Below are 115,343 nucleotides of genomic sequence, written 5' to 3'. Positions count from 1 at the left end.
CAAACAGGTTTTGAAAAAAGGATCGAAATCTTTGAAATCCAAAAGTAGCAAGCACGATCAAGACAGAAAAAAGCAGTTTGCCCAAAGGGTGTGACACAAACATTGCAAATGGTGTAAAGAGCAAGAGAACAATGCTCGATCCAATCAGAGCTCCTAACATATATCGCCGTTTTTTTACTTGTCGTTTGAGAATAAATGCAGTGAGTAAGAGAAGCAATAGATCAAAACAAAAGTTTAACAGCCAAATCACATCTAAATAAATGACCACCTTCTGCTCCTTTCATCTGAAACAAAGAATCAAAAGCAGTACTTGCACTTGTTTGTACCAGTATAAAACAGCCAAGAGATGGAAGTCTGTCAATTCTTGTTGGGGATGATAGAGAACTTTTGGTGGATTGTTATTGTTTTTGTCGAGGAATGAGAGCACAAAGCAAGAGAGTGTGCTTCCGGACAAGCTTTCAAACAATTATTCGAAACGAAAAAGACACGCTCCAAGGAGTCGTGCCTTTTTTTAAGGATTATTTTTCATTGATATTTAATGTGCCTGAAGCCTTTTGTCGAGTAACATTTCCATAATCATCCCGCACAATCACTTCAATGACTGCACCTTTTGCTTTGGCGGTAGAAGTAGCTGTCCAGTAGCCTTCATATGTTCCGCCGGCTACCTCGCGAAGCGGCAGTTCTGTTGTATTTTGCAGCTTTGATCTCGCGTTTGTCAGCGGCATATGAATGACAAACGTTGCGTCTAGCTTTTCTCTGCTGTTAAATGAAATTTTAACAGACTCACCTGATGATAGATTGACATTCTCTGCTGGGGTCAGCTTAGAAATCTCAGGCGCTTCGTATTGAACATCGATATCGACTTTTTTAGTCGTTTTGTTTCCTGCTGCATCTTTTGCTGTTACTTTGATCGTATTTTTCCCGTTCTCAAGCAAGATTCTTGCAGAATATTTCCCATCTTTTATTGCTGCCTTTTTTCCATTCACAGTGACTTGATCAAGATGATCATCGGTTACCTTTCCTTCTACAGTGAGTGATTCTTTGTTAGATTTTTCCCCTTTTTTCGGTGTATCTATCGTTACCACTGGGGCTGTTTGATCAATAATCACCTTGACTGATTTGGATTTTTTCGTTGCGCCTTTATCCGTAACAGTGGCAGCCGTAAATACATGCTCTCCGCTTGACACTGTGACCTTCTCTTTGAAAACACCCGATTGATCTGCTTTCACTTTGGCAATCTCTTCATCGTTTTGATAGATCGCTACATCAAGTCCTGGAGAGGCTTTGCCTTCAATCTCCAATTCATCTTTGTTCGTGATCGTTCCAGCCTTTGGAGATGTTATTTCTGGCACATCTGCTTCATATTGGACAAGCGCACGAATCATATAATTTCCCTCTTCTTTTGGAGAAGGAGAAAAGGCACCGCTTGTCAGCTGCCAGCTTCTTTCAGCATTTGGTCCATCTTCATCTGTTGCAAGGCCTGGAGATTCCGTATTCTTTTTCGTTTGAATATAGACAAGATAGAAATCTCCATCCACCGTAATGGCTTGATCTTCTAAATCTACTTTTGTCCATTCACCATTACGCAGCGCATTCGCTTTGAAAGGTCCCGCGATTTTCTTACCTGGAGCACCGTCCTTTCCGGAAGCATCATACACTTCAACCGCAAATTCATTCCCGCCAGGGGCTGGCCACTCTGTTGTCCAGAAACGGAAAAGTCCCCCTGTGACCTGCGCTTGTTTCTTCCCTTTTTCTAATGAAAATTTCACCGCCCAGCCATTACCAGGATCATAGAACGCCCGCGCATTTTCAGCTGTTCCGTCATCGTAGCCAATTTCGCCAGCAAAACCGATGAAAGGTTCCAGCTTGATTGATTTTTCAAGCGGCTTTTCTGTCACATCGGCTGTAAACGAATATCCTTTAAACCCTTTCGCAAATACTTTGACTGTATACACACCGCTCAATGCCTCTAGAGAAAACTCACCAGATTCATCAGTTTTCACCGGCTCAACTTTCGCATCCTCTACAAGATAAACCGTAGCATCCTTTACTTTTTCACCCGTTGTTTCATTGACAATTGTGCCAGATATCGTTCGTTTTTCTAGTGGCTGCAGGGAGAAATTTGCCTCTGCTTGATCATTTGCAGGAATATTGACTTTTTGTGTGCGTGATTCAAAGCCATATGCTTCAGCTTTCACTGTAAATTCCCCTGCACCATGAGAAAGCTGATATCTCCCTGTCGCTTCATCTGTGTACGTGGACTTGCCGCTTTCAAGAACACTGATTTCTGCCTTCATCGGAAGAGCTTTGATAGATGGGGCATCTAAGCTTTTTTCCTTTTTCATCTGGACATGCTTTTCTTTTATTTTAGCAGGCTTTGCACTTTTCGGATCGACGGGTTTCTTCTGCTCCTGTGCTGGCTTTTCTTTTTTGATGACGCCAAGTTGTTTCTTTGCCTTTTGAGGTAAGGCTTGATCTGTTATTTTCACATCATCTAAATAAAAACCGTCTTTTGTCACACTGCCATCCGTTCTTAGCTGAAAAATAACTCTCACGTTCTGACCTTTGTAGGCAGATAAATCAACTTCTCCTTTTGTCCATCCACTTGTTTTGCCTGTGTAGGCTGCCACTTGGACAGCATCTTCCCCCTCAGGCTGCACATGAATATGCACATAGTCATAATTTGCTTCAAGGTCATGCCAGTATTGAAATTGTAAAAAGGAGGAGCCTGACTCAGGTACAGCAATCATCGGCATAGATAAATGAGCATCTGTTTGATTTTCATAAGGACTGTCTAGGTTTGTAGCGTAGACATGATCTCCAGTAAAGGCTTGTTTCGGGCCTGTGGTCGGCTTCCCCCACTGCCAAGGATCTTTTGTTCCACCACTGAACCATCCACTTGGCCAAGCTTCAAAATCTTGCGAGTAGCCAGTCGTGATGGATGTTTTAATCGGAAGCGTATACGGTTCTGATGCGGCTTCATTTTCTCCAAAATCTTTCACAATCCATCGGTACGTGACGTTTTCTCCCTCAAGTTCTGGGAGCTGGACAACATATGTCCCTTTTAAATGATTTCCATCCGTTCGTTTTGCTTGCAGCGTCTCCCTTTTCCCTTGATCCACTTGATAGCTCAAGGAGACATTTGTCACAGCTACTTCATCTTCTGCTGTAATACTAAGAGGTGTTGGCGTAGAGGCAAAAATTTCATTCGGTCCTTTATGAGAAAAAACAGGTGGTTCTGTATCTTCTCCTTCTGTTGTTACCTGCCCTTCAATCTTGCCAATTCCATCTGTTAATGCTGTAATGGCTTCTTTTGCATCAACTAATCCTGCCCCATAGCCATTGTTAGGGGATTCCGGGAATTGTTGATCTGTCAGTGGTTTTGCAGTATCAATGAGAATTTCTTCAATCTCTTCAACAGACAGATCTGACTGTACTTGGCGCAGAAGAGCCACAACAGCTGAAACATGCGGACCTGCCATCGAGGTTCCATTCCAGCCATCCTCATACCCTTTCCCTGGAATAGAAGAACGAATGTTTACCCCTGGGGCCGCAATATCTGGTTTCATGACCCCATATGGAGAGGGACCTTGCAAAGAGAAAGAACCCAGTTTGTTGTTTTGATCTGTTGCACCCGTCGCAAAGGCTTCGGGATAGTTCGCAGGATTTGCAATAGATCCCTCACCGCCAGGGTTAAATAAATCCGTATTACCAGCTGAAAATTCTGGGAAGATGTCCGCAGCTCTCCAAGCATTGACCACATCTTTATACCAATCATCAAGACCAGGCCCACCGCCCCAAGAATTATTGACCACATCTGGCGCCTTTTCTGGATGAGGGGTTCCGTTTTTATCTTTTGGAGCTAAAATCCATTCACCTGCGTCAAGCAGATCAGCATCTGATCCACCATCTTCTGAGAAAGCTTTCACCGCGATCCATTTTGCACCTGGTGCGACTCCAATTTGATTCTCTCCATTTGGCTCAGAGCCAACCATCGTTCCCGTTACATGTGTACCATGCTCTAAATCATCGTATGGCGCTTCAGAACCTGTCGTTGCATCGTACCAATTGAATTCATGAGAAGGTTCATTCGGACGTGCAGGATCAAATCCACGGTATTTTTCTTTTAATGCAGGATGATCCCATTCCACACCTGTATCAATACTTGCCACAACGGTACCAGTTCCGTCATAGCCTAAAGCCCACGCTTCTGGGGCATGAACTTGAGAAATGTTCCACTCGATTCCATCTGCTGCTTTGATTTGTTTGTTTTTCTTTGAAGTTTTCAAATCAACAGGACGATGGATTTGACGGATTTCATTTGGCAGCACTTGATCTACTTCTGGGAAGGAAGCCACCTTTTCCATGACTTCTTTCGTTCCCGTCACAGCGAGACCATTTACAATATAGTACGAATGAATATCCTTCACTTGCTTTTTCTTTTGTGCCTTTTGTAAATAAGCAAGCAGCGCTTCCTGAGTCTCTTCAGACGTCGCTCTTAGTTCTGATACGACAGCTGATCTTTTTGTGTACTGCGTTTTAGCTGCTGTTAACTTCTGTTTTTTGGCCTTTGACACAGCATCCTTCGCCACTTTTTTGACATTGGTTTGTTCCTTCATTTTGACTAAAAAGGTCACCTTGTCTTCTTGTTGAAACTGTTTCATTAATCTAGATGAGATCTTTGCTTTTGTTTTCTTGGAGGAAACAGCTTCCTCTTGATATGAGGTAGAAGTCGATTTTGCTTGAACCATCCCAAAGCTTGTCATCGTTAAAGTACCAATCACCAAAAGACTCATCAAACGATAGCCGGCGGTCTTGCGAAACTTCACTTTCAATCAAATCCCTCCTCCTCAAATGGTCAAACAGTGTATGGGTTTAACTCCTCCCTTTCCTTTGTTCATGACAAGATTCATGGTGTTCTATTTAATGTAGTCAAATAAAGTTCATCATTTTGTCGCTTTTTGTAATAGGATTTAAAAATGATTCTTTTTACTTAATCACTCTAAGTCGAAATACATATGTTGAATAAAGTAGCCCAGACAGATTTAAGACTTTTTGATTAGGAGTGATACAGGTTTCTTTATATATTGGGCATGAAAAAATCCCCTTCCGGTGGAAGGGGATGAGTGATACTCGATTAGCGTTTATTACGATTGCGCAAGAACGTTGGGATATCCAGCGTATCATCGCTTGATTGTGTATTTTGTCTCGGCTGAGATGATGACTGCTGATGTTCCTCACGCTTGACTTCACGTTTTTGAGGAATGGATTGATTTTGCTTTAATCCTTGCCCTAATGGATTTCTTTGTGGTTTTGACACCTCTGGCTCTTGCTCAATAAATCCCGTTGCGATCACGGTTACCACAATTTCATCCTTCAAGTTATCATTAATGACAGAACCGAAAATCATGTTTACATCTTCATCAGATGCAGAAGCCACAATGTCCGCTGCTTCTTGTACCTCATAAAGACTTAGGTTCGTACCACCAGTAATATTCATGATGACACCTTGTGCACCGTCGATTGCCGTTTCCAGAAGTGGTGAAGAAATAGCTTTCTTCGCAGCTTCAGCGGCACGATTTTCACCAGTCGCAACACCGATACCCATAAGAGCAGAACCTTTATTGGACATGATCGTTTTCACGTCAGCAAAGTCAAGGTTGATTAAACCTGGTGTAGCAATAAGATCTGAGATCCCTTGAACACCTTGTCGTAGCACGTTATCTGCTGCACGGAATGCTTCAAGCATTGGCGTGTTTTTATCAACAATTTCAAGCAAGCGATCATTTGGAATCACAATTAATGTGTCAACTGCTTCCTTCATAGAAGCAATTCCTTCTACTGCTTGAAGCTGACGCTTTCTTCCTTCAAATGTGAAAGGACGAGTCACGACTCCAACTGTCAATGCACCAGAATCTTTTGCGATTTTTGCAATGACAGGTGCAGCACCCGTACCAGTTCCACCGCCCATACCAGCAGTAACAAAGACCATGTCTGCGCCTTTTAATACTTCTTCAATCTGTTCTTTGCTTTCCTCAGCAGCTTTTTTACCGACTTCAGGATTCGCACCTGCTCCAAGCCCTCTTGTCAGCTTAGCACCGATTTGCATTTTCGTTTCTGCTTTTGATAGATTTAACGCCTGTGCATCTGTGTTGACTGCAATGAAATCGACACCTTGTACGTCATTTTCGATCATTCGGTTGACAGCGTTATTTCCGCCTCCACCTACTCCGATTACTTTAATTGATGCTAGGCCGTCTATATTTGTTTCAAACTCCAACATGCTGAATCCTCCTAATCCGTCGAAAATCTAATTCTATTCCCAGAACATATTAAATAGTTTTTTCATTTTGCCCGGTTTTTTATTTGTCTCTTCTTGTGCTTTTTGTTTTACTTTCGGTCTTGGCTGCGCTTCTTTTACTTGTGGTGCAGAAGAAACCGGCTCCATGGACGCGCCTACTTCATGAAACGCCTCATCCGGCATTTGGAATCCAACCTGTCTGCCCTGAATCTTTGCATTGCGATAAGCAAAGTGGATCAGACCCACTCCTGTCATATACTGAGGTTCTCTCACCCCAATATAATTCGGACTTGCAATTCTAACATTGTTTTGCAAGACCGTTTGTGCAAGAGAAAGGATACCTGGTATAGCTGCCTGTCCACCTGTTAAAACGAATCCTCCAGGCAAATCATGGACACCCATATTTCTTAATTCCTCTGCCACAAAGAGCAAGATTTCTTCCAGCCGCGCCTCGATGATATTAGCCGCTTCAAGCTGTGTATACGTCTGTTTCTGATCGGTACCGATGACAGAAACTTCAAATGTTTCCTCAGACGATGCCTCATCATAAAACGCATGTCCAAATTGTTTTTTGATTCGTTCAGCTTCTTCAGTAGAAGTTCTAAGTCCTATAGACAAATCTTTTGTAATGTTCTCTCCGCCCAAAGGGATACTGTGAGTAGAATAGAGATGCCCGTTTTCAAATACGGAAATCGTTGTAGATCCGCCGCCAATATCGACGAGAGCTACCCCTAGATTTTTTTCATCTTTCGATAATGCTGCTGAGCCCGATGCGAGCGGCTGCAAGCAAATATCCATAATTTCAATTCCAGCTCTTTCTACACATCGGAGCCAGTTATGTAGAATCGTCTTAGAACCTGTAATTAACGTTCCATCCACCTCTAGCCGAACACCAAGCATTTTTTTCGGATCAGTGATCTCATCTCTTCCGTCGACGATAAATTGTCTCGGGATGACGTCTACGACGAGATGTTCTTGAGGAATAGATACTACCTGTGCAGCATCTAAGACACGTCTCACATCTTCAGCATGTATTTCTTTGTTTTCACTAGATACTGCGACCACGCCGCTCGTGTTCTGAATATGAATGTGGTTTCCGTTAATTCCGACAATCGCCTTTTGTAAAGGAAAACCTACCATTCTTTCAGCCTGTTCAAATGCTTGTCTAATAGAATGAACTGTCTCATCTATATCAACAATCGATCCTTTTTTTAACCCTTCTGAAGGGACATTTCCAACACCTATAATGTTAAGCGAATCATCCGCCATTTCTCCGACGATGACTTTTATATTGGATGTACCGATGTCAAGGCTGACGTAAATTTCATTGTTGTTCATTCTATGGCACCTCCTCACATATCAATACTTTCTATTCTATTATTTGCTGAACAACAATACAATGAATGTGTTTTTACAAGTGTGTAACAAAACTTAAAAAATCAACATTTTTTATTAGGATTACTGAAAATATTCGTTACATCATATGTATATCCTTTTTTATGACTCACTTTTTTTCTTTTTTTCTCTAGAAATTGTCCATTTTGTTAGTAGAATTCTTCGAATAACTGCTATATTTTGAAACAATCTAACGCCGAAAGCAAACATTCCGACTAAATACAAGTCTACACCAAGATGGACGCCCAGAAAAGCTAAACTTATTGCAAGTATAATATTAAAGAAAAAGCCTGATACAAACACTAGTTCATCGTATGCCCCTTGCAGATGTGCCCTGATTCCACCAATCAATGTATCAAGCGCAGCAAGTACAGCGAGGGAAAGATAATTAGAATACTCATTCGGTATCGTAAAATTTGTTAAGAAACCGATCGCAACTCCTATGATTAAGCCAAGTACAGGAAGCCACATTAAGATTTTCCCTCCTTTACATCGTCAAGAGGCTTCAACTCGTTTAACTGAATCGCACCGTCATATGCTTTTAATTGAATTTGCTGCTTCGGCTGGCTAATACTTAAGCCGAAATTTTCCTGAGCAAACAAATCACCAATATCTGATACATTTAAACGGCTGTATAATTTGTCGGCCTGGTCGCTGATCATCTTGATGGTCACTTCATCACCATCTAAGCTGTAGCCATCCATTTTCGTCGTGCCATTAATATCTCGAATCACACTTGTATTAATCACACGGTGGTCATTAATGGAAATATGTTTTGCCCCATACATATTGGCTTCGTTGATTAACTTTTTCAGAAGATCAGGCGGGATATTTTTCACTTCTTCCCCGGTCAGTTCCTTGGAGAAAAGCTGAGAGATGTCAACTTCAATTCCTTCCCCTGTCACTTCTGTAAAACCAGCCTTTTCTTTTAAATCTTTTAATGTTTTTGTCAGTTGAGCTTCTTTTGATTGATCTCCTTGATGACCATACTTTTTCAGCATTTCATCGTATTTATCAATTTCTTTCAGTAAATCCAATTCTTTACTTTTAGATGCAGATAAATCCTCTCTTAGCTCCCACACATCGCGAGTATCACGAACTTTGGGCTTTTGCAATGAATTAAATTGGATGGAGACCATGATGCCGAATATCACCATTAAGGCTGTCAAACTAAGTAAAGGCTTCTTTTTCCTCAACACCACTCACCTTTTCACTTTTAATCTTTGTGTTTTAAAAGAGGATTCATACGAATATCCTTTTTTTCAATCGTCATCGAAATGTGATCACTTGTCAGCTGATCGACTACTCCTCCTGCAATATTTAATGCAGGTATTAACACAGCCGGATCACCAATAGCAGAAATAACAAATGGCGCTGGATGCTGAACCCCGTCAACTGTGACAACTGGGCCGTTACAATGTATGTACGATTGGTGTGTAATTCTCTGTCCATTAATAGATACAGCAGAGGCCCCTGATATAAACAGTTCGTTTATCACATGAAAAATGTGGCTCTCATGAACAATGTAATTATTGACATTTTGTCCACTCGGGATATAAGATGCATCTTCAAGGGATACTTTTACCCCTTTTCCTTTTACACCGATCTCTCCTGTAAACATCCTGTATTTCTCAACATCTTCCAATACATTAAAATACTGCTCTTTTTCATTTTTCAAATTGGCCTCAGTGGCTTGAACCTGTGATTGTAGGCTATATAATTCTTTTTCAAGTTTCTGATTCGCCTTTTCTTGCTTTGTCAGCTGACTTTTCAAGGAATATTCTTTTTTCCATTGCTCTGTTCGGATGACATCTGCCTGATGCTGCTTTGTATATTGGTATGAAAAAGAAATCAGAAAACCAAGAACAAGCATTACAATTGAGAATATAACTGTTTTGCCTCTCAACGTTCATCTTCCTTTTTCTTAGATTTAAACGCTTCAAAATACGTCGCGACTTCCATATGGATTGTGCCTTTTTCAGATGGCGAAAGTTCTTTTACAATGGCAGGATAGGTTTTCATTTTATCAGCGAATGTTTTAATTGATGCAATCACGGTGTTCCCGTCATTCATATAAAATTTAACGAGCCACTGGTTTGAGCTTGTCGGCACATAATATATTTCTGAGATGAGTTCCTGAATAGAGGCTGGCAGCTGATTTAAAGTTCTAACCGTTTGCTTCAGCTTCTCTTTATTGTCCCAATCAACAAAAATAGGTCCTGCATGACTTGGTGTGACTTCTTCTGGCAATACTGTCCCATTTTCAAGAAGCTCATAGTATAGATTTCCCTTTTGAAGATAAGCAATATTGGCATATTCTTTGACAGCAATACTAACCTTATTTGGAAAATGTTTTTTGATACTGACACTTTTAATCAGTTTGTTTTGTTTAATATGATCTGCTGTTAAATCTTTATTTAAATTCCAAAACTCTGTTTCGCCTTCTTTAATCTGGGAAAGTTTCACAAGCTGTTTTGTAGGGACATGCTCGTTACCCGTAATAGTTAAAGAAGAAATTTTACTGATTGGTGTCTGCAAATAAATAATGATTAAAACCATGATAAAAAATAGTAGAATAAAAGAGATTAGTCTCCGATTCGCTTTCTGCTTCCTTTGTTCTTTAATTTTAGGAATCCGTTCTTCTATATTGACGATCTTTTCATTTTCATGATCAGGCCGCATATATATTCTTCACCCCATTCAAAGCTGCTTGTCCACACCTTTGGGTCATCATTTTGATGAGAAAACAAACGGCATTCTTCATGCCGTTTGTTTTCCTGTGATGCCATCATTCATAAATCTTGCTTTTAATTTGCTTCACCGATAATTTCTACTTCTGTATGCATATCTACATTGTAGTCATCTTTAATTTTCTTTTGGATGTACTGAATTAAGTCCAGCACGTCTTGAGCAGTAGCCCCGCCAGCGTTCACAATAAAGTTTCCATGCATGTCAGAGATTCTTGCTCCGCCAATTTGGTACCCTTTTAAATTCGCTTCTTCTACAAGCTGTCCTGCATATTCAGGCAGCGGATTTCGAAAAATACTTCCCGCACATGGTCGATTATAAGGCTGTGTTTCCTTGCGATAGTCTTTATTTTGCTGCATTTTCTTTGTGATTTTCTCGCGATCATCCTGTTTTAACTTAAACACGGCCTCGAGAACAATGCCTGGTCGTTCCTTTTGAAGGACAGACGTTCTGTAGCTAAAGTTCATCTGCTCATTTGTTAGCCACTCGATGCTTCCATCTTCAAATAAGATTCTCGCTTTCACAAGAATTTTACTGATATCAGATCCGTGCGCACCTGCGTTCATATAAACAGCGCCGCCAATAGACCCTGGAATACCAGCTGCAAATTCCAGCCCTGAAAGACCCTGCTTACTAAGAGACGTTGCAAGCCTTACAACAGAATAGCCGCCGCCAACTGTAATTTCTTCACCATTTACAGTTAAGTGATCAAGTCCAGCGCCTAACTTCAGGACGACACCGCGTATTCCTTTATCAAGTACGAGTAAATTTGATCCTCTTCCAATAACCGTCCAGTCCGCGTGGTGTTTTTTTATCTGATCCATGATCGTTTTAACTGCATCAATATCTTTAGGAACGATCAATAGATCTGCCGGCCCGCCTATTTTCATTGTCGTATGATTTGCAAGCGGCTCATTTTCAAGCACTTTACCGACTTGCGCTTCTAATAATTCATTCTTCAAGTTCTCCATATTACCCTCCGCCTTACCTAATATCATTCCATCATGTAGTCGTAATTTCTTTTAATACATTATATAAACGTCCAGCCGCATCTGGTACTCCGAGTTCTTTTGTTAAACGGCTCATTTCGTTTAATTTTTCTTCATGACCAGCAATTTCATCAATGGCATGAAGGAGGCTCTCTCCAGAAAGCTCTGATTCTCTTAAAACGATTGCAGCGTCATGCTTTTCTAGTGATCTTGCATTGATTTCCTGGTGATTTGCCGTCACGTATGGACTTGGAATAAAAATAGTTGGAATTCCAAGGGCTGTCACTTCAGCAATCGTTGTGGCTCCCGCTCTTGCAACAATCACATCAATCGATTTCAAGTACTCCGGCATTTGATGCAAGAAAGGCTTTGTCATCATATTAGGTGCTGCACCTTTTTCCTTTAGTTCGTTCAGCACTTTTTCATAATGAACCTCACCTGTGATATATAAAAGCTGATAGTTCTTAGCCTTTAATTCATCTTGCATGTCAATAACTGCTCTATTAATCGGCGCAGCCCCCCGGCTCCCGCCAAAAATAAGAACCGTTTTTTTCTTTTCATCCAGCCCAAACTCCTTCAGAGATTTCCCCTCTTTTATAGAGACGACTTCAGAGGCTCTAGGGTTTCCCGTAAATACAACCTTTTCAGATGGAAAATGTGCCTTTGCTTCTTCAAAACAGATGGCTACCTTATCAACATACCTTGCTAAAAACTTATTTGTGATACCAGGCAGGCTGTTCTGTTCGTGAATAATGGTCGGAATCTTCAGCTTAGAAGCTGCATAAACAACAGGGCCGCACACATAACCACCTGTTCCAATGACCGCATCTGGCTTAAATTCCTTTAAGTAAGATTTACTTTTTTGAACGCCTTTTAGAAATCTCATCACCGTTTTTACATTATCAAAGGAAAGCTTTCTTTTAAAACCTGAAATTTCTATGGACTTGAAAGGGATATTTTCTCTTTCTACAATTTTCTTTTCAAGTCCATTTTCAGTACCAATATATAAAAATTCTACATCAGGATGCAGTCTTTTCACTTCTTTAATAAAAGCTAAGGCCGGATAAATATGTCCGCCTGTTCCGCCTCCACTGATTACTATACGCATTATACCATTTCCCCTCAATTTTTTTCTGCTCTGAACAAAGTATAAACCCTGTTTTAAACAACAGGGCTCCGTTAAAACCTGTAAAGAAGAGGTAAAAAACATGTTTTCGGATACTAAAGCTGTCTTTTTCACTCTTCAAATCATTTTTTTGTACTTTTGCAAAATAAATGTCATCATGGTTTCATGAACTAGCAGCATTAGTATCTAGCGTACCTGCTTACATTCAAGAGTACGCCAATGGCCATCAGCATTAATGTCAGTGATGAGCCGCCATAACTTAGGAATGGGAGCGTGATACCTGTCACAGGGATAAGTCCAGTAACAACTGCGATATTAATCATCACTTGAATGGCAACCATTGAAATAATGCCAACTGCTAGGAAACTTCCATATAAGTCTGGAGCTCCAAGTGCTATTCGTATGCCTCTCCATAATAGAACACTAAAGAGAAGCAAAATGAGTGATCCTCCTATAAAGCCAAGTTCTTCAGACAATATTGCAAAGATGAAGTCTGTTTGAGGCTCAGGTAAATAAAAGAATTTTTGTCTACTTTGACCGAGACCCATCCCGAACAAACCGCCTGGACCAACAGCGTATAAGGATTGAATAATTTGAAACCCACTGCCTAGTGGATCTTCCCAAGGATTTAAGTACGATGTAATTCGTTTTATGCGGTAGGGCGCTGATAAGACTAGTGCAGCAAATCCGCTGAGCCCTAAAAGACCGAGAAATATAAAGTGAGCAATTCTCGCACCTGAAACAAATATCATAATAATACAGGTTCCAACCATTACCGTCCCTGTTCCCAAATCTGGCTGCAGCATGATGATGGCAAATGCAGAAAACACAATGCCTAATGCTGGTGCAAAACCTTTACGAAAGGATGTGATATTTTTTTGTTTTTCAGATAAGAATTTTGCAAGAAACGCAATCATCGCAAGCTTCATAAATTCAGAGGGCTGAATACTAAACGCACCGACACCGATCCAGCTTCTTGATCCATTTCTCTCCATACCGATACCAGGAATAAGTACAAGCAGCAAAAGGAGAAAACAAACAGCAATCAATATCTTTGACCAAGTCCGCCACGTCCAATAATCGACTCGCATAATGAAAAACATCGCGATAACTCCGATTCCGGCAAACAAAAGCTGTCTTTTTGCAAAATAAAACGAATCATCAAATTTATACGATGCCCACACAGCACTAGCGCTGTACACCATAATTAAACCAATCGTCAATAAAAGTAACGTAATGACAACAAGCAAAAAGTCCGGAGAAGTTTTCTTATTCGTCAAGAGACCGACACCCCAAGCATAATTTCATTTGGGCTGTCAGTCATACGAGAGACAAGCCCTTATTTAAGCATATGCACGGCGTTTACAAACATGTCTCCACGTTCTTCAAATGTTTTATGCTGATCCCAGCTTGCACAAGCCGGAGATAATAAAATCACGTCTTCTTCTTCAGAAATGTTAAACGCCGCAGGTACTGCTTGTTCAACATTATCGACATGTTTTACGTGATGTATTCCCAGTTCTTCACCAAGCTTCACAAACTTAGGTGCCGTCTCACCAAATGTAATAATTCCTTTTACATTTTTCATAAAAGGTTTCAATTCATCAAATTCATTGCCCCGGTCAAGTCCGCCGGCTAATAAAATAGTCGGCTGCTCAAAAGCTGACAATGCTTTACTTGTTGCCAGTATATTGGTGGCTTTACTATCGTTATAGAATTTTCTGCTTTGAATTGTATCTACAAACTGCAGACGGTGCTTCACTCCACTAAATGTCGTGAGAACGTGTGCGATTGCTTCATTTGAACAGCCTGCATTTTTCACGACACAAATAGCTGCCAAAATATTTTCTTGGTTATGCTCACCAGGAAGAACAACATCCTTTAAATCGATGATATGTTCATTCATGTAGTAGATCGCACCATTTTTAATATACGCACCATGTTCTACTCGCTCTTTCACGGAGAAAAACACTTTTTTTGCTTTTGAAGCTTCAGCCAGTTTTACGACTGATGGATCATCGAGGTTAATGACTGCTATGTCATCATCCAGTTGATGTGCGTAAACTTTCTGCTTTGCTTTTTCATATTCATCACGAGTGTGGTGATAGTCTAAATGTGCATCAAAAATATTTAATATTAAGCTGATTTTAGGTCTGAATTCAACTGTGCCCATTAACTGAAAAGAAGAGAGTTCAGTTACGATCCACTCATCGCCAGCTGCCTTTGCAGCGACTTCGCTGGCAACTGTGCCAATATTACCTGCCACTAAAGTTTTTTGACGGTCTTCTTTCAACATTTCATAAATCAAAGTCGTGGTAGTGGTTTTTCCATTTGATCCAGTAATCCCAATAAAAGGAGCTGAGGTTAAATGATAAGCTAATTCTATTTCCGTCCAAACTGGAATTTGGCGGCGAAGCGCCTCTTGAACCATCACATTTTCATATGGAATTCCAGGATTTTTAATTAAAATCGTAATTTCTTTATCATCGAACATACGAAGAGGATGGCTGCCGCAAATGACATCTATCCCCTTTTCAGAAAGAAGCTGAGCAGGTTCATTTTCTTCAAACGGCTTTTGGTCATTTACTATGACATTTACTCCATGCTCATGAAGAATTGAAGCTGCCGCATATCCGCTTTTTGCAAGACCTAATACTAGTACATTTTCGTTTTTTAACATTTGCATCTTATTCAATTATAACCACACCTCGATGTAAATTCCTAAAACAGCAAGTAATAAACCAGCTGTCCAGAAGGTGACAACTACTCTCCACTCAGACCAGCCAACTAACTCATAGTGGTGGTGAAGCGGACTCATCTTAAAGATTCTTTTTCCAGTTGTTTTAAAGGAGATCACTTGAAGAATAACAGATAACGTTTCGACAACAAATACTCCTCCAATAATGACAAGCAAAATTTCAAGCTTTGTTAAAATGGCAATCGCTACAATCGCTCCGCCTAAAGCAAGCGACCCTGTATCACCCATAAATACTTTTGCAGGATGCGCGTTAAACACAAGAAACCCAAGAACGGCTCCAGCAACAGCTACTGAAAAGATCGCTACATCGTACTGTGATTGATTCCAAGCCAGTATAGCAAAGGCTCCGAAGGCAATTGCAGCAGTTCCAGATAATAGACCATCCAGTCCATCCGTTAAGTTCACGGCATTAGAACCTCCGACAAGCATGAAAACGACAAGGATAAAATAAGCCCATCCTAAATCAAAGCTGACATCTGTTCCTGGAATGCGAATCGTCGTTGCAAACTGATAATAATGGAAGACTGCATAAAAAATCACTGCGATCACGATTTGACCGATTAATTTCTGTTTCGATGTTAAACCTAGGTTTCGTTTCATCGCTACTTTAATATAATCATCTAAAAATCCTAATAGACCGTAGCCAAGCGTGACAAATAACAATAAAAACATTTCTGGACTAATCTCAGAAAATTTGTTGATCATCACAATCGTTGTAATTGTAATAGAAAAGATAATCATAATTCCGCCCATTGTCGGAGTACCTGATTTCTTTTGGTGAGACTGTGGTCCTTCTTCTCTAATACTTTGACCAAATTTAAGCCTTCTTAAAAACGGAATAAAAATCGGGGATAAAAGAACACTGATTAAAAATCCCATTATGATTGTAAACAATATCACCTGTTCAAGCATCGTTCTTTACTCCTTCCGAATTTCCAAAGCCGTTTTCCATCAGAAAATTACATTCATTATTAAGGTATTCATTCACGTTCTTCGTATGTTGTTTTTGTACAAAATGCTTCATTTCATTACACTCTTTTCATCATTTTAAGATTTGTTTAGATCTAAAATAGCGTCCATAGCAACCTTTGCATCATCAAAATCGTAAACTTGATCGCCGACGATTTGATATGTCTCATGACCTTTACCCGCTATTAAGACTGTATCGCCTTTTTTCGCATTGGCAATTGCAAAAAAGATGGCTTGTTTGCGATTCACAAAACTATGATAATATGCGTCTGGCACCCCATTTTCCATATCCTTTAAAATAGCTGAAGGATCTTCGCTTCTTGGGTTGTCTGATGTAAATACAGGTTCATCTGCATACTTCACAGCGATTTGGGCCATTTGAGGACGCTTTGTTTTATCACGGTCACCGCCGCAGCCTATCACACAGAAAATTTTGCCCTCTGTTAATTCTCTACACGTTGTCAGGACATTTTCTAAGCTGTCAGGTGTATGGGCGTAATCGACAATAACAGGAAAATCTTGATCACAGTTCACAAGTTCAAATCGGCCTTTGACTCCCTCCAGCTCTTCAATAGCACTTACAATCGTTTCAAATGTTAAGCCAGATACGATCCCTACTGATACAGCTGCTAGGATGTTGTACACATTAAACTTACCGATGAGGGCAACTGTCACATTTTTTGTGCCAATTGGAGTGATCAAATCAAATTGAGTTCCCTTCGGTTTGATTTGAATATTCTTTGCCATCACATCTGCTTTTTGCTCTAAGCCATATGTCATGACTTCAGCAGCTGTAACTTTTTCATAATAACTCGAAGCGTCATCATCTGCATTTAAAATCGCATGCTTTGGCTTATCGTGATGAAAGGCACTGCCAAGCTGTGAAAATAGCAAGCTTTTCGCATGTTTATATTCTTCCATTGTGTTGTGGTAATCAAGATGGTCCTGCGAAAGGTTTGTGAAAACGGCAATATCATAATCACATCCATGTACCCTGCCAAGATGCAGTGCATGTGATGATACTTCCATAATGGCTGTGTCTACATCTTGGTCAAGCATCTGTTTAAAGGTTTTCTGAAGTGTGACACTTTCAGGTGTAGTGTTTTTCACATCGAGAATGTCATCATTCACCTTCATATACATTGTACCGATTAAGCCTGTTTTCTTTTCAGCTTTTCTCATCATTTGTTCAATCATGTGTGTTGTCGAAGTTTTTCCGTTTGTTCCTGTGATCCCGATGAGATTCAGCTTATGAGTTGGCTGCTCGTAAAACGCATCAGCTATTCTTGCAAGAGCTCTTTGAGAGTGTTTTACAATAATGACTGGTACATCTGATATGTTAAGAGGGTGTTCTGCTACAATCGCTGCAGCCCCGCTTTCCACCGCTTTTTCAGCATAATCGTGTCCATCTACTGTATAGCCTTTTATACAGACAAAAAGGCTTCCTTTTTTCACCTCTCTTGAATCCATTTCAATGGAAGTGATATCAGGATTTTCGTTTATTAATTCGTTATTTTCACTTTTAAAGTATGTAAGGAGTTCTTGTAATTTCATTTCATATCAAACCTCTCAAATTCGTTCACGTGCATGTCTTGTGAAAAAAACACACAGTCTATATTTTATCGTAAAAAAAAGGATACATCCAGCGTATTCCTTAAGTTTCTCTTGGAAAAAACACACTTTAGGCTCTTTTTTTCAAACAGACCTTCTCTTTCAACAAAAAGAGGCAGCCGAATGAGTGCGGCTACCCTCTGTTCATTCTTTATTATTCATTGTTTAAGTATAATCTGATGGTGGAGCCTTCCTTGACCTTTGTCCCGGCAGCAGGTGATTGCTTCACCACTTTACTGCCCGTTCCAGAAGCATCGATCTTAAGGTTAATCAGTAAGGATTCAAGGTCTGAAACAGATCCCCCTACAAGATTCGGTACTTCAATGGTTTTTGTGTCCAGCCACTGGTACTTCTTTTCAATTTGTCCTTTTCTTTTTTTCACACCCATCTCAGGCAGGCTGTCCCGCATAATATGACCCACAATTGGTGCAGCAACTGTCCCGCCAAATTGAATAGTGCCTTTCGGGTTATCTACAGCCACATATACAACGATACTTGGATCATCAGCAGGCGCAAACCCGATAAACGACACAATGTGGTTATTTTCCATGTACTTGCCGTCTTTTACTTTCTGTGCTGTCCCTGTTTTTCCGCCAACTCGATATCCTTCAACAAATGCATTTCGGCCAGTTCCTTGAGCGACTACACTTTCAAGCGCATATCTGATTTCTTTGGATGTTTCTGCTGAAATCACTTTCTTTTTGGCAATCGGTGATTGCTTTTTCACTACCTCTTTTGTGATTGGATCTATCCATTCTTTTGCAATGTACGGCGTGTAAAGTGTTCCGCCATTTACCGCAGCTGCTACGGCAGCTACTTGCTGTATCGGCGTAACAGATACACCTTGACCAAAGGCAGTTGTCGCCTGCTCTACAGGGCCAACCCGGTCCAGCGGGAACAAAATGCCTCGCCCTTCCCCTTGAAGATCGATTCCTGTTTTTTGGCCAAATCCGAAATTTTTAATATAGGAAAATAATTTATCCTTTCCTAGACGGTCGCCTAGTTCAACAAAACCGGGGTTACAGGAGTTTTGAACCACTTCTAAAAATGACTGTGATCCGTGGCCGCCTTTTTTCCAGCACCTAAGTCTTGCACCATCAACTGTCACAGAACCGCTGTCAAAAAAATGATCGCGTTTTAAATTGACTTTTTTCTCTTCTAGTGCTGCTGCAAGCGTAATAATTTTAAACGTCGAACCTGGCTCATATGTGCTCCACACCGGTAGATTTCGGTTAAACACTTTCGAGTCAACTGATTGATAATCCGCTGGATCAAAATCCGGTCTGCTCGACATCCCAAGCACTTCACCGTTCTTCGGGTTCATCGCAATTGCAATCATCCCATCTGGGTTATATTTTGCCTGCGCATTGTCTAATTCCCGTTCTATAATGGTTTGCACCTTCGCATCGACAGTTAACTTCATATCAAGACCATCTTTAGGCGGTGTATAATCATCTGCTTCATCTGGCATTTTCTGCCCTTTTGCATCGGAATAGAACTTGACAGAGCCTTTTTCACCTTTTAGGTCATCATCATAATAGGCTTCCAGTCCAAGTAACCCTTGATTATCAATTCCAGCGAAGCCCAGCACATGAGAAAGAAAACTGCCAAACGGATAGTGTCTGATGCTGTCTTCTGCAACATAAACGCCATCTAAATCAAGCTCTCTGACTTCTTTTGCTTTTTCATGAGATACTTTTCTCCCTTCTGGAGAAATTCGTTCGATGGATGTTTTCTTTGTGACGTGCTTGTACGCTTTCTCTTCAGACATATTCAGTACAGCCGCCAGTTTTTTGCTTGTTTCTGCCGGATCTTTAATTTGCCGCGGGACGACCAATATAGATGGGGCACTTTTGTTCGTCGCAAGTTCTACCCCATTTCGGTCCAAAATATCTCCCCTTTCTGGTTCGAACGGGAGGTTCCGGCTCCATGAATCTTTTGCTAAGCTTGTGAGCTTCTCGCCCATAATAAACTGTACATATCCTAATCTAGTATCTATGATGAAAAAAATGATCACCCCAAACAGCAGCACGAAAAGCAATCGTTTTCTCACTGTTACACTTGATACTCGCACGCCTGGTTCACTCCTTACATACATATGGCTTGTTTCCATCATATGCAGGCCCGTCCTTATGTAGAACGTCTCGTCTATCCCGCTCGGCAAAAGAAAAAACCTAGCAAGTGGTTTGCTAGGTTTTGCAGTTAATTCGGACTTTTAAATGTCACAGTGACGACTTTATCTGAAATCTCCGATCCTCTTTTCACACTTTGTTTGACAGCATATCCTTGTCCCTTTGTTTCGATATGCACACCGGAAATGGATGCATATTGAAGGACTTCCCGTCTCGACCAGCCTGTCATATCAGGCATTTTTATCGTTTTTCCTGCTGTTTTCAAGAAAACTTTCTGGCTTTCAGAGAATTCAGAGCCTGCACTTGGCCACTGTCGTTTAATGGAGAGGCCGTCGCCGATGACAACAGGCGTTAAGTTTTTGTTTTTGGCTTCTGTTTCCGCCTGCTTCACTTCTAAATCTAAGAATGAAGGCATTGTTTCTTGCTTCACTTTTTGTTCGCCTGATTTTTTATCGTCTGTTTTTGTTGGTGCAATATTTAAATATAGCAGACTATTTTTCATCACTGGGTTAAAGATTTGTGCAACTGGGGCAGAGCCAGTTTCTGTGTCAGACAGCTGCGGCTGCTGTACAGCTACATAAACGAGCAGCTTCGGATCATCTTTTGGCGCCATTCCCATAAATGAAAAGACGTAATCGTTTCTTCCTTTGAGATAACCGCCGGCACCGCCAATTTGTCCTGTTCCTGTTTTCCCAGCAACGTCAAATCCTTTGATTTGGTAAGGCTGGCCTGTTCCAATCTTCGAGGAAACCACCTCACCTAAAATGTCACGGACTTGCTTTGCTGTATCAGAGGAAATTGGCTTTCCAGCTACTGTTGGTTCGTGCTGTAAAATTGTTTTGTTTGTGTTCGGGTCTGTAATATGATCAATGACATATGGCTTCATCATCGTTCCGCCGTTTGCTATCGCTGTCGCTGCTTCTATTTGTTGAATCGGTGTAATGGCAGACGCTTGACCGTAAGCCGTCGATGCTTTGTCATATTCGTATCTGTAATTGATTTTACTAGACGCTTCGTTCGGCAAGTCAATACCTGTTTTGTCATAGAAATGGAACTTCTGCAAATATTGTTCGTAGCGCGTGAAGCCTAGTTTTTCTTTTGCCAGCTTTGCAAAAGCTACGTTAGACGAACGGAGAACCCCTTCATGAAAGTCAATTTTTCCCCAGCCATTTCCATTGTTGTGGTCTCTTACAAGGCCTCCTCCTACTTTATAAGTACCAGATTGATATTTATCATTGCCTTGGTAGACCCCTTCTTGGATTGCTGCAGCAAGTGTGAAGATTTTCATCGTTGAACCTGGTTCAAACGCATATGAAATGACATCATTGTTATAATTCGTAATGTCTAATTCATTTAAATTAAAGCTTGGCCGCTGTCCCATCGCGAGCACCTTTCCCGTTTTTGGGTCAACGACTGTGGCAATGATTTTCTTCGGTTTATATTTTTTGGCAACCTGCGTCATACTTTCTTCAAGGAACGCCTGGATTTTTTGATCGATGGTCAGCGTGACATTTTTCCCATCCTTCGGAGCGACAATGTCTTCTTTACTATTTGGAAGAGCCCATCCGCTTCTGTCACTGTTATATGTCACATAGCCGTCTTTTTCTTTTAAAAATTTGTTCAGCGCCTTCTCAAGTCCCATCGCGCCTGACATGTCCTTCGTTGCCTCATCTAATCTTGCATAACCGATCAGATTCGACGCAAACATGCCGTTTGGATAATATCGCTTCGTGTCTTTTTCAAATGCGATCCCTGGAAGCTTTAGCTTTTCAATTTTTTCCTTTGTTGAAAAACTGATGTCTTTCCCAGCTTTACCAAACTCCACTTGGAACGCACCTTTAGTATTCAGACGCTTCAAAATTTCGCTTTCACTCATATCAATGACTTTTGACAGCTCTTTTGCTGTCTTTTCTTTGTCGACGACATGCATCGGGTGCTTTGGGTCGACTGTCATTTTCTTGCTCATGACCGCAATGAGCTTATAAACAGACGTATCCTCTGCAATCACATTTCCATTTCGGTCTAAAATAGACCCTCTTTTGGCTTCAAGTGTTTTCTTCGATTGATATTGTTCATTTGCCTTTGCGGCTAACACTTGGCCATCGACCGTTCCTGTAATCTGAATATAGATAAAACGTGCAAGGATGATAAAGAAAAACAGGGCGAAGCAAATACTCGCAATTGCCGCGCCTCTGTTCATCATTTTATTCTTTTTAGGCATCGCCATCTTAATCGACCTTCTTAACATCTTTCGAAATGCTTAAGCCTGCTTTTTTCGCAGTATCAATGACTCTCTCCGGTTCACTCAGCAAGTCTTTTTCTTTTTGAAGCTCAGTGATCTTCTTTGATTCTAAAGATACTTGCTGTTCTAATTTCTGGACTTCAATATTAGCGTGATAGACAGCAAAGGCTTTAGAAATGATGAGAATGGAGCTGCACATAAGAGCCATGACAAACATGACAAGTAAGATTTTTTCACCAAGTGTGATAGAACCTCTTCTTTTAATAACAACCGATTGGCCTTGCTGCTCTGTTTGATATTGTTTTACTTCTCTTTGGTAAGCCAAATTACTCATAAGAAACCTCCTTTTTATCATCATCTATGGTGTCGTTTTACTTTTTTTCTGCAATTCGGAGCTTCGCTGAACGGGCACGGTTGTTATGTTCCAGCTCTTGTTCTGATGCAACGATTGGTTTTCTCGTGATCAGCTTCAGCTTTGGTTCAAGTCCTTCTGGAATCACTGGTAGTCCGTGCGGAAGTTCTGGAAGAGAAGACATTTCTTTAAATGTACTTTTACAAATCCGGTCTTCAAGTGAATGGAATGTAATGACAGAAATTCTCCCCTTCGGATTGAGTAACTCTATTGCTTGTTCTAGTGCTTCTTCAAAAACTTTCAATTCATCATTTACGGCAATTCGGATCGCTTGAAACACTCTTTTTGCTGGATGTCCGCCAGTTCGTCTTGCAGGTGCGGGAATTCCTTCTTTGATAATGTCGACAAGCTCACCTGTAGTTTCAATTGGTGCTTTTTTTCTAGCTTCTTCAATTTTGCGTGCGATTTGCTTGCTGAATTTTTCTTCCCCATATTTGTAGAAAATCCGAACTAGATCTTCAAATGGCCATTCATTCACCACTTGTTTTGCTGACAATGCGGCTGTTTGATCCATTCGCATGTCAAGAGGTGCATCATGGTGATAACTAAAGCCTCTCTCTGGTGTGTCGAGCTGAGGAGATGAAACCCCAAGGTCAAAAATCACACCGTCTACGCTTGTAATGCCTTGTTCATTCAGACGTTCTTTTAAATATCGGAAGTTGCTCTTTATGAAAAGAATGTTCGCTTTAGAATCCGCGAGCTTCTCTCGTGCATGATCCAGTGCAGCATCGTCTTGGTCAAATCCAATCAATGTACCTTTTTCTGATAGTTGAGATAGTAGATATGAGCTGTGACCTGCTCCGCCCAGCGTGCAGTCTACATATGTACCGTCTTCTTTGACGTTTAAACCGTCAACTGTTTCTTTTAATAATACTGTCTCATGTTGGAACATGATGTTATGGTCCCACCTTTTTCAAATAGAAATGAATGTGTAGAAAGCTTGCTGCACAAGGGATTATTATATATCAAATCCAATCATGTTTTCAGCAATTTCAGCAAAAGAATCTTCTTGCTCTTCTGTATATTGTTCCCAGATCGACTTACTCCACAACTCAATTCGATTTGAAACGCCGATGACCACACATTCTTTTTCGAGTTTTGCATATTGGAGTAGGTTTGATGCGATGTTAATACGCCCCTGCTTGTCCAGATCGCATTCAACTGCGCCAGAGAAGAAGAACCGGGTAAACGCACGTGCATCTTTTTTCGTTAGCGGCAGTGCTTTGAGTTTCTCTTCGATTAGTTTCCACTCACTCATAGGGTAGCCAAATAAACATTGATCAAGCCCTCTCGTCAGCACAAACTGTTCTCCGAGACCGTCTCTAAATTTAGCAGGGATGATCATGCGCCCTTTTGTATCAATCGTATGTTGGTATTCACCCATGAACATGATAATCAGAGCCCCACTTTCTCACCCTTACTCTCCACTATCCACCACTTCTCTCCACAAAACTTATTTTACACTGTTTCTACATAAAAAAAAACCCTGAACTAGTCAGGGTTCATTAAAACTTTATTTCAAAGTTTGACAATTTGCTGCTTGTTTTGAAATGAAAATGGCAGATTTTTGAACGTTTTGAAGAATTCTGGACCATATTTGTTTAAAAAGTACATGATATTCCAAATTCTTTCTTGCGGGGCATCTAATGGTTTTAAGCTGTTTTCAATCCGTTCAAAATCTCGAAGGATATATCCTTCCTTCTCTTCCACACGCTGCGCCACCTTTTGATAAACAAATTGAAGCTGGTCTTCGATAAATTTGGCATTTTTATCCAGCAGCTGTTCGAAGTTTGGTTCAACCTCCAGTGCTTCTTGCCTCAATACGCCATGAACATTCGCTAATTCACGTTTCGCCTGATCAACGGCTTGAACAAAGCTGTCTGGAAGGCTTTGCTCAAAGTGAGCCTCTTTCTTTTCTTTTACTCCGTTTGTGAGCACTTCTTCTAGAGAAAGTTCTCTGACCGGCAGCTTCTTATCGATGTGCCTTTCAAGAATGGTCACGTGCAGTCTTGGAAGAACGGGTGCCATCTTTAATTCAAAATGCTCAAAAATTCCTTTCAGTTCTCCCCAATAGTTGACTTCACCGTGTCCTGCCATAAAAGCAAGTGTTGGGAGAAGGGTTTCCTGCATTAAGGGACGCGTCACCACATTGTTGCTGAACCGTTCTGGGTGCTCCTCAATTTCCTGCAAAAGCTCTTCTTTTGTCCACGTAAGCCCCACTTCTGATATAGAAAACTGGCCGTTTTCTTTTTCAATAAGGAAACGCTCTTCATCATATTCGTAAAACAGGTTCGCCTGATTGTCACCAGCTTCTATGATCGGCTGATATCCCGCTCGTTTCATGGCAGCCTGCGTTTCATTAAAACGAGCTGTGACCGCATCATTTGTCTCAACAATATGCTTGAATAACGTACGCTCAAGTGGTTTGACGCCTAAGTCTCCTGAATTAAATAGAAGCAGTCCATCTTCTTCAAAAAGGTCGCATACAATCCATTCAAAGAAATCCGTAAATGTTTGTGATTTGCGTAAACATCGAAGAAGCTGATCAAGCAAGTCATTTGTATACGCAGATTCTTCATATGTTGAAAACACATCGCGGAGCCATTTCTCTGTTTTTTCTTGATGCAGAGGTGTTCTTTTGGCAGCAGTTTTTTTGACGTTATGTAATGGCAGCTTTTGCTTGACTGGACCTTTTTCGCCAGATGTGTAGACAAAATTAATTTCATCTACGTCATGATCCTCACCTGCTACCCAAAAGACTGGAATCACAGGAACGCCAAGCACTGATTCTTTTTCTTTTGCGAACTGAATAATGGATATGATTTTATGTATGGTATAAAGCGGTCCTGCCAGTAGGCCTGCCTGCTGTCCTCCAACCACCATGACACTCCGTTCATCACGGATCTTTTCAATGTTCTGACGCATCGCTGCCGATTCAAACTTTGCGTGGTATGCGCTCATATAATCCGCTAAAGCCTCGCGCGGGAAGCTCATTTCCATGAGATCGTCGTATCTTTTTTTCCATGTGTGCTCAGAATGTATATCATAATCAAAAAAAGCAGTCATCTCTTTTTTTTCTTCTATATAATCACGTATGAATAAATTCTGACTTCGGATGGAAAGTTCAGTCAATTGCATGTTTAGAACTTCCTTTCTTCAATAAATAGTTAGTTTCCCGAAAAAAGTATAGCATGTAAATGAGCTCACTCAAAAGATTTTGTTTGCTTTTTTTCCAATACTTCCAAGCTTCGATTGAAGAAAGTAAGATGTGGCGCCAGAATTTCTTGAGCTTGAGCCTTTTTTAAAAGATAGCCAACGATGGCTTTTCTTTCGGTTTCACGGCCTTTGACGATATCTTGAAGCATTGACGATTGATTGGCGGCCGTTTTCTTACAAATGGAAACGACGTGTGACCAGAGCCGCTCTTTTTCAGCCAGACCTAGAATGGACAATGCTTCTTCAAATGCACATTTCATCATGTATTCATATGCAGGAGTTGCGATCAATTCTCCATTTTTCACATGCAATAAAGCCGTGAGCGGGTTAATACAGACATTGACCAGCAGTTTTTCCTCCAGCACTTTTTTCCATTCATCCGTATAAATCATCTGAAATTGGGCCGGCGTTTCATTCAAAGCATTTCTCACAGCAGCTGCATCCTCAGGATGAAAAGCCCCCCACTTGATGACACCAATCCCTGTATGGTTTACTGCATGATCTGATACCTTCATCGCCCCGTGCTCTACAACACCGATATATATCGAATGCGACGTGTCCCAGTTTTCTAAATCTAATAAGTGGGCCATGCCATTTTGTAAAAATAAGATTCGTTGACGAGGTAATGTGGATAGTTCATCAAGCACCTCTTGCAGCTGGTAATATTTCACCGTCACAATCAGCAGATCAAATACTCCTGTAATCCCTGCCCTTGCCTCCGCAGACGCCAGGAATGTGTCTCCTTTTACCGTTCGCTTAATACCTGATGTTCGAATCTCCTCTGCTTGTTCTTTTCTTCTTGTCAAAACAGTGATGTCATGATGCTGTGATAAATAACTGGCACAAAGCAGACCAATCGCACCGCCGCCAATGATTCCAATGTTCAACTGCCGCACTTCCCTTTTTCTGTTTACTTCATCATATCAACCATTTTAACAGTTTCAAGCCGCAATGCAAAAAGCAGATGGCGCGCCGCGATTGAATTTTTTTAATTTAAAAACTATAATAATAAGTGTAAAAACTTTTTGAGGCGGATGGGATGAAAACGCCTTCAACGACATCACTGTCAACATTATGTGTGTAAGGGGGAAGATCATATGACACAAGTAAAACGACTTCTAATCAATTACAAAACTTTAGAGGAATTTAAACAATTTAAGGAATATGGCATACAAGAACTATCCATGCTTGAAGACCTTGAAAGTAATATGATTGAAAATGACAGCAACTCTCCATTTTACGGGATTTATTTTGGAGATAAGCTGGTTGCACGTATGAGCCTTTATCAAGTGGACGGCTCGACGACAACGTATTTTGACCACAATCATGATTATTTAGAGCTGTGGAAGCTGGAAGTGCTTCCTGGGTATCAACGTAAAGGGTACGGCGAAGCACTTGTTGATTTCGCCAAATCTTTCGGACTGCCAATCCGGACCAATCCACGCGTCAAATCTGCTGGTTTTTGGGATAAAATGGGCTTTGAAGCGGTAAAATATGATATGGAACGCGACAAAGGTGAAAATCCACTCATCTGGGAACCTGCCCATATTCAAAAGAATACAGGTGAATCCGCTTAATCACTGATGGCAAAACGCCCCTCCTTTCTCTGTGAGGGGCGTTTTCTTATTTAGCATATTCTTTTAAGTTGATATTCTGTTTGACTCTTTCAACAATCCCAATAAGTGCCCGGTAGTCTTCTTCCGTCATTTTTAATTGCCGCTTCAAATGTTCATTTTCTTCTGTGAGCGACTTCAGTTGATGCTGCGTGTCCGCCAGTTCTTCGCGTAAATAAGCAGAGCCAGCAGGTTCTTTTTCAAGCTTCTCTAAAAACTGAATCACTTCTCGCAAGGTCAATTCAGCCTGATCTGAAGCTGCCTTTTCTTCTATCGTTAACGTATTCTGTGGTAAACCCGAGGAATGAATCCCAATCTTTTTACGCAGTTCTTTTCGCTGTTTTTTCGCCAGCTCAATGCCTGCCTGATATTGTTTTCTGACGTATGAATTCCACCTGAAGCCACATGCTGCCGCTGTTCTTGACAATGCTTTCCCGACTTCCTCAAATGCGGAAAGCTGCGTTCCTCCATCTCGAATATGCCTTAAGACGACTTCTGCTAAAAGTAAATCTTCATCTTGTGTCCATGCGTCCTGCCTTGTAATCGTCAATTGATCATCCCCCCTGAATCTGAATACCACATCATATGCGCTTACTAGAGTAGATAGACTATTTGCAGGAGAGAAACCTAAAAAATAGACAAATAAAAAAACGCAAGGGAAGATTCCCTTACGCTTTTTTATCAAGCATTAGTTGCTTTTTACGTCTTTGCCTTTGTATGTTCCGCAAGATTTGCAGACACGATGAGAAATTTTCATTTCACCGCATTCTGGGCAAGCTACCATACCAGGTACTTGTAGTTTGAAATGCGTACGACGCAATCTTTTTTTCATTTTAGAAGTTCTTCTAAAAGGTACAGCCATTATTCCCACCTCCTTAAAGAGTTAAGATTCATTATTTTCTTCTAAGAGCTTCTTCAAGCCTTCCAGACGCGGATCAATTCGGTTTTGATGTGCATCTTCCGAAATGACCGCCCAGTCATTCCCTTCCTGTGGTGCAGCACCTTTTACGTCTGTTTGGTCGCAAAAGATTTGCATCGGCACTTCAAGAAGAATTTCTTCCTTGACTATAGGCGTTAAGTCGATGATATCGTCTTCTACAACAGATACGTCTTCATCTTCTATATCGTCTGTCTTATGAAGTACAAATAGTTCTTTCGTTGAAATCGCAAATGGATAATTTACATCAACAAGCGTTCTTGAACAAGGCAATGTCATTTCACCTGTGATGGTTAAATCAAATGCGACTTGCTTTGATTCGATCACTCCAGTCCCTTTCACCTCTACCGGTGAAATACGACGTATATCTGAATGAAGGCTAGTAAGTTCATTTAAGTCAACCGTCTCATGAAAATCGAAGCTGTTTTTAGCTTTTTGATGTAACTGATAAACTGTCCATTTCAATTGTATCACCTCTAAGAGCAACAAACATGATTATAGCTTTCATCATGCTATTTGTCAATATTTTTTCTTTACAGTCCTTTGTGATGTCAGAGCGTTGTTTGACATCAGTTCACGGAATGCCTACACTGAAAAAAATGGGCTTCATTTTTCCCTTATGCTACTGTAGCATAGACCATTTAACCATAGCAAGAAAGGCGGAACATCTATTGAAAGCAACAGGAGTTGTTGTCGAGTACAATCCATTTCATTATGGACATGCCTATCATGTTCGCCAGGCGAAAACACATACCTCCTCAGATGTAGCCATTGCCGTCATGAGCGGATCCTTTCTCCAGCGCGGAGAGCCCGCTATCGTCTCCAAATGGGCACGAACAAAAATGGCATTGCAAAACGGTGTAGACATCGTGTGTGAGCTTCCATACATATATGCAGTGCAAAAGGCAGAAACCTTCGCAAACGGCGCCGTGTCTATTCTAGATGCTTTAAAATGCCGCTCCCTTTTTTTCGGAAGTGAGGACGGAAACATCAAAGCATTTGAGCGAACAGCTCACGCTTGGCATGAGAAAAAAGAAGAAATCGACCTTTTCACAAAAGCAAAGGTAAAAGAAGGTCTTAGTTATCCGGCTGCCGCTGCCGCTGCGTTTCAAGAGGTCATTGATCCGAAACACTTACTGGATCTGTCTAGGCCTAATAACATTTTAGGCTTCCATTATGTCAAAGCCATCTTAGAGAGATCTCCTCACATAGAGCCCTTTACCTCTCAAAGAATTGCATCCGGTTATCATGATCAAGAGCTTCCTAAACATCAGAAAATCGCAAGCGCTACAAGCATCCGAAAAGCCATAAAAGAGAATGGGTCATTTGAAACTGTCGCCTCTTATCTCCCGGAAGCCTCGCTTAAGCAATTACATGACTATTATTCTTCTTATGATCTTTTACATACGCAAGAAGACTATTTCAGCTTCTTAAAACATGTGTTTCACACAATGGATACAGCTGAACTAGAAGGCATCTATGAAATTGAAGAAGGCATCGAACACCGCATGCAAAAGGCGATCACACATGCGTCCTCCTACGAGGAATATCTATCACTTGTGAAAACAAAACGATATACGTGGACAAGGCTGCAGCGGATGAATACGCACCTTTTAATGAGGGTGAAGAAAACGGTCATGCATGAGCTGCTAAAGGAGAAACAAGCACCATACATTCGTTTACTTGGTATGTCAAAGAAAGGCCAGCAATACTTATCTCTTGTAAAAAAGGAATTGGACGTACCGCTTGTCAGCAAGCTGTCTTCCTTTTCACATCCTGCCCTTGATCTTGACATTCGCGCTTCCCGCGTCTTCAGCCTTCCCATCAGCGAACCAATGCAAACAAAGTTAACAGAAGCAGAATTTAAAACCTCACCGATCCGCTATGATGAAGAGACTGGTCTCTTCCAACCTCGATAAAAAAAGCAGCCTAAGGCTGCTCTCTGATTGTTGACAAAGGGCTAAAAGGATCTTTATTTTAGTCCTTTGTCCTCTTTTCAGCGTGATAGAAAACCTTTGAAGTCTAGGAAGGGCGAGCACCGGAACGGAGCGAATTTGACATTCGTGAGTACCGGCGCAGAGACCTGACACCGAATGCGAGGGTTTGTCTACACGCTGAGAGCAGCCTGTGATAAAGGCTGCTCTTTTTTCACTTAAGATGCTTTCTCTTTTAACTTGTTTAAATAGTTCAGTGCGTCCTGCATTGTGTCCACAGGAACGATTTTCATATTACTTTTAATATCTTTTGCTGTTTTCACTGCATTTTTGTAGTCTGAATTTGGATCACCTTTATCGTTTGGTGCAAAGAAGATATCTTTTCCTGCTTTATCTGCTGCAACAACCTTTTGATCTATTCCGCCAATTGGCCCGACCGTACCATCAGCGTCAATCGTTCCAGTCCCTGCAATCGCATAGCCATGTGTTTCGTCTTCTTTTGTCAGCTGGTTATAAATTTCAAGTGACATCATTAAACCTGCCGACGGGCCGCCGATATTTTCAATATCGACCTTAATGGAAGGCGAGACTTTCACATTTCGGTCTGTAAATAATGATACGCCAATTCCAACTCGGTTCGGCTCTTCTTTAAAAGGTTTTAACTTCACTTTCTGCGTGATATCCTTGCCGTTTCGTTCAAGGACAAAACGGACAGATGTACCAGCTTTTTGACGGCTGATATACGACACCATTTTATCAGCAGAATCATACGTCTTGCCATCAACGCTTTTAATCCGGTCGCCCACTTCAATTTTGCCATAAGCAGGCATGCCTTTCATGACGTAGCTCGCATATACCCCATTAAACGTATAATCTACTTTTTTGCCTGCTTTTGTATACGCTGCAATCATGGCATTTTCTTGAGAGCTTTTCATCAGCTGAAGCTGTCTTTTCATATAATCTTCATCCGACTCTCCGTCCGCTTTAATATTTTCTTCTGGGACGATCTCGTCATATTTATTCATTTTCGCAAGTAAATACGTATACGGATTGGCTGGACCTACTTTTATCGTCATAAGAGAGAAGCTGCCCTTCTCGCCGTATCCACCGTCCACTTGAATGTGAGGGGCAATCTCTGTTGCATCACCCGGCTTTGTCACGTAATACGGCAGTTTAACAAAAGTTAAGCCAAATAAGACAAGAACAACGACAAAAAAGCTGAGCCAGCGAATATTCAATTTTTTCATTCGATTAACACTCCCATTTATCAATGACATCTTTCAGTTTACCTGCTAGTTGATCTGCGGCGAGCTCACCAGCTTCAATCATCTCCTGAACCTGGGTGAACGAACTAGAGCTAAATGTTTCAAGCCTCGGCCGGATCATGAGATCTGCATGAATGGTTTGATGACGGACCAATTCATTTTGAAGGATGTCCAAACTTTGCATAATCACATCCGATAATCTCGTCGCCTTTTCTGTTTTTTTCACCCTTGATACATCAGAGGCGATAATAAGGTCTGCGCCCATTTCTTTTAAAACAGACACAGGAATGCGGTCAACAACCGCTCCATCCACTAGCTGTCTGCCGCCCATATCGTGAGGAACAAACACGCCTGGAATGCTGATGCTTGCTCTGACTGCTTGTGAGACAGACCCTTCTTTAAACACAACCTTCTCCCCTGTTTCGAGGTCACAGGCAACCACCGCAAGGGGCATTCTTAATTCTTCGAATGTTTTCCCATATGTAAACGTGTGAATCAGCTGCAAAATTCGATTTCCTTTTAAAAGACCGATTTTTGGCAGTGTATAGTCAGCATAATACTTTCTTCTGAAGACAAGTGCAAGTTTTTTCATTTTTTCTACGTCTTGTCCTGCCGCATAAAAGCTCCCAACAAGTGCGCCAATACTGCTTCCAGCAATCATATCTACCTGTATTCCTTGCTTCTCAAGACTAGACAATACCCCGATATGCGCCATTCCCCTCGCACCCCCGGAGCCTAGTGCAAGCCCGATGATCGGTCGCTTCATGAAAATCCACCCTCCTCTTTCTATGCATATATACGAATCTATAGGTCTAAACATGCCCCTACTGCTCGTATAGTAATAGAAGACAGGCTCGGCTAGTTTCTTTTTCTAATATCACGAGCTCGCCAATAGATCATAACGGCAAGGGGCGAAATCTCCATGAAAAAATGGAACACTCTGTTCATCGCTGCTTTTTTTATTTTTTTAACAGCCACTGTGATTACACATCCACAAGCCTCTTTGCAAGCGTCGAAAAATGGACTTGCAATGTGGTGGGAGGTTGTATTTCCATCATTGCTTCCTTTTTTTATTTTGTCCGAGCTATTAATTAGTTTCGGGATTGTCAGATTTGTCGGGGTATTATTAGAGCCATTTATGCGCCCCATCTTCCGGGTGCCGGGTGTAGGCGGATTTGTACTGGCTATGGGAATGGCTTCAGGGTTTCCTTCTGGTGCGAAATTAACGACAAGACTGAGGCAGGAAAGGCAGCTGACGCGGATCGAAGCAGAGCGTCTCGTTTCTTTTACAAATTCATCGAATCCATTGTTTATTTTCGGTGCGGTGGCTGTTGGTTTTTTTCATCACCCAGCTTTAGGCATTGTACTCGCCAGCGCTCATTATTTAGGGAATCTCGCTGTTGGTGTGACGATGCGCGCGTATAAAGCGCGGCATGATGCACACCTAAGAAGCCGCAAGAAGTTTTTATTCCCGCCGTTTAAAGAGGCATTCAATGCTCTTCATACAGCAAGACTCGCAGAGAAAAGACCGCTCGGCCAAATTTTAAGTGATGCAGTCATGTCATCAGTCCAAACACTCTTTATGATTGGCGGCTTTATTATCTTATTTTCTGTGTTTAGCAAAATGCTGTCAGTTGTCCATGTGACAGACCTTTTATCCATCGGGCTCGGATATATGCTGCAAACGATGCATCTTCCGCCAGAATTAGACCTTGCCATCATTGCCGGTTTATTTGAAATCACATTAGGAAGCCAGATGACGGGGTCACAGGAAGTCACCCTTCTCGCTAAAACCATTGTCGTCAGCTTTATTTTAGGATTCAGCGGGTTTTCTGTTCAAGCCCAAGTCGCCGGCATTTTGGCGGCAACCGATATCCGCTTTAAACCGTTTTTCTTCGCCCGTTTGCTTCACGGAATTTATGCAGCTGTTTTTGCCTTTTTATTATTCAAGCCTCTTTATGTCTCTCGATCAGACATGGCTCTCCCAGCGGGTGCCTTTGATGCAGGCCAGCAGGTCGTCATGTTCAGCAGCGTGGTTTGGAATCAGCTTGTGACAGCTGGTCCTTTGATCACACTTTGCAGCTTGATTGTGTATATCGCACTGTACTATCGGAAATTAAAAAATGGATGAGTGCTGGGTGCACTCATCCATTAAATTTTTCCTTCAGCGCTGCTTCTACCTCTTTTGGTACAAGATCTTTGACTGCCCCATGATATTTCGCTACTTCTTTGACAATACTGGAGCTTAAGAAGGAATATTGATTGTTGGTCATCATAAAAAACGTTTCAATTTCATCGTCTAACACTTTGTTCATTGAGGTGCCTTGCATCTCATACTCAAAGTCCGTCACAGCCCTTAATCCTCGTAAAATGACTTTGGCTTCTTTTTGCTTTGCATAATCAACAAGCAGGCCGTGAAACGATTCAACTTTGATATTTGGCAGCTCCTTCGTCGCTTGGCGAATAAGCTCACACCGTTCTTCAACAGTAAATAACGGTTTTTTAGATGAGTTATTTAATACACATACATACACTTCATCAAAAATCTTTGCACCTCTTTTGATGATATCCAAATGCCCCAATGTAACTGGATCGAAGCTGCCCGGACAAACGGCTATGTTCCCCATGCTAATTTCCCCGCTTTCTATAAATCGTAATACCAGTCAATCCGTACAGTTCCTGTCTTGTGATGTGAAGCTGTCCTGCTTCTTCTGGCAGCTTCACGTCTTTATCATGCTCACACACGATCACGCCGTCATCTGTTAACAAGGCGTGCTCGTCAATCATTTCAAGAAGTGCTTTTAGCTGTTGATCTTTATAGGGCGGATCAAGGAAAATGGCTTGAAAGGATTCCTCTCGTTTCACAACGGCTGCAAGTGCACGCTTTGCTTCATTTCGAAACACTTCACTTTGATCCATTAGCGACAATTGATTCAGGTTTCCTTTAATCGTCTGAATCGCCTTTATATCCCGATCAACAAATATGCAATGATCGAATCCTCTAGAAAGCGCTTCAATCCCTAAACCACCGCTTCCTGCAAATAAATCAAGAGCCCATCCGCCATCAAAATACGGGCCGATCATATTAAATATTGATTCTTTTACTTTATCTGTCGTCGGTCTTGTTGATTGACCTGGTACCGCTTTAAGTGTGCGGCCTTTTCTCGTTCCAGAGATGACTCTCATTTTTCCACCACTTTTTCTGCTTGCTTCTATTCGTCATTGTTTATGACAAAAAATTCAACATTATCTTACCACATCACTCCTCAAGGAACAATGCGCGGATATTCATTCATTTTCTATGTATAGATCAAGAAATCCGGGGTCATACTACTTATAACAGCATCTGATGTGGTGCTGTTGCCAACCGCGGAGAAGACTTACGTTTCCCCATAAGTTCTTCCTCCGGTTTCTCCTCTCCCTTTGCCTTCTCCTTAATGAATCATTAAGAATAGAAGGACCCCGCGGGTGATGCCGCGGGGATTTTTTTGTGTCTTTAAAAGCCCACCTTATAATCATACTCTTTTGCTTTGTCCAATTTGGATTCGTACTCTAATTTAATAAAAGGTTTATATGAAGGCTCAACACGTTTCACAAATGGTAACGAGCTGAGTTTAGCCATATGGCGCTCAAGATCATCCATATCACAATAGATCACGGCATATTTCATTTTCCTTGAAATATAGTGAACATTCCCGAATTTTCTTAGCGCTTTTGACTGCTTTAACGAATGCAGCCAGACAACCATCCCTTGACGTTTGGTTTCCATCTTTTCACCTGCCGCTTTTCAATTCTTTTCATTCATTATGTAAAAGACGAGACATTCAAGTCTCGTCAAGATACTTTACAGCCGCAGCTGCCACCTGATCCACAGCCGCCGCCGCATGATGATAGACCATCAAAATATGGGTTCCCTGTTGGAACTTTAATATATGCTGATACAGCTTGACCGATTTCAATACTAATCTCATCTAAGATGGATTGAATCGCTGTTTCTGCTTTTTTGAAATCAACCACTGTATCGTGAAGATCTAGCTTTCTTTTGACCTCACGCATTTCCTTTGAGATCGTTCTATAGTCCGGATGATACTTGCCGAACCGCTGCACATCCTCATACTGCTCTTTTACTTTTGTAAAATGGGCAATAATTTGTTGGGCTTCTTCGTCTTGCTGGAGACGCTTAAAGCAGTTGCGGTAATGTTCAGCCTCCTCCGACTGAAGAATCATGGCAGCCAATTGATTTGCTTCCTCTTGGAGCTCCACAGATTCGATTGTCGCATACATAAATGTTGCACCTCCAATTCATAGTTTACCACGAAACCTATGGATCAGAAAATGCTTTTACGTGACAAATACATCCCATGTCTCTCTTTTCTGTTTATATTCTGGATGACGGGAATTCAGCACAACGGTCATTTTATGCTTTCCTTTTGAAAGATGCTTGACCACAAATGCCGCGGTATACTCATTCCCTGCACGTTTCCCGTCTACATACACTGTAAAATATCCCGCCTTCTCGTTCTTTTTCAGACGCTCTGGCTGAAGATGAAAATCTTGAAGTGTACTTTCTATATAGACAGACGACCCTTGCACTTTGTATTTCAAAAAGCCTTGCTGCTTCATTTCGCTTTGGGCTTGCTGCATGACTGGTACTGCTGGGTCTTGCTTAATCACTTGCTCTTTTCCATGTTGACTTTGACACCCGGTAACAAGAAAAAGCAATGCGCCTATTGACAGCATCCATTTCATCATCTGATTCTCCTTTCATCTACTTTTATAGGATGCTCAGGAAATAGACATCTTAATCAACTCAAAAAAAGCCTCAGCCGGCTCCATTTTGATTGCGCATTGCTTGGAACATTTGAATCATCATTTCAGCCATTTGGACGCTATTGCTCAACTGACTCACACGATGAGGAATGGTTTTTTCGTAAAAGTTCATTTTATCTAATTCAAAGGACGTTAGATTTTCAGGATGCCGCGTCAGCTGTCTGTACCAGATAGGACGCTGCCTTATGAATTTGATTCGCTCCTCTTCGGCCATGACAAATTCCTGTACTTCTTTTCGCACCAGAAGCATCCCCTTTCACTTAATCTTTCCTGAAGGAGAATGGGTGCTGACTGCCTCCAGATGAACCTTTCTTTGAACCATTGGATGAAAATTGGCCGAGTAAGCTTTGTAAAGAGGAAATAGACTGGCTCATTTTGTTAATCTGTTCATTCATTTGATCAGCGTCCATTTTTTTCACAGCAGAAACCATTTTAGACATAAAATCTGCTTTTCCTGTTTCACTTGGCTTAGAGGCTTTTTCTTCTTTCGCATCTTCAGATTTCGATTGCCGGTAAGGTGACCACATCTCATCTTCCTCACCAAACATGACCCAATTCTCGTATACACTTTGCCAGCTTTTTTCTTGCGATTGCACTTCTTGAATTAACTTCGGATGGCGTCTGACGAATTGTTTAAATTCATCAATGGATGTTTGTTTTTGCTTGTTTGTCATATCCTCACCCCCCATACAAATGCCTACTATATTATATACATCAGCATCTGTTTTGGTGAGCCTCTTTTTAACCATCAAAAAAGCAGCTGCGACCATGCAGCTGCTTTCGTTTAAGATGTTTTCTTGATGAAATTTTGGGTGTAATATTTTTCTTTTACCCCTACGCCAAGATGCGTGTAATCTTTATTTAATAACGCCTTCCTGTGACCTTCACTATTGAGCCAGCCCTCTACCGCTGCGGGTCCATCGACATAGTTATAAGCAATGTTTTCACCTGCGAGCTGAAAGCCCACCTCGCCTCTTTCTAACCGGTCTTTCAGCGTACCGTATTTTTTAGATTCATGGGAGAAATAATGATTCTCTTTCATGTCCTCACTATGCATGAAGGCCACTTCAGAGGTTTCATCATCCCACTTTAAGATCGGCAGGTTGTACTTATGGCGGATAATATTGGTCATATCAAAAATTTGTTTTTGACTGGAAGCTTCGATATCTTTCCACTTTTCACCTGATATCGCCTCAGGTTCTATCAATTGACCTCGATAGACCACCTCATACGGCTTTTGTTTCACAAATGTATCTGCGTTGAAGGCCCTGATACTTGAAAGGGTGCTTTCAAACTTATCCATGTAAAGCTGAACATACACATCATCTCCCACTTTCACAGTGGGTCTTGTATTCATATCATCTTCTGAGAATTCAAAGCGGTATGAATTTTGTTCATCCTCTACATGAATGTAAGGTGCAATTTGTGTTTTCTTAAATACTTCACTTGTGGCTTGACCGATTTTAAACGGTTCTACATTCAGTCCGTCTCCTGTTGCAAACAAGGTCACCACTTTACTATCCTTTACCCCTACTTGAATATAGTGCTTCTTCGATTGGTTGTAAATCCACCAGTCATAATCATATGCGGAAGGATCAATGCGATCTGGTTCTCCCAGCTGTTTAAGCACTTCGTTTGAAGATTTTCCCATAAAGGACATGAGTCCCTTTTTTGGGATGTTGATCGGCTTATCGCTAGATGTTTCTTCATTAGACACCTTCGGTTCATTGCTGTTTTCTTTTTCTGGTGAAGATCCATATTGAATAAATAGAACGTATGTTCCAGATATAATCAGGAGGATGAGGAGTGTTTTGAGCACAGTTTTCAAATAAACACCTCCGTTAAATTGGCAAGGTACAAAAAGTACCTTCTACTGTCATTTAAACAAAACTTGCTCCATTTATCAACGACAATACAGCCTATTTAACACGAATTTAAAATATGCCCCTCTTAATGAAGAAATCCTTGTCCATGATCTTGATCCTGTTGAGAGATTTCTGTCAGTGCCTCTCCCGCGCGATCATTTGATAAATCTTCGACTGATAAATCACCTAGAGCGACAATCCCTGTTAATGCGCCGTTTTTTACAACAGGAATGCGGCGGAGCTGATGCTCTGACATGAGCCGGACAATTTCTTCAAGTGTTGCATCTTCTTCAGCTGTTAGTACTTCCTTTGTCATCAGCGAGCCCACTTCCTGTGAGTTTGGCTTTTTTTCTGCAATGCCTCTAAGCACAAGGTCACGGTCTGTCACTATCCCAACGAGCTGATCTCCGTCAACCACTGGAATGGCACCGATATCAGCATCTCTCATTTTGACTGCTGCTTCATACGTATTGTCATCTTGCTGACATGTCACTACTTTTTTTGTCATAATATCTTTGATTTTTTTCGTTTTCACGTTGATTCCTCCATCCGTTATTTTCTTTATTACTGTAACCAGCTTATAAAAGAACATACCTTTCACAGTTGAAAGTTTAACGCTTTCATACTATGATTGTCAGTAAAGGGAAATTTTATAAGGAGGGGTTTTGGGTGAAGTTTGAAGGTACGGGGATTGAAGAGGTATCAGCTGACTTAAATAAATTAGATTTCATTATGGAAAGCGAAGGATTTGTACGAGCCGATCAATGGGATTATGAGCGTGTGACATACGACAGAAAGTACAGCATGGTAGAGGGAACCTTTTATTTACGGATTTCCGGCTACGCTACTGAAGGAGATGTCGGTGCCAAAAAGGCACACATTCAGCTTCTAACACCATTACTTGGAAAACACTATTATCCACATGGCGTTGAATACGGCGAAGGCGAAGAATTCCCTAAGTCTCTCATCCAATCGAGCAAAAAAACACTTGCACAGCTGAAGGAAAAACTAGAAGCCATGACGGCTGAAGCATAAAACAAAGGGCTAAAATATTCTTTATTTTAGCCCTAGATGAAAGCACAGCCATCTGGCTGTGCTTTTTTTACTCATATTTCGGAATAAGCGCATCTGGTACGGCATCTTTCGCTCTTTCTTTTCTTGCCCAGTCAAAGAAGACAACAGCAAGAATAGAGCCGTACACAATCTCCTGAATAATTTTCATCAAAATCGCACCTAGCTGCTGATCCTCTAGCAGCGGCAAGGTGTGGAACATATCAGGGCCAGTGAGAGCAAGGCCAGCAAGCATATCACTTGGCACACATAAATGCAGTGCTTGTATCCAGGCGCCTGCATCTGAATAGGTTGCATAGATCGGTGCCTCACTAAACATGATGAGTGCACAGGCTGGAGTCATCAATATCCCGTCTGCCATGATATATCCAAGCTTCAAAATGCCTGTGATCTGCGGCTGACTTTGGACTTTATGGACAAGCGGCCACCACATGAAAAAGGCAGCGATAAAAATAACCACCGTCATCAATGCGTGGTAAAACGGATCTGTTTTCACAAAATCAAACACAAGCGGAATGTGATACAGCGAAAACAATCCGTTAAATCCAAGCAGTGCAATTAAAGGTTTGGAAAACAAACGGAAAACAGCTTGAATACCTGGTGTTTGAATGATCCGCTCCCATATGGCTGGAGGCAATCCTGTAATAAGGAGAGGCGGGATGACTAGGTATAGCACCGCCATTTGCGCCATATGTGCACTAAACATAATATGCCCCATTAAATCAATTGGGCTCCCTTTCATAGCATATAACAGAACAAGCCCCGTCAGAAATAACGTTTTCTCTTTCACCGTCGCACGGTGCTTTCCCTTTGTCACAAGAAGCAGATAAAGAGCAGCTGCTATCACAATACAAGTCAAATAATAAGGGCTCCATAATGCCCGAAATCCGAATATTTCTAAGTTCTCCATTGCTGCGCCTCCTTCAAGGGCAAAGCGGGTTTACCACCATATAATGGTCAAAAAGGCTAATACGGTAATAAACGCAACAAACACACCTGAGTATAGAAACAAGGCGGGTGTTTCATGCCCTTTTTGGTTCATGTGCATAAAATAATAAAGCTGAAAAGCTACCTGAATGCCTGCAAGCAGTAAAATAAATGGTACTGCGAACCAATTTCCAACGTCTTCTGAGGCGATCGTTAAAAACGCAACAAATGTTAATCCAATCATCAAGCCGAAGGAAATGAGCTGATGCTTCATTTCCTCGGCATTTTTCTTTTTACGATATACAAGATCGACTTTGGACTGATTTGTGTTTTTATTTCCCATTCTTATCCCACCATTCCCATTAAATATACAACGGTAAAGATGAAGACCCACACAACATCAATGAAGTGCCAATAGAGACTTGCCACATAATATTTCGGCGCATTGTATAAATCAAGTCCGCGTCTCATATTTCGAATCATAAGAGCGGTAATCCAGCAAAGTCCGAAGGCAACGTGAGCTCCGTGAGTTCCTACAAGTGTATAGAAGGAAGAACCAAGAGCTGAGCTGGTAATCGTAAACTCATACGCATGCACATAGTGATAAAACTCATAAATCTCAACCCCTAAAAATCCAGCACCTAAAAGGACCGTGATACCAAGCCAAAGCTGCATCTTTTTAAAGGCAAAGTTTTTCATATGATACATGGCATACACACTCGTTAAACTGCTCGTTAATAGAAGCATTGTGGCAATAAAGACAAGTGTGAGGTCAAACATATCAGTTGTTTTTGCTCCGCCTGCATTTGAGTTTTTCAGCGCCAAATAAGTGGCGAAAAGCGATGCAAACAGAACGGTTTCTCCTCCAAGAAACAGCCAGAACCCGACAAACTTATTCTTCCCTTCTAACGTGGCCTTCTCAGGAGAAGCCGGAAAGGTTTCCGCCGTCATTTTTTGTGGTTCCATTATGCTTTCACCTCTTTATCATCGTCGTCAGTCAAATCTTCTTTGTGAATATGGTATCCATGATCATCTTTCAGAGACCTAACCAGCATGGTCGCAAACGTAATGCCAAGACCAATGAAGATCACCGGAAGCCCCCAGCTGTGCTCTTGACGATACATAAAACCAAACGCTGACACAAATAGACCGAATGAGATAATGACAGGCAAGATGGAGTTATTCGGCATGTGAATATCATCGAGCGGTTCAGATGCTGTCATTCCTTTTTTACCATCCATTTTTTCAATCCATAATGGATCTAGTCCTCTGACAAGCGGAAGCTGTTTAAAGTTGTATTCTGGCGGAGGCGAAGACACTGCCCATTCAAGTGTTCTTCCATCTCCCCAAGGATCGCTCGATACACGCTCCCCTTTGGCTGTTGTCCAGATGATATTAATCAGCATGATCACAACAGCTACAAACATAAACAGTGCCCCAATCGTACTGATCAAGTTCCCAAGCTCGAGACCCTGACCTGGCAGGAATGTAAAGACCCGGCGCGGCATGCCCCATAGACCGAGAAAATGCTGGATAAAGAAAGTTAAATGGAAACCGATGAAAAACAGCACAAAGCCAATTTTTCCAAGCTTCTCATTCAGTATTTTTCCAAACATCTTCGGCCACCAGTAATGCACACCTGCTAGAATACCGAATACAACCCCGCCGATAATGACGTAATGGAAATGCGCCACAACAAAATACGTATCATGGAACTGATAATCCGCTGCAGCTGCCGCAAGCATGACCCCAGTTACCCCGCCAAGTAAGAACGACGGAATAAAGGCAACAGAATAAAGCATCGGCGTTGTAAACTTCACATTACCGCCCCATATCGTGAGCAGCCAGTTGAATACTTTAATTCCTGTTGGCACCGCAATTGCCATGGTCGCTACAGCAAAGATCGCATTGGCGATAGGTCCAAGCCCCGTAGTGAACATGTGATGCGCCCATACCATGAATCCAAGGAAACCAATCAATACAGTAGCGAACACCATGGACGAGTAACCAAACAATCTTTTTCTTGCAAACACCGGAATGATCTCAGAGAAGATTCCGAATGCCGGCAGGATCAAGATATATACTTCCGGGTGTCCGAAAATCCAGAACAAATGCTCCCAGATGATTGTATTTCCTCCAAGCTCTGGATTGAAAAAGCTCGTGTCAAACATTCTATCAAGCATCAGCATCGCAAGCCCTGCTGTCAGCGGCGGGAATGCGAATAAAATAAGTGCAGAGGCGACAAATGTCGTCCAAGTAAAGAGCGGCATTCTCATATACGTCATGCCAGGCGCTCTCATATTAATAATCGTTGCAAGAAAGTTAATCCCGGCAATCAGCGTACCAATACCCGCAATCTGCAAACCTAAAATATAGAAATCCATTCCATGCCCTTCTGAATTCAGCGTGAGCGAAGCGTATGCAGTCCAGCCAGCATCAGGTGCTCCGCCCATAAACCATCCAAGGTTTAAGAAAATTCCTCCGAAAAAGAATAACCAAAAACCAAGTGAATTCACAAACGGAAATGCTACGTCACGTGCACCAATTTGAATTGGTACAACCGCATTCATTAATGCAAATAAAAGCGGCATAGCTGCAAGGAAAATCATTGTCGTTCCATGCATCGTCATGATTTCATTGTAAACCCCTGCACTGACAAAATCACTTTCAGGGATGGCTAGCTGAATACGGATAAACATCGCTTCTATCCCGCCAACCAAAAAGAAAAATCCCCCTGCCACTAAATATAATATGGCAATTTTTTTGTGGTCAACCGTTGTCAAGTAATCCCATAAGACAGCGCCAAACCCCCGCTTTTTAGCTATTGTACTCACCATGAAATCCCCCTCTTATCTCCCATTTGCCCCTTTTCATATAGATGTCTTTCTTCACGATCCTTTAAGCAGACTATGTCTGACAGATGACGGCTTCTCGGTTGTAGAGACATATTCGGGAGCTCTTAACAAAAACTTCACATTGATCACATACCCTCTTGAATATTTGCTCTAGGCGTTACTCGATTCTAAGACCTTTTAAATACTCGTAAAGTGCATCTGCTTCTGAGTCATTTAATTTAGGGTACGTTCCTGTCATTTTATTACCTGGTTTAAAGCTTTCCGGATCTTTCAGCCATGCTTTCACATTTTCTTTGTTCATGTCTTTGATTCCAGCTACTTTCGTTCGCTCTCCGAAGGTCGCAAGGTTTGGTGCTGTCCTTGCTGCTTCCGGCCGCTTGTCACCAGGCTCTACTGCGTGACAGCTTAAGCAGTTTTTCTCTTTAAATAGCTTTTCACCCTCTAAAGCGAGATCCTTTGTGGATTCAGGCTTCTTGTAATCAGCCATTTTTTTCGTCCATCCTAAGAACTCATCTTGAGAAAGCGTTTTAACTTTAAAGTCCATTAAAGCATGTGACGGCCCGCAAAGCTCCGCACATTTCCCGTAGAAATATTCCCCTGCATCTTTCGTTCGTTTCGAGTCAAAGGTTAAATAAAATTTGTTCTCATTATCTGTGTTTGTATCAATTTTACCGCCAGCCGATGGAATCCAGAATGAGTGTTTGACATCGGATGCTTTCAGCTTAAAATACACCTTTTGATCTGTTGGTACGATCAATTCCTGACTTGTGACAATCCCATAATCAGGGTATTCAAATTCCCACCAATATAGGCTGGCTCTTACATTAACAACAAGTGTCTTTTCAGGATCTCGTTTTTTCTTATCCATAGCGCTTGTGTCCCCTAGTTCAAGCGTGTATGCAACAACAGGTACAACGAGAATAATGAGTAGAAGAATCGGAATCGCTGTCCATGTGATTTCCAAGTTGCGGTTCCCTTCCACCTGCTTTGGAATCGTATCTTCTCCCACTTTAGAACGTTTGAATTTAATGATGACGTAAAAGAAAATGATCGATACAACAATGACGACAAGAACCATAATAAGTGTACTCAGTACCGTTAGGAAAAACTGTTTATCTGCTACTTCCCCAACTGGCTTGAGTGTTGATAAGTATGGTTCACCACAGCCCGCCAAAACGAGCGTCAGTAAGAGAAACAGTGAATAAACACGCCATTTTCTTATCATAATTTGTCCCAACCCCTTTTGCTTGATCTCCTTTGCCTTTCGCTTTTTACCTCTTATTTATAAAATCACTTCTCACCCATCTATAACCCCCGCCTCTTATAAAAGCACTTACATTTCCTCTTTTCATAAAAAAATGATGTTTTTACTCAAAATACCATCTATGTATAAACAGAAAGCCGCCTAAATAGAACTGAATATCAGGCGGCTTTCATAGTTGTTAGAAAATGTTGTGTTATAAGATATAGCCATTGTTTTGTTGTGATCAAAGTGTATTTCACTCTAGAATAGTGTAATAATAATCATCGCTACGAAAAAGATGGTTAAGTAGTTTAATGAATAAACGAACATGAGCGTCGACCACTTCATGATGTCTTTCATTTTAAAGCCCATAAGGCCAATAACAAGCCATCCAATATTAAGCAATGTACCAAGTGCGACAATCGGCCATCCTAATCCACCTAAGAAAAATGGAAGCGGTAGAAGACATGCTGTCCAAATGATGATCTGACGTTTTGTGACTTCAAAGCCGTAAACAACTGGCAGCATTGGAATGCCCGCCTTACGGTAATCTTCCGTTTTCTTAATCGCAAGTGACAGGAAGTGCGGGATTTGCCAAATGAACATAATCATAAACAAAACCCAAGCCGTTGTGTCGATTGTACCTGTGACAGCTGTCCAGCCGATTAATGGCGGAACCGCGCCAGATACACTTCCGATAACTGTATTGATGGTGTAATGGCGTTTAGACCACATGGTGTAAAGAACCGCATAAGTAAAGACTCCAATAAATCCAATCACTGCTGATGTAATGGTTGTCATCAGAAGCATAATGAGTCCTAATACAACAAGCAGAATGCCAAATGCATACGCTTGCCCCGGCTGAATTTTACCTGTAACCGTCGGTCTTGTTTTTGTTCTTTCCATTAATATATCAATATCACGGTCAAACGCATTATTAATTGCGCATGAACCGGCAATAATAAGAGAAGAACCAATCATTGTTAACAGCACAATATCAAGATTTCCAAGAAAACTCATACCTGTAAAATAAAAAGCAAGCCACATTCCAGTAAATGTCGTAATGAAATTGGAATTGACGATGCCCATTTTAATCAGAGCAAGAAAATCTTTCCACGCTGTTGTTTCTTCTATTTGTCCATGAATAGCTGCTTCCGCGGCTGTTTTGGAATTTGCCAATGTGTATAACCTCCCTTGCCCAAACCTTCAAACGAACGAATGACACGTAAAATCATTACAACTCTATCATACAAGATAAACAGCTGTAAAAAAACATCCTATTAAATAATAAACGACAAACTTGAAGTTATTTGTGAACTTTTCGTGAATTTATTAGGATATATGTGTGTTTCAGAAGGCGGTGCAAAATGAAATATTCTCTCCTCTATTTCTATCAGACTGTCAAAGAAAGATCAAGCACTCTAAATCTGTAAACTTTGTGAACTGACATATCATTTTTTTGTGAACTTTGGTCATTATGAATTGCAACAGAACACGCATTTGGCTTAAACTTGAGAGCATGTGAGGTTTTCATTTACATCAGAAGTTTTTTAGAGAAGGTGAAATAATTTGATGAAATTTGCTTTAAGGCTATTGAGCGTGATCACAACGTTTGTGATGCTGATCGTGCTGATTGGCGGTGCGCTTGTGACGAAAACCGGTTCGGGTCTTGGCTGCGGTAGACAGTGGCCCCTTTGCCACGGTCGTTTCTTTCCTGAAATGAACCCCGCTTCCATCATCGAATGGAGTCACCGCATGTCAACAGGGGTTTCCACCATTCTTGTTCTGGCACTGGCGGTCTTATGCTGGAAAAAAATTAGTCCAGTATTCCGTGAAACCAAATTTTTGGTCATCATGTCCATTATATTTTTAATGCTTCAAGCGCTGTTAGGAGCTCTTGCCGTCGTATTTGGTTCTAACGCACTTGTGATGGCACTGCACTTCGGTATTTCACTCATTTCATTTGCTTCAGTATTACTGCTTGCACTTCTTGTCTTTGAAGCAACCAGATCTGAAACAAAGCTTGTGAAGCCGCTTCATATCGGCAAAAAAATGCAGTTCCATATTTATGGGTTGATCACGTATACGTATATCGTGGTATATACGGGCGCTTATGTGAGACATACAAAGTCAAGCCTTGCTTGTTCTGTCTTCCCGTTTTGTTCAAAAGACGGTGCGCTTCCAGCGTATTTTAATCAGTGGGTTCAAATGTCTCACCGAGCAGCAGCACTTCTTTTATTCGTCTGGATATTTGTCGCTATGTTCCATGCCCTGAAACATTATAAAGAACAGAAGCAGCTGTATTATGGATGGATCATTTCAGCCATTCTCATTACACTTCAAGCCATTTCAGGTGTGATGTCTGTTTATTCTCAGCTTGCACTTGGTTACGCGCTGGCTCATTCATTCTTTATTTCTTGTTTGTTTGGGGTGCTATGCTACTTCTGCTTACTTATTGCCCGGTTTAAATATGAAAGCAAAGAGCCATTTAGATAAAAATTGTATCCCCCTTTCATGTAGAGAGGGGGATTCTTTATTGTCGTTTTGCTTCTTCGAATAGCGAGATGGCTTTTTTGCGTCTTTCCTTGTGATCAACTGTCGGCAGCGGGTATGTATCACCCAGCACACAGCTCGATTTCCGTTGTTCATCTATCGGCATTTTACTTGGTTCATGAATCCATTTTTCCTCAACATGCTCTAGCTCTCGTACATATCTTCTAATATATTCCCCGCTTGGATCAAACCGCTTTGACTGGGTCGTTGGGTTAAAAATACGGAAGTACGGCACGGCATCTGTCCCAACAGAAGCTGCCCACTGAAATCCTCCGATATTCGAAGCCTCATCATAATCCACAAGCTTTTTTGCAAAATACGCTTCTCCCTTTCTCCAATCAATCAAATAGTCCTTTGTTAAAAATGAGGCAGTGACCATTCTTAAACGATTATGCATCCAGCCTTCCTCATTTAATTGTCTCATCCCTGCATCAACGAGAGGAAAGCCTGTTTCACCTTTACACCATGCTTCAAACAGCGTCTCATCTTCATTCCATTTCATCCCTTGAAACGCTGAATTGATTTCTTTTTCTTTCATTTCTGGATAATGAGCATAAATCATATGGTAAAAATCTCGCCACGCCAGCTCTTTGATAAAGGTTTCTCTGCCCTCGTCTTCAAACAGTGCTTCCTCATGTACCGCATAAAAGATCGTTCGAATTGAGATAGTCCCTGTTTTCAAGAAACGTGACAGCTTGCTCGTTCCAAAAACAGATGGCATATCTCGTTTTTCATGGTAACGTGTTAGTCTTTTTTGGATAAAGTCATGCAGCGTGTTCATCGCTTTGTGTGAGCCGATTTGATCAAATTTTCTTGAGCATCTCATGATTATGCTGCGTAGTTTGTCATTCCCTTTGTGTGAAAGTGACTCATCACAAATCGTATGAGCGCTATTGAGAAATGATTTGTCAACTTTTATCACAGGCTGCTTCTCTTGCTTTCGCCATGATTGATAGTATGGAGTAAACACTTGATAATGAGTGCCATCCCTTTTTAAAATATCTTGCGCCCCGTGAAGGTGTGTATCTTGCCATTTTGAAACATGAATGCCCTTCTTTTCTAAAAAATCGGTTACTTGATGGTCACGCTTTTGACCGATTCCCACTTGATCTTCATTAAAAAAGACAGCTTTGATGTCATACACATCGATAACTTGCTGAAAGGCACGCAAGACATCGCCATAGAGAAGGTGAATATACATTTGAGATTCTCTTGCTTTCTTGATAAAATGCGCCAAGCTTTGAAAAAAATGTTCGTTGTTTAAATCGAGGTCCATTTCAGTAAAAAATGGATCTAGATGATAAAGAGCAAATAATTTGTACTCGTGTTTTTTTGCATATGTGATCGCTTTTGACAAGGCGATATGATCATCTAATCGCATATCCCGGCGAAACCAAATCACAACAATGTTGTCCAACTTTCTTCACCTCACTCTATAGTGTAATCACTCTCACTGGCTGCTGCACATTTTAATGCGCTCAAAAAAGACACATCACGGTGGATGTGTCTCCGATTGTTGACAAATGTCTAAAATGATTTTTTTTAGACATTTGTCTTCTTTTCAGCGTGATAGAAAACCTTTGCAGTCTAGGAAGTACAGCTACTTTTGCAGAGCGAATTTGACATTCGTGAGCACCAGCGCACAGGACTAACAAAGAATGCGAGGGTTTGTCTACACGCTGAGACACATCACGGTGGATGTGTCTCACTTCTTATTCAGGCTTTAATACGATTAACAGATCACCGGTTTGAATCGGTTCTCCATTTGTCACATGTATTTCATCTACGACCGCAGAAAATGGTGCTTGTACAGTCGTTTCCATTTTCATGGCTTCATTGATCATCAAATGCTCACCTTGTGAAATTTTCTGCCCTTTTTCCACGAGTACTTTGATCACAGTGCCTGGCATCGATGCGGCGATGTGATTTGGATTTGAACGGTCCGCCTTCATTTTTTCTTGAACGGAGGATTTGATGCTTTCATCCTTAATCACCACTTCACGCGGCTGGCCATTTAACTCAAAGTAAAGAACTCTTGTGGCATCTGGATTCGGTTCACCAATTGATACGAGTTTGACAATCAGGGTTTTTCCTTTTTCGATTTCTACCTCAATCTCTTCTCCAAGCCTCATCCCGTAGAAGAACGTTGGTGTATCAAGAACAGAGATGTCACCATAGCTTTCTGCTGTTTGGACAAATTCAGAAAAGACTTTCGGATATAAGGCATACGCAATTGCGTCTTGCTCTGTTAACGTCAGGTCATGAGATTCTTTGAACTGCTTCTTAATGTCTTCAAAGTCCACTGGCTTCAGCTTCTCACCAGGTCTGACAGTAAGAGGCTCTTCCCCTTTTAAAATCAGCTTTTGCAGCTTTTCTGGGAATCCGCCATGCGGCTGGCCTAAATAGCCTTTAAATAATTCCACAACAGAATCCGGGAAGTCTAGTGTTGCGCCTTTTTCATAAACATCTTCTTCTGTTAGATCATTTTGCACCATGTAAAGTGCCATATCTCCAACTACTTTAGAGGATGGTGTTACCTTTACAATATCACCAAACATGTCATTCACACGTCTGTACATTTCCTTTACTTCATTCCAGCGCTCGCCAAGACCGACACCTTTCGCCTGCTGCTGCAAGTTACTATATTGACCGCCAGGCATTTCATGCTCATAAATTTCTGTATGAGGCGAATTCATGCCGCTTTCAAATTCATGATAGTATTTTCTGACGGAATCCCAGTATTGAGAAAGGCGTTCGACAGATTGGACGTTCATGTCTGGCTTTCTTTCATGACCATCTAAAGCATAATAAAGTGAGCTTGCACTTGGCTGCGATGTGAGTCCTGCCATAGAGCTGACGGCAACATCCACAATATCAACACCTGCATCAATCGCTCTTGCATAGGTGAACAGTCCATTTCCACTCGTGTCATGCGTATGAAGGTGGATAGGGATCGTAAGCTCATCTTTTAAAGCAGAGACTAGCTCGTAGGCTGCCTGCGGTTTTAATAGCCCCGCCATATCTTTAATACCTAAAATATGCGCGCCGGCAGATTCAAGCTCTTTTGCAAGAGATACATAGTAATCAAGATCATATTTTGGACGAGATGGATCAAGAATATCTCCCGTATAACAAATGGCCGCCTCTGCCACTTTGCCTGATTCCCGAACAGAATCAATGGCAAGCGTCATGCCTTTGACCCAGTTTAAGCTGTCGAAAATACGGAACACATCAATGCCTGCCTCGGCTGATTCTTTTACAAATGCTTTGATCACATTATCCGGATAGTTTGTATATCCGACAGCATTTGATGATCTTAACAGCATTTGGAACAGCGTGTTTGGCACTTCATGACGAAGCTCTTTCAATCGTTCCCAAGGATCTTCTTTTAAGAAACGGTACGCAACATCAAATGTAGCGCCGCCCCACATTTCCATACTAAACAGCTCTGGCCATAAACCTGCTGTCGGCTGGGCAACTTTCTTTAAATCATGTGTTCTGAAGCGTGTCGCAAGAAGAGACTGATGCGCATCTCTAAAGGTTGTGTCAGTTAAAAGGACGTTATTTTGTTCTTTTACCCAGTTGGCAAGTCCCTCAGGTCCATGCGTATCTAACAATTGTTTTGTCCCAGGCGGAATCTCTTGATTAAAAGGAAGCTTCGGTACGTCTGGCTTGTCAAAATGAGGCTTCTTTTTCTCCGCAATACCCGGGAACCCATTAATGGTAACGTTACCAATATAAGTCAGCATCTTCGTTCCGCGGTCTTTTTGCTTAGGGAAATTAAATAGCTCTGGCGTTGAGTCGATAAACGATGTATCGTATTCCCCTTTTAGGAACTTCTCATGCTTAGCCACATTTTCAAGAAATGGGATGTTAGTTTTAATCCCGCGAATCCTGAATTCTTGTAAATTTCGGACCATTTTAGCAGCCGCTTGATCAAACGTGAGCGCCCATGTAGACAGCTTGACCAATAGTGAGTCGTAATAAGGTGTAATGACCGCACCTTGGAAGCTGTTCCCTGTATCAAGACGTACACCAAATCCCCCACCTGAGCGGTAGGCCATAATTTTTCCTGTGTCTGGCATAAAGTCATTTAAAGGATCTTCTGTTGTGACCCTTGATTGAATGGCAAAGCCGTGTGTAAAGATATCTTCTTGCTTTGGAATACCAACTTCTTTGCTGTGAAGGTTATGCCCCTTTGCAACAAGAATTTGGGTTTGAACGATATCGACACCTGTGATCATTTCTGTAATCGTGTGTTCTACCTGCACCCTTGGATTGACTTCAATAAAGTAAAACTCTCCATTTGCAACAAGGAATTCTACAGTCCCTGCATTAATGTACGATACATTCTTGGCCAGCTGGACAGCTGCTTCGCAAATATCTTCACGCAATTGATCTGTTAGAGACACACTTGGCGCCACTTCAATGACCTTTTGATGCCGCCTTTGAACAGAGCAGTCACGCTCATATAAATGAATGATATTGCCGTGATTGTCTCCAATCACCTGCACTTCAATATGTTTTGGATTTTCAATCAGCTTTTCAACGTATACTTCGTCATTTCCAAAAGCAGCTTTTGCCTCTGACTTCGCACGGTCATAGGCTTCCTTCAGCTCTTCTTTTGATCTGACAATGCGCATACCCCGGCCGCCGCCGCCTAGTGAAGCTTTAATAATAAACGGGTAACCGTATTCTTCACCGAATTTTTCGACTTCTTCGGCCGAATCAACTGGTCCGTCACTTCCTGGAATGACTGGAATACCAGCTTTTTTCGCTTCATCTCTCGCCTTTACTTTATCTCCAAACATATCTAAATGCTGAGAAGTTGGACCGATAAATTGAATGCCTTCCTCTTCGCATCGTCTTGCAAAATGAATGTTTTCGGATAAAAATCCGTAGCCTGGATGAATCGCATCCACGTCATTTCGTTTTGCAATTTCGATGATCCCCTCGATATCGAGGTAGGCATCAATCGGTTTCTTCCCTTCTCCAACTAGATATGCTTCATCAGCTTTATAGCGATGATAAGAGCCCGAGTCTTCTTTGGAATAAATGGCTACTGTACGTAAGTTGAGCTCCGTACAGGCCCTGAAGACTCTGATAGCGATTTCCCCTCTGTTTGCAACTAGAACCTTTTGAATTGTTCTCTGTGACATTCTCACTCCTCCATATCCCTTAAAATTTTATATGTACTCTATAATAAAGGAAGAAATGAAAACTGTACACTTTTGTTTTCTAAAGATTCAAAGTTTTCTGCAATCCATTTTTTTCAACCGATGGTTTGCTCATTGATTTTTTCTTTTTATAACGCTCTTTATATTCAGTAAACATGCTGATATTCAGCAGCATTCCCATACAGATGCTAAGTAAAATGATAGACGATCCCCCGTAGCTGATAAACGGAAGTGTCACCCCAGTAATTGGAATAAGACCTGAAACACCGCCTAAATTGATACAAGTTTGGATCGCAATCATGGAGGAAATTCCTATTGCAAGCAAACTTCCAAACGGATCTTCACACTTTCTCGCAATATAAAAACCTTTCACGACGATGAAACCAAGAAGAGCGAGAACAAAAAACACGCCGAAAAAACCAAGCTCTTCTGAGATAATTGCCATGATAAAATCTGTGTGCGGTTCTGGAAGATACCCGTACTTTTGAACACTTTCCCCTAGACCGAGTCCAAAAAAGCCGCCTGATCCAATCGCATAATATGAATTAATCAATTGATGCCCAGTAGCCCCTGCATCTTTAAATGGATCTTGGAAACTCTCAAAACGTCCGAGACGATTTTGCGTGAAAATTTTATCCCAAAAAAGAATAATAAACGGGGTCACGACGACCATCACTGCACTAAATAGCGCCAGCAGCTTCGCAAGCGTTTTGCCGCTAAAGCCTGAGCATAAAATCATCGCAAGGGCAATCATGCCGATAATAAAGGCTGTCCCATAGTCTGGCTGCAAAATGATAAATCCGCACAGGATAGAGACAATCACGATTGGAGGCGTGACACCTCTTAAAATATGATCAATATAATGCTGCTTTTTGGCATACACCGCAGCAAGATAGATGATGACGACAATCTTCACAAATTCAGCTGGCTGAAGACTAAAAGGGCCTAATTTGATCCAGCTTCTTGCGTTCCCTGCAACATGACCGAGAAAGTACACATAGATGAGGGAAAAAACTGAAATCAGCAGCATACCAATCTGGAATTTCTTATTTGAAAACAGCTGATATGGAACTAATGCTGTAAAGATTAAGATGGCTGCTCCAACAATCATAAATAAGAGCTGTTTCTTAAAAAAGTTATCTGGCGCGGCATCGTATCTGATAACAGATGTAATCATACTTGAGCTATATACCATAACCAAACCGAATGCGCTGATTAAGATGATGGCGAACAATAATGAGTAGTCATACGATTTTAGCATTCTCTTTAACATATAATCCTCTTCCTAACGTCTGTTTCTACTGCTTGATATCTTCTTAGCTGTTCTTATTCTACTACATTTTCTCCGTTTGATCCCGTTTTACCTCTTTTATATTGTTCGTCATTCATGAAAGAATCAAGTCCGTTTGCCGTCAATCCATCAAAAGAAATGAGAGGACAAAAAAACTCAAACCTATGTTGTGGAAGTTTGAGTTTTCAATCGTTATTTTTTTGTGAACGCATCATGAAGTGCGGAAAGCTCTCTCTCAAGTTTATCGAGTAGTTTCTTGCCTTCATGTTGATCAACTAATCCAAGCCGGACAGCAAAATCAATCTCCCTCGATAATCCGAACATTTGAGTATCTAAAACCTCTTCATAAAGAGGACATTGCGGCATCGTTAAGTTGTCCATTTGCACTTGGATCAATTTTAAAATTTTATCTGCATCCAATTTTAATAAAGCCAGTGCTTTTTGCCGATGATCGACTAAAATTTCTGACGCCAAAAGTATCCCTCCGTTCCCCAGGCGAGTACCTAATTCTTCTATTTATCATAAAGCGAAACGCCCAAAATTGCAAGCAGATTTGTACAGTTCGCTTTGTAAAAATAAAAAGAAGACATTCCTCATTAAAAGATACTCATCTCATATTTTTCACTCATGAGCTCAAGCAGCTTAATCCCAGCAATACTATTCCCTTTTTCATCCAGTGCAGGACCGAAAATTCCGATCCCAAAATCATATGGTGCCGCTCCCATAATCCCGCCTGAAACACCGCTTTTAGCAGGTATGCCGATATTAATGGCAAATTCCCCGCTTGCATTATACATGCCGCACGTCACCATAAAGGTTTTACAAATTCTAGCGACATCTTTTGAAAGAATTTGCTGGCCCGTCTCTGGATGTCTGCCATCTAATGAAAAAACACAAGCAATTTTCGCCAAATCTAAGCTGTTCATCATGATGGCGCATTGTTTCGTATACACGTCCATGACCTCTTCTACGTTCCCTCTAATAATATGATATTGCTTCATATAATAGCACATAGCCCGGTTAATCATCGATGTCTCAAATTCGGATGCCGCTGTCTCTTTGCAGTATGTAATGCTTTTATCATTTGCGAGCTCTCTAATAAAGCCAAGCAGGCGGTTCAGCTGATCTTGCGGAGTCGCTCCTCTTATTAAGCTTGTGACTGCAAGCGCTCCTGCATTAATCATTGGATTCAGCGGCTTATTCGGACTTGCTGTTTCCAGCTTAATCATTGAATTAAACGGATCACCTGTAGGCTCTTGTCCAACAAATTGGAAGACTTTTTTTGGCCCTTCTTCTGAGAGTACGAGCGCAAGGGCTAATACTTTAGAAATACTTTGCAGGGTAAAGCGTTTATCTACATCTCCTGCCGAGTGGCAAGTATTACTCACATGGTACATAGCCACAGATAAATCCGTCTGATCCGCTTTGGCGAGAGCGGGAATATAGGATGCTACTTTGCCATCTTTGGCCACTTTTTTTGCTTCTTCTACAAATCGCTGAAGCTCTTCATTGTCGCGACATGCCATGCCCAATATCCTCCCTATGTTTCATGTACGATTAGTGTGTACAAGGAGAAGCATGTTTATGAAAGTGACAAAGCAGGAGAAAACTTCTATAATTTATGATGGAAAGGGGTTGTCTTGAACATGAGCATCATTCAAATTAAGGGAAACGTAAAGTACAAGATCACCATTGATCCAAGTGTATGGATTTTTGATGACCGCAAATTTTTAATGGATTCATTTTTTGAAAACAGCGCAGCAAATGAAGAAAATCAGCTGGATCAGGAGCTTGACCAAGAGCGGGTGATCAGAGAAGGTCAAACACTTCCACCCACTTTAAAAACAGAGAAGAAGTACGAAAAGGAAAGACTCGTCACAGGCAGCTTCGGAATGAAGCTGGGTGATATGCTGAAAAATGCAGAACCGCTTGAACATGCAGCTACATGCGAATTTGTCACAGAAACAGAGACAATTGCTGTTCCGCTTTCTCAGGCAATGGAAAGCATTGCACACTTCAGCCAAAATGGGAAGCCGATGACTGAAGAAGGACCAATCCACGTTTATTTCGCAGATCAGTCCAACCTCACTCAGCCGATAAAAGGTGTCAAAGAGCTCATCATTACATAAGACAGAGGGTCTGGACTACAGCAAATCAGCTGCAAGCTGTGCAAGTCCAGACCTTTCTCCTTTGACAAGCTTGACATGTCCAGATATTTGCTGACCTTTGAACCGCTCAATGACATACGTAAGCCCATTATTTAAGCTGTCTAAATAAGGATGATCAATCTGCTCCGGGTCCCCCATCAGCACAATTTTACTTCCCTCTCCGACGCGCGTTAATAATGTTTTCACCTCGTGTTTCGTTAAATTCTGCGCCTCATCAATGATAATAAATTGATCAGGGATACTTCTTCCGCGGATATACGTTAAAGCTTCGACTTGAATAGAACCAATACCCGCCAAAATCGCATCAAGTTCACCAGGTTTTTTTGTATTAAATAAAAATTCCAGGTTGTCATAAATCGGCTGCATCCATGGTCTGAGTTTCTCTTCCTTTTCACCTGGCAAGTAGCCTAAATCCTTGCCGACAGGAACAATGGAACGGGCTACGATCAGTTTTTTAAACATGCCGAGATCCTCTGTCTGCATTAATCCGGCAGCAAGTGCAAGCAGTGTTTTACCAGTACCCGCTTTTCCGATCAATGTCACAAGCGGAATATCACGGCGCAATAGCAGCTCTAGGGCCATCGTCTGCTGAACATTTTTCGGACGGATTCCCCAAACATGCTCTTGATCATAAATGAGGCGTTTCACGTGCTCTGCCTTTTGATCAAGCATTCCTAAAGCAGAACCGCCTTCATTCCCCTTCATAATGACAAATTGATGAGGGTTTAATGGTGCACTTGTGACTTCTTTTATCGGCAATAGACTTTGCTTATAAAATGTATTCAATTGCTCGGTCGGAATATAGAGCTCATGATAGCCGTTATCAATGTCTTCGTTTTGCAGCACACGGTCACTTAAGAAGTCCTCTGCCTGAAGACCTATCGCATCTGCCTTTACCCTGACTAAGACATCCTTACTGACCAAAATGACAGGCCGGCCGTGAGGCTTTGTTTCTTCCTCTAAGCTCAAATTTTTCGCGACCGCTAAAATCCGATTATCGTTCGTTTTTTCAATAAAAATTTCTTGAAGCTCATGGAAAGAGCGATGATTCAGCTCGATGCGCAGCGTCCCTTTTGACTCTAGCGTAATTTTTTCATGCAGTTTCCCTTTCGATCTCAAACCGTCGATTAAACGTGAGACGCGCCGGGCGTTTTGCCCAACCTCGTCCATGTATCTCTTTTTCGAGTCTACTTCTTCTAACACAACGGCCGGAATGACGACTTCGTTGTCTTCAAATGAAAAGATTGAATTCGGATCCTGTAATAACACATTTGTGTCTAATACATAAATTTTACTCAGGTCCTTCGCCTCCTGATCGGGGTTTCATTCATCCTTGTCTTTCCCAAAACGATTGTTAAAATATATGTTTTCATGAATAAAGTTAGAAGGTTAATTCAACAATAAAATAAATCATGCAGTTTGTGAAGGAGGGAATTTAGATGCGACTATTTTTAACATTATTCATGATTCAAACGATCATTCTGTTAGGCGCTTGCCAGCAGCAGGAAAAGCCAGAAGCGCTGGACAAGCAAGATGGACGCCAGCACTTAGTACGGGTGTCAGACTCATCCAAGAAAAAGACAAATCAAGCCCGCCCATCTACAGATGTTGCGCAGCATCTTGTCAATGTGACAGAGCATGTAGCAGATGTCAATGATGCAACGGCAATTGTCATCGGCCGCTATGCTGTTGTTGGTATTGATGTAAAAGATGATTTAGATAGAAGCAAAGTAGAAACCATTAAATATTCAGTTGCAAAAGCGCTGAGAAATGACCCTGAAGGTGCAAATGCTGTTGTGGTTGCTGATCCAGATACAGTCAGCCGTTTAAAAGAAATGGGCAAAGAAATCCAAGCAGGCCGTCCGGTAAGCGGTATTATGGACGAACTGGCTGCCATTGTCGGCCGCGTGATGCCAGAGATGCCGAGAAATGAGATCGAGCGTAACGAAAAAGACCCGACAAATGATCCGAATAATCAGCTCAAAGAACAGGATCAAAAGCAGTTAGAAAAAAATCAAAACGACCAATCAAACCATCATATGAATCAGAAGAAATAATGAGAACGGCTTATATCTCCTGTGATATAAGCCTTTTTCTACGCTGATTTTAAGTAGCTGGAAAACATGCTATAATAAATGCAATAAAGTGAGGTGAAAATGATGAGAGTGAAGTGCTCATTATGTGAAAAGCTTGAAACCATTGATGATGATACACTTGTTGCTAAACGGTTAAGAAACCGGCCAATTCATACATATATGTGCGATGACTGCCAAGAACGCATTAAAATAAAGACTGAAGCCCGCATCAAAACTGGCAGATTCTCTCTTTATCAGGATCCTGCGACGAAAGAGAAAAAGAAGAAAAAAGGAAAGAAAGAACAAAAGACATAAAAAAAGACCTGACACATGTTCAGGTCTTTTTTTACGTATTAACTGTTCCTTCTTTTTTCGCACGATGCAGCCGTATTTTATAAATAATCAAAATGGCAGCTGCCACAACCAGTCCTTCCGCTACTGGAAGGAAGATACCTAGAAATGTGAGAAACGTGCAGCCAAAAATCAAAAACAAATAAATCACGAGCGCTTTTAAAATCGGTAAGCGTCTTGCAAAGCCGAGCTTAAAAACAATAATCGCTAAAACAAGGATGGTGCCATATAGGAGCCACATCCCTGTTTGCGGATTTTCATCGACACGAAACAGCATCGCGAAAAAGGATAGATTTTCACTTACTTCCTGATCATTCAAAAAGATTCCCTCCCCTTATCTTTCAGGGTTCTATCTTTTTAATTCTTCATGGAATTAAGATAATCCTGCTAGCTTTTTCTTCTTCGCTGCTTTCTCACGTTCGTTTTTGTCTAAAATTTTCTTTCTAAGACGAATTGATTCAGGTGTAACCTCACAGTATTCGTCTTCATTCAAGTACTCAAGAGATTCCTCAAGTGACATAATACGAGGTTTTTTCATGCTAACCGTTTGATCTTTCGTCGCTGAACGTACGTTTGTTTGTTGTTTCATACGGCTTACGTTTACAACAAGGTCATTCTCACGATTATGCTCCCCAACAATCATCCCTTGGTATACTTCAGTACCCGGCTCAACGAAGATCACACCCCGCTCTTCAACACCTTGGATTCCGTAAGCAGTCGCTTTACCTGTTTCCATTGAAACAAGTACACCTTGACGGCGTCCGCCAACTTGACCAGACTGCATTGGCTGGTAGCTGTCAAACGTATGGTTCAAAATACCAAAACCACGAGTTAATGAAAGAAATTCAGTTGTATAACCAATTAAACCACGTGATGGCACTGTAAAGATCAGGCGAACTTGACCGTTACCATTATTGATCATGTCAATCATTTCACCTTTTCTTGCACCCATTGATTCCATAACAGAGCCAGTATGCTCTTCTGGTACATCAATTTGAACGCGCTCTACAGGCTCACATCGAACACCATCAACTTCTTTTACAATAACTTCTGGCTTCGATACTTGTAATTCAAATCCTTCACGTCTCATATTCTCAATGAGAATGGATAAGTGAAGCTCTCCGCGTCCAGAAACAACCCAAGCATCAGGTGAATCAGTTGGATCCACACGAAGACTGACGTCTGTTTGAAGCTGCTGCTCTAAACGCTCTTCAATTTTACGTGATGTCACGTATTTTCCTTCACGGCCTGCAAATGGGCTGTTGTTTACAACAAACGTCATTTGAAGTGTCGGCTCATCAATACGAAGGATTGGAAGTGCTTCTTGGTGTTCTACCGGACAAACCGTTTCACCTACGTTGATGTCTTCCATTCCAGATACAGCGACAAGATCTCCCGCTTTCGCTTCGTTGATTTCCACTCGTTTTAACCCTTGGAAACCAAAGATCTTTGTTACTCGGAATTGTTTCACAGTGCCGTCGACTTTCATCAAGGCTACCTGCTGTCCTACTTGCATTGTTCCTCTGAATACACGGCCAATTCCAATTCTGCCAACATAATCATTGTAATCAAGTAGTGCCACTTGGAATTGAAGCGGCTCTTCATGGTTATCAACTGGGCAAGGAATATGGTTCACAATTGCTTCAAACAAAGATTCCATGTTTTCATCTTGCTTGCTCGCATCGTTACTTGCTGTACCATTGATTGCTGATGCATAGACAACTGGGAATTCAAGCTGTTCTTCTGTTGCATCCAATTCAATGAACAAGTCGATCACTTCATCAACTACTTCAGCCGGACGAGCAAAGTCGCGGTCAATTTTATTGACGACAACGATTGGTGTTAAGTTTTGCTCAAGTGCTTTTTTCAGCACAAAGCGTGTTTGAGGCATACAGCCTTCATAAGCATCCACAACGAGGAGTACACCATCTACCATTTTCATGATACGCTCAACTTCACCACCGAAATCGGCGTGTCCTGGTGTATCTAAAATATTAATGCGTGTATCTTTATAATGGATCGCAGTATTTTTAGCTAAAATCGTAATACCGCGCTCTCGCTCTAAATCATTTGAATCCATGGCTCTCTCAGCGATATTTTCATTCGCACGGAAAGTACCAGCTTGATGGAGCAATTGGTCAACAAGCGTCGTTTTACCATGGTCAACGTGGGCAATAATTGCGATGTTGCGAAGGTCTTTTCGAAGTTTCACATTTTCATCTCCTAAAATAATTAGATAACTTTCATATTATATCACAATCCCCTTTAAATGCCGATCGTTTTTCTGTAAACTTATATTAACTCTAAAAAAAGGGATGGAGACAAATGAAACAAATCAAATGGCTTCTATTATTATGTGCATTACTTGCAGTTGTCAGTATGGCGTTTATTGGGGTATCTCTTGCAGAAAAAAACATACTGGGTATATGTTTTAGTATCGTGTTCGCCATGATTTTCATGGGTACAGGATTTACATTAAAAAGAAAATTAAACGTGCAATCATAAAATTAGTTAAAAGCCTTTTACATTCTATATGTAGAAGGCTTTTTATTTTGAGTAAAAACAAGACAAATCACCTATGAAAGCTCCATTCATCAGACGGAACGTATCTTGAAGAATTGACAAAAGTAAGCAATCTGCACCCCTATATTTTTCGACAAGAACTTTTATAGTTCTCCAAAATCAAACAGAAAGTTACATTTTTCCTATTCTTCCACAAAGTTTCTCATGGTATGCTTTTCTTGCAACAAAATTTAACAGAAAAGGGAGAGAAAAGAAGCATGAAGAAGTTTTTGAGCAAATCGCTCAGCTCTGTTGTATTTTTCGCTTTAGCTATCATTCTTACTTTCACAACAGTAGCTCCTGGGCAAGCAAGCGCTGCAACTTTCAAAGGAATTCCTTTTGAACAGCAGCAAATCATTAAAGAATTATTGGAGAAAAACGAGCGTGTCATCAACATTCTCATCAATTCATTTGTTGAGGAAGACAACAGCTACACATTTGATGTGAAAAAAGCTGTTGAGCTCGGACTAACTGAAGAAGAAGCGGCGACTGCTGAGAAATTCTTAGATCGCGCAGCTGTTCTTACAATCGTTTTCAGTGAAAGCATCACTAAAAACGAAAAAGGGAAATTGGTTTTTGATGCAGCAAAAGCTGTTGAACTTGGTCTTACAAAAGAAGAAGCGGCTAAATTTGAAAAGCTTTTCAAATCAGTGATCAGAATTGCTGATCTTGCTGGTGATGCCCTTGTTCTAGACAAAAAAGGAAACGTTGTGATTGATTCAAAAATCGCAAAAGGTCTTGGATTCAGCTCTACTGAATTACTTGTTTTCAACCAAATGCTTAAGAAAATTCCTCAAGAGCAATTGAAAACGTTCTATGATGCAGTTCAAATTGCGAAAGAAAAATTAAGCTAATCTCAGAAAAACCCCCACCTGGTTCATCCAGATGGGGGTTTTTTATTTCAGCCAATAAAGAATGATCATCATGACGTACCCTATACCAAACGCGATACTTGCTCGATAAAGCAGCTTACCATAGTAGCGCTTTTCAAATTTTCTTTTTTCTTCCTTTTCATCTATATATGGCACGAGATCAGGAGCCTGTATAAGGGTTATTGGCTCTTTCATTTCGTGATAAAGGTGACGGCAGCTTTCGCAGGATTGTATGTGCTCTGCAACAATTTTATTTGTTTCTGCACTTGTGTCTCCCTCTATATAAAGTGGTAACAATTCTTCAATCAAATAACAGCTCATTTATTGAACTCCTCACAATGTAGCATTCGCTTCAGCTCTAATCTCGCTCGATGAAGGGTTGTTTTGACTTTAGATAAAGTCCAATTCAAAATTTCAGCTACTTCTTCATATGATAATTCTTGAATATCTCTTAAAATGAGGACATCCCGATATGAATCCTTCAGCTGATGAATATGATGCCACAGCCTTTCTATGTCGGCTTGTGTTTCGATGTAATCTTCTGGTGTTGTGAACGACTGCTGCTCTAAGAAATCCATTTCTTCTACGTTCGTAAAAGTCCATTTTATTTTTCGGCGATAGTCATTCACAAATGTGTGATACGCAATGGTATAAAGCCATGTTTTCATACTAGAATGTCCCTTAAAGGAGGACAACCCATGCAGTGCCTTCATAAATACGTCTTGCGCAAGGTCCTTGGCCGTTTCCATATTTCCCGTCCGGCGATATAAATATTTGGTGATTTCCTGAAAATATTCTTCATAGATTTTTTCAATTTGGTCGGCTGGTCTGGACATCAAAAATAAAACCACACAGTCATCCAAATCGATAAAACGATAAAAAAGAAGTATAACGAGTAAATAAACCCTTTCATGCGTTTTAACTCGTCATAGTCATTATGGCTTTCCATCGGCGCTGAAGACTGCTTTCTTCCCGCGGCCGTATGCTGAAATTGCTGTTCGTGTGCCTTCATCCAGCTGGCTGCCTCGGCTCCTAGATCCCCTTCTTGATACAGTTCATATAAGTCTTGAAAGATGGCTTGTTTTTCTTTATCTGTCAAAACGATGCACCTCTTTTGTTCGCCCATTCATTTCATAGATTTTATGCTCATTTGATCCGAAGGTTTGTATAATGACAAGCCATGAAATGTCGATGTTCCCTTCTTTGTCGATCATCCTCACAGGTTTTATTTGTTTTTTATAGATCGTATATGGTTTATACCTTTTAAGTACTTGCTGATAGACCCCCTCCCGATCTTGATTAGATACTGCGTGCGGGATTGAAGAATCTGCTTGTACTCTCAACTCAATTCCATCATCCCCTTTAAACAGATTGACGACATGAGAGGAGCGTTTAAATATATATTGTTTACTTTCACTAGTGCCTGTTACTTTTCTTACGTCTTTTGGCTTTTTCCCTATGATTTTTAACAAATCTTCATCGCTGACGTTCTCTTTTTTCTGTTGAAGAAACGCTTTTGACAACTTGAAGCTGATGAGTTCTTTTGATGAGCCATTAAACAGAAACTCCGATTGATCTTTTGTTGTGACCCTCACTTCATGCTGCCAATCATAATAAAAATCATCAATGCCTGTGATTTGATATACTGGCGGCTTTAGATTTAAATTTTGATAAATACTGTTGACCCTGTTTTTTATCTCAGTTTCTGTTAAACGGAAGCCGTCTATATCCTTTAATTGAAAGATGGCGTTTTCGTATTGCGCTTGTCGAAGGGTCCCTTTTTTCCAAGTGGCAAACGCAAAGCTGTCACGTTCATTCTGAGACATTTTTGGCAGAAGAAGAACATTCGTCTCTCCGTCCTCTTTTTTTACAGCTAATTGAATGCGCTGTAGATCGATTGACCGCCCGCTTCTTTCGAAAAATTCAATGGTTTTTTTCTTATATTCTTTATCGGTCAGTTCCTTCCCCTCTACACGACCTCGATAAGAATATCCGCTTAAATCGCCTGTAAACGCAGAAATATTCACTTCATACTGATCATCTGCAAACACGTAATGATAAGGGATAGGCTGATGACTAGCATTTAAATAAAGCGATTGATCCTCTGGTACAAATTTTGAAGCGAATGCTTTTGCACTTACTGCTGATAAAGGGCGATATTCTTCTGAAAAAGTATCTACCAGTTCCGTTTTGGTGAATTGGAGCATGGTATGAGGAATATTGACAATCGGGTTGAGTAATAGCAGAAAAAAGACAGCTATACAACCAGCGCCCCACTGCCTTAATCTCACCTTGTCCCGTAGTAAAGCAGATAACAAATCAATCGTCATAAAGCTTCCTGCCGCTGCTACTAAAATGACAATCGATTTAAATGTAGATTGAAGCTCATACTTCGAAATAGAAGGATAAAATATATAAAGCAAGGCTGCGAAAATCAAGATATAAAACAAAAGCAATTCCTTCCACTTCCAATGCCAAAACAAGCGAAAGAAAAGGTGGAGCAGCAAAGCGGCAAAGCAAGCCATAGCCAAAATGGTGATCATATCTCTCCATACTAACCCCGTATCACTGCTAAGAAAGAACTTTTTGCTTTCAGCAAACACAATAAACACTGTTTGACATAAAGGCAGAAGTAATACAGATAAATCAAAAGCAAAGAACATACCTTTATTTTTTAAATAAGGAAGAGTAATGACATAGTACAGTGATGCAAGCAAGACGTACCCATAAATGAGAAATTGCATGAAATCTGTCAGCACTTCAAATGTTTCGATCGTATACTGTCTAGACAGGACTTGGTGGATCATTTCAACTGTCATCCCGCCTAATAGCACTACTCTTAATACGATACCAGCATAGAATACATAACTACTCCTCTTTTCTTTCCATATGGGGAGTGTCACGAAAAGGACAAATAGTCCAAGTACACACCATTGAATGATGTGGATACTGTACTCATTTAAAATAAAATACCTTTCAAAATGGAGCGATAAATCACTAAACAAATCAAACATTGATACACAATCCTTTACATGAAATTAAGGCCTCATTCGTATAGACATTCGCCTTACCAAAAAGTTTCAGGAAAAACAAAAAATCACTTCATTCTCATGAAGTGATGTCGTTTATTTTTTATTTCCGCTTCCTTTTATGTAATCATGCAAGATTTTTTCACAAATGGATCGATTTCCAGCCACTATGCTGTTTTTGTCTAGGAACGTAAGACGTTCTCCGTGAATATTTGAGTAAACGGCCCCTACTTCATCAAGCAGCACGCAGCCCGCTGCATAATCCCACGGTGCAAGCCTTAAGGTGACATATGCGTCACTTCTGCCGCTTGCAATATAAGCAAGCTCAAGGGCAGCTGATCCAATCGTTCGTGTCCCTCTCACGTCACGCACTAGACGGGCAAATGGTTTGGCGTCAAAATAAGGACTTTCAATCGCCCATGTCGGATTAATACCCACAATGGCTTTTTCAATCTCCACATCTTTTAATGGAGGGAGCAGGATATCGTTCATATAGGCTCCTTCTCCTTTAATGGCATGGTAGAGCTCGTCATGAATGACGTCATAAATAAGACCGATTTTCCCCACACCATTTTCAAATATCCCGATTGAAATGGCAAAGTTGCGCTTTTGATGGACAAAGTTCATTGTGCCATCAATCGGATCAATGATCCACACAATTCCGTCGAGTGAGGTGACATCTTCCCCTTGTCCCTCTTCTCCTAAAATGTGATGATCTGAAAATGTCGACTGTATTTTTTCAATAAAAAAACGTTCTGTTTCTTTATCGATATTCGTGACTAGATCATTTGGATTTGATTTTGTTTCAATTGATAGACCTTCCTGCATGGACGCTTTAATACGGCTCCCTGCTTCTTTTACCCAGAGCTTTGCAAGACGGTCAATTTCCACCCAGTTTGTCATCAGATTGTAAACCTCTTTTCTATGTAGGACCTATTTGTAATAGCATACTGATATTATGTACGTAAAAGCAAGAAAAAAGCAGCTTCATACAAAAACGAACCGATGAATTGGTTCGTTTTTACCTCACCCTGTTTTACCCTTGAAGCTGCTCCCATTCTTTTCTTAGGCGCTCAAGCTTTCGTTTGCTGCGTTCGATTTGGATGTCATCTTTTTGTTCGATGGCTTCATGAAGCGTAGAAAGCTCATAATCAACCTCTAATCTCCACACAGCGATGCGATTTTTCTTCTCCTGTCTATAGCCCTGCTTCACGATTTGCTTCATTGGTCAACGCCCCTTCCAGAGAATGATTCATTCCTTGTCAGTTTTCATTGATAAAAAATTCAATCGATAAGAGAAATGGTTCTTGCTTATATCGTATGAAGCGATCGCATAACCGCAACGACATTCTGAAAATTGTGTCTTTACCTATTAATGATGTACCACATAATGAAAGGTTTTAAACGCTGCACCACGCCCTTTACAATCTTTTATCTGACGGTGCATCTTTTTTTGAGCTTGACCCAAGCTATGATAAAATATGATCAGCGAAAAGATACAGGAGGCATAACATGAGTGAAATGCGTTTTAGAGATGAAGATTTTGAAACATTCACAGTTGATGGTTTAGATGAACGAATGACTGTATTAAAAGAAAGAGTCCGTCCAAAGCTTGAGGCACTTGGCGAACATTTTGCACCACTTCTTTCTTCTATTACAGGAGACGAAATGTTTGTACACGTCGCAAAGCATGCTAGAAGATCTGTCAACCCGCCAAATGATACTTGGGTTGCTTTTGCAAACAGTAAGCGCGGATATAAAAAGCTCCCTCATTTTCAAGTTGGGCTTTGGAAAACACATGTCTTTGTCTGGTTTGCGCTCATTTATGAATCTCCAGTGAAAGGTGAGTACGGCCAGCTATTTGAAAAAGAGCTAGACACCATCCAGCAGAAAATACCGCAAGATTTTGTTTGGTCTAAAGATCATATGAAACCAGATGTCATGCGGCACAGCGAACTAGATTCCGAACAGCTGAAAACGCTTTTTGAACGTGTTCAAACAGTCAAGAAAGCCGAGCTTCTATGCGGCATCCAGCTGCCTAGAGAGGAAGTCGTTCAAATGAATAATGAAGAATTCCTATCGAAAATCGAAAATGCCTTCCGCACGCTGACGTATCTATACCGCTTCACACAAAAAGAATCTGTATAAAAAAACGAGCCCTTATAGGCTCGTTTTTTACATGCGTATAACGGCTGTCTCTTCTGCCTCTCTTGCGGTTTTCACTGCACGATAAGGGGAATACCCGCTTCCCTTTTCAAAAGCCGCACAATGCGTTTTTTCCTCTGCTTTTGATGGCACAACCTCTTTAAATCGTTTATAAGCATCTAATAACTCCTGCTTCGCAATTCCTTTTTCATAGGCTTTTTCAACAGCCTGAAAAAATGAAATGACCGCAATTTTTTCCTCTGTCGTCCAGTCGACATCCATTGGATATTGATATTCCATTTACTTGTCCCTCACTTTAACACTCATTTCTCATTTGAACTTTTATTATAGCATCTGTTTGATCAGAAACCGATTGATTTTATGCTTTACATTCCGATCAGTTCATAATATAATTCTTTTGTTTTATGCAATGAAATCTGCTGTAATTGGCACAATAATAGCAGGTATTTCGATGAAGGTGGGAAAGCAATTGTCACAACATGATACACCCTTATATACTGGACTAAAAAAACACGCAGCAACCAATCCAGTCCAATTTCACATTCCAGGCCATAAAAAAGGAGCCGGAATGGATCCTGAATTTAGAGCATTCATTGGCGACAATGCATTAAGCATTGACCTCATTAATATAGAACCTCTCGATGATTTACATTCACCTCGAGGGATGATAAAAGAAGCACAGGAGCTTGCTGCTGAAGCCTTCGGTGCTGATCATACGTTTTTCTCCATTCAAGGCACAAGCGGCGCTATCATGACAATGGTGATGACGGTATGCGGGCCTGGAGATAAAATTATCGTTCCGCGTAATGTCCATAAATCAATTATGTCCGCGATTGTATTTTCTGGCGCAGTTCCTGTTTTTATTCACCCAGAAATAGACAAAGAACTTGGCATCTCTCACGGTATTACACCTGAATCAGCCAAAAAGGCGCTCATTGAGCATCCAGATGCGAAAGGTTTGCTTGTCATTAATCCAACGTATTTTGGTATTTCAGCAGACTTAAAATCAATCGTAGACATTGCCCATTCATTTGATGTGCCTGTCCTTGTCGATGAAGCACACGGTGTGCATATACATTTTCACGATGAGCTTCCCCTCTCTGCGATGCAGGCAGGTGCCGACATGGCAGCAACAAGTGTCCATAAACTCGGCGGCTCTCTTACGCAGAGCTCTATTTTAAATATGAAGGAAGGGCTTGTTTCAAAAGACCGAGTGCAATCGATTTTGAGTATGCTGACGACAACGTCCACTTCTTATTTGCTCTTAGCGTCACTTGATGTCGCTCGAAAACGATTAGCCACTGAAGGAAAGGCACTAGCTCAAGAAGCCATTCGTTTGGCTGAATCAGCGAGAGACCGTTTGAATCAAATTGAAGGCATTACCTGCATTGGCAAGGAAGTACTCGGTTCAGCTTCCACTTACGATTATGACCCAACGAAATTAATTATCTCCATTAAAGACCTTGGGTTAAACGGACATGATGTCGAAAAATGGCTGAGAGAAAGCTATCGAATTGAAGTAGAGCTCTCTGACCTTTACAACATTTTATGTATCGTTACCCCTGGCGATTCAGATGAGACAATTGATACGCTCGTGACGGCGATGCAGGAAATTGCCGCAGCCTCTACTCGTGAGAGCGGCAAACAAGCAGTAACGGAAGTGCTGCTGCCTGAGATCCCATCGCTTGCTATGACGCCGCGTGACGCCTTTTACGCTACAACGGAAGTCGTTCCATTTAAGGAAGCAGTCGGCCGCATTATCGCAGAGTTTGTGATGGTGTATCCGCCAGGTATTCCGATTTTTATACCAGGTGAAATTATCACAGAAGAAAATATATCGTATATCTTTAAAAATATTGAAATTGGTCTCCCTGTCCAAGGACCTGAAGATTCAACGCTTGAAATGATCCGTGTGATTAAGGAACAAAAACCAATTTTATAAAAAAGAAACATGCAGCCCCAAATGGAGCTGCATGCTTTTTTATTTATTCAGAGGCTTCATCACAGCAATGACAGTGACCACACGTTCCGTATAGCGTTGTCACTTTTTCATTTTCAAATTGATCAATGGTTTCATTGCAATCTTGACAAATAATTGTACCCACGTACATTCCCCTTTTCTTCATTCATAGTTTGAAAGCGTTTGATCTATTTCTTATTTCTATAATATGATGTCACATTTAAGTTGTCAACGGTTAATTGTATGACACATTTAATCATTTTTTATAAATATGTGCTTTTTTCTTATCATATTGAGGGAACGTTTCAATTGTATTTTGCTTCATATCAATTCTGTAACAATTGAGTAACAATCGAAAATTGTCAAAAGGGACATGATACACTAGAGTGACTAACAGGGAACAAGCTCCTAAAAATGTTGGGACAACCCCAAATGATTTTGAGGTGAATAGATTGAATTTTATCAGGACACTTCTCATTATATTCCCCATGCTCTTTGTACTTAGTTCATGCTCATTTGCGTATATCATACCGAATCAGACCGACCAAGTCCGTCATATTCAAAAACCGAGAATTCTCTTTTTTACTGATGCAGAAAACCTTGATAAAGAAAGCCCTTATTATGATGCAGTCCTCGATTTAAAAAATGAATACCCTAAGGAAATGTCAAAAATGATTGTGAAAGAAGATCGTAAAGGGTGGAAAAATGAAGTTGATGAACTGCCGGCTATTTTACTTGTCAATGATGAAAAAGTGATCGTGAAGGTGGAAGGAAATGTCCGCAGTAAACAAGAGATCTTATCGCCTTTATGTCATGCTTTAGACCGCGTCAATACAAACTAATGATATTTACCTTGCATTTATATATATCCATATGAAAAAACCCCTCACCTCATGAGGGGTTTCAAATTGTTGACAAAGGGCTAAAATGATCTTTATTTTAGCTCTTTGTCTTTTTTTCAGCGTGATAGAAAACCTTTGAAATCTAGGAAGGACGGCTACTTTTGCGGAGCGAATTTGACATTCGTGAGCACCAGCGCGCAGGACTGACAAAGAACGCGAGGGTTTGTCTACACGCTGAAACCCCTCACCTCATGAGGGGTTTTTCATAGGGTGTTCAGGGCGCCAAAAAAACCCTCTCCATCAAGGAGAGGGTTTCATAGGTTTCATTATTTTACGATGTGGATTGGGCTTCCGATTGCTACTTCAGCCGTTTCCATTGTAATTTCACCTAATGTTGGGTGAGCGTGAATTGTCATAGCGATATCTTCAGCAGTCACTCCAGCTTCGATTGCAAGGCTAAGCTCTGAAATCATATCAGAAGCGCCAACACCTGCGATTTGAGCACCGATAACTAGACCATCCTCTTTACGAGTGATCATTTTCATGAAGCCATCAGTTGCATCAAGAGAAAGTGCACGTCCGTTCGCTGCGAATGGGAATTTCGCTGCAACGATTTCGATTCCTTCTGCTTTTGCTTCTGCTTCAGTGTATCCAACAGTTGCAAGTTCTGGCTCAGAGAATACAACAGCAGGAATACCAAGGTAATCAATTTCAGCTGGCTCTCCAGCGATTGCTTCAGCTGCAATTTTACCTTCGTAAGAAGCTTTGTGAGCAAGTGGTGGTCCATCAACGATGTCACCAATTGCATAGATGTTAGATACGCTTGTACGGCATTGTTTGTCTGTTTTGACAACTCCGCGGTCAGTCAATTCAACACCAACTTGCTCAAGACCAAGCTCATCCGTGTTTGGACGACGACCAACAGTCACAAGTACGTAATCAGCATCAACTGTTTTTTCTTCACCTTTTACTTCGAACGTAACAGTGACACCATCAGATTTTTCTTCAACGCCTTTTGCAAGAGCGTTTGTATGGATTTCAACGTTTCCTTTTTTCTTCAGGTTACGTTTAACCAATGAGCTCATTTGCTTTTCGAAACCTGGAAGGATTTCGTCTCCACCTTCAAGGATCACAACTTCTGTTCCAAAGTTTGCATAAGCAGTACCAAGCTCAGTACCGATGTATCCACCACCGATAACAACTAACTTTTTAGGTACTTCTTTAAGCGCTAAAGCACCAGTTGAGTTGATCACGCGGTCTGTGTATTTAAAAGTAGGCAATTCAATAGGACGAGATCCAGTTGCAAGAATTGCATTTTTGAACGTGTAAGTCTGTGCTGAATTATCATCCATTACACGTACAGAGTTGCTGTCTACGAAATAAGCTTCACCTTTGACGATGTCTACTTTATTTCCTTTAAGAAGACCTTGAACTCCACCTGTTAACTTATTAACAACAGAAGCTTTCCACTCTTGAACTTTTGTGAAATCAACTGTTACGTTTTCAGCTTTGATACCCATGTCTTCAGAATGCTTAGCATTTTCAAAACGATGGCCAGCATTGATTAATGCTTTTGAAGGGATACAGCCAACGTTTAGACATACACCGCCAAGTGTTCCTTTTTCAACGATTGTTACTTTTTGTCCAAGCTGTGCAGCACGAATAGCAGCTACATATCCACCAGGACCTGCACCGATGACAAGAGTATCTGTTTCGATTGGGAAATCTCCTACTACCATGACATTACGCCTCCATTAAAATTAATTGTGGATCATTCAATAAACGCTTGATGTGGTTAAGGGCATTTTGCGCAGTAGCTCCGTCAATCATACGGTGGTCAAAGCTTAGGGAAAGAGCTAAGACAGGAGCTGCAACGATTTCGCCATCACGAACAACCGCTTTTTCAGCGATACGTCCAATACCAAGGATCGCTACTTCTGGGTGGTTGATGACTGGAGTAAACCATTGTCCACCAGCAGAACCGATGTTTGTGATTGTGCAAGATGCACCTTTCATTTCAGCTGGAGCCAATTTACCATCACGTGCTTTTGTTGCAAGCTCATTGATTTCGTTAGAAACTTCGAAAATCGCTTTGCGATCTGCATTTTTCACAACTGGAACTAGCAAGCCTTTTTCAGTGTCAGCTGCAATTCCGATGTTGTAGTAATGCTTTTGAACAACTTCATCCGTTTTATCATCGATAGAAGTGTTAAGTACTGGGTACTTTTTCAAAGCAGAAGTTAGAGCTTTTACAACGTAAGGCAAGTAAGTTAACTTGATTCCTTGATCAGCTGCAACTTGTTTGAATTGTTTACGATGTGCAACAAGGTTTGTTACATCAACTTCATCCATTAATGTTACGTGAGGAGCTGTATGCTTAGAGTTCACCATTGCTTTTGCGATTGCTTTGCGGATTCCGCTCATTTTCTCGCGAGTTTCTGGGAATTCTCCTTCAAGAACTGGAGCTGCTGCCGCTTTAGGAGCTGCTTCTTCTTTCGCACTTTCAGCTGCTTGAGGTGCTGCTTCTTGAGCTGCAGAACCACCATTAACGAAGCTGTCGATATCTTCTTTTAACACACGGCCGTTTTTACCAGAACCTGCAACTTTGTAAATTTCAACGCCTTTTTCACGAGCATATTTACGTACAGATGGCATAGCGATCACGCGTTTGTTTGGATCAGCGTCTACTTGCTCTTGTGCGCCTGCACCAGTTGCTGCTGCCGCTTCTTCTTGTGCTACTTCTTTCTTCTCTGGCTCGTTACCAGCTTCAGCAGTACCTTGTACTTGAGCTTCAGTTTTTGCTTCGCCTTCTTCTTCGCTGCCTTTAAATTGAAGATTTTCGTAACCAGGTGCATCAAACGTAATGATTGTTTGTCCTACAGTTGCAACTGTTCCCTCTTCAACTTTTAATTCTAATACTTTTCCTTTAACAGGTGAAGGAATTTCTACAACTGCTTTATCATTTTGTACCTCTGCTAAAACGTCATCTTCATTGATTTCGTCGTTTGGTTTAACAAACCACTTAACGATCTCACCTTCGTGGATACCTTCTCCGATGTCCGGAAGTTTAAATTCAAATGCCACTGTTTTTCGCCTCCTAGATTTTGTTGAACCCTTGTTGTGTATATTTACACGGTCATGTAATTGATAAAGGGGAAGAGAAATAAATTCTTTTCCCCTCTGTCATTTAATTAAAATTCAAGAACTTTCTTCGCTGTTTCAAGTACATCTTTATGGTTTGGAAGCCATACGCTCTCAGCTTGAGAGAAAGCAAATACAGTATCAGGTGCAGCGACACGAAGTACTGGTGCTTCCAAGCTAAGGATCGCTCTGTCATTGATTTCAGCTACTACGTTTGCAGCAATACCAGCTTGTTTTTGTGCTTCTTGAACAACGATCGCACGGCCTGTTTTTTCAACAGAAGCGATGATTGTTTCAATATCAAGCGGGCTTACTGTACGAAGGTCGATAACCTCAGCAGAAACGCCTTCTTTTTCTAGCTCTTCAGCAGCTTTTAGTGATTCGTGAACCATTGCACCGTAAGTGATGATTGAAAGGTCAGAACCTTCACGTTTCACGTCAGCTTTACCGATTTCAATTGTGTACTCTTCTTCAGGAACTTCCTGACGGAAAGAACGATAAAGTTTCATATGCTCAAGGAACACTACAGGATCGTTGTCACGAATTGCAGAAATTAAAAGTCCTTTTGCATCGTAAGGTGTTGAAGGAATAACAACCTTGATACCAGGCTGTTGTGCGATAAGTCCTTCTAAGCTGTCAGCGTGAAGCTCAGGTGTGTGAACTCCCCCGCCGAATGGAGAACGGATTGTCACTGGAGAATGCCAGCGTCCGCCAGAACGGTAACGCATACGAGCCATTTGTCCAGAAACAGAATCTAATACTTCGTAAACGAATCCGAAGAATTGAATTTCCATTACCGGGCGGAATTCTTGTAGTCCAAGGCCAATAGCAAGACCGCCAATACCAGATTCAGCAAGTGGAGTATCGAATACACGATCCTCACCAAACTCTTTTTGCAATCCTTCAGTCGCACGGAATACGCCGCCGTTTTTACCAACGTCTTCTCCGAAAACGAGAACGTTTTCGTCATTTTTCAGTTCTGTGCGTAACGCATCAGTGATCGCTTGAATCATTGTCATTTGCGCCATGGCTTACTTCGACTCCTTCTGTTTGTAAATTTCAAGCTGTTCAACTAAGTTGAATGGTTTTACATCGTACATGTTTTCAATCAAGTCAGTGACTTTTTGCTTAGGCTGTTCGTCAGCTTCTTTGATCGCTTGTTTGATTTGTTCTTTTGCATCTTCGATCACTTTATTCTCTTCTTCTTCAGACCATAGGCCTTTGTTTTCCAAGAATTTGCGGTAGCGTACCAATGGATCTTTTTGCTCCCACTCGTTTTCATCTTCTTTTGTACGATATCTTGTTGGATCGTCACCAGCCATTGTATGTGGGCCGTAACGGAATGTAAGAGTTTCGATTAATGTTGGACCTTCACCATTTACAGCGCGCTCACGAGCTTCAGCAGTTGCTGCATAAACAGCTAATGCATCCATCCCGTCAACTTGTACGCCTACGATACCAGCTGCAGCTGCTTTTTGTGCAATTGTTTGTGCAGCAGACTGCTTTTCAACAGGTGTAGAGATCGCATATCTGTTGTTTTGGACAACAAAAATCGCTGGCGCTTTGTAAGCCCCTGCAAAGTTAATACCTTCGTAGAAATCACCTTGTGAAGCTCCACCGTCACCAGTGTAAGTGATTGCAACAGCTTTTTTACCGCGCTTTTTCAAACCAAGAGCTACACCAGCAGCTTGAATGATTTGAGCACCGATAATGATTTGCGGTGAAAGTGCATTCACATCTTCAGGCATTTGGTTACCAACAAAGTGTCCGCGAGAGAACAAGAATGCTTTTGTTAGCGGAAGACCATGCCAGATTAATTGTGGTACATCACGATATCCTGGAAGAATGAAATCTTCTTTCTCAAGTGCAAAGTGAGTTGCAAGCTGAGAAGCCTCTTGTCCAGCTGTTGGCGCATAGAAGCCAAGACGTCCTTGACGGTTCAATGAAATTGAACGTTGATCTAATACTCGTGTAAACACCATACGGCGCATTAATTCTTTTAATTGGTCATCTGAAAGATCCGGCATTGCCGCTTCGTTTACGACTTCGCCTTTTTCGTTTAAAATTTGAAACGTTTCAAACTGCTTTTTGATGGCATCAAATTGCTTTTTGCTATCAACAATTGCTTTTTTTGTTTTTGCAGCCATTCTAAAGTCACCTCTTCCTTTCTTTTAACAGTCCATTTGTCGTGAATCCATTTATACATACAGATATAGGATAACCCAAAATACTCATATGACTCCTGTATATAATAGCCACTAAGATCGTTGTCGAAACATTGGTTGATCACTCGTTTTTGAGTCCTTATAACTGTATTAACGATAGTTCACAAAAAACTAATACAACTTCTGTTAACAAGGAATAGTTTACAACAAGAAAAATAGTCCGTCAATTGATTTAACGGCTTTATTTAAATAAATGTATTCGCTTTACTTTTTATGGTGAACTGTATCAATCTGTTTAACAAACAACCTAATCTGTACTAGTATAGAGTGTACTACTGTACTACAATAGAAAATGTTTGTTTTTGTCGAAAAATAAAAAAAGAGCTGTTTTTCAGCTCTTTTTCGACTCTTGATCTGCTGCTTTATACAAAGCCGTTTTATGATCATTCAATTGATCTGTATATCGATTGAACTTCTTACTTTCTTTTCTGACTTTGCTATATGAACGATTCACGGTCTTCAGCTTTGACTTCAGCTCTTCATATCCTAGATCCTTTTTCTTTAAAGATTGATACAAAAGCTGATCTTGTTTCAGCGCCTTTTGATACTCCTTGTAAAGCTGATCATATGACGCATATCGTTTCTCGATTGATTTGACCGTTTGATCTGCTTTCTCTTTTAACTCCGCATCTTGCAATCGAGCAGCAGATTCCTTTACTGTTTTCAATTCTTTTTTCGATTCATCCATACTGACTTTTTCTGTTTTTAAATGTTCTTCTCTTTGTGCTGCCGATGCTAACGCCTGATCAGAAAGGCTTGCCACTGTTTTTGTATGGTCCTTTGTTGTTTGAATCATTTTTTTATACAGCTTCTGCTCTTTTTCCTCATAGCTTTGCAGTGTACCTTGCTCTTTTTCGAAGGATGCTTCTTTTTCACTCATTTTCGTCATCGCGTCCTGCATATCATTGAACGGATTTTGACCTCCGCACCCTGTCAGCAAAAGGGTACATATCCCCGCTAAAGCAGCACCTGCTTTCATGCTTTTTTTCATCTGTCTCATCACAAGGCCCCCTTTACATCTCCACATACCACTATAATTTTTATAGACGTTGGTGACAAGGAAAGAGGTCAGTCAGATGAGGCGGAGAAGATTTTTTTCAAGCAATAGGCGCATGACTATACAAATAGTGCATTCATACATAGTTTATATTACACGCTTCGCCTTCACTTATGAGAGGCCAAGTGTATTTCCAAAGGAGGTCAAAAGTATGTCTAATTATAGTCATGGAAGTATGTATGGTGGATACGGCGGTTACGGGTATGGATTCGGTGGCGGATATGGCGGCGGCTGTTGTTACCCAAGTTATGGCGGTGGATACGGATGCGGATACGGCGGCGGACGTACATTCGCTTTAATCGTTGTGCTTTTCATCCTATTAATTATCGTTGGCGCAGCATTCTTAGGCGGCGGCGGTGGCTGCTGCTAAGGCTGTTTAAGCCTCTGACCGGTCTCACAGGACCGGTCTTCTTTATTTCATTGCATATGTTGTGTATCATTTTATATACTTTACATACAAAGGAAATAGGAGTGAAGTTTTGTGATTACCATGGATGATATCGTAAGGGACGGACATCCCGTCTTAAGACAAACAGCTGAAGCGGTCGAGCTCCCGCCGACAGAAGAGGAAAAACAGCAATTAGCTGACATGATCGAATTCGTCAAAAACAGTCAGGATGCTGACATTGCTGAAAAATACGGACTAAGACCCGGCGTTGGATTGGCAGCTCCGCAAATCAATATTAGTAAACGCATGATCGCTGTTCACTGTGAGGATGAAGACGGAGAAGAATACAGCTATGCTCTGTTCAACCCGCGTATTGTCAGCCATTCAGTCAAAAGAGCTTATTTAGCGACTGGTGAAGGCTGCTTATCAGTTGATGAAGCCATCCCTGGATTTGTTCCTCGATATCAAAAAATCAGGGTCAAGGCCACTACGCTTGAAGGAGAGGACATTGATATCCGTCTAAAAGGGTTCCCCGCTATTGTTTTTCAGCATGAAATTGACCATTTAAATGGCATTATGTTTTATGATCATATTCAAAAGGATCAGCCGTTCGCTGAGCCAGAAAACTCTGTTGCGATCGGCAGATCATAACATAAAAAAGAAGACCCGCGATCTAAGGGTCTTCTTTTTTTATTCTTTAATGAGGCCAAGCTGGGTCACTGCATGGAATATGCCGTCCTCATCTACCGGCTTTGTCACAAAATCAGCCAATGCTTTCAGTTCACTCACAGCATTTCCCATCGCCACGCCTGTTCCAGCAAACGAAATCATTTCTCTATCATTCAATCCGTCTCCAAAGGCAATGGTATCCTTTTGATCGTAAGGAAGTCTTTCGATGACTCGTTTGATTCCTTCAGCTTTTGATCCGCCTTTTGGCAGAACGTCCGTTGACAGCTCATGCCATCTGACAAGGTCAATTTCTTCGCGGAATGCCTTATACTCCACTTCCTCTTCTGCCTTACAAAATAACAGCATTTGAAAAATGTCGTTTTCTTTAAAGAAAGATACATCGTGCTCAGGATGCTCTGTTTTCAAAGTACCGATTCCTTCATGGATAAACGGATGATTCGGCACAGACGCCTTCATCGTTTCTTCTCCCATAAAAACGAGCGGATGATCATGACGATCCGCTGTCTCATAAATCCGCTCCATCAGCTCCTGCTTCAGCGGATTGCCGTAAATAACGTCTCCCTCATACATGACATACTGACCGTTATAAGCAATGAATGAGTCAAGCCCTAATTCTTCTAAAATGGGCCGGATCAGAAAAGGAGAACGCCCAGATGCAATAAAGAGATGATGACCTTTTTCTTTTAATAAATGAACCGCTCGCTTCGTTGACTCAGGTATATTTTTATCATGGTCATATAAAGTACCGTCGATATCAAAGAAGATGACTTTTTTATTCATATCTCGCCCTCCTGCTCTTCGTTATGTATACACACTCCCTTTCATCATACAGAAAGATTTCAGCTTTCGAAACCAATTCCTTTTGAAAGCGCCTATTTCCCACATATAACCATGTAACATTCAATAGAAACATCATATAATACAAGTATATAGAGAGACCGGAACACACTGGTTAAGCTTACTTCAACCCGAAAGGAGGCGGCATGTGATGCTTCGTCGTCTGCGTAAGAAAATTCGAAGACAATGGAAGGACATGCTTCGCAAAAAATCAATTGCTTAAAAGGATCTTCCGCACATTTGCCGAAGGTCCTTTTTTCTCAGAGACTTTTCTTATGCGCGTTTTTTTAATATAATAGAATAAGCGAGTGTAACATACGGTATTTAAGGAGAGATTTGGATGATATATAAGGTATTTTTTCAGGCAAGTACTACTGAGGTACCTGTAAGAGAACACACAGATTCACTATACGTTGAAGCGGTTTCTGAAAGAGACGTACGCGATAAGTTGAAAAAACATAACTACAACATTGAATTCATTCAGCCTGTAGACGGTGCTTTTTTAGACTATGAACGAGAAAGTGAAAATTTTAAAGTATTGGAGCTATGAGAGGAATGAAATTTGTTAAAAACGATCAGGCGGCAGTTTTTGCGCTCGGCGGTTTAGGCGAGATCGGTAAAAACACGTATGGCGTTCAATTTCAAGATGAAATCATTTTAATTGATGCAGGCATTAAGTTTCCTGAAGACGAGCTTCTTGGAATTGACTACGTCATCCCTGACTATACGTACTTAGTTAAAAACGAAGATAAAATCAAAGGTCTTTTCATCACTCATGGACATGAAGACCACATCGGCGGTATCCCTTACCTTCTTAAGCAAGTGAATATTCCAGTTTACGGCGGCAAACTCGCAATCGGCCTACTTCGTAATAAATTGGAAGAGCATGGTCTCTTGAGACAAACAAAACTTCACATTTTTGAAGAAGAAGATACCATTAAATTTAGAAAAACAGCTGTGTCTTTCTTTAGAACGACACACAGTATTCCAGATTCTTATGGAATTGTCGTGAAGACACCTCCTGGTAACATCGTACATACAGGTGATTTCAAGTTTGACTTTACTCCTGTTGGCGAGCCTGCCAATTTAACCAAAATGGCTGAGATCGGAAAAGAAGGCGTTCTTTGTCTTTTATCTGATAGTACAAACAGTGAAATCCCAGAATTTACGATGTCTGAAAGACGCGTAGGTGAAAGCATTGATGACATCTTTAGAAAAGTCGATGGACGCATCATCTTTGCCACGTTTGCTTCAAACATTCACAGACTTCAGCAAGTGATTGAGTCTGCTGTTGCCAACGGCAGAAAAGTCGCTGTATTTGGACGCAGTATGGAGTCTGCTATTGATATTGGACAAGATCTTGGCTATATTAAATGTCCAAAAAACACGTTTATTGAACATAATGAAATCAACCGCCTTCCGGCAAACAAAGTGACCATTCTTTGTACTGGGAGCCAGGGTGAACCGATGGCAGCTCTTTCTCGTATTGCGAACGGTACTCACCGCCAGATTTCCATTAACCCTGGTGACACTGTTGTCTTCTCATCTTCACCGATCCCAGGTAACAATATTAGTGTAAGCCGCACCATTAACCAGCTTTATCGTGCCGGCGCTGAGGTCATTCATGGCTCGCTTAATAATATTCATACATCTGGTCACGGCGGACAAGAAGAACAAAAACTCATGCTCCGTTTAATTAAACCAAAATTCTTTATGCCGATTCACGGTGAATACCGCATGCAAAAAACGCATATCAAACTTGCGAATGATTGCGGCATCCCTGAGGAAAACTGCTTTATCATGGATAACGGTGAAGTTCTTGCACTGAAAGGTGACGAAGCAAGTGTCGCTGGCAAAATCCCATCAGGCAACGTGTATATCGACGGAAGCGGTATTGGCGATATCGGAAACATCGTTTTAAGAGACCGCCGCATTCTTTCTGAAGAAGGCCTTGTTATTGTGGTCGTCAGCATGGACATGAAAGAATTCAAAATCTCTGCTGGTCCTGATTTGATCTCAAGAGGTTTTGTCTACATGAGAGAATCTGGAGACCTGATCAACGATGCACAGGATTTAATTTCGAAGCATCTTGAAAAAGTAATGGAACGTAAGACAACTCAGTGGTCTGAAATTAAGAACGAAATTACTGACACCCTTGCACCTTTCCTTTATGAAAAAACAAGACGCCGTCCAATGATCTTACCGATTATTATGGAAGTGTAATCACAAAAAGAGACACAAGCCGCTTGGCTGTGTCTCTTTTTTTCACTGTTCATTGAAAAAACCGCATATATACATATGCGGTTTCTCTCTTTTTATGATTGAATTGGGAGATGCTGAAAGCTTCTGACATCAAACAAACCCTTTGTCGTCATTTTCACATCAGGAATGACTGGGAGTGCCAAAAAGGACAGCGTCAAAAACGGGTTAAAGTCTAAAATAAAACCTGTTTCTTTTAACGCTTCATGGAGTGCATGAAGGCTTTCATTTACAAGATGTGCCGGCTGATCTGAAAGTAAACCAGAGATCGGTAATGGCAGTGTATGAAGAGTCTGGCCCTCTTTGACAACAGTCAAACCGCCGCCTGCTTCTTTTAACGCGTCAATGGCTTTCACGATATCAGCATCATTTGTGCCAACCGCAATTAAATTGTGAGAATCATGTGCAACCGTTGTTGCAATTGCGCCCTTTTCTAATCCAAAGCCGCTGACAATCCCTATCCCCATTTCAGATAAGCCTTGATGGCGTTCGACAAGCACCATTTTTAATACATCTCTTTCTGTATCACTAGTGAATTGTCCGTTCGTTTCTGAAGGAGAGATTTGTTCTAATTTTGTTTCTAGCTGATTTGGAATAATGCGGATGACATTCATTTTTTGATGAGCTGTGATAGGCAGAGCCAGATCTTGCTCTTGAACGTCTATAGCATGAACAGATTGTAATAAGGCTGGACTCGGTGCAATTTTTTCGACACCTGGCTTGTACTCTCCATGCTGCGCCACTAATTCTCCAGCAATAAATACGCTGGTAATGTCTACTTGATGAAGATCAGAGACGAGCATAAAATCAGCATCAAAGCCTGGCGCAATGGCTCCCTTTGTTTTGAGGCCAAAACACTCTGCTGCGTTTAAACTTCCCATTTGATACGCTAAAAATGGGTCTAACCCTTCTTTTATAGACATGCGTACTTGTTCATCAATACTTCCTTCAGCCATTAAATCATCTAAATGTTTATCATCGGTACAAAAGAAAAAGCGTCTTGCATTCTTTTCATTCACAGCTGGTAAAACGCTTTTCACGTTTTTGGCAACAGAGCCTTCTCTCAGCATGACATACATGCCTCTCTTTACACGTGCAAGGGCTTCTTCGGCTGTTGTCACCTCGTGATCTGTTTGGACATTCGCTGTGCGGTAAACGTTTATTAATCGGTCTGTTAAGCCTGCTAGATGGCCATCAATCAATTTATTCTCGTTTTGAGCATCAAGCAGCTTTTGAAGCATATCTTCTTCTGCCTGCTCCACACCGACGTAATCCATCACCTCAGCAAGACCAAGAACCTCTTTCTCTTGATACAAAGGCTTTAAATCTTTCGCTTTTAAAACAGCACCTGATCGTTCAAAACTGACTGCCGGTACGCAGGATGGCAGCATGAAATAAATATTTAAGGCAGCTTTTCTCGCTTCTTCCAGCATAAAACGGATGCCTGTGACCCCTGACACATTGGCAATTTCATGCGGGTCTGTTACGACAGTTGTCACACCGCGCGGGACGACAGCTTTGGAGAATTCAGCAGGGGTAACCATAGAGGACTCGATATGAACGTGGCCATCAATAAAACCGGGTACAAGCATTTGACCTGCTGCATCCAGCTCCTGTTCTCCCTCGTACTCTCCAATCCCTACTATTTGTCCATTTTCAACAGCGACATCAGCGTCTATCCATTCCTGGTTAAACACGTCCATAACTTTCGCATGTTTAATCACTAGGGCTGCTTTTTTTCTCTTTGCAGCTACCTCAATTTGATGTCTGAAAAGCTCCTTATCCAACGACACTGCCTCCTCCAAGTAAACAATATAATGTTTCTTATCGTAAACGAATCTGTTTGCCCAGTCAATGACATTTAGAGAAAATCACCCAGATAAAAAGACTGATTTTTATTTCTGAATAGTGATAATTGCATGAAAAATATGATGAATGACTTTAGCTGTTTATGCAGAACAAAACAGCCCTTTTAAATGTCTTCTTCCCTCTTCACTGTCCACCTCATGTGTACACAATCATATTAAAAAACACCCCGCCTAGGAGTGTTTAATAATCGTTCTGCATTTCTCGTTTTTCAAAACGTCCGATATCGGCAACTGCCCCAATGACAATCAGAATATCTTCTTTTTGAATCATTTCATCTGCGAGCGGTGAAACAATCACTTCTTTTCCACGCTTAATCGCCACAATATTAATGCCATATCTCGCTCTAATATCGAGATCTAAAAGAGAATGCCCTGCAAGCCTGCTGTTGGCAACGATTTCAATGAGGCTGTACTCATCTGACAGCTCAAGATAATCTAATACGTTATTGGAGATGATTTTATGTGCAATTCGTCTGCCCATGTCCCGCTCTGGATGAACGATGCGATCAGCTCCAATTTTATTTAACACCTTTTCGTGGTAATCGTTTTGCGCTTTTACTGTGACCATTTTAACGCCAAGCTCTTTCAGCATAATCGTCGTTAAAATACTGGCCTGAATGTTTTCACCAATCGCAACGATGACATGATCAAAATTGCGAATGCCGAGATTTTTTAAAACAGATTCGTCCGTCGAATCACCAATGACCGCATGTGACGCAATTTTCGCGTATTCGTTCACTCGATCTTCATTCATATCCATGGCCATGACTTCAAGTCCTTCTTCGCTGAGCGCCTTACAAATACTTCCGCCAAAGCGTCCAAGACCAATGACTGCATATTCCTTTTTCATGTTCAGACTCCTTTTATCTCACTTACCATGCATTTTACTACGGTTTGATTAATGAATCCATATGCGAGCGAATTTTTTTGCGGAATGCTTCACTTAAGTAAAGATCTGCTCCTTTTTCAATTTCACTGCGGTAATGACCTGGCGGAGCAATTTCTTCGCTCTTTTGAAGAACAAGAAAGGTTAAACAGTCTTCATATATTTGATCACCTATTTTGACATCGACAAAAGCTGGACGATATGTGCCCTCATAGACGCCTTCTCGTTTGTACAAATATCGAATGGCATCAAAAGGAACCTCATATAAAACACCCTCTGTTTCTCCGCCGTCTTCTACCATATCGGCTCTTGATCCATCAGGCCTTACCAATGTAAATCTAGTTGTAAAGCCGTTCAGAGCACCGCCGCCGATGATTTGTTTAAAATAATGATCAACTTCTGCCAGTTTAAATCTTGCATCATCCATACAGGAGCCATAGGCAAAATAATAGAAGGATGCCGGCTGCTGCTGCCACATTCTATATTCCTTCCAGCAGCCGCTCTCGATCTCCTTCAGCGATGATGCCTTCTGCTTTGGTAAAGTGTATGTAACAGCCGCCACCGGCCCTTTGTCTGTCATGACATCGACCACCTGCTTGTCATACCCTTCCTCAAGCAAATCTATCTTATTCAGCGTGCTTGCGGTTACCTCGTACAATTCTCCATATACTGTGCTTTTCTCTTTTAGAACGCACGCAGGGTATCCTTGACCTGTATCATAGATTCTGCCGCTGATCCAAGCTGATTTAGCTAATGGCCTGCTTTCTTTCATATACGTCTCGTGGTGCTCTTCATGCTGCAGAAGCGTCCCATATACAAATAAAGCTTTCTCCTTCATGAAATCACGTCCTCTCGCCTTGCTGGTGTCTGCTTTTTTGCCACACAGGTAAATAGATATGAAAAGCTGTACCTTTTCCCAGCTCACTGACCACATCCATCCTACCGTGATGATCTTTTAAAATCGCTGCACAGATGGTGAGGCCAAGTCCCGTCCCTTCTGTTTTTGTGGAGAAGAAAGGATCATATATTTTCTGAATATCCTCTTCAGACATCCCTTTTCCTTCATCTTGAATGGTAATTTTCCATTCGTTCATCACTTTTTCTGTTGATATGTATATACTGCCGCCTTCAGGCATTGCCTCAATGGCATTTTTGATTAAATTAATGAACAGCTGCTTCATTTGGTTAGCGTCTGCTAATATAGCGCCGGCATCCTGCTTTTTAAATGGCTGTTTGAGATCAATATTCGAAAGGACTGCATTGGTTTTTAGCAATGTAATCACCTGTTCTAACAGTCCATGAAGCTGAACTTCTTGAAAATGGACCGACTGCGGCTTTGCCAGCACCAGCAGCTCACTTAAAACAAAATCAATCCGTTTAATTTCAGAAAAGATAATGTCAAAATAATCGGTTCTTTCAGGATATTGTGTTTTCATCAGCTGCAAAAAGCCATTTACTGAGGTCAGCGGATTTCTGACTTCATGGGCGATTCCAGCGGCTATTTGTCCTGCAACGGCCAGCTTTTGCGCCTGCATTTGCACTTGTTGATTTGATTTTTCAAGCTCAAGCTTTGCCAGCTTTTGTTTTGTAATATCTGCAACTGTTCCAATACCTCCAGTAAACTGGTGCTCCTCATCAAAGTAGAGCTTATAATGAACGTCTCCCCATACTTTCTTTCCCTCTTTATGAAGAAGCTGCAGCTCGATCCGCCCTGAATCTTTATGCTCTTTGATGACAGATGACAAATGCTGAATAACTCTTTCTTCTTGATCAAAGTACTGATTGTACATCGTACCTAGACATTCATCTATGTCATAGCCGGTCATTTGTTTCCATGCTTGATTTAAGAAAATGATGTGCCCTTTTTCATCTGTTTCAAAGACAATTTCTTGCAAGTTATCTGTAATTCGGTTCAGCCGCTCTGTCAGTTCGTGTGCTTCTTTTTCTCTCTTATTTAGATCTGACACAAGTAAATTCAAGCGGTCTACATATCCTGAGACAACCCAGATCCCTGCTAACACAACGACTGTAAAGGCTAGATCGAGCGGCCAATTAATTTGATAGCCGCCTACATAATAAAAGAAATCCCAGCTTATGATTAAGATAAATGCAAGAACAGATAACACGATCCGCACTTGATATGTTTTGTTCAAATGATTCCACCTGCCGCCCTGAGATTCTTTGTCAATTGTACCATTTTCCACTTATTTTTTGAGGGAGATGGGGCATTTTTAAGGAACTTTTTTAAAGAAAAAATAGCCTGTTCTCAGCACAAAGGAAGAGAGCAGGCTATTTTGATTACTTCTGAAGAGCTTCTTGCAGTTCTTTTAACAGCAGTTCTGCGCCTTCAGCGCTTAATGTAATTTGACCATTTCCATATTCATGGTTCTCTGATGTAATCTCACCAGTCATGAGACAAACGCCCTCTGGCTGATATTTTTTCAAGACGATTTTATCTCCATCTATAAAAAATTCCATACTGTCTTTAATAGCGATATCAAGTGCTCTTCTCAATTCGATTGGCATCACAATACGCCCTAGTTCGTCTACTTTTCTTACGACTCCGATAGATTTCAATTTCGTTCCCTCTTTCTTTCATTAGCTCAAGATCAATCTGTTTTTCACCAATTGATATATCGTAGACGTAAGAGATTCTTAAAAGGTTTCTCCTCTATAAAAATTTTTTTCATAAAAGAAAAAACAAAGGGAAAATTTATTGTGATTGTCAAAATGATACTTGAATTTTACAGATTCATTTCAAGGTGATCACAAACCCCCACAAATGACATCAACCCTCTGAACTTTTAAATGTAAAATTGTTTAAAACAGCAAAAATAGAGATTGGGTGAAAACATGTTTCAAAATGCCGAAATTGGAATTGATTTAGGAACAGCTAACATATTGGTTTATAGTAAAAATAAGGGAATTATTTTAAATGAACCGTCCGTCGTAGCAGTCGATACAGAAACAAAGACTGTACTTGCCGTCGGATCAGAAGCAAAAGAAATGATCGGGAAAACACCTGGGAAAATTGTTGCGATCCGTCCGATGAAAGACGGTGTCATCGCTGATTATGATATGACAACAGATTTACTTAAACAAATCATGAAAAAAGCAGGAAAAAATATCGGGTTTACCTTCAGAAAGCCAACTGTCGTTGTATGTACACCTTCTGGTTCAACAGCTGTTGAGCGCCGCGCCATCAGCGATGCTGTGAAAAACTGCGGAGCAAAACATGTGCATTTAATTGAAGAACCTGTTGCAGCTGCAATCGGTGCTGATCTTCCGGTAGACGAGCCTGTTGCGAACGTCGTAGTCGATATTGGCGGCGGAACAACAGAAGTTGCGATCATTTCATTTGGCGGCGTTGTCTCTTGTCATTCGATCCGAATTGGCGGCGATCAGCTGGATGAAGATATCATTACGTTTGTCAGAAAGAAATATAACCTATTAATCGGCGAACGGACTGCCGAGCAGGTGAAAATGGAAATTGGATATGGTCTTATTGAACATGAGCCTGAATCATTAGAAGTGCGCGGTCGCGACCTTGTGACAGGTCTGCCAAAAACGATCACACTTGTCTCTCATGAAATTCAAGGCGCCATGCGAGAATCACTTCTTCATATTTTAGAAGCGATCCGTGCCACATTAGAGGACAGCCCTCCAGAGCTAAGCGGAGATATTGTAGACCGCGGCGTCATTTTAACTGGCGGAGGCGCTCTTTTAAATGGAATTCAAGAATGGCTTTCTCAAGAGATTGTTGTTCCAGTCCATATTGCAGCCAATCCCCTTGAATCTGTTGCCATTGGAACAGGTCGTTCATTAGAAGTGATCGACAAATTGCAAAAAACTTTAAAATAATCTTCTTGTTCTACTTCTTTTTTTGTCATTTTGATCATATCGTGAGAAATGGATAAACGTGAAGGAGGAAGAACATGTTGCTTGATTTAGGTAAACGGGTCGTTGTCACAGTCATTTTAACGGGTATTATTTTAGGAGGAATGAGCCTGTCGTTTTCACATATGCCGCCTTCTAATGCACAGCCTGTGAAACAACTGAACCGCTAAAAAAGCCGCACGAAAGCGGCTTTTTTATTTTGGCTTTAAACGGGCTCCCCATTTTCCTTTTCGGTCATAAATCTGATATGATGAACATGACTAAAGGAGGGGTTTTTTATGAGTTCATTTGAAAAACAACTAGATCAATATGCGAAGACCATCGTTGAAGTCGGTGTGAATGTACAAAAGGGGCAGGAAGTCGTTGTATCCGCATTTACTGAATCTGCACATCTTGTTCGTCTTGTAGCGAAACACGCGTATGAGCGCGGGGCGAAAAACGTACATATCCGCTGGAGTGATGGTGTTCTCACCCGTTTAAAGTATGAACATGCACCGCAAGATGTATTTGAGCAATTCCCTGAATGGGAAGCACAGATGATGGAAACCATCGCAAAACGCGGAGGCGCTTTTATTACCATCCTGTCAGAAAGCCCTGACCTTTTGCGAGGCATTGATTCGAAAAAAATCGCTGCACAGCAAAAAGCTGCTGGTTCAGCACTACATACATATCGTCAATACGTTCAATCTGACAAAGTCGCTTGGACAGTCGTAGGTGCTGCATCAAAAGAATGGGCGAAAAAGATTTTCCCTGACCATACAGATGAAGAAGCTGTCACGTTATTGTGGGATCAAATCTTTAAAGTCGCACGCGCTGATCAAGCAGATCCAGTTGAGGCTTGGAAAAAGCATGATGCGTCATTAAACGAAAAGGTCAAAATACTCAATGAACGCCACTACCACAAGCTTCATTATGAAGCACCTGGCACAGACTTAACGATCGAGCTTCCAGAGCAGCATATTTGGGTAGGTGCTGGCAGCGTAAGTGAACGCGGCGTTTCGTTCATGGCCAACATGCCGACAGAAGAAGTCTTTACCGTACCGAAAAAAGACGGTGTAAACGGGACAGTCTCAAGCACAAAGCCGCTCAGCTATGCTGGAAACATCATTGATGAGTTTTCATTAACCTTTGAAAATGGCCGGATTGTGGATGTGAAAGCAAAAGAAGGCGAAGATATGTTAAAATCTCTCGTTGAAACAGATGAAGGCTCTCATTATCTAGGTGAGGTTGCCCTCGTACCAGATGATTCACCAATTTCTAACTCAAATATTCTTTATTACAATACACTTTACGATGAAAATGCATCAAATCACCTTGCCATCGGCAGCGGATATGCGTTTAATATCGAAGGCGGAAAAGAAATGAAACGAGAGGAATTGGATGCTGCGGGTGTGAACAGCAGTATTACACACGTTGATTTTATGATTGGTTCAAAGGAAATGAATATTGACGGAATCACAAAAGACGGGAAACGCGAACCGATCTTCCGAAATGGAAACTGGGCGATTTAATCAAAAAAAGACATCCACATTTGGATGTCTTTTTTGTGTTATGCGTAAAGCTCTTCAAGTCTTTTTTGGATGTCTTGATCTGATAAAAACTCATCATATGTTGTTTGTTTATCGACGATGCCATTTGGCGTCACTTCGATAATCCGGTTTGCGACTGTTTCAACAAACTGATGGTCATGAGATGAGAAGAGCATGGCTCCTTTAAAGCTCATGAGACCGTTATTCAGCGCTGTAATGGATTCTAGGTCTAAGTGGTTCGTTGGCTCATCCAGCAGCAAAATATTCGCTCCAGACAGCATCATTTTTGATAACATACAACGAACCTTTTCTCCTCCTGATAAGACACTTGCTTTTTTCTTCACTTCTTCCCCAGAAAAAAGCATACGTCCTAAGAAACCACGCAGGAAGCTTTCGCTTTGATCATTCGGAGAATATTGACGGAGCCAATCAACGAGATCAACATCGTTTCCTTCAAAGTATTCACTATTATCTTTCGGGAAAAAGGCTTGTGACGTTGTGACGCCCCATTTAAATGATCCGCTGTCTGGCTCCATTTCACCAGCAAGGATTTTAAATAATGTGGACACAGCAAGCTCATTACGGCTTAAGAACGCAATTTTATCTTCGCGGTTCATAATAAAGCTGACATTATCCAGTACTTTTACACCGTCAATTGTTTTTGATAGACCTTCTACTTGAAGGACATCATTTCCGATTTCGCGCTCTGGTGCAAAATGAACATACGGATATTTACGTGAGGACGGCTTAATGTCATCTAAAGAGATTTTATCAAGCAATTTCTTTCTTGATGTCGCTTGCTTCGATTTAGAAGCGTTCGCACTAAACCGGGCAACGAATTCTTGAAGCTGCTTAATTTGTTCTTCTTTTTTCTTATTTGCTTCTTGGCTTAGTTTCAGCGCTAACTGGCTGGACTCATACCAAAAATCATAGTTACCGACATATACTTGGATTTTTCCGAAATCAAGATCCGCAATATGAGTACATACTTTATTTAAGAAATGACGATCATGCGAAACGACGATGACGGTATTTTCAAAGTTAATGAGGAACTCTTCGAGCCACTGGATTGCTTGTAAGTCCAAGTGGTTCGTCGGCTCATCGAGAAGAAGAACGTCAGGCTTGCCAAATAAAGCTTGAGCTAAAAGTACTTTTACCTTTTCAGAACCGCCAAGCTCAGACATTTTCTTCGATTGAAGGCTTTCTGGAATGCCAAGACCCTTTAATAGGATCGCTGCTTCACTTTCAGCTTCCCAGCCGTTTAATTCGGCAAATTCACCTTCAAGTTCTGCTGCACGAATCCCGTCTTCATCTGAGAAATCAGGTTTCATATAGATCGCATCTTTCTCCTGCATCACGTCATATAGACGTTTGTGACCCATGATGACGACTTTCAGCACTTCAAACTCTTCGTATTCAAAGTGGTTCTGTTTTAAAATCGCTAAACGCTCGCCAGGACTCATATGAACATCGCCCGTTTGAGGCTCAATTTCGCCAGAAAGAATTTTTAGGAACGTTGATTTACCAGCTCCATTGGCACCAATTAATCCGTAACAGTTGCCAGGAGTGAATTTAATATTTACTTCTTCAAATAGTTTACGATCAGCAAAGCGCAAACTAACATTATTTACTGCAATCATTTATTAATCCTCCATCACTCATTCATCATTATGAAGTATAACATGAATAACGTTTGATAGAAACGTCTCTCGCTAAGAACGAAGGCTTTTTGTCTATTATGATATAATAAACGGGAATGATTGATTGAAGGAGTTCGGGCGATTTGAGATTACTCACACTGATGGAATACTGTTTATTGATTTTCTTTATGGGCATTTATTTATCTGCAACAGGCTTTAATGCGAGGGACTTTGGCCTTTATATTGGGCTTGTCCTGATTTACACACTGGTTCACATCTTTTCCAAACGCTTTTTACAAAAGCGGGGAAAAGAAAACCAAAAGATCGGATTGTTTCGATCCGTTTTAGCCATTACCGGATCTGTGTTCGCTTCTGTTCTTGCGATTGTGATCATTGTGACGGTGCTCACACCAAATTAAAAACGACCCTTCTGTAAGGGTCGCTCGTTCAAGTACCTTTCTCTTGCCCATGAGAAGGTGCTTTTATTTTGTCTGTCGAATATCGCCAAATGGGAAGAAAACAAATTCTGATGTCCCGACAACCCGATCCTTTTCAATGAGGCCAAGTCCATTTCGGCTGTCCATGGAATTGAGTCTGTTGTCCCCCATCACAAAGTAATCGTTTTTCGGTACTTTTACTGGACCAAAATCTCCAGTTAAATGCACTTCATACTCTTTCGCATGCGCCTTGTTCTCTTTTAAATAAGGCTCATCTACTTTTTTTCCATTAATGTAAAGCGTATCATCCTTCATTTCAATCGTATCACCTGGAAGGCCGATTAATCGTTTGACATAATGAATCTTCTGACCATCTTTTCCATTAATAATCACGATGTCACCGCGTTTCACACCACCGAGATAGTTAATGGTTTTGTTGACAAACAGCTTTTCCCCGTCATGAAGTGTCGGTTCCATTGACTCCCCTTCCACCACATACGGTTCAAATATAAACGTACGGATGAGCAAGACGAGCGCAAGTGCGATTAAAATGGCTTTGATCCATTCAAATAGTGAACTTTTCTTCTCTGTTTTGGCTTGCTTCGCATCAGATTGAATTTCATTTTCGTTTTGTTTGTTTTCTTCGTTCAAAATACTGCTTCCTCCTAAGACTTTCTGCTAAAAGACTTGAAACGTGAATTGAATAACTTTACTTTATCATATGTCATTTAAAAATTCACAAAACAACCATCTAATTAGATATTTTTTCCTAATTCACTGATAATTAAACAAAAAGAAGCACCGTTTTACACGATGCTTCTCTCCTGCATTACGCTTCTTGTCTGACTGGTTTTTTCAAAATACCCAGTAAAATCGCTGTCACAACGGCACCGATTAAGATGCTGATGATATAAAGAACTGGATGATTTGTTACCCAGAAAACAAATAGTCCGCCATGCGGTGCAGGAAGCGTCACTCTGAAGAATTCCGTTAATCCGCCAGCAACTGCTGCACCAATAACAGCTGAAGGAATCACACGAAGAGGATCTGCCGCCGCAAATGGGATCGCTCCTTCCGTGATGAAGGCAGCTCCCATGAAGTAACATGTAATCCCTGCTTCACGGTCACGTTTTGAGAACTTATTTCTAAAGATCGTTGTTGCAAGTGCAATACCTAGTGGTGGTACCATTCCGCCTGCCATAATTGCAGCATGCGGTGCATAGTTGCCAGCAGCAATCATTGCAAGACCAAATGTGTAAGCCGCTTTGTTAATTGGGCCTCCCATATCAATTGCCATCATACCAGCTAAAATAATACCCATTAAGACAAGGTTTCCCGTACCTAATGATTCAAGCCAATGTGTTAATCCGTCCATCACCATTTTCACTGGTGTGTTGACAATATAATGCATGATAATGCCTGTGAAGAAAATACCGAACAATGGATACAGCAGAACCGGTTTAATCCCGTCGAGTGTCTGCGGTACGAATGTGAATACTTTTTTGAGCAGCACAACAATGTAACCTGCTAGGAAACCAGCAATCAATCCGCCTAAGAACCCTGCACCTGCTGCTGACGCCATAAAACCACCGACCATACCTGGCGCAAAACCTGGACGATCTGCAATACTCATGGCAATAAATCCAGCCAATACCGCAACGATTAAGGCAAGCGCATTATCGCCGCCAATTCCTTTTAAGACAGCTGCAAATGAATTAAATGAAGGGTCCTTAGGATCTGCTGAGTTAATGCCCCAGAAGAATGAAATCGCAACAAGGATACCGCCTCCGACAACAAATGGAAGCATGTTACTTACACCACTCATTAAGTGCTTGTAAAATCCGCTTCTTCCTTTGCCAGATGATTCATTTTCCTCTTTAGAAGAACTGCCGCCTGAACCTTTATAAATCGGCGCATCTTGATTGATTGCTTTTTCAATTAATTCCTGTGGACGGCGAATACCAGCTGTTACAGGGACTTCAATGACATGCTTGCCTTTAAAGCGTTCCATTTCTACTTGCTTGTCCGCTGCCACAATGATGGCTGGTGCTTCTTCAATTTCTTTTGCTGTAAGGGCATGTTTAATACCGCCAGAGCCGTTTGTTTCAACTTTAATGTCAACGCCCATTTCTTTTGCTTTTTCTTTCAAAGCATCTGCTGCCATAAATGTATGGGCAATGCCTGTCGGGCAAGCGGTTACCGCTAAAATTTTAGCGGGTTTTCCTTCTGCAGCCGGCTCCTCTTGAACTTCCTCTTCTTCTTCATCATCTTGATCATGTGTATTGATGATCTCAATGATTTCATCTTCAGTCGCCGCTTCAAGGAGCTGCTTTCGAATTTCTTCACGCATAAGAAGTGTGGATAAACGAGAAAGTGCCTCTAAGTGCGTGTTGTTTGCGCCTTCAGTTGCGGCAATCATAAAGACAAGATGACTCGGCTGTGCGTCTAGTGATTCATAATCTACACCAGCAGTTGAGCGGCCAAATGCAATAGCAGGCTCTTTTACACTCGCTGTTTTAGCATGCGGGATGGCAATTCCTTCGCCAATACCAGTAGAGCTCTGTTTTTCACGATTGATCACAGCTTCTTTGTAGCCCTCTTTATCATTTAACTTGCCTGCTGTATCTAAAACAGTGACCAGCTCTTCAATGACTGCTTCTTTCTGCTGGCTGTCTAATTGAAGCTTAATGGTATGCTTCGTGAGTAGTTCTGTAATTTTCATGATGACTCCTCCTTTAAATGCGTGTGACTTTTACTTGTGGTAATAGTGTGTCAACAAGCTCTTTTGTGCCAAGCTCCTCAGAAAAGGCTGTAGCGCTTCCTGAAGTAACACCAAGCTTAAATGAATCTTCAATTGAAAGGCCTTTTGAAACGCCGGCTAAAAACCCTGCAACGACTGAATCTCCTGCTCCAACTGAATTAACGAGCGTTCCCTTTGGAACATTGGACTGATAGATTCCTTCTTTACTGAATAAAAGGGCGCCATCTCCAGCCATGGAGACGATGACATGTTCAGCACCTTGTTCTAACAGCTTTTTCCCATAAGGAATTGCTTCTTCTGCTGATGAAATACTCGTCTCAAACATTTCACCCAGTTCATGATGATTTGGCTTCATTAAGAATGGTTTCATGTCAGCTGCTTTTTTTAACGCTTCGCCAGAAATATCAAGAACAACTCTTACACCTTGCTCTTTGCAAACTTCAGCAATACGCTCATATGTGTTATGAGGTAATGAAGAAGGAATGCTGCCAGCTAAAACCACGACATCTCCTTCAGTTAATGAAGAAAATTGAGATAGAAATGACTCAAATTGCGCTTCAGTAATTGATGGGCCGAGTCCGTTGATTTCTGTCTCTTCACCTGTTTTTAGTTTCACATTAATTCTTGTATCTTCTGACACCTCGTGAAAGGCTGTTTGTAATTGTTCGTTCTGTAAAAAATCCTGAATATATTTGCCTGTAAATCCACCAATGAATCCAAGTGCTTTTGATTCAACACCGTGACGTTTTAATAGCCTTGAGACATTAATTCCTTTACCACCTGGATATTTTTGATCATAGGTTGAACGATTTAAACCGCCGACTGCAAAATCCTCCACGTGTACAATGTAATCAACTGATGGGTTTAAAGTAACTGTATAAATCATGTTTTCACTACCTTTATAACCGTTTTTTCATGGTAATTATCGAATGAATCCTCTTTTGCGTCGTTTGTGATAATGGTGGCTTCCTGTAAACTAGCAAAGGTTGAAAACGATATTTCGCCAAACTTCGAGGCATCTGATAAGATATAGGTTTTTTTCGCCTGTTTCATGGCTCTTTTTTTCATGAGTGCTTCCTCTGGATCAGGCGTTGTAAAACCCGCCTCGGGATGAATGCCGTTTGTCCCAACAAAGCTTTTGTCAAAACGATAATTTTCCATCGCTGTCAAAGCTGCGGCTCCCACCATGGCTCCTGTTCGATGTTTCACTGATCCGCCTATCAAGTAAAAGGTAATGCCTTTTCTCATAAGTGCTTCAATGTGCATCACACCGTTTGTCACCACAACAATATCTTGATCTGGATCGATATATTCAATCATTTGCTGTGTGGTTGTACCTGCATCTAAATAAATACAGTCGCCCTGTTTTAAAAGAGATGCCGCTGCCTCTGCTACCAATGACTTTTCTTGAAGGTTTTTGGCAGACTTCTCAAATACATCTGGTTCAAGGCGAATACTCGAAATCTTGGCTGCTCCTCCATGAACCCTTTTAAGAAATCCTTTTTCTTCAAGGGCTGATAAATCTCTTCTAATTGTAGATTCAGACGCATCCGTCATCATCGTTAAGTCCTGTATTTTAATGACATCATTTTCTTCTAAGCTGTCAATAATGAGTTGATGTCTTTCCGGTGTTAACATGAGAACACCCCTTTTGAAAACGTATTCATTTTGCGCGCACCTTTATTGTAATCGCTTTTTTCAACATTATCAATACAAAACAATCAAATACATTCAATAACTATCAAAATCTTTCACCATGGTCATCTTACCTTTATATGTACCATTTGTAAACTGAAAAATATGTGACATTAAGATGAAAGTCATGATATTAGCATTTCTATCATTTTTTATTTCATTCAATGGAACTAAAAAAAGCTTTTATGCGGTTTGCATAAAAGCTTTTGATGTGTAATGAAGACAAATGTAAACCATTTGTATGCTTTAAATTCTTCTCCGAATCATTCATACCTGAGCGATTCAATGGGGTCTAGTCTCGCTGCTTTATTCGCAGGAATTAACCCAAAAACAATACCAATGAGCATACTAAACAGTACGCCTCCACAAACCACTTGCCAAGATACGAGAGACGGCCAGCCGGCAAATAGTGATACTAGCGAAGCGCCGCCTAAACCAAGTGCAATTCCCATCAGCCCGCCGATGAGTGTTAAAACGACAGACTCGATTAAAAATTGAACGAGAATTTGCGCCCTTGTTGCTCCCATCGCCTTTCGAATACCGATTTCTCTTGTCCTCTCTGTCACAGAAACGAGCATAATATTCATTACACCGATGCCGCCGACAAGTAAAGAGATTCCGGCTATTGAGCCAATGATCGTTGTCATAACGGACGTTATTTGACCGATCCCCTCTGCGATTTCTTCCATATTGATCATTTCGTAAGCATCTTCTGTATGATGATTTTCATTTAGTATGACAGCCGCGCTCTTTCCTACTTCCTTCATTTGATCCGCATGTGCGACTTGAATAGACAACTTATCATATTCATTCATACCAAATGTGGAGGTGAGCATCGCAAATGGGACATATATTTCATTCATATCAAATGAAAACATCCCTTTCTGTTTTGCTAACACACCGATGACTTCAACTGGCTGTCCGTTCATCCAAATCAGTTCACCTAATGCCTTTTGTCCATTGAATAGTTCTTTTTGTAAGCCATCCGAGATGAGGGCAGCTCTTCTGCCGCTTCTAAAGTCAATATCTCTTAAATTCTGTCCTTCTGCGATTTGTAATGAATGTACATCCGTATACCCCTCATTTATGCCGTTAACTGTCGCATCAACTGTCGTATCTTGAAATCTCAGCTGCATTCCTTGTGCAGTCGAGGAGGCGACCTGCTTCACCCCATTGATTGTCCTAATGCTTTTTATGTCTTCCTCAGTAAATGAGGCTTCGAATAAAGCATTTGGATTTGCATTTAACTCTTCGTCAGAAGGCGTATATGTCATATCAATGGTATTGTTTGGACCTGAAATCGATCCTTTTAACATTTGCTCACCGCCTTGACCGATCGCCACGACTGCAATGACTGATCCAACACCAATAATAATCCCAAGCATCGTTAAAATAGAACGTAATTTATGAGCTAAAACCGAATTCAGCGCTATTTTGATATTTTCAAAGAGTTTCATTCATAGCGTCCCCTTGCATCCATCTATCTTCAACAAGCCGTCCATCTCTCACAACGACCGTACGGTTTGTATACGCAGCTATTTCTTCTTCATGGGTGACAAGCACAATCGTTGTCCCTTCCTCATTCAGCTGTGTAAACTGTTCCATAATTGACATGCTTGTTTTTGAGTCGAGCGCACCAGTCGGTTCGTCTGCCAAAATAAGCTGAGGCTTATTGACAATCGCTCGTGCAATTGCCACCCTTTGCTTTTGTCCTCCTGACAACTCACTTGGCATATGTTTCATTCGATCTGCCAAACCAACCTTTTCAAGTGCCAATTCCGCACGTTCTTTTCTTTCCTTTTGGCTGATCCCAGCGTAAATCATCGGAAGTTCAACATTGCGTCTCGCATTTAACCTTGGCAGGAGGTGAAATTGCTGAAAAACAAATCCAATGGATTGATTTCGAATGACCGCGAGCTCTTGATCCTTTGCTGCTGACAGCTCTGTACCTTGAAAATGATATTGTCCCGTCGTCGGGCGGTCTAAACAGCCAATAATATTCATTAACGTTGACTTTCCAGAGCCTGACGGGCCCATAATGGACATATACTCACCTTTTTCAATGACAAGATTCATGTCACTTAATACATCAAATGTTTCGTGTGCGACCTCATAGCTTTTTGTTACGTTGGAAAGCTGAATCATTCAGCATTCACTTCCATTCCGTCATACATGTCATCTGCTATATGAGCAATGATTTGATCCTCTGCCTTGACACCTTTTGTCACTTCAAGATCATGACCTGACGTTTCCCCTATGACCACTTTTACTTTTTTCAGTACATTTTCTCGAACAACATAAACGTATTGTCCATCAGTCTCTTTTTTTACTGCTGTTTCAGGAATTGTTTGCGCTTGGCGCTTATCTGTTTCAATTTCCATGATCATTTTAAAACCAGGCTTCGCCTCAGGTTTCTTCCCCTTTATTTCAACTTCAACAGGATATTGAACCGTTTGATCGCTCGAAGTTGTTTCGGCCGCAGTCTGGACAGGAACAGCACCTACTTTTTTCACGACTCCTTGCCAGCTCTTCCCGCGAATGACATCAGACGTTACCTTCACTTTTTGTTTCTTTTTGATTTTGATGGCATCATACTCTGAGATCAAACCCCGCACGATCATTTTTTTCTCATTACCAATATGGATGATCGGCTGCCTATCTTCCGGCCCCCCTGCTCCGGCCTCTTGCTCAATGGAAATCACTGTTCCATCAATTTTACTATGTACGGTTAAATCTTCTATTTGCGCCTTTACTTTTTCTTGGCTGATCTCTGCTTGCTTTTGTTCTAATTCAGCCGCTTTCAGTTCTAATTGAAGCTGATCTCGCTCGCTTTTGGCATTAGCGTCAGAACCGCCTGCTTTTTTCTCATCTAATTCACTCAGCCTATTTTGCAATTGTTCCAATTTTAATGTACTTGACTCAGCGGCTAATGCTTGCTGCTGCTCCTCAAGCTCCAGTTCCTTGTTTTCATATGTAAGAAGCGGCGTTCCAGCCTTTACCTTTTCCCCTTCTTTCACAGCAATTCCCTTCAATTTCCCCTTTTCCTCTTCTTCATAGATGAACTGCTCTTCAGAGAATGAAAGTGTCCCGGGTGTCATCACCGTAGATGTGATTTCTTTCGGCGTGAGTTTGACTGTTTTAATCGCTGCTGTAGAAACAGGCTTTGCTTGGTTTTTCGCAATATTAAATCCAATAAATAGTCCAATCACAATAATTAAAATAGATCCGATGATGATTTTCTTTCTCATAAAAACATTCTACCCCCAGCTTACTGATATGTTAATTGCTGTTCCTACATATTGAAAAATTAACGATAAGATATAAAAGACGCCTATAATCACCCAAGAAATTCTCGGTGATATACGCCCAACTTGGATGAATAAAAAGCCTGTTAAAACAAGATTCCAGATCACAAATAAATCGATATTGGCTAACACCGCCTGCCATGGACCAGAAATTCGAATGAGTGCGTTTAACGAAGTAACCGTGACATCTTTTGGAACATGAAAAAGGATTACTGCCAAATGAGAAATAATCGTTCCAATGATCGTAACGGGCGTAATGAACAGGACCGCTGAAAACAGCTGCCGAAATGATGCATCACCTTTCGCTAAAAATACGATGAACTTATATATAGCTGCATTGATGACAATGCCAAATACCAGGCCAATGAGCGTCACCACATAAACAACAGGTACCGGCAAACTTAAATCTGCCCACATTCCCTTATTTACGAGCTCAGACAAATAAGTCACAACGACTGTTAAAATAAGCACACAAGATAAAGGCCACCAAACAACTGGATGTTCCCATACTCTTTTCAGGTGCTCTGATGGTCTTGTGCTCACTCCAATGATCGTAGGTTTTTGCATGTTTTCTTTCATCAAATGTCATCCTCTCTATGTCAAGCAAGTATGCAAACGCACAATGACGCTCTTTTTCTTTCTATTTTATCAAAAGATTGCCAATAAGTGATCGATCATTTGATTTTCTTATTTTCGTTGAGAAAAAATTTTATCTATTATTCTATTTTCACGAATGAAATCCTTCAAATGACCTCATGATCCGACCATATTCATATCAAGAATCGTGCTTTTACTGACTTAAAAACATTTTATTAAGTAAACAATATGTCTTTCGGAATAAATATCCTTTTCTTTTGGATTCGCATGGTCTTACATAGACACAACAATTTTTTGTTAAAATAATCCTAGTAATTTCGGCAAATCCCGGCTTTATAGGACTATGAATGGTTTCTTTTACAGAACAAATAAGTCTTTAGTATCAATACTTTCATATTAAAAAATTAAAAATAAAGGGATTTTACTTGATCAAAAGTTATTTTTTCATATAATGTAAAATAGAGGTAGGTTAAATGATAGTGGAAATGGAGTCAAGTGAATGTTAAGAGAAAAATTGAAAATGCAATTGATTTTACTGTATGAAAAGGAACAAGAAGCATGGCAATACTTTCGAAAGGAAAGAGAATCGATTTATCATGAGCTCAAATTACTTGATATGAAAGAAAGCAGACCTTCTAACGACAAAATATACTACGCTGCAAGATGTGTAGATATTATTAAAGAGAAAAAGGGAAGCATTGTGAGCACAAAAGAATTAAAGGAACAGCTTCAAGCTCAAACAGATTTCAATGTGAGACGAATCAGCGAATTGTATGATCTCATTCAGCAGCTCGATCCTCACATTTCTAAAGCAAGAAGGGGATGTTTTATTTACGAAGATCACACCCAAGCACCTCTACAAACTTTTCACACATAAAAAATTGGTTACAGCCGGGTGGCCATAACCAAATCCTCTAATATCTATTATCCACCACTTACAGGAGGAATGAGTGCAACAGTGTCCCCGCTACGCACTTCAGCATTTCCCCTCGTATATATTTCGTTGACTGCAACCATTACATTTTGTGCAGCATCAACACCATATACCTCCTGTAATTCTATTTTAATCTCATCAACCGTTGTTTGATCTTTTTGAATGATGATTTGTTGTTTACCGGCCTTCTCAGCAAGGCCGGCGAACAATAACACATTAATCATGCTGATCACCTTCTTTTTCTGCAAGTTGAAGATGGCTAGGTTTACCTTCTGGATATGAAACCGTTTCAAGCTGATCACCTATCCAGGCCTCTCCATCTTCCCAATATTCTTTTTTCCAAATAGGAACGATTTCCTTGATTCGTTCAATAGCATATTCATTGGCTTCGTAGGCAGCCTTCCTATGAGGAGACGAAACGGCGATCACAACAGCAATATCGGTTATCTCAAGTGTTCCAATCCGGTGCACAATCGCAGCTTCAGTGTCAGGCCACCGATTCTTCATTTCTTGTCCAATCTGCCTTAGCATACTTTCCGCCATTGGTATGTATGCTTCGTACGTTAAACGCAATGTTTTCTTGCCGTTTGTCCATTCTCTGACCGTCCCGATAAACGTTGTAATCGCTCCTGCCTTTCGTCTTGTCACATGCTGAATCAATTCGTTAACCTCAATCGGCGTTTTTGTTATTTTAAAAAGTTCGCTCAAAACGTGCCGCCTCCCTTCAATAAGTGAAAAGCAAATGTCATCCCGCGCTTATCAAAAGCTGAAAACACAGGAAACGGGTAATTTTCGGTTAATGGATCCTCTTGAGAAAAATAAATAGCTGCTTGTATATTAGAAAGAGTTGAAAGGTCAATAAGCTCCTCTTCATTCTTGACACAAACGATTTTGCGATAAGGCGCCTGTTTGTACCCCTCTATGAGAACAGCGTCTAACGGAAGATGCTGACACATGTTGAGCAGCTGCTCTAACGTGAAGTCCTGCATCGAAAAGTGAAATTCACCTTCTCCTTCCACACCTGCGGCATATGCACCTGCCTGAATATATCGATCAGTATCTTTTTCTTTGAAAAGACGATCTGGTGTCCCGCCATGTCCATGATGTTTAAAGCAGCCTAGCTTCAGCCCTTCACATTCAGCCAGCTGACAGAGCTTTTCGATCAACGTGGTCTTGCCGCTATTTTGATAACCGACCACCTGTAATATGCTTAATTTGTCATCCAGCATGGAGACCCACCGCCTTTGTGCTGAAACAGCAGAACATCAACTTGATCACCTGCTTGAAAACCTCTTGTTCCCCCAGGCAGCACGATGAAACAGTTAGCCTCTGCAATAGAGGTCACTGCACTTGATTTATCAAGACCTGTTGGAGTCACACTAATCTGACTGCCAGTGAATTGAAGGGCCGCCCTGACAAAACGAGTGAATGGATTGGCTTTTGAAAAATCATGTGTGAGTTTCGCCTCAGCGAAGCCGGGAAACGGATTTTCTTTCCTATACCATTTATAAATGATCGGTTTCACAAATAATTCAAAGCCCACAAAACAGGCAGCAGGGTTTCCGGACAGCCCAAACAGCAATTGGCCATTCGGCATTGCAGCCACAGTCGTCACACTTCCAGGTCTCATGGCTACTTTATTAAACAGGACCTTGGCTCCCAGCTTTTCATAAATGGCAGGCAGAAAGTCAAAATCGCCCACTGACACACCGCCTGTTGTGATCAGAATGTCTACCTTGCTCATGGCTGCTTTTACTGCATGATAACTTTTGTCAAAATCATCGGAGACTCCGCCTAAATCAAGCGGCTCAGCTCCGGCCTCAAGTACTTGCGCATAGACCATACTAAGATTACTATTTCTAATCTTGCCGTCCACCATGGCATCACTTACTTGAAGAAGCTCTGTGCCTGTTGAGATAATGCCAATCACCGGTTTCTTGACAACTGGCACTACCGCATATCCGAATGTCGCCAATAGAGCCGTGACGCCAGGAGTGACATCTGTTCCTTTTTTGACCATCACGTTTCCTTTAAGTACTTCTTCTCCTTGACGAGAAATATTGTCTCCCTTTTTCAGCGGTCTTTTCAGTGACATGAATGATTTGCCGCCTTTTTCAAAAGTCTTCGTCAGTTCAATCATGATGACGACATTTGCGCCATTTGGAATTTTTGCTCCTGTCATAATACGAATGGCCTGAAAGGGACCGATGGTTTTTGCTGAGACCATTCCTGCACCAATATGATCAATGACCTCGAATTCAACTGGATGCGCACTTGACGCTTCTTTTGTATCTTCTGCCCGAAGTGCAAAGCCATCATACGGAGAACGATCAAATGCCGGAACATCATGGTCTGCCAAAATATCTTCTGCAATAAACCGTCCAAGGCTGTCTTTTAAAGGGACCCATTCTATTTCTCCATGTTTTTCGTATTGGTGGACTTTCTTTATGGCCTCTTCTACTGGTATTGGCTGCCGTCTTTCCATCACACATCACTCCTATATCCCTAGCAGTCTTGCTAGTAATGAATTGGCTTCTTTTTCATCATTTGTTCCATGGATTAATGCACGTCCCCCTTTGAAACAGACCATTCGGTAGTTTTCGTAGCGTACATGGATTAAGAAGTCGTTTACTTCCACCTCACATAAAGATGAGAGCCGCTCTTTTATATGCTGAAATGATAGTTTTGCTAAATCCTTCGATACAATTTGAACGGTGTCACGTCCGCAAAGGACCGTCGATTTTTTACGCTGATCATGTAAATAAGGATAGGTTCTTGCCGTGCCGCAAGTTGGACAGGTCTTCTCTTTAGTGCGAGATAAATCCATTTTAAATGATGTAGACTGCCAAAGATCAAACGTGACAAATTTCCGCTCGATTTGCTCTTCATGACCAGTTAAATATTTGAGTGCCTCTGTTTGCTGATAAGCAGAAACCATTTGAACGGCAGGTGAAATAATCCCCGCTGTATCGCACGTCAAGCCGCCAACAGGCATTGCCGTGAACACACATGATAAACATGGCGTTTTATCCGGCAATATGGTCATATACATCCCCTGACTGCTCACACAAGCGCCATATATCCAAGGCGTCTTCGTTTCTAGTGATAAATCATTCATCACCATTCTTGTCTCAAAATTATCTGTTGCATCAATGACGATATCTGCTCTCTGAAATAACGGCCTTAACAGCTCCGCCCCTGCATCTTCAATCAGGGCGTGTATCGTCACTTCATGATTGATCTGCTCGAGACGTTTTTTTGCCGCTGCTGCTTTTGGCACATGTGCGTATGCATCATGTTCCGTGTACAGCTGCTGCCGCTGTAAATTTGAAAATTCCACATAATCACGATCGACAATCGTCAGCGTACCGATGCCAGACCGAACAAGCCCTTCCGCAGAGGCGGTACCAAGAGCACCGGCTCCAACGATCAGAACATGACTTTCAACCAGCGCATGCTGTCCTTTTTCCCCAACCGGAGGGAACAAGATTTGTCTTGAATATCGGTCATTCAATGCTGTTCTCTCCTCACTGTTTTTTATGTATCATATCATACCGTTTTCAGGTAAATCGCTTCTTTTATTGATATTACGAAATTCATTTGATGTCACGTTCAGTTCTTCCTCTGAAACGATACGCACTTGAAGCTTTTGAAGCAAGTCCTTGACGGCAAATTGATTCTCTTTTAAACACGCGCGAATAAACGGCAGAGAGCGGCGGTGATAAAGCGCAGACAAAGGCTGTAATCTGCCCTGAACAAGCGGGATAATGGCATCTGCGTGCTCGCTGCAATAGGACGATAATACTTCCGCCGTTTCCTTCCGTATGAAAGGCATGTCACATGCCGTTACTAAATACCATTCTGCCTCTTGCTTTTGCATCGCCGTATATATGCCGGCAAGCGGTCCGCATCCGCGCACCTCTTCATCATCTAACCACACACTTTGTTCACCTCTTGCTTTGAAAAAAGGAAGAAGCGACGGATGGCTGATGATAACCGTCTGCCCTTCTAAAAGCTGATCTTTCACATGCTCATATAATGGTTTCCCTTGATACATATGACTTGCCTTTGGCTCTCCAAAGCGTCTGGAAGCGCCTCCAGCTAAAATTACATTCACTACGTGCATCCTCTAAGTCCTCCTTTGATATGGTTGTTCTAATCGCACTCCTTTCGCATACTTTATTGGTAACATGAATAAGGAGGGTCTATCGATGAACAGACGCCATGCTTCTCCCCTATTCCATGATTTATCTCAAGAGAATTTATACTTAAAAGCTGAAACTGCCAAATATCAACAAATGATCTCTGATTTACAGTCCTCATATACGTATTCTAAAAATAAGAAGTTAACTCAAGAATATCATGAGATGAAAAAGGATTTCACGCAATTAAAACAACAATTGGATGAAATGACCAATGATCAACACGATGCTGCCTCAAAAATACAGGAACTCTCCTACAGCAAATCAGAATTATTACATAAAATTGTCCTTCTCCATGAGATGCTGCAAAAGGAAACCTATCATAGAAGAAAAGAAACCGAAGAAAAACACAGGCTGCATTTGAAAGTTGTCAAATATAAGGAAATCTCTCAACAATTAAATGAGCGGATAGAGGATCAAGATAAACAGCTTGCAAAAGAGGAGAAAAAAGGAAATACTTTATCCGCAGTGATTGAGAAGCTGCAGCAAACATTGAGCGATAAAAATGCAGAGTTTCATGTATTACAGGAAGGCGTCAGACACCTTCAAGAGCGTTTTTATGAAACACAAGAGAAATTGCTGCAAATAGAAAAAGCAAAAGAAGCGATTTTTTACGAAACGCTCACAAGCTATCAAAAACAGTTAGCAGAAAGCGAAGAATGGATCGCCTCTCATTTTGCTGATATTGACCAGTTAGAAAAAACAAATGCACAGCCATTCTCACGAGACCGCATCCTGCAAACGACAGAAGAAATCGAACCGATCTTGATGAAACTCAACGAACAAGTTCAAACACTTCAGGAACACGTTGATGCAGTGCAGCGTAATGGAGAGGTCATGACAGTCAAAATCGACAGCTTCAAAAAACAGCGTGATCACCTGCCCAAGGAACGCAAAATTGTCTATACAGTTGATCAAAAGAAGTAATTCTCGAAATAAAAAACTGCTGGCTTTTACGCTCAGCAGTTTTTTATTTATTCGTCTTCTGTTTGAATGTCGCCTTCTAAAATATACTGTCCGCGATAAGGCTTCTTCACTTCAGGGTACATTTTAATTAAGCTTTGCATAAACGTTGTCATATTTGGAATTTCAAGACCGCTCTCTTTTTCGATCTCTTTTTGAAGCTCTGAGCTTTTAATCGCTGCATTATGACGTTTTAACGTTTTAATCGCAGCTTCACGAAGCTTCGCTGCCTTAGAGCCAGGACGAGCTGTGCCTCTTCTGCGTCTTGTCGATCCTTCAGGAATACCTACAGGTGCACCGTTTAGCTGTCCTGTTCCTAAAGATGATGATTGTGTTTGTGCCGGCTGCTGGTAGCTTCTCATTTCTTGCGCAGCAAGCTCAGCTAATACAGGCAGTGAATCCGTCTTTCTCTCTGTACGTACTTCTTTTTTTGTATCTGACACTAGACCTGTTCCTTGACGGTCTAATTCTCTTAATTTTGCATAAATCGCATCTCGCTCAATTTGATATTCACGGATGACCTTTACTTCTGCCTCGTTTAATTGTTCCAATCGTAAACGTAACGCTTCCCTCTCATTAAACAATGGATTTCCCCCTCATCATATAAAAAATATTCTATAGTAAATATTAGATTAGAAAACTAATTTTATCAACTATTTTTTTATCATTTTACAGTTTGCTAACAGATAGGTATTTTCAACTAAAATTTTGCCAAAGAGGAAAAATCGGCACCCATTTCATTGCCACTATAGGCTTTTGACAAATCTTAAAATATTGTAAAAAAATTGAATAAACGCTTATACTACTTGATTTATATAGTTATTTACCTAACTGAAATTTCTTTTGTGCAAAAACGTTCTGAATAGTAAAAAGTTAAAATCTTTACATTTTCATTTCAAAACAAAAATGTAAATAGGTCGTTATACCTTTTTGTTTCAGGGATATTTTTTAATAAACTCCCTCATTTTCTCTTTTCTTAAGAATAACACCTACATAAAAACTCATCCGAAGCCATATGCTTCCTATTTTTGTCCATGAAAAAACCCCCATTTATGGGGGGAAAGCTTATTCTGCAGCCTTTTCAGACTCAGAAAGCACTCGATTGACACGTTTTTCAAGCATTTTCATTCCGCTTCCGCCGGCTTGGAAGTGGCGCAAAGCACCTGTTTTATCAAATACATAATATGCCGGTACATATTCGTTTTCAAAGGCTTCTGTTAAGTGATGATCACTGTCCACAAAGATTGGCTGCGTGATTTCATGCTCTTTCGCAACTTCTTTGATTTTTTCTAGATCTAGGTCATCCTCTGAACGAGGCATATGAACTGCCACAACGTTTAGTTGATCCTTGTATTCATCACGGAATTGATTGACTTGAGGCATTGCCTCTTTACAAAGATGACAGCTGACTGACCAGAAATGAATCAATGTTGGTTTGTCACCAATCAAATCTTCTTTTGTTACTTCTCCATTTAACCATTCTTTTGCACCAGTTAGTTCTGGCATTGGTTGACGTAATTTCATTATGAAGCGCCTCCATCCATTGTATGTGTCGAAACAAAAAGGTCTAACATCAGTTAGACCCTCCTGTTTCTTCAGTTATCAATTAAAGTGTTTTTTGACCAGGTTTCCAGTTCGCTGGGCAAAGTCCACCAGTTTGTAATGCTTGAAGAACACGTAATGTCTCATCTACATCACGACCGATATTGTTGTGGAATACTGTTTGGTATTGAAGTTCGCCTTCTGGGTTAATGATGAATAAACCGCGAAGAGCAATTCCTTCTTCTTCAATTAAAACGCCGTATTCTCTAGATACTGTGTGGTTAGTATCAGCAGCTAACGGGTATTTTAATTCACCTAGACCATTATCTTTACGGTCTGTATTGATCCAAGCAAGATGCGTGTGGATTGTATCAGTAGATACACCAATGATTTCTGCATCTAAATCTTCGAACTCGTCATAACGATCGCTCATTGCTGTAATTTCAGTTGGGCAAACAAATGTGAAATCCATTGGATAGAAGAAAAGAACTGTCCATTTGTCATTCTTCATGTTTTCCTCTAAACTTACTTTACCAAATTCCTTGTTAGCAAGTACTGCTTCCATTTCAAAACGTGGAGCTTGTTTTCCTACAAAACGCTCTGCCATATGTAAATCCCTCCAAAAAATAATATCTTTATACAGTCTTCTTAGCTGTATATAAAATGAGAATCAAAACTTAAAATTCTCATTTAGTTAATAACTTCACAATTATAATTATAATACTTATGCGATTTTTAGTCAATATTAATTAATAATAAATTTAATTAACGATTTGTCACAATTCCTGCTCTACTTATCAAAAGTTTAACATGACTTGCATAAGGGAACAAATGATTAGCTTCTCTTTTAGAGCATACATAGAAAGGTTTTGAAGATTATGAGAGCATTTCAACAAGTAGATTGGGTTTCCATTATCCTCAATATCAGTATGATTTTGCTAAAACTAGTCGCCATTTTTGCCATTTACTTTATCATCAGAGCCATAGGAAACAAGATGATTAAGCGCGCCTATTCAACATTCGCTGAAAAGCATGAAGTCTCTTTATCAAGAGCTCAGACACTGCAAAGTTTGACGTTAAATATTTTCGCCTACTTATTGATTTTTATTCTAGTTGTGATGATCCTCGACTTATTTCATTATAACCCGACCGCTTTGCTGGCAGGTGCGGGCGTTGTGGGACTTGCGATTGGTTTTGGCGCTCAAGGGTTAGTGAGTGATATTGTGACCGGATTCTTTATATTATTGGAAAAACAATTTGATGTAGGAGAATATATAACGGTCGCGGGCTTTGATGGGATTGTCGAACAAATTGGCCTAAGAACCACGCAGCTTCGAAGCTTTGACGGCACCCTTCATTTCATTCCAAATCGCAGCATACTGAATGTGAGCAATCATTCAAGAGGGACGATGCAGGCACTCGTTGATATTGAGCTGTCACCGGATGAAAATGTGGATCAGATGATCACAGCCCTCCAAGCTGCCTGTGATGAAGTGCGGGAGGAAACTCCGCAAATTATCGAAGGTCCTCAAGTTGTCGGCGTAGAGGCGTTCGGTTCCTCTTCCCTTGTGCTGCGCATCATAGCGAAAACTGAAACAATGGAGCAATGGCGAGTGGAACGAATCTTGCGCAAAAAAATGAAAGAAGTACTCGATATAGAAAAAGAGCAAAAAGAACCGGGATCATAATATACCGGTTCTTTTTCTTGTTTTATTGAACACGCTGTTCTACTTCTTGACAAATTTCATCAGCCGTCATACCTGATGCTGTAATAACAGATGCCTTTGTTGTTGTGTCTGAAATGCCAAGAACATTTGAATCTAGTCCTGTGACGACATAACAGTCACACTGATCCATTTGCTGTTCATTTTGAATACGTACGACATCATACCCTTTTTGCTTCAATAGTTCTTCTACATCGGATAAAGATTGTTCTACACCAATTCTTGTCATAATCAAGAACACCTCCTGTTCATAAGGTGTACAGGAGGCAGCTCGATTATTCATTCGCCAGCTTGCTTTTTAAAATAAGCCGTCATGACATTCACAGCTGTTTCAATCGCGTTTTCATCAGGCTGGAGCTTTGCATGGTGCAGGCCGTATTCTGAATCGACCCCTAACCAAAACATGAAGCCGGGATACTTTTTCAGCATGTACCCAAAATCTTCTCCTGTCATGGCTTCTCTGCATTCAATCACATTTGCTAGCCCTTCTTCGGCTACATATGACATAAATTCCTCAGTCAAATCCTTTGAATTGTCCACTTCGTAATAAGATGAAGGGTATCGAACGGTTGCCTTGCATTCGTAGCCAATTTCAATGCCTTTTGCCAATGCTTCAATTCTCTTTCTCACCTTGTCCATAGACTCTGGGGAAAGTGTGCGAATGGTACCGTCAAGCTTTGCATGCTGCGCAATAATATTTTGAGCCGTTCCGCCGGTAATCGTGCCGACTGTAATGACCGCACTATCAAGTGGATCGACATTACGCGAAATAACCGATTGCAGCTGACCTACAAGTGCACTTGCAGCAACAACCATATCATTGGCTAAATGAGGATATGCAGCGTGTCCGCCTTTTCCTTCAAGCTCAATCACAAGCTCACTCGTATTGGCAAATAACAAACCAGGCTTCGTAGCAATTGTTCCAACAGGATATTCAGGTGCGATATGCAGCGCTGTAATAAAGTCTGGCGTCCATTTTTTCAATACATCACTTGTAAGCATCGGTTCAGCTCCGCCTGGACCTTCTTCTGCCGGCTGGAAGATAAATAATACGTCTTCTTTGATCGGTTCATGGACGAAATGATCAATGATACCAAGTGCAATGGTCATATGAAGGTCATGTCCACATGCATGCATCTTTCCTTCATGCACAGATTCAAATGGATACCCTGTTTCCTCAGGAATAGACAGACCGTCCATATCTGCACGATAAGCAAATACGCGCGTTGGATTTGTTCCCTTCACTTTCACAAAAAGCCCAGTTCGCCACGTTTCAATCTCAACTCGATCTTTTGAATAGGTATTAAGGTGCTGTATGAGATACGCTTGTGTTTTAAATTCTTGGAAACCAAGCTCAGGGATTTGGTGTAAATCTCTTCGAATGGATATTAATTGCTCACGATTTAACAAGTGAACTCACTTCCTTTCTTCTATACGAATAAGACGTGGATATCTCATCCACGTCTTTGTCTTCAGCTGCGAATTATATGAATTAAAGCTGACGCAGTTCTTGTTTGATTTCAGTCTTACCTTTTGTTTTCTCATCAATGTCTTTGATTTTCTTAGCAGGTGTACCTGCTACAACTGTGTAAGGCTCTACATCGTTTACAACGATTGCACCAGCAGCTACTACTGCACCTTTACCAATTGTCACGCCTTCTAGAACAACAGCGTTCGCACCGATGACAACGTCATCTTCTACAACAACTGGTTTAGCAGACGGCGGCTCAATGACACCTGCAAGAACAGATCCAGCACCGATATGACAGTTCTTACCTACTGTCGCACGGCCTCCAAGCACCACGTTCATGTCAATCATCGTACCTTCGCCGATCACAGAACCGATATTAATAGAAGCACCCATCATAATGACTGCATTATCACCGATTTCAACTTGGTCACGAATGATTGCCCCTGGCTCAATACGGGCTTTAATGTTTTTCAAATCTAACATCGGAATTGCAGAGTTGCGGCGGTCATTTTCCACGACAACATCTTCAATTTTATCTTTGTTAGATGCTAGCGCTTCTTGAATTTCGCTCCACTCACCGAAAACAACTCCAGTGTTTCCTGTGATGAATGTTTTTGCATGTTCACCAAACTCAATACCTTCTAAGTCACCTTTGATATAGACTTTGACAGGTGTTGATTTTGTACTATTTTGAATAAATGAAATAATTTCATTAGCGTCCATTTGTTTCATGTATGTATGTCCTCCTCTTAATTTATACTTCATTACTGTACCAAAGGAGTGTTTTAATGACAAGTGAAAGAGTCATCTCCGCAATGGAAAATAAAACAAGCGGGACCGATTATCCCGCTTCTTGCTGGTGAAGCTGAACAAATTGTCTGCCAAAAGATATTAATTCGTCTTCTTCCTCCCCTTCTGGATTCAGCTCAATCTTAACTGAGGGCAGGACAATGTCACCGCCAAGCTCCTTCACTTTTTCTTCAATTAGGTCAACAGCTCCGCAAAAATGTTCGTAAGATGTATCGCCAGAACCAAATACTGCAAATGCTTTTCCCGTTAAATCAAGCTCTTCCATTTCTTCATATAAATCAATAAAATCATCCGGAAGATCGCCATCTCCCCATGTATACGCACCTAACATAATGTGCGAGTAATCATTGAGCAGCTCGGCATCAATATCCATCGCTTCATGCCGGTCTACGCTGGCTCCTGCTTCCGTTATACCTTTTTCAATTAAATCTGCCATCGCTTCTGTATTTCCAGACATCGTGGCATATACCAATAAAACCTTTTCTGTCACTTTTTCTTCCTCCTTATCAATGAATCAATGCAGGCTCCTCATATGGCCTGACAAACTTACTTTCATATAAACCCGCACAGAAAAAGTTTTCGTTTTGATTGGCTACACGAAAACCATGTCCTTTGATCGTATCAAACCATTTGAGCTCTTTTTGCTCAATATCAAGCTGATACACTTTAGAAAATCCGTGTTCGTCTTGTGAGGTGGTCACATACACAATGCCATTATCCTCTGACACATCCAAAAATGACTCTTCTCTAGCAAAGGCCTGTGATTGAATATCATGCAGAATATTTGTATGTAAATCTAAAATTTGAACAGATCCTTTTTTGCCTTTTTTTGAACCTAACGCACAAACAAGAAGATGTTCATGACAGAGCAGCATAGAAGCCGTCATTCGGTGCTCCTCTCTGTTTAGAAGAAAAATCTGTTCACTTTGCAAGTCATACACCCATATTCCTCCGTGAACCTCATGAATCTGTGTTCCAATATAAAGATGGTCACCTGCAGCACATAAAGAACGAATGACCGGCGGATGATTCACATGAGCAAATGGCTTCATAATTTCCCAGGAAATTCCGAAATCATTTGACACATAGATACTATGTTTTCCATGCGCACACACAAACCCATCTTTGCGTCCTGTAATAGACCAAACGACTGCATTTGTTGGGAATGAAGATAACGCCCATGTGTTGCCTTCATCTCCTGATCTAATTACTGTGCCATTTTCACCAACACCAAATAAATAAGGGCCAATATAGCTGATCGCATGGATTTTATGCTTGAGCTTAAACAGCTGCTGCCATCCGCTCTCCACACTATAGTGAAAAATACCTTCACGTTTTACAGCAACAAAGTATCCACCGCTTTTAGATGCTGCAACGGCTGTTGCTCCTTTATGAAACATGATTTTCAACTCGTTTCTCAGATAAAGCAGCCCACGTTAAAAAGCTCGCAGCAAATTCCTGACAGCACGCCACATCTTCATCTGTATCCGGTGCAAGCTCCATTTTTAATGTTTCAGGAAAAACAGATGCACCCGTTGATTTCAGCATGTCATGGAATGTATGGACAGACTCGCAAAACTTCGGATAGCTGTAATCACCAGATCCAAAGACAGCTGCTTTGATGTGGCTAAGTTCAAGAGTAGAGACCTCTTCATAAAAATCCTCTGCTTCATAAGGCAAATCTCCATCACCCCATGTATAAGAACCAATGAATACGTAATCGTATGAGGAAAGGTCTTCTGCATTCGTATCATCAAATTCCATCATTTCTGTATCGATCCCTTTTCCTTCAAGTGTTTGCTTTAAGATCGCTGCCATATCTTCCGTATTTCCAGACATACTCGCAAATGCAATTAGTGCTTTCATCTATCGGTCACCTCATCTAAATGATAATCATTTTCAATTATTATATGTACACTTTAAATGATAATGATTTTCATTGTCAAATGATTTCATAAAAAAAAGTACCTCCCTATTCCAAGAAGGTACTTACACGGCATCATTCTCAAGCATTTCTTTAACCACACCGACAAAAGCTTGCACCTGTTTTAACTGAAAAGACGCTTCATAGCCTAGCAACCATGTGTCACGGCCAATTTGCTCTCCGTTCACATCAACAAGCGGTGTTTTATAAACACTTTTTTCGTGGTCATATAAGGTAACAGAAGGCAAAATGGCGTAACCGATGCCGTGGTAGGCCATTTGTTTACATGTTTCAATTTGGTCTACTAAAATCGTCTGCTTTGGAGACACTTTAAACTTTTGGTGCCACCAGTGCTGGATTTCCTGATAATACGTGCTGTCGCTTTTAAATTGGATAAATGGCCGCTCTGTCTTGATTAATTCATCTACGTCCTTGATCACGGAATCGACTAAATATAAATGATCTGTCATCAAGTATTCCTTTGTCCCCTTCCAATCAGGGTTACCGCGAATGATTCCTATGTGCACGTGATCTTCATACAAGCTTTTGAGCATTTCACTGCTCCAGCCAGTAACGAGTGATACTTTGGCATTTGGATATTTTTCAACATACCGTTTTAACACCTTTGGCAGCCAGTGCTGTCCAATAATCGACGCCACCGCAAGCTTGAGTGTACCGTGAATATCACCCTCAAGTTCATCAATTCGCTCTCTCACTCGATCCTGTTCAACCGTCACCTCTTTTGCAAATTGAATAATCTGTTCACCTGCCGAAGTCACAGTCAGCCCCTTTTGTGAACGAAAAAAGATTTTGGTTCCCCATTCCTTTTCGATCGTCTGCAATCTTTGAGATAATGCAGGCTGAGAGACAAAGAGCCGCTCTGAAGCCTTTCTCATATTCAATTCTTCACTTAGCACAACAAGCATATGTAACTCCTGAAGCTGCATGGGCGTCCCCTTTCTCTCTATAAGTTTTTCTTATTTTATATGCTCATTATATAAATTTTAACTTATGAAGGCAAAAAAAATAAGCTGGGCTGCAGCTCATTTTTTTGCGGAATGAATGACCTCATTTAAGCGCTTTAATACAACTCGTCGAGTAAAAATGCCTTCAAAGACCTGCTCCTCATTTTCTACACAAACAAATCCATTATTCGTCACAGCGTGAACGCCTTTTAGTACAGGATCTGTTGTTTTAAGTCTCGGAATATCCTTCAGCATGACTTCTTCAACCTTCAACTGATCAAGCTTCTCGAATTCGATTCGTTCTAAACCGAAGATTTTATCCATAATCATATTCGTTCCAATTAACCCGTGTAAATGATAAGAAGCGTCTAATACCGGTATAGCTGTATATCCTGTTTTTGTTAGAACCAATAGGGCATGCTCAAGGTTATTTCCAATTTGAACATGTGCGACTTTATCTGCATCAATCATATGCTCGGCTACTGTGGACTCAAGCAATTGAGTCGGTTCTATCTCTATCATGTTTCTTCGACCCCTTTTCTCTCAATCATCAATCATACATTCCCCATTACGATTAAGCATAAACTAAAACGAATTTTGTCGAAAGATTTTTTCTGCATAAAAAAGATACTCAGCCCCCGAGTATCTAATAGAATGTTAAACCAATATTAATTCTCAAACCTTACTCTGTCATACAATGTGATCAATTGCTTATACGTATTGTCGTCGACATTTTTTGTTCCACATTCTATATCATTGATCTCACTGCTTAGTAATTCGACAGCATATTCCTGATTCAGCAATACGTTTAATAATAGCTTTTTCTCTTCTTCATTAAAACGATTTTCGATGACGCTCATTCAACATCAGGCCCCCTGTTTCATATATGCTTTTATATTGATTAGCAGGCTTTTGAATGTCTGCTTCCTCTCTATACAGCTAGAATAAGGAACTAGAATCGAATCGTCAACCGCACGTTTCGACAAGGTTTGGAGAAAAATGACGGAATTTATTTTGTGTATCGATTGGCATAGCAAAATGCTGCATATGAGTCGGGTTTTATTTTTGCTTCAATTCCCATAGCTGTGATCATTCCGGTCATTTCCTGAATCAGCTCTTTCGTACTTCCTTTTTTGCCAATATCCAGATGGGCTTCAAAACGAAGGTCTGCCCCTTCCTCAGCAAACGGAAGAAGCAAATCCATCAGTTCTGTTAAAGGCCCCTCAAGGATGTCTGCACATACCTTTTGGCTAAACGCTGTCTCTAATGAAATTTTTTCTCTAAGACTTTGCACAGGCCTCTTGATCACTTGTTGAGTGAGACAGCCCCATGCTCCTTTGCCAATCCGGTGGAGATGAATTGCAGTCATAAATGTTGTGACATTTTGATTGACCTGAGAGTCCGTACCAATTGATAACACATAGGCGGATCTAGGGTCTTTTCGAATAAAGTCTTTCATTCTCATGACGACATCAGAAAACGCTAAATGATCTTCAGAAAGATTGTAGAAAAAAGAATCACTCACAGAAAGGAACTCCTTTTTAATGGTCTCTTATCCGAAAAATGCGCTGATTGATCATCTTCCATTTGTACATATCATCTATGATGATCCATGTATGCTGCCGCAATAAACGAAGGAATCCTCAGAAAAAACATTTCATACGATTCAGCTTAGGATTGTAGAAGCTCAAAAATCTCAATCGAAATCATATCAATGTTGTCAAATGGGAAAGTATTTGGCTTATCCCCTTGTTGAAAAACAGTCAATTCAAACGTTTGATTCTTTTCGAAATACTTAACACTACAGATTTTCTCACCGTTCACTTCGAAATAACGCTGTGCCGGCTCGTTTGCAGCTTCTGCTGTCTCTTGAAGACTTTGCAGCCTTGTAATGATACCCATTAATTGTGACATTCTAAAAAAAGACTCCTTTCAAAAAAACAACTCAAGATGAACCCGTATTGATTATACACAAGTCCTACAAAGCATCATACCATAAAGTGTTCTCAGATGATATTTTTCCTCTTGAATTCAAAAAAAGAAAAAGAATCTGTTTTTTTAGTTTGAGTCTTTTTTCTCATCTCATGCACCATGATTTTATAAACCAGCAG

General features: G+C 41.0%; 122 protein-coding genes (2 of these 122 cut by a window edge). 24 read left to right on the top strand and 98 right to left on the bottom strand.

Annotation, left to right across the window (positions count from 1 at the left end):
* The 21 genes from spoIIGA to NSQ34_RS07180 form a co-directional block, all read right to left on the bottom strand.
* On the bottom strand, positions 1–268 hold the 5' portion of the coding sequence (spoIIGA, locus tag NSQ34_RS07280) for a sigma-E processing peptidase SpoIIGA (protein WP_046310869.1). 662 nt of this gene lie to the left of the window's left edge; the window shows 268 of its 930 coding nt (coding positions 1–268); the start codon lies at positions 266–268; the stop codon falls past the left edge of the window.
* Between the two features lie 250 nt (positions 269–518).
* Positions 519–4,829: a S8 family serine peptidase gene (locus NSQ34_RS07275; RefSeq protein WP_342501083.1), complete on the bottom strand. Its 4,311-nt coding sequence runs from the start codon at positions 4,827–4,829 to the stop codon at positions 519–521.
* A gap of 308 nt (positions 4,830–5,137) precedes the next feature.
* A complete protein-coding gene (gene ftsZ, locus NSQ34_RS07270; RefSeq protein ID WP_024426931.1) occupies positions 5,138–6,283 on the bottom strand; it encodes a cell division protein FtsZ in 1,146 nt (381 codons plus the stop codon).
* 33 nt (positions 6,284–6,316) lie between these two features.
* Entirely contained in the window at positions 6,317–7,639 is a 1,323-nt protein-coding gene (ftsA, locus tag NSQ34_RS07265) for a cell division protein FtsA (RefSeq protein ID WP_034281692.1), read from the bottom strand.
* A gap of 159 nt (positions 7,640–7,798) precedes the next feature.
* On the bottom strand, positions 7,799–8,167 hold the full coding sequence (locus NSQ34_RS07260) for a small basic family protein (RefSeq protein ID WP_003210988.1): 369 nt from the start codon (positions 8,165–8,167) through the stop codon (positions 7,799–7,801).
* Complete coding sequence (locus NSQ34_RS07255; RefSeq protein ID WP_034281689.1) at positions 8,167–8,892, bottom strand: DUF881 domain-containing protein; 726 nt, start codon at positions 8,890–8,892, stop codon at positions 8,167–8,169. Before NSQ34_RS07255 ends, NSQ34_RS07260 begins: the two co-directional genes overlap by 1 nt.
* A 20-nt stretch (positions 8,893–8,912) precedes the next feature.
* On the bottom strand, positions 8,913–9,602 hold the full coding sequence (locus NSQ34_RS07250) for a DUF881 domain-containing protein (RefSeq protein ID WP_034281688.1): 690 nt from the start codon (positions 9,600–9,602) through the stop codon (positions 8,913–8,915).
* Positions 9,599–10,378, bottom strand: a complete 780-nt coding sequence (locus NSQ34_RS07245; protein ID WP_061109806.1) for a cell division protein FtsQ/DivIB — start codon at positions 10,376–10,378, stop codon at positions 9,599–9,601. Before NSQ34_RS07245 ends, NSQ34_RS07250 begins: the two co-directional genes overlap by 4 nt.
* A 125-nt stretch (positions 10,379–10,503) precedes the next feature.
* Entirely contained in the window at positions 10,504–11,415 is a 912-nt protein-coding gene (gene murB / locus NSQ34_RS07240; RefSeq protein ID WP_176967446.1) for a UDP-N-acetylmuramate dehydrogenase, read from the bottom strand.
* 31 nt (positions 11,416–11,446) lie between these two features.
* Positions 11,447–12,541 (bottom strand): undecaprenyldiphospho-muramoylpentapeptide beta-N-acetylglucosaminyltransferase, encoded by a 1,095-nt coding sequence (murG, locus tag NSQ34_RS07235; RefSeq protein ID WP_034281684.1) that lies wholly within the window; start codon positions 12,539–12,541, stop codon positions 11,447–11,449.
* Between the two features lie 197 nt (positions 12,542–12,738).
* The gene (spoVE, locus tag NSQ34_RS07230) at positions 12,739–13,839 is read right to left on the bottom strand and encodes a stage V sporulation protein E (protein WP_024424259.1); all 1,101 of its coding nucleotides are present in this window, start codon (positions 13,837–13,839) and stop codon (positions 12,739–12,741) included.
* Between the two features lie 59 nt (positions 13,840–13,898).
* Positions 13,899–15,254, bottom strand: a complete 1,356-nt coding sequence (murD, locus tag NSQ34_RS07225) for a UDP-N-acetylmuramoyl-L-alanine--D-glutamate ligase (RefSeq protein WP_254001681.1) — start codon at positions 15,252–15,254, stop codon at positions 13,899–13,901.
* A complete protein-coding gene (gene mraY, locus NSQ34_RS07220) occupies positions 15,255–16,229 on the bottom strand; it encodes a phospho-N-acetylmuramoyl-pentapeptide-transferase (RefSeq protein WP_003211854.1) in 975 nt (324 codons plus the stop codon).
* A 135-nt stretch (positions 16,230–16,364) separates the two neighbouring features.
* Positions 16,365–17,840, bottom strand: coding sequence for a UDP-N-acetylmuramoyl-L-alanyl-D-glutamate--2,6-diaminopimelate ligase (locus NSQ34_RS07215; RefSeq protein ID WP_268456180.1), 1,476 nt, complete (start codon positions 17,838–17,840; stop codon positions 16,365–16,367).
* A gap of 211 nt (positions 17,841–18,051) precedes the next feature.
* Positions 18,052–19,971, bottom strand: a complete 1,920-nt coding sequence (locus NSQ34_RS07210) for a stage V sporulation protein D (protein ID WP_176967448.1) — start codon at positions 19,969–19,971, stop codon at positions 18,052–18,054.
* Between the two features lie 128 nt (positions 19,972–20,099).
* On the bottom strand, positions 20,100–22,250 hold the full coding sequence (locus NSQ34_RS07205; RefSeq protein ID WP_046312222.1) for a penicillin-binding protein: 2,151 nt from the start codon (positions 22,248–22,250) through the stop codon (positions 20,100–20,102).
* A gap of 7 nt (positions 22,251–22,257) precedes the next feature.
* Positions 22,258–22,605 carry a cell division protein FtsL gene (gene ftsL / locus NSQ34_RS07200; RefSeq protein ID WP_024424265.1) on the bottom strand — a complete coding sequence of 116 codons (348 nt, stop codon included), beginning with the start codon at positions 22,603–22,605 and terminating at the stop codon, positions 22,258–22,260.
* Positions 22,606–22,642: 37 nt separating this feature from the next.
* On the bottom strand, positions 22,643–23,575 hold the full coding sequence (rsmH, locus tag NSQ34_RS07195) for a 16S rRNA (cytosine(1402)-N(4))-methyltransferase RsmH (RefSeq protein WP_024426925.1): 933 nt from the start codon (positions 23,573–23,575) through the stop codon (positions 22,643–22,645).
* Positions 23,576–23,641: 66 nt separating this feature from the next.
* Positions 23,642–24,073 (bottom strand): division/cell wall cluster transcriptional repressor MraZ, encoded by a 432-nt coding sequence (gene mraZ, locus NSQ34_RS07190; protein ID WP_003211163.1) that lies wholly within the window; start codon positions 24,071–24,073, stop codon positions 23,642–23,644.
* 128 nt (positions 24,074–24,201) lie between these two features.
* Positions 24,202–25,821: a bacillithiol biosynthesis cysteine-adding enzyme BshC gene (gene bshC, locus NSQ34_RS07185; RefSeq protein ID WP_264316091.1), complete on the bottom strand. Its 1,620-nt coding sequence runs from the start codon at positions 25,819–25,821 to the stop codon at positions 24,202–24,204.
* Between the two features lie 65 nt (positions 25,822–25,886).
* Positions 25,887–26,786, bottom strand: coding sequence for a 2-dehydropantoate 2-reductase (locus NSQ34_RS07180; protein WP_176967450.1), 900 nt, complete (start codon positions 26,784–26,786; stop codon positions 25,887–25,889).
* 210 nt (positions 26,787–26,996) lie between these two features.
* Between NSQ34_RS07180 and NSQ34_RS07175 the strand changes: the two genes are divergently transcribed.
* Positions 26,997–27,476 (top strand): N-acetyltransferase, encoded by a 480-nt coding sequence (locus NSQ34_RS07175; protein ID WP_007499784.1) that lies wholly within the window; start codon positions 26,997–26,999, stop codon positions 27,474–27,476.
* Between the two features lie 46 nt (positions 27,477–27,522).
* Here the strand turns inward: NSQ34_RS07175 and gerR are convergent, their stop codons facing one another.
* From gerR to NSQ34_RS07160, 3 genes are all read right to left on the bottom strand, one after another.
* On the bottom strand, positions 27,523–28,062 hold the full coding sequence (gene gerR, locus NSQ34_RS07170) for a sporulation-specific transcriptional regulator GerR (RefSeq protein ID WP_176967451.1): 540 nt from the start codon (positions 28,060–28,062) through the stop codon (positions 27,523–27,525).
* 138 nt (positions 28,063–28,200) lie between these two features.
* Positions 28,201–28,374: a 50S ribosomal protein L32 gene (rpmF, locus tag NSQ34_RS07165; protein WP_008354700.1), complete on the bottom strand. Its 174-nt coding sequence runs from the start codon at positions 28,372–28,374 to the stop codon at positions 28,201–28,203.
* Positions 28,375–28,395: 21 nt separating this feature from the next.
* Positions 28,396–28,914, bottom strand: coding sequence for a DUF177 domain-containing protein (locus NSQ34_RS07160; RefSeq protein ID WP_019743276.1), 519 nt, complete (start codon positions 28,912–28,914; stop codon positions 28,396–28,398).
* Between the two features lie 206 nt (positions 28,915–29,120).
* On the opposite strand from NSQ34_RS07160, the gene NSQ34_RS07155 reads away from it, so the two are divergent.
* On the top strand, positions 29,121–30,368 hold the full coding sequence (locus NSQ34_RS07155) for a nucleotidyltransferase (protein ID WP_176967452.1): 1,248 nt from the start codon (positions 29,121–29,123) through the stop codon (positions 30,366–30,368).
* A 233-nt stretch (positions 30,369–30,601) separates the two neighbouring features.
* Here the strand turns inward: NSQ34_RS07155 and NSQ34_RS07150 are convergent, their stop codons facing one another.
* Both NSQ34_RS07150 and NSQ34_RS07145 read right to left on the bottom strand, forming a co-directional pair.
* Complete coding sequence (locus NSQ34_RS07150; protein ID WP_024426920.1) at positions 30,602–31,630, bottom strand: SepM family pheromone-processing serine protease; 1,029 nt, start codon at positions 31,628–31,630, stop codon at positions 30,602–30,604.
* Between the two features lie 4 nt (positions 31,631–31,634).
* Positions 31,635–32,414, bottom strand: a complete 780-nt coding sequence (locus NSQ34_RS07145; RefSeq protein WP_024426919.1) for a patatin-like phospholipase family protein — start codon at positions 32,412–32,414, stop codon at positions 31,635–31,637.
* A 156-nt stretch (positions 32,415–32,570) separates the two neighbouring features.
* Here NSQ34_RS07145 and ylbJ point away from each other — a divergent pair, with 156 nt between their 5' ends.
* Complete coding sequence (gene ylbJ, locus NSQ34_RS07140) at positions 32,571–33,779, top strand: sporulation integral membrane protein YlbJ (RefSeq protein WP_198422977.1); 1,209 nt, start codon at positions 32,571–32,573, stop codon at positions 33,777–33,779.
* Positions 33,780–33,792: 13 nt separating this feature from the next.
* Here ylbJ and coaD read toward each other — a convergent pair whose 3' ends face one another.
* The 9 genes from coaD to NSQ34_RS07095 form a co-directional block, all read right to left on the bottom strand.
* Positions 33,793–34,275, bottom strand: a complete 483-nt coding sequence (coaD, locus tag NSQ34_RS07135) for a pantetheine-phosphate adenylyltransferase (protein ID WP_024426917.1) — start codon at positions 34,273–34,275, stop codon at positions 33,793–33,795.
* A 1-nt stretch (position 34,276) separates the two neighbouring features.
* Positions 34,277–34,864: a 16S rRNA (guanine(966)-N(2))-methyltransferase RsmD gene (rsmD, locus tag NSQ34_RS07130; RefSeq protein ID WP_254967935.1), complete on the bottom strand. Its 588-nt coding sequence runs from the start codon at positions 34,862–34,864 to the stop codon at positions 34,277–34,279.
* A gap of 280 nt (positions 34,865–35,144) precedes the next feature.
* Positions 35,145–35,417, bottom strand: coding sequence for a YlbG family protein (locus NSQ34_RS07125; protein WP_024424276.1), 273 nt, complete (start codon positions 35,415–35,417; stop codon positions 35,145–35,147).
* Positions 35,418–35,482: 65 nt separating this feature from the next.
* Positions 35,483–35,932, bottom strand: a complete 450-nt coding sequence (locus tag NSQ34_RS07120) for a YlbF family regulator (protein WP_007499807.1) — start codon at positions 35,930–35,932, stop codon at positions 35,483–35,485.
* Positions 35,933–35,989: 57 nt separating this feature from the next.
* Positions 35,990–36,397: a hypothetical protein gene (locus NSQ34_RS07115; RefSeq protein WP_176967453.1), complete on the bottom strand. Its 408-nt coding sequence runs from the start codon at positions 36,395–36,397 to the stop codon at positions 35,990–35,992.
* Positions 36,398–36,470: 73 nt separating this feature from the next.
* Positions 36,471–36,719 carry a YlbE-like family protein gene (locus NSQ34_RS07110; RefSeq protein WP_024424278.1) on the bottom strand — a complete coding sequence of 83 codons (249 nt, stop codon included), beginning with the start codon at positions 36,717–36,719 and terminating at the stop codon, positions 36,471–36,473.
* A gap of 19 nt (positions 36,720–36,738) precedes the next feature.
* Positions 36,739–37,152 (bottom strand): YlbD family protein, encoded by a 414-nt coding sequence (locus NSQ34_RS07105; RefSeq protein ID WP_024426914.1) that lies wholly within the window; start codon positions 37,150–37,152, stop codon positions 36,739–36,741.
* Positions 37,153–37,262: 110 nt separating this feature from the next.
* Positions 37,263–38,306, bottom strand: coding sequence for a CAP domain-containing protein (locus tag NSQ34_RS07100; protein ID WP_024426913.1), 1,044 nt, complete (start codon positions 38,304–38,306; stop codon positions 37,263–37,265).
* A 122-nt stretch (positions 38,307–38,428) separates the two neighbouring features.
* Positions 38,429–38,851 (bottom strand): CBS domain-containing protein, encoded by a 423-nt coding sequence (locus tag NSQ34_RS07095; RefSeq protein ID WP_029707658.1) that lies wholly within the window; start codon positions 38,849–38,851, stop codon positions 38,429–38,431.
* 161 nt (positions 38,852–39,012) lie between these two features.
* Between NSQ34_RS07095 and NSQ34_RS07090 the strand changes: the two genes are divergently transcribed.
* Positions 39,013–39,378, top strand: coding sequence for a YugN family protein (locus NSQ34_RS07090; RefSeq protein WP_024426911.1), 366 nt, complete (start codon positions 39,013–39,015; stop codon positions 39,376–39,378).
* 67 nt (positions 39,379–39,445) lie between these two features.
* On the opposite strand, the gene ctaG is transcribed toward NSQ34_RS07090, so the two are convergent.
* The 6 genes from ctaG to cyoE all read right to left on the bottom strand — a co-directional run bounded on the left by ctaG (position 39,446) and on the right by cyoE (position 45,618).
* A complete protein-coding gene (gene ctaG, locus NSQ34_RS07085; protein WP_176967454.1) occupies positions 39,446–40,324 on the bottom strand; it encodes a cytochrome c oxidase assembly factor CtaG in 879 nt (292 codons plus the stop codon).
* Between the two features lie 30 nt (positions 40,325–40,354).
* Positions 40,355–40,684, bottom strand: a complete 330-nt coding sequence (gene ctaF / locus NSQ34_RS07080; protein WP_024426910.1) for a cytochrome c oxidase subunit IVB — start codon at positions 40,682–40,684, stop codon at positions 40,355–40,357.
* A 2-nt stretch (positions 40,685–40,686) separates the two neighbouring features.
* Positions 40,687–41,310 carry a cytochrome c oxidase subunit III gene (ctaE, locus tag NSQ34_RS07075; RefSeq protein ID WP_087977219.1) on the bottom strand — a complete coding sequence of 208 codons (624 nt, stop codon included), beginning with the start codon at positions 41,308–41,310 and terminating at the stop codon, positions 40,687–40,689.
* Positions 41,307–43,178, bottom strand: a complete 1,872-nt coding sequence (ctaD, locus tag NSQ34_RS07070; RefSeq protein WP_176967455.1) for a cytochrome c oxidase subunit I — start codon at positions 43,176–43,178, stop codon at positions 41,307–41,309. Before ctaD ends, ctaE begins: the two co-directional genes overlap by 4 nt.
* Positions 43,179–43,353: 175 nt before the next feature.
* Positions 43,354–44,421 (bottom strand): cytochrome c oxidase subunit II, encoded by a 1,068-nt coding sequence (coxB, locus tag NSQ34_RS07065; protein WP_061109797.1) that lies wholly within the window; start codon positions 44,419–44,421, stop codon positions 43,354–43,356.
* Between the two features lie 279 nt (positions 44,422–44,700).
* On the bottom strand, positions 44,701–45,618 hold the full coding sequence (cyoE, locus tag NSQ34_RS07060; protein WP_034281660.1) for a heme o synthase: 918 nt from the start codon (positions 45,616–45,618) through the stop codon (positions 44,701–44,703).
* 393 nt (positions 45,619–46,011) lie between these two features.
* Between cyoE and NSQ34_RS07055 the strand changes: the two genes are divergently transcribed.
* The gene (locus tag NSQ34_RS07055; RefSeq protein ID WP_041118118.1) at positions 46,012–46,935 is read left to right on the top strand and encodes a heme A synthase; all 924 of its coding nucleotides are present in this window, start codon (positions 46,012–46,014) and stop codon (positions 46,933–46,935) included.
* A 37-nt stretch (positions 46,936–46,972) separates the two neighbouring features.
* Here the strand turns inward: NSQ34_RS07055 and NSQ34_RS07050 are convergent, their stop codons facing one another.
* The 5 genes from NSQ34_RS07050 to glsA form a co-directional block, all read right to left on the bottom strand.
* Positions 46,973–48,409, bottom strand: a complete 1,437-nt coding sequence (locus NSQ34_RS07050) for a deoxyribodipyrimidine photo-lyase (RefSeq protein WP_255290949.1) — start codon at positions 48,407–48,409, stop codon at positions 46,973–46,975.
* A 295-nt stretch (positions 48,410–48,704) separates the two neighbouring features.
* Positions 48,705–52,151 (bottom strand): pyruvate carboxylase, encoded by a 3,447-nt coding sequence (gene pyc / locus NSQ34_RS07045; protein ID WP_176967456.1) that lies wholly within the window; start codon positions 52,149–52,151, stop codon positions 48,705–48,707.
* A 79-nt stretch (positions 52,152–52,230) separates the two neighbouring features.
* A complete protein-coding gene (gene ftsW / locus NSQ34_RS07040) occupies positions 52,231–53,442 on the bottom strand; it encodes a putative lipid II flippase FtsW (RefSeq protein ID WP_046310843.1) in 1,212 nt (403 codons plus the stop codon).
* A gap of 210 nt (positions 53,443–53,652) precedes the next feature.
* The gene (locus NSQ34_RS07035) at positions 53,653–53,934 is read right to left on the bottom strand and encodes a YlaN family protein (RefSeq protein ID WP_003212509.1); all 282 of its coding nucleotides are present in this window, start codon (positions 53,932–53,934) and stop codon (positions 53,653–53,655) included.
* Positions 53,935–54,056: 122 nt separating this feature from the next.
* Positions 54,057–54,986: a glutaminase A gene (gene glsA / locus NSQ34_RS07030; protein ID WP_342501059.1), complete on the bottom strand. Its 930-nt coding sequence runs from the start codon at positions 54,984–54,986 to the stop codon at positions 54,057–54,059.
* 120 nt (positions 54,987–55,106) lie between these two features.
* Here glsA and NSQ34_RS07025 point away from each other — a divergent pair, with 120 nt between their 5' ends.
* On the top strand, positions 55,107–55,589 hold the full coding sequence (locus NSQ34_RS07025) for a hypothetical protein (protein WP_061109794.1): 483 nt from the start codon (positions 55,107–55,109) through the stop codon (positions 55,587–55,589).
* Positions 55,590–55,604: 15 nt separating this feature from the next.
* Here NSQ34_RS07025 and NSQ34_RS07020 read toward each other — a convergent pair whose 3' ends face one another.
* A complete protein-coding gene (locus NSQ34_RS07020) occupies positions 55,605–56,927 on the bottom strand; it encodes a PhoH family protein (RefSeq protein ID WP_070325787.1) in 1,323 nt (440 codons plus the stop codon).
* A 140-nt stretch (positions 56,928–57,067) separates the two neighbouring features.
* On the opposite strand from NSQ34_RS07020, the gene NSQ34_RS07015 reads away from it, so the two are divergent.
* Together NSQ34_RS07015 and NSQ34_RS07010 are read left to right on the top strand one after the other, a co-directional pair.
* Positions 57,068–57,685, top strand: coding sequence for a YhcN/YlaJ family sporulation lipoprotein (locus NSQ34_RS07015; protein WP_034281647.1), 618 nt, complete (start codon positions 57,068–57,070; stop codon positions 57,683–57,685).
* A gap of 99 nt (positions 57,686–57,784) precedes the next feature.
* A complete protein-coding gene (locus NSQ34_RS07010) occupies positions 57,785–58,018 on the top strand; it encodes a YlaI family protein (RefSeq protein ID WP_223250959.1) in 234 nt (77 codons plus the stop codon).
* A 31-nt stretch (positions 58,019–58,049) separates the two neighbouring features.
* Here the strand turns inward: NSQ34_RS07010 and NSQ34_RS07005 are convergent, their stop codons facing one another.
* Positions 58,050–58,373, bottom strand: coding sequence for a YlaH-like family protein (locus tag NSQ34_RS07005; protein WP_003210819.1), 324 nt, complete (start codon positions 58,371–58,373; stop codon positions 58,050–58,052).
* 54 nt (positions 58,374–58,427) lie between these two features.
* Positions 58,428–60,266, bottom strand: a complete 1,839-nt coding sequence (gene typA / locus NSQ34_RS07000; protein ID WP_041084955.1) for a translational GTPase TypA — start codon at positions 60,264–60,266, stop codon at positions 58,428–58,430.
* 113 nt (positions 60,267–60,379) lie between these two features.
* On the opposite strand from typA, the gene NSQ34_RS06995 reads away from it, so the two are divergent.
* Together NSQ34_RS06995 and NSQ34_RS06990 are read left to right on the top strand one after the other, a co-directional pair.
* Positions 60,380–60,559: a DUF5325 family protein gene (locus tag NSQ34_RS06995; protein ID WP_034281645.1), complete on the top strand. Its 180-nt coding sequence runs from the start codon at positions 60,380–60,382 to the stop codon at positions 60,557–60,559.
* 275 nt (positions 60,560–60,834) lie between these two features.
* A complete protein-coding gene (locus NSQ34_RS06990) occupies positions 60,835–61,470 on the top strand; it encodes a hypothetical protein (RefSeq protein ID WP_034281643.1) in 636 nt (211 codons plus the stop codon).
* A 42-nt stretch (positions 61,471–61,512) separates the two neighbouring features.
* Here NSQ34_RS06990 and NSQ34_RS06985 read toward each other — a convergent pair whose 3' ends face one another.
* From NSQ34_RS06985 to NSQ34_RS06960, 6 genes are all read right to left on the bottom strand, one after another.
* Positions 61,513–61,809: a zf-HC2 domain-containing protein gene (locus tag NSQ34_RS06985; RefSeq protein WP_061109793.1), complete on the bottom strand. Its 297-nt coding sequence runs from the start codon at positions 61,807–61,809 to the stop codon at positions 61,513–61,515.
* A complete protein-coding gene (locus NSQ34_RS06980; RefSeq protein ID WP_061109971.1) occupies positions 61,806–62,324 on the bottom strand; it encodes a sigma-70 family RNA polymerase sigma factor in 519 nt (172 codons plus the stop codon). Before NSQ34_RS06980 ends, NSQ34_RS06985 begins: the two co-directional genes overlap by 4 nt.
* The gene (locus tag NSQ34_RS06975; RefSeq protein WP_070325785.1) at positions 62,324–62,587 is read right to left on the bottom strand and encodes a hypothetical protein; all 264 of its coding nucleotides are present in this window, start codon (positions 62,585–62,587) and stop codon (positions 62,324–62,326) included. Before NSQ34_RS06975 ends, NSQ34_RS06980 begins: the two co-directional genes overlap by 1 nt.
* Entirely contained in the window at positions 62,577–64,502 is a 1,926-nt protein-coding gene (locus NSQ34_RS06970) for a hypothetical protein (protein WP_176967457.1), read from the bottom strand. The genes NSQ34_RS06975 and NSQ34_RS06970 overlap by 11 nt, the downstream gene beginning before the upstream one ends.
* A gap of 111 nt (positions 64,503–64,613) precedes the next feature.
* Positions 64,614–65,420, bottom strand: a complete 807-nt coding sequence (locus NSQ34_RS06965; RefSeq protein ID WP_070325783.1) for an inositol monophosphatase family protein — start codon at positions 65,418–65,420, stop codon at positions 64,614–64,616.
* Between the two features lie 133 nt (positions 65,421–65,553).
* Positions 65,554–65,742: a hypothetical protein gene (locus NSQ34_RS06960; protein ID WP_024424761.1), complete on the bottom strand. Its 189-nt coding sequence runs from the start codon at positions 65,740–65,742 to the stop codon at positions 65,554–65,556.
* Between the two features lie 287 nt (positions 65,743–66,029).
* On the opposite strand from NSQ34_RS06960, the gene NSQ34_RS06955 reads away from it, so the two are divergent.
* On the top strand, positions 66,030–66,665 hold the full coding sequence (locus NSQ34_RS06955) for a DUF1054 domain-containing protein (RefSeq protein ID WP_176967458.1): 636 nt from the start codon (positions 66,030–66,032) through the stop codon (positions 66,663–66,665).
* 27 nt (positions 66,666–66,692) lie between these two features.
* Here NSQ34_RS06955 and NSQ34_RS06950 read toward each other — a convergent pair whose 3' ends face one another.
* Positions 66,693–66,962, bottom strand: coding sequence for a UPF0223 family protein (locus NSQ34_RS06950; RefSeq protein WP_034281639.1), 270 nt, complete (start codon positions 66,960–66,962; stop codon positions 66,693–66,695).
* A gap of 190 nt (positions 66,963–67,152) precedes the next feature.
* Between NSQ34_RS06950 and NSQ34_RS06945 the strand changes: the two genes are divergently transcribed.
* Positions 67,153–68,625 (top strand): aminotransferase class I/II-fold pyridoxal phosphate-dependent enzyme, encoded by a 1,473-nt coding sequence (locus NSQ34_RS06945; protein ID WP_024424758.1) that lies wholly within the window; start codon positions 67,153–67,155, stop codon positions 68,623–68,625.
* Positions 68,626–68,668: 43 nt separating this feature from the next.
* Here the strand turns inward: NSQ34_RS06945 and NSQ34_RS06940 are convergent, their stop codons facing one another.
* Positions 68,669–68,788, bottom strand: coding sequence for a GapA-binding peptide SR1P (locus NSQ34_RS06940; RefSeq protein WP_003212464.1), 120 nt, complete (start codon positions 68,786–68,788; stop codon positions 68,669–68,671).
* Positions 68,789–69,086: 298 nt separating this feature from the next.
* Between NSQ34_RS06940 and NSQ34_RS06935 the strand changes: the two genes are divergently transcribed.
* A complete protein-coding gene (locus NSQ34_RS06935; RefSeq protein WP_342501058.1) occupies positions 69,087–69,485 on the top strand; it encodes a hypothetical protein in 399 nt (132 codons plus the stop codon).
* 326 nt (positions 69,486–69,811) lie between these two features.
* On the opposite strand, the gene lpdA is transcribed toward NSQ34_RS06935, so the two are convergent.
* From lpdA to NSQ34_RS06910, 5 genes are all read right to left on the bottom strand, one after another.
* Positions 69,812–71,224: a dihydrolipoyl dehydrogenase gene (lpdA, locus tag NSQ34_RS06930; protein WP_024426892.1), complete on the bottom strand. Its 1,413-nt coding sequence runs from the start codon at positions 71,222–71,224 to the stop codon at positions 69,812–69,814.
* A gap of 4 nt (positions 71,225–71,228) precedes the next feature.
* A complete protein-coding gene (locus NSQ34_RS06925) occupies positions 71,229–72,569 on the bottom strand; it encodes a dihydrolipoamide acetyltransferase family protein (protein WP_024426891.1) in 1,341 nt (446 codons plus the stop codon).
* Positions 72,570–72,676: 107 nt separating this feature from the next.
* Positions 72,677–73,654 carry a pyruvate dehydrogenase complex E1 component subunit beta gene (gene pdhB, locus NSQ34_RS06920; protein WP_012009824.1) on the bottom strand — a complete coding sequence of 326 codons (978 nt, stop codon included), beginning with the start codon at positions 73,652–73,654 and terminating at the stop codon, positions 72,677–72,679.
* 3 nt (positions 73,655–73,657) lie between these two features.
* The gene (gene pdhA, locus NSQ34_RS06915) at positions 73,658–74,773 is read right to left on the bottom strand and encodes a pyruvate dehydrogenase (acetyl-transferring) E1 component subunit alpha (protein WP_024424754.1); all 1,116 of its coding nucleotides are present in this window, start codon (positions 74,771–74,773) and stop codon (positions 73,658–73,660) included.
* 409 nt (positions 74,774–75,182) lie between these two features.
* Positions 75,183–75,851: a YkyA family protein gene (locus NSQ34_RS06910; RefSeq protein WP_098676858.1), complete on the bottom strand. Its 669-nt coding sequence runs from the start codon at positions 75,849–75,851 to the stop codon at positions 75,183–75,185.
* 232 nt (positions 75,852–76,083) lie between these two features.
* On the opposite strand from NSQ34_RS06910, the gene NSQ34_RS06905 reads away from it, so the two are divergent.
* Positions 76,084–76,278, top strand: coding sequence for a YjcZ family sporulation protein (locus tag NSQ34_RS06905; protein WP_141545650.1), 195 nt, complete (start codon positions 76,084–76,086; stop codon positions 76,276–76,278).
* A 111-nt stretch (positions 76,279–76,389) separates the two neighbouring features.
* The gene (gene def / locus NSQ34_RS06900) at positions 76,390–76,947 is read left to right on the top strand and encodes a peptide deformylase (RefSeq protein ID WP_024424751.1); all 558 of its coding nucleotides are present in this window, start codon (positions 76,390–76,392) and stop codon (positions 76,945–76,947) included.
* Positions 76,948–76,986: 39 nt separating this feature from the next.
* Here def and NSQ34_RS06895 read toward each other — a convergent pair whose 3' ends face one another.
* Complete coding sequence (locus tag NSQ34_RS06895; RefSeq protein WP_081124342.1) at positions 76,987–77,766, bottom strand: Cof-type HAD-IIB family hydrolase; 780 nt, start codon at positions 77,764–77,766, stop codon at positions 76,987–76,989.
* Positions 77,767–78,163: 397 nt separating this feature from the next.
* Here NSQ34_RS06895 and NSQ34_RS06890 point away from each other — a divergent pair, with 397 nt between their 5' ends.
* The gene (locus NSQ34_RS06890) at positions 78,164–78,373 is read left to right on the top strand and encodes a DNA-directed RNA polymerase subunit epsilon (protein ID WP_008345114.1); all 210 of its coding nucleotides are present in this window, start codon (positions 78,164–78,166) and stop codon (positions 78,371–78,373) included.
* A gap of 5 nt (positions 78,374–78,378) precedes the next feature.
* On the top strand, positions 78,379–80,046 hold the full coding sequence (gene rnjA, locus NSQ34_RS06885) for a ribonuclease J1 (protein WP_012009818.1): 1,668 nt from the start codon (positions 78,379–78,381) through the stop codon (positions 80,044–80,046).
* A 92-nt stretch (positions 80,047–80,138) separates the two neighbouring features.
* Here rnjA and ade read toward each other — a convergent pair whose 3' ends face one another.
* The 5 genes from ade to NSQ34_RS06860 all read right to left on the bottom strand — a co-directional run bounded on the left by ade (position 80,139) and on the right by NSQ34_RS06860 (position 85,413).
* Positions 80,139–81,869, bottom strand: coding sequence for an adenine deaminase (ade, locus tag NSQ34_RS06880; RefSeq protein WP_264316087.1), 1,731 nt, complete (start codon positions 81,867–81,869; stop codon positions 80,139–80,141).
* 262 nt (positions 81,870–82,131) lie between these two features.
* Positions 82,132–82,800, bottom strand: coding sequence for a TrkA family potassium uptake protein (locus tag NSQ34_RS06875; protein WP_008345123.1), 669 nt, complete (start codon positions 82,798–82,800; stop codon positions 82,132–82,134).
* 37 nt (positions 82,801–82,837) lie between these two features.
* On the bottom strand, positions 82,838–83,674 hold the full coding sequence (locus NSQ34_RS06870; protein WP_070325777.1) for a gamma-glutamylcyclotransferase family protein: 837 nt from the start codon (positions 83,672–83,674) through the stop codon (positions 82,838–82,840).
* Positions 83,675–83,678: 4 nt separating this feature from the next.
* Positions 83,679–84,989, bottom strand: coding sequence for an ATP-binding protein (locus NSQ34_RS06865; RefSeq protein WP_046310821.1), 1,311 nt, complete (start codon positions 84,987–84,989; stop codon positions 83,679–83,681).
* 145 nt (positions 84,990–85,134) lie between these two features.
* The gene (locus NSQ34_RS06860; protein ID WP_024424746.1) at positions 85,135–85,413 is read right to left on the bottom strand and encodes an AbrB/MazE/SpoVT family DNA-binding domain-containing protein; all 279 of its coding nucleotides are present in this window, start codon (positions 85,411–85,413) and stop codon (positions 85,135–85,137) included.
* A 276-nt stretch (positions 85,414–85,689) separates the two neighbouring features.
* On the opposite strand from NSQ34_RS06860, the gene mreBH reads away from it, so the two are divergent.
* The 3 genes from mreBH to NSQ34_RS06845 all read left to right on the top strand — a co-directional run bounded on the left by mreBH (position 85,690) and on the right by NSQ34_RS06845 (position 88,244).
* A complete protein-coding gene (gene mreBH / locus NSQ34_RS06855; RefSeq protein WP_024424745.1) occupies positions 85,690–86,697 on the top strand; it encodes a rod-share determining protein MreBH in 1,008 nt (335 codons plus the stop codon).
* 74 nt (positions 86,698–86,771) lie between these two features.
* Positions 86,772–86,903, top strand: a complete 132-nt coding sequence (locus tag NSQ34_RS06850; RefSeq protein ID WP_003210922.1) for a protein YkpC — start codon at positions 86,772–86,774, stop codon at positions 86,901–86,903.
* Between the two features lie 108 nt (positions 86,904–87,011).
* Entirely contained in the window at positions 87,012–88,244 is a 1,233-nt protein-coding gene (locus NSQ34_RS06845) for an aminopeptidase (protein ID WP_034281621.1), read from the top strand.
* 38 nt (positions 88,245–88,282) lie between these two features.
* On the opposite strand, the gene NSQ34_RS06840 is transcribed toward NSQ34_RS06845, so the two are convergent.
* Complete coding sequence (locus NSQ34_RS06840) at positions 88,283–89,902, bottom strand: ATP-binding cassette domain-containing protein (protein ID WP_024426884.1); 1,620 nt, start codon at positions 89,900–89,902, stop codon at positions 88,283–88,285.
* Between the two features lie 143 nt (positions 89,903–90,045).
* On the opposite strand from NSQ34_RS06840, the gene NSQ34_RS06835 reads away from it, so the two are divergent.
* Complete coding sequence (locus NSQ34_RS06835) at positions 90,046–90,321, top strand: hypothetical protein (RefSeq protein ID WP_024424743.1); 276 nt, start codon at positions 90,046–90,048, stop codon at positions 90,319–90,321.
* Between the two features lie 63 nt (positions 90,322–90,384).
* Here NSQ34_RS06835 and lepB read toward each other — a convergent pair whose 3' ends face one another.
* The 8 genes from lepB to NSQ34_RS06795 all read right to left on the bottom strand — a co-directional run bounded on the left by lepB (position 90,385) and on the right by NSQ34_RS06795 (position 98,679).
* A complete protein-coding gene (gene lepB / locus NSQ34_RS06830; protein ID WP_029706712.1) occupies positions 90,385–90,957 on the bottom strand; it encodes a signal peptidase I in 573 nt (190 codons plus the stop codon).
* Between the two features lie 211 nt (positions 90,958–91,168).
* Positions 91,169–93,061, bottom strand: coding sequence for a PTS fructose transporter subunit IIABC (locus tag NSQ34_RS06825; RefSeq protein WP_024424741.1), 1,893 nt, complete (start codon positions 93,059–93,061; stop codon positions 91,169–91,171).
* A gap of 13 nt (positions 93,062–93,074) precedes the next feature.
* Positions 93,075–93,986: a 1-phosphofructokinase gene (pfkB, locus tag NSQ34_RS06820; protein WP_034281616.1), complete on the bottom strand. Its 912-nt coding sequence runs from the start codon at positions 93,984–93,986 to the stop codon at positions 93,075–93,077.
* Entirely contained in the window at positions 93,983–94,738 is a 756-nt protein-coding gene (locus tag NSQ34_RS06815; protein WP_039178192.1) for a DeoR/GlpR family DNA-binding transcription regulator, read from the bottom strand. The genes pfkB and NSQ34_RS06815 overlap by 4 nt, the downstream gene beginning before the upstream one ends.
* A gap of 320 nt (positions 94,739–95,058) precedes the next feature.
* Positions 95,059–96,252: an ABC transporter permease gene (locus tag NSQ34_RS06810; protein ID WP_024426880.1), complete on the bottom strand. Its 1,194-nt coding sequence runs from the start codon at positions 96,250–96,252 to the stop codon at positions 95,059–95,061.
* Complete coding sequence (locus NSQ34_RS06805; RefSeq protein WP_034281612.1) at positions 96,239–96,940, bottom strand: ABC transporter ATP-binding protein; 702 nt, start codon at positions 96,938–96,940, stop codon at positions 96,239–96,241. Before NSQ34_RS06805 ends, NSQ34_RS06810 begins: the two co-directional genes overlap by 14 nt.
* A complete protein-coding gene (locus tag NSQ34_RS06800) occupies positions 96,937–98,043 on the bottom strand; it encodes an efflux RND transporter periplasmic adaptor subunit (protein WP_176967461.1) in 1,107 nt (368 codons plus the stop codon). The genes NSQ34_RS06805 and NSQ34_RS06800 overlap by 4 nt, the downstream gene beginning before the upstream one ends.
* A gap of 9 nt (positions 98,044–98,052) precedes the next feature.
* Positions 98,053–98,679, bottom strand: a complete 627-nt coding sequence (locus NSQ34_RS06795; protein WP_176967462.1) for a YIP1 family protein — start codon at positions 98,677–98,679, stop codon at positions 98,053–98,055.
* A 517-nt stretch (positions 98,680–99,196) separates the two neighbouring features.
* On the opposite strand from NSQ34_RS06795, the gene NSQ34_RS06790 reads away from it, so the two are divergent.
* Positions 99,197–99,574 carry a hypothetical protein gene (locus NSQ34_RS06790; protein WP_024424734.1) on the top strand — a complete coding sequence of 126 codons (378 nt, stop codon included), beginning with the start codon at positions 99,197–99,199 and terminating at the stop codon, positions 99,572–99,574.
* A 47-nt stretch (positions 99,575–99,621) separates the two neighbouring features.
* On the opposite strand, the gene moaD is transcribed toward NSQ34_RS06790, so the two are convergent.
* Genes moaD through NSQ34_RS06760 form a run of 6 tightly spaced genes read right to left on the bottom strand, consistent with a single transcriptional unit; the run spans position 99,622 to position 103,757 of the window.
* Entirely contained in the window at positions 99,622–99,855 is a 234-nt protein-coding gene (gene moaD / locus NSQ34_RS06785) for a molybdopterin converting factor subunit 1 (protein WP_024424733.1), read from the bottom strand.
* Positions 99,848–100,339, bottom strand: coding sequence for a molybdenum cofactor biosynthesis protein MoaE (locus tag NSQ34_RS06780; RefSeq protein WP_268456183.1), 492 nt, complete (start codon positions 100,337–100,339; stop codon positions 99,848–99,850). Before NSQ34_RS06780 ends, moaD begins: the two co-directional genes overlap by 8 nt.
* Positions 100,336–100,860, bottom strand: a complete 525-nt coding sequence (gene mobB / locus NSQ34_RS06775) for a molybdopterin-guanine dinucleotide biosynthesis protein B (RefSeq protein ID WP_024424784.1) — start codon at positions 100,858–100,860, stop codon at positions 100,336–100,338. The genes NSQ34_RS06780 and mobB overlap by 4 nt, the downstream gene beginning before the upstream one ends.
* On the bottom strand, positions 100,842–102,119 hold the full coding sequence (glp, locus tag NSQ34_RS06770) for a gephyrin-like molybdotransferase Glp (protein WP_268456184.1): 1,278 nt from the start codon (positions 102,117–102,119) through the stop codon (positions 100,842–100,844). The genes mobB and glp overlap by 19 nt, the downstream gene beginning before the upstream one ends.
* 9 nt (positions 102,120–102,128) lie before the next feature.
* On the bottom strand, positions 102,129–103,145 hold the full coding sequence (locus tag NSQ34_RS06765; RefSeq protein ID WP_034623325.1) for a ThiF family adenylyltransferase: 1,017 nt from the start codon (positions 103,143–103,145) through the stop codon (positions 102,129–102,131).
* A 30-nt stretch (positions 103,146–103,175) separates the two neighbouring features.
* A complete protein-coding gene (locus NSQ34_RS06760) occupies positions 103,176–103,757 on the bottom strand; it encodes a molybdenum cofactor guanylyltransferase (RefSeq protein ID WP_268456185.1) in 582 nt (193 codons plus the stop codon).
* Between the two features lie 85 nt (positions 103,758–103,842).
* On the opposite strand from NSQ34_RS06760, the gene NSQ34_RS06755 reads away from it, so the two are divergent.
* On the top strand, positions 103,843–104,760 hold the full coding sequence (locus tag NSQ34_RS06755; RefSeq protein WP_268456186.1) for a sigmaE regulated sporulation protein: 918 nt from the start codon (positions 103,843–103,845) through the stop codon (positions 104,758–104,760).
* A gap of 47 nt (positions 104,761–104,807) precedes the next feature.
* On the opposite strand, the gene rok is transcribed toward NSQ34_RS06755, so the two are convergent.
* From rok to ahpA, 3 genes are all read right to left on the bottom strand, one after another.
* Positions 104,808–105,380, bottom strand: a complete 573-nt coding sequence (rok, locus tag NSQ34_RS06750; RefSeq protein ID WP_025092353.1) for a transcriptional regulator Rok — start codon at positions 105,378–105,380, stop codon at positions 104,808–104,810.
* A 481-nt stretch (positions 105,381–105,861) separates the two neighbouring features.
* Positions 105,862–106,320 carry a TlpA disulfide reductase family protein gene (locus NSQ34_RS06745; RefSeq protein WP_024424727.1) on the bottom strand — a complete coding sequence of 153 codons (459 nt, stop codon included), beginning with the start codon at positions 106,318–106,320 and terminating at the stop codon, positions 105,862–105,864.
* 82 nt (positions 106,321–106,402) lie between these two features.
* On the bottom strand, positions 106,403–106,945 hold the full coding sequence (ahpA, locus tag NSQ34_RS06740; RefSeq protein WP_003211758.1) for a biofilm-specific peroxidase AhpA: 543 nt from the start codon (positions 106,943–106,945) through the stop codon (positions 106,403–106,405).
* A gap of 271 nt (positions 106,946–107,216) precedes the next feature.
* Here ahpA and NSQ34_RS06735 point away from each other — a divergent pair, with 271 nt between their 5' ends.
* Positions 107,217–108,026 carry a mechanosensitive ion channel family protein gene (locus NSQ34_RS06735; protein ID WP_268456187.1) on the top strand — a complete coding sequence of 270 codons (810 nt, stop codon included), beginning with the start codon at positions 107,217–107,219 and terminating at the stop codon, positions 108,024–108,026.
* A 22-nt stretch (positions 108,027–108,048) separates the two neighbouring features.
* Here the strand turns inward: NSQ34_RS06735 and NSQ34_RS06730 are convergent, their stop codons facing one another.
* The 12 genes from NSQ34_RS06730 to NSQ34_RS06675 form a co-directional block, all read right to left on the bottom strand.
* Positions 108,049–108,291, bottom strand: a complete 243-nt coding sequence (locus NSQ34_RS06730; protein ID WP_024424725.1) for a YkuS family protein — start codon at positions 108,289–108,291, stop codon at positions 108,049–108,051.
* A gap of 50 nt (positions 108,292–108,341) precedes the next feature.
* Positions 108,342–109,472, bottom strand: coding sequence for an N-acetyldiaminopimelate deacetylase (locus NSQ34_RS06725; protein WP_268456188.1), 1,131 nt, complete (start codon positions 109,470–109,472; stop codon positions 108,342–108,344).
* Positions 109,473–109,554: 82 nt separating this feature from the next.
* The gene (gene dapD, locus NSQ34_RS06720; RefSeq protein ID WP_008347987.1) at positions 109,555–110,265 is read right to left on the bottom strand and encodes a 2,3,4,5-tetrahydropyridine-2,6-dicarboxylate N-acetyltransferase; all 711 of its coding nucleotides are present in this window, start codon (positions 110,263–110,265) and stop codon (positions 109,555–109,557) included.
* Between the two features lie 109 nt (positions 110,266–110,374).
* Positions 110,375–110,800, bottom strand: a complete 426-nt coding sequence (locus tag NSQ34_RS06715; RefSeq protein ID WP_029706705.1) for a flavodoxin — start codon at positions 110,798–110,800, stop codon at positions 110,375–110,377.
* Between the two features lie 49 nt (positions 110,801–110,849).
* Complete coding sequence (locus NSQ34_RS06710; RefSeq protein ID WP_034281596.1) at positions 110,850–111,743, bottom strand: hypothetical protein; 894 nt, start codon at positions 111,741–111,743, stop codon at positions 110,850–110,852.
* A complete protein-coding gene (locus tag NSQ34_RS06705; RefSeq protein WP_268456189.1) occupies positions 111,733–112,209 on the bottom strand; it encodes a flavodoxin in 477 nt (158 codons plus the stop codon). The genes NSQ34_RS06710 and NSQ34_RS06705 overlap by 11 nt, the downstream gene beginning before the upstream one ends.
* Before the next feature lie 123 nt (positions 112,210–112,332).
* The gene (locus NSQ34_RS06700; protein WP_024424721.1) at positions 112,333–113,214 is read right to left on the bottom strand and encodes a LysR family transcriptional regulator; all 882 of its coding nucleotides are present in this window, start codon (positions 113,212–113,214) and stop codon (positions 112,333–112,335) included.
* A gap of 96 nt (positions 113,215–113,310) precedes the next feature.
* Positions 113,311–113,754: a cyclic-di-AMP-binding protein CbpB gene (gene cbpB / locus NSQ34_RS06695; RefSeq protein ID WP_024424720.1), complete on the bottom strand. Its 444-nt coding sequence runs from the start codon at positions 113,752–113,754 to the stop codon at positions 113,311–113,313.
* Positions 113,755–113,900: 146 nt separating this feature from the next.
* A complete protein-coding gene (abbA, locus tag NSQ34_RS06690; RefSeq protein WP_003210802.1) occupies positions 113,901–114,092 on the bottom strand; it encodes an antirepressor AbbA in 192 nt (63 codons plus the stop codon).
* 149 nt (positions 114,093–114,241) lie between these two features.
* Positions 114,242–114,757, bottom strand: a complete 516-nt coding sequence (locus NSQ34_RS06685) for a ribonuclease H-like YkuK family protein (RefSeq protein ID WP_024424719.1) — start codon at positions 114,755–114,757, stop codon at positions 114,242–114,244.
* A 146-nt stretch (positions 114,758–114,903) separates the two neighbouring features.
* A complete protein-coding gene (locus tag NSQ34_RS06680) occupies positions 114,904–115,146 on the bottom strand; it encodes a DUF1797 family protein (RefSeq protein ID WP_003212254.1) in 243 nt (80 codons plus the stop codon).
* Between the two features lie 183 nt (positions 115,147–115,329).
* A protein-coding gene (locus NSQ34_RS06675; RefSeq protein WP_024424718.1) for a manganese catalase family protein crosses the window boundary here: on the bottom strand, positions 115,330–115,343 show its 3' end. The gene runs 883 nt beyond the window's last position; 14 of the gene's 897 nt are visible here — the last part of the coding sequence; its start codon lies beyond the right edge, outside the window; it ends in the stop codon at positions 115,330–115,332.

It is taken from the genome of Bacillus sp. FSL P2-0069 (assembly GCF_038593315.1).
Taxonomy (GTDB): Bacteria; Bacillota; Bacilli; order Bacillales; family Bacillaceae; genus Bacillus; species Bacillus safensis.
The sequence above is the reverse complement of the archived record's forward strand: the minus strand, read 5'-3'. Positions and strand labels throughout refer to the sequence as shown.

Bases quoted from the DNA above. Each gene is read 5' to 3' on its own strand.
- NSQ34_RS07095 (WP_029707658.1), bottom strand. From the start codon at position 38,851: ATGACAAAAAAAGTAGTGACATGTCAGCAAGATGACAATACGTATGAA.
- NSQ34_RS06705 (WP_268456189.1), bottom strand. From the start codon at position 112,209: ATGAAAGCACTAATTGCATTTGCGAGTATGTCTGGAAATACGGAAGAT.
- ftsA (WP_034281692.1), bottom strand. From the start codon at position 7,639: ATGAACAACAATGAAATTTACGTCAGCCTTGACATCGGTACATCCAAT.
- dapD (WP_008347987.1), bottom strand. From the start codon at position 110,265: ATGAAACAAATGGACGCTAATGAAATTATTTCATTTATTCAAAATAGT.
- mraZ (WP_003211163.1), bottom strand. From the start codon at position 24,073: ATGTTCATGGGTGAATACCAACATACGATTGATACAAAAGGGCGCATG.
- NSQ34_RS07010 (WP_223250959.1), top strand. From the start codon at position 57,785: ATGATGAGAGTGAAGTGCTCATTATGTGAAAAGCTTGAAACCATTGAT.
- NSQ34_RS07205 (WP_046312222.1), bottom strand. From the start codon at position 22,250: ATGCCTAAAAAGAATAAAATGATGAACAGAGGCGCGGCAATTGCGAGT.
- NSQ34_RS06845 (WP_034281621.1), top strand. From the start codon at position 87,012: ATGAGTTCATTTGAAAAACAACTAGATCAATATGCGAAGACCATCGTT.
- NSQ34_RS06825 (WP_024424741.1), bottom strand. From the start codon at position 93,061: ATGAAAATTACAGAACTACTCACGAAGCATACCATTAAGCTTCAATTA.
- NSQ34_RS06910 (WP_098676858.1), bottom strand. From the start codon at position 75,851: ATGAGACAGATGAAAAAAAGCATGAAAGCAGGTGCTGCTTTAGCGGGG.
- NSQ34_RS06745 (WP_024424727.1), bottom strand. From the start codon at position 106,320: ATGAAATTACGTCAACCAATGCCAGAACTAACTGGTGCAAAAGAATGG.
- lpdA (WP_024426892.1), bottom strand. From the start codon at position 71,224: ATGGTAGTAGGAGATTTCCCAATCGAAACAGATACTCTTGTCATCGGT.
- abbA (WP_003210802.1), bottom strand. From the start codon at position 114,092: ATGAGCGTCATCGAAAATCGTTTTAATGAAGAAGAGAAAAAGCTATTA.
- mreBH (WP_024424745.1), top strand. From the start codon at position 85,690: ATGTTTCAAAATGCCGAAATTGGAATTGATTTAGGAACAGCTAACATA.
- NSQ34_RS06730 (WP_024424725.1), bottom strand. From the start codon at position 108,291: ATGACAAGAATTGGTGTAGAACAATCTTTATCCGATGTAGAAGAACTA.
- NSQ34_RS06955 (WP_176967458.1), top strand. From the start codon at position 66,030: ATGAGTGAAATGCGTTTTAGAGATGAAGATTTTGAAACATTCACAGTT.
- NSQ34_RS07150 (WP_024426920.1), bottom strand. From the start codon at position 31,630: ATGAAAAAATTGAATATTCGCTGGCTCAGCTTTTTTGTCGTTGTTCTT.
- NSQ34_RS06965 (WP_070325783.1), bottom strand. From the start codon at position 65,420: ATGACAAACTGGGTGGAAATTGACCGTCTTGCAAAGCTCTGGGTAAAA.
- ylbJ (WP_198422977.1), top strand. From the start codon at position 32,571: ATGAAAAAATGGAACACTCTGTTCATCGCTGCTTTTTTTATTTTTTTA.
- NSQ34_RS06870 (WP_070325777.1), bottom strand. From the start codon at position 83,674: ATGAAGGAGAAAGCTTTATTTGTATATGGGACGCTTCTGCAGCATGAA.
- NSQ34_RS06960 (WP_024424761.1), bottom strand. From the start codon at position 65,742: ATGAAGCAAATCGTGAAGCAGGGCTATAGACAGGAGAAGAAAAATCGC.
- rpmF (WP_008354700.1), bottom strand. From the start codon at position 28,374: ATGGCTGTACCTTTTAGAAGAACTTCTAAAATGAAAAAAAGATTGCGT.
- bshC (WP_264316091.1), bottom strand. From the start codon at position 25,821: ATGCAATTGACTGAACTTTCCATCCGAAGTCAGAATTTATTCATACGT.
- NSQ34_RS06850 (WP_003210922.1), top strand. From the start codon at position 86,772: ATGTTGCTTGATTTAGGTAAACGGGTCGTTGTCACAGTCATTTTAACG.
- murB (WP_176967446.1), bottom strand. From the start codon at position 11,415: ATGGAGAACTTGAAGAATGAATTATTAGAAGCGCAAGTCGGTAAAGTG.
- NSQ34_RS06990 (WP_034281643.1), top strand. From the start codon at position 60,835: ATGAAGAAGTTTTTGAGCAAATCGCTCAGCTCTGTTGTATTTTTCGCT.
- NSQ34_RS06700 (WP_024424721.1), bottom strand. From the start codon at position 113,214: ATGCAGCTTCAGGAGTTACATATGCTTGTTGTGCTAAGTGAAGAATTG.
- NSQ34_RS06905 (WP_141545650.1), top strand. From the start codon at position 76,084: ATGTATGGTGGATACGGCGGTTACGGGTATGGATTCGGTGGCGGATAT.
- cbpB (WP_024424720.1), bottom strand. From the start codon at position 113,754: ATGATAGAGATAGAACCGACTCAATTGCTTGAGTCCACAGTAGCCGAG.
- mobB (WP_024424784.1), bottom strand. From the start codon at position 100,860: ATGCTGGATGACAAATTAAGCATATTACAGGTGGTCGGTTATCAAAAT.
- rsmH (WP_024426925.1), bottom strand. From the start codon at position 23,575: ATGTTCCAACATGAGACAGTATTATTAAAAGAAACAGTTGACGGTTTA.
- ctaF (WP_024426910.1), bottom strand. From the start codon at position 40,684: ATGGGAAATAAAAACACAAATCAGTCCAAAGTCGATCTTGTATATCGT.
- NSQ34_RS06875 (WP_008345123.1), bottom strand. From the start codon at position 82,800: ATGAAAAAGGAATATGCAGTCATTGGTCTTGGACGCTTTGGCGGAAGT.
- NSQ34_RS06710 (WP_034281596.1), bottom strand. From the start codon at position 111,743: ATGTTTCATAAAGGAGCAACAGCCGTTGCAGCATCTAAAAGCGGTGGA.
- NSQ34_RS07120 (WP_007499807.1), bottom strand. From the start codon at position 35,932: ATGTATGCGACAATCGAATCTGTGGAGCTCCAAGAGGAAGCAAATCAA.
- NSQ34_RS06840 (WP_024426884.1), bottom strand. From the start codon at position 89,902: ATGATTGCAGTAAATAATGTTAGTTTGCGCTTTGCTGATCGTAAACTA.
- coaD (WP_024426917.1), bottom strand. From the start codon at position 34,275: ATGGGGAACATAGCCGTTTGTCCGGGCAGCTTCGATCCAGTTACATTG.
- NSQ34_RS07245 (WP_061109806.1), bottom strand. From the start codon at position 10,378: ATGCGGCCTGATCATGAAAATGAAAAGATCGTCAATATAGAAGAACGG.
- NSQ34_RS07145 (WP_024426919.1), bottom strand. From the start codon at position 32,414: ATGAAGCGACCGATCATCGGGCTTGCACTAGGCTCCGGGGGTGCGAGG.
- pdhB (WP_012009824.1), bottom strand. From the start codon at position 73,654: ATGGCGCAAATGACAATGATTCAAGCGATCACTGATGCGTTACGCACA.
- pfkB (WP_034281616.1), bottom strand. From the start codon at position 93,986: ATGATTTATACAGTTACTTTAAACCCATCAGTTGATTACATTGTACAC.
- ctaD (WP_176967455.1), bottom strand. From the start codon at position 43,178: ATGGTGAGTACAATAGCTAAAAAGCGGGGGTTTGGCGCTGTCTTATGG.
- NSQ34_RS06680 (WP_003212254.1), bottom strand. From the start codon at position 115,146: ATGTCACAATTAATGGGTATCATTACAAGGCTGCAAAGTCTTCAAGAG.
- rnjA (WP_012009818.1), top strand. From the start codon at position 78,379: ATGAAATTTGTTAAAAACGATCAGGCGGCAGTTTTTGCGCTCGGCGGT.
- murG (WP_034281684.1), bottom strand. From the start codon at position 12,541: ATGCGTATAGTAATCAGTGGAGGCGGAACAGGCGGACATATTTATCCG.
- NSQ34_RS06790 (WP_024424734.1), top strand. From the start codon at position 99,197: ATGTTAAGAGAAAAATTGAAAATGCAATTGATTTTACTGTATGAAAAG.
- NSQ34_RS06760 (WP_268456185.1), bottom strand. From the start codon at position 103,757: ATGCACGTAGTGAATGTAATTTTAGCTGGAGGCGCTTCCAGACGCTTT.
- NSQ34_RS06800 (WP_176967461.1), bottom strand. From the start codon at position 98,043: ATGAGAAAGAAAATCATCATCGGATCTATTTTAATTATTGTGATTGGA.
- moaD (WP_024424733.1), bottom strand. From the start codon at position 99,855: ATGATTAATGTGTTATTGTTCGCCGGCCTTGCTGAGAAGGCCGGTAAA.
- ahpA (WP_003211758.1), bottom strand. From the start codon at position 106,945: ATGGCAGAGCGTTTTGTAGGAAAACAAGCTCCACGTTTTGAAATGGAA.
- NSQ34_RS06755 (WP_268456186.1), top strand. From the start codon at position 103,843: ATGAACAGACGCCATGCTTCTCCCCTATTCCATGATTTATCTCAAGAG.
- NSQ34_RS07015 (WP_034281647.1), top strand. From the start codon at position 57,068: ATGCGACTATTTTTAACATTATTCATGATTCAAACGATCATTCTGTTA.
- glsA (WP_342501059.1), bottom strand. From the start codon at position 54,986: ATGGCATGTCGCGACAATGAAGAGCTTCAGCGATTTGTAGAAGAAGCA.
- NSQ34_RS06815 (WP_039178192.1), bottom strand. From the start codon at position 94,738: ATGTTAACACCGGAAAGACATCAACTCATTATTGACAGCTTAGAAGAA.
- NSQ34_RS07115 (WP_176967453.1), bottom strand. From the start codon at position 36,397: ATGAAATGGATGCTGTCAATAGGCGCATTGCTTTTTCTTGTTACCGGG.
- NSQ34_RS07260 (WP_003210988.1), bottom strand. From the start codon at position 8,167: ATGTGGCTTCCTGTACTTGGCTTAATCATAGGAGTTGCGATCGGTTTC.
- NSQ34_RS06950 (WP_034281639.1), bottom strand. From the start codon at position 66,962: ATGGAATATCAATATCCAATGGATGTCGACTGGACGACAGAGGAAAAA.
- ftsZ (WP_024426931.1), bottom strand. From the start codon at position 6,283: ATGTTGGAGTTTGAAACAAATATAGACGGCCTAGCATCAATTAAAGTA.
- pdhA (WP_024424754.1), bottom strand. From the start codon at position 74,773: ATGGCTGCAAAAACAAAAAAAGCAATTGTTGATAGCAAAAAGCAATTT.
- ftsL (WP_024424265.1), bottom strand. From the start codon at position 22,605: ATGAGTAATTTGGCTTACCAAAGAGAAGTAAAACAATATCAAACAGAG.
- NSQ34_RS07055 (WP_041118118.1), top strand. From the start codon at position 46,012: ATGAAATTTGCTTTAAGGCTATTGAGCGTGATCACAACGTTTGTGATG.
- NSQ34_RS06805 (WP_034281612.1), bottom strand. From the start codon at position 96,940: ATGATTCAGCTTTCCAACGTAACAAAAAGCTATGAGGTCGCACACGAA.
- ctaG (WP_176967454.1), bottom strand. From the start codon at position 40,324: ATGGAGAACTTAGAAATATTCGGATTTCGGGCATTATGGAGCCCTTAT.
- NSQ34_RS07215 (WP_268456180.1), bottom strand. From the start codon at position 17,840: ATGAAATTACAAGAACTCCTTACATACTTTAAAAGTGAAAATAACGAA.
- ftsW (WP_046310843.1), bottom strand. From the start codon at position 53,442: ATGTTAAAGAGAATGCTAAAATCGTATGACTACTCATTATTGTTCGCC.
- NSQ34_RS07175 (WP_007499784.1), top strand. From the start codon at position 26,997: ATGACACAAGTAAAACGACTTCTAATCAATTACAAAACTTTAGAGGAA.
- mraY (WP_003211854.1), bottom strand. From the start codon at position 16,229: ATGCTTGAACAGGTGATATTGTTTACAATCATAATGGGATTTTTAATC.
- NSQ34_RS06795 (WP_176967462.1), bottom strand. From the start codon at position 98,679: ATGAAAGAAAACATGCAAAAACCTACGATCATTGGAGTGAGCACAAGA.
- NSQ34_RS06970 (WP_176967457.1), bottom strand. From the start codon at position 64,502: ATGTTTGATTTGTTTAGTGATTTATCGCTCCATTTTGAAAGGTATTTT.
- NSQ34_RS06985 (WP_061109793.1), bottom strand. From the start codon at position 61,809: ATGAGCTGTTATTTGATTGAAGAATTGTTACCACTTTATATAGAGGGA.
- NSQ34_RS06995 (WP_034281645.1), top strand. From the start codon at position 60,380: ATGAAACAAATCAAATGGCTTCTATTATTATGTGCATTACTTGCAGTT.
- NSQ34_RS07105 (WP_024426914.1), bottom strand. From the start codon at position 37,152: ATGACAAACAAGCAAAAACAAACATCCATTGATGAATTTAAACAATTC.
- NSQ34_RS06890 (WP_008345114.1), top strand. From the start codon at position 78,164: ATGATATATAAGGTATTTTTTCAGGCAAGTACTACTGAGGTACCTGTA.
- NSQ34_RS06895 (WP_081124342.1), bottom strand. From the start codon at position 77,766: ATGAATAAAAAAGTCATCTTCTTTGATATCGACGGTACTTTATATGAC.
- NSQ34_RS07025 (WP_061109794.1), top strand. From the start codon at position 55,107: ATGAGCATCATTCAAATTAAGGGAAACGTAAAGTACAAGATCACCATT.
- NSQ34_RS07125 (WP_024424276.1), bottom strand. From the start codon at position 35,417: ATGGAAACCAAACGTCAAGGGATGGTTGTCTGGCTGCATTCGTTAAAG.
- NSQ34_RS06980 (WP_061109971.1), bottom strand. From the start codon at position 62,324: ATGTCCAGACCAGCCGACCAAATTGAAAAAATCTATGAAGAATATTTT.
- pyc (WP_176967456.1), bottom strand. From the start codon at position 52,151: ATGTCACAGAGAACAATTCAAAAGGTTCTAGTTGCAAACAGAGGGGAA.
- NSQ34_RS06810 (WP_024426880.1), bottom strand. From the start codon at position 96,252: ATGAAACTCTTTGAAAATATCAAAATAGCGCTGAATTCGGTTTTAGCT.
- NSQ34_RS06715 (WP_029706705.1), bottom strand. From the start codon at position 110,800: ATGTCTGGAAATACAGAAGCGATGGCAGATTTAATTGAAAAAGGTATA.
- coxB (WP_061109797.1), bottom strand. From the start codon at position 44,421: ATGATAAGAAAATGGCGTGTTTATTCACTGTTTCTCTTACTGACGCTC.
- NSQ34_RS06735 (WP_268456187.1), top strand. From the start codon at position 107,217: ATGAGAGCATTTCAACAAGTAGATTGGGTTTCCATTATCCTCAATATC.